Here is a 90,949-nt window from a genome sequence, read left to right as displayed (position 1 = left end):
GGCCCCGGGGGGGTGCCGCTTCGGCGGCGCCCGGCGTTTTCGCCGTGGTCGGTTCCGCCCCGTCCCCCGCCCCCCGGACGGGGCGCGGGGAACTGCGCGCGCAACCATGAGTGGGCGCGTCTGCGGACGAGCTCCGGCCCTGTGGCCAAAGGCGAAGGCCCGTCGCCCCGCGAACGGGGACGGACGGGCCTCACCACGACAGGATCTAGAAGGACGCCTCGTCGAGGTCCATGATGTCGACGCCCGACTCGCTCGTCGTCTGGGCGAGCTTGCGCGCACCCGTGACACCCGGCAGGACGTTCGCGGCGAAGAACTTCGCCGCGGCGATCTTGCCCTGGTAGAACGCGACGTCCTTGCCCGCGGCACCGGAGGCCAGCTTCTCGGCGGCGACGGCCGCGCCCTTGAGAAGCAGGTAGCCGACGACGACGTCACCGGAGGCCATCAGCAGGCGGGTCGTGTTGAGGCCGACCTTGTAGATCGACTTCACGTCCTGCTCGGTGGCGACCAGGTCGTTGATCATGAGGCCGACGATGGCCTCCAGCTCGCCGGCGGCCTTGCCGAGCGTCTCGCGGGCCGCGGTCAGCTCCTCGCCGCCGGTCTCCACGGCGAGGAACTTCTTGATCTCCTCGGAGAGCGCGTTCAGCGCGGCGCCCTGGTTGCGGACGATCTTCCGGAAGAAGAAGTCCTGGCCCTGGATCGCGGTGGTGCCCTCGTAGAGGGTGTCGATCTTCGAGTCCCGGATGTACTGCTCGATCGGGTACTCCTGCAGGAAGCCGGAGCCGCCGAACGTCTGCAGCGACTGGGCGAGCTGCTCGTAGCCCTTCTCGGAGCCGTAGCCCTTGACGATGGGCAGGAGGAGGTCGTTGAGCGCGTGCTCGGCGGTCGCGTCCTCGCCCGCCGCCTCCTTGACCTGGATCGCGTCCTGCACGGAGGCCGTGTAGAGGACGAGCGTGCGCATGCCCTCCGCGTAGGCCTTCTGCGTCATCAGGGAGCGGCGCACGTCCGGGTGGTGCGTGATGGTGACCTTGGGCGCGGTCTTGTCGGTGCTGCGCGCGAGGTCGGAGCCCTGGACGCGCTCCTTGGCGTACTCGAGGGCGTTGAGGTAGCCCGTCGACAGCGTGGAGATCGCCTTCGTGCCGACCATCATGCGGGCGAACTCGATGATGCGGAACATCTGGCGGATGCCGTCGTGCTTGTCGCCGATCAGCCAGCCCTTGGCGGGGTGCTGGTCGCCGAAGGTCATCTCGCACGTGTTGGAGGCCTTGAGGCCCATCTTGTGCTCGACGTTGGTGGCGTAGACGCCGTTGCGCTCGCCCAGCTCGCCGGTCTCCCAGTCGAACTCGAACTTGGGGACGAGGAACAGGGAGAGGCCCTTGGTGCCGGGGCCGTGACCCTCGGGGCGGGCGAGGACGTAGTGGAGGATGTTCTCCGACATGTCGTGCTCACCGGACGTGATGAACCGCTTCACGCCCTCGATGTGCCAGGAGCCGTCCGCCTGCTCGACGGCCTTCGTGCGGCCCGCGCCGACGTCCGAACCGGCGTCCGGCTCGGTCAGGACCATCGTCGAGCCCCACTGCTTCTCGACGGCGATCTCGGCGGCCTTCTTCTGCCGCTCGTTGCCCTCCTCGAAGAGGATCCCGGCGAACGCCGGGCCGGAGGAGTACATCCAGACCGCCGGGTTGGCGCCCAGGATCAGCTCCGCGTGGGCCCAGATCAGGGAGCGGGGGGCGGTGGTGCCGCCGATCTCCTCGGGGAGGCCGAGGCGCCAGTACTCGGCGTCCATGAACGCCTTGTAGGACTTCTTGAAGGAGGCCGGGACCGGCGCCGTGTTGGTCTCCGGGTCGAAGACCGGCGGGTTGCGGTCGGCGTCGGCGAAGGACTCCGCGAGGTCGTTCTCGGAGAGGCGGGCGACCTCTTCGAGGATGCTCTTGGCGGTGTCGACATCCATGTCCCCGAACGGGCCGGTGCCGTACAGCTTGTCGCGGTCGAGCACCTCGAAGAGGTTGAACTCGAGGTCTCGGAGATTCGACTTGTAATGCCCCATGGCGACGGCTCCGTAAAGATCGGGGAGGTGGGTCGTCCGGGTCACCCGGACCGTCCTCGTACGCATACCAACTAGTAACCAACAGGATGCTACCCGCGGGTAATAAGAATCAACCCCCAGTGGGCATCTGTGACGAACTAGGCGCCTTGGCGCTCTCGTACCGCCACCCCCTGGCGCGTCGGTAGTCTTTCCCTCATGTACGGCTACGACCAGAGCCCGGGCGCCGGGCAGCAGCAGTACGCGCCGCCGCAGGGCGGGTACGGGCAGCAGGCTCCGCCGCTGTACCCGGAGCCGTCGCCGCCTTCGCTCACGGACGCGGTCCGCGCGTTCACCACGGGCTCGATGTCCGCCGAGGACTTCCAGCAGATCTTCGCCTCGTCGAAGGTCTACTGCCCGCGCGGCGACAACCCGGGCTTCCTCGCGCTGCACAACACGCAGCAGCCGGTGATCCCGATGTTCAGCACGCTCAAGGAGCTGCGCAGGTACGCGGGCAAGGAGTCCAAGTACTTCGTCATCACCGGCGCCGAGGTGATCGACCTGCTGCCCACCGGGTACGGCTTCGTCCTCGACATGGAGGGCGAGCACCGGATGGTCTTCGACGCGAAGGCGGTCGAGGAGATGGTCGACTTCGCGATGCGCCGCATGTATGGCTAGCCCCGCCACCCCTTGATCGGTTCGTACGGGCCCGGACGCGCCTCGCGTCCGGGCCTTTCGCATGCCCGCGGCCGGGCCGCGGTGCCGCCGGGAATAGCCGGCGACTTGCGGGATGTTCACCGTTCAACTAAATTGATGGCAGACCCCGAGGAGGCCGCCATGCCCGCTGTGACCGTCGAAAACCCGCTGACCCTGCCCCGTGTGGCCGCGCCGGCGGACGCCGTGGCGCGCCCCGTGCTCGCTGTGACGACCGCGCCCAGCGGCTTCGAGGGGGAGGGTTTCCCGGTTCGCCGCGCGTTCGCCGGGATCAACTACAAGCACCTCGACCCGTTCATCATGATGGACCAGATGGGTGAGGTGGAGTACGAGGCCGGCGAGCCCAAGGGCACCCCCTGGCACCCGCACCGCGGCTTCGAGACCGTCACGTACATCATCGACGGCACCTTCATCCACCAGGACTCGCACGGCGGTGGCGGCACCATCACCAACGGCGACACCCAGTGGATGACGGCCGGCTCGGGTCTGCTGCACATCGAGACGCCGCCGGAGTCGCTCGTCATGTCCGGCGGCCTGTTCCACGGCCTCCAGCTGTGGGTCAACCTGCCCGCCAAGGACAAGATGCAGAACCCGCGGTACCAGGACATCCGCGGCGGCCAGGTCAAGCTGCTCACGACCGCCGACGGCGGCGCGCTGCTCCGCGTCATCGCCGGTGAGCTGGACGGCAACGAGGGGCCGGGCATCACGCACACCCCGATCACGATGGTGCACGCCACCGTCCGGCCGGGCGCCGAGGCGACGCTGCCGTGGCGCGAGGACTACAACGGGCTGGTGTACGTGCTCGCGGGCAAGGGCACCGTCGGTGCCGACCGGCGTCCCGTGCACACGGGGCAGACCGCCGTGTTCGGCGCGGGCTCGTCCCTGACCGTGCGCGCCGACGAGTCGCAGGACGCGAACACCCCCGACCTCGAAGTGGTCATCCTGGGCGGGCAGCCGATCCGTGAGCCGATGGCGCACTACGGCCCGTTCGTGATGAACAACAAGGCCGAGCTCCAGCAGGCCTTCGACGACTTCCAGGCCGGAAAGCTCGGCGTCATCCCCAGCAAGGAGCGCCTGCCGCACACCAGCTGACGCACCAGCAGAAGCGACGCGAGTAGTGACGCGAGAAGTGACGCCCCGTCACTCGGCCGGACCCGGCCGGGAGGCGGGGCGTTCGCGCGCCGTGATCAACTGGCTTGGTGCAGACCGGTAAGCCACTCCTCCCCGATCCCGCCCGCCGCCTCGCCGCCTGGTGCGTCGTCGTCCTGCTCGTCGTGGGCGTCGCCGCCGTCGGTATCGCGCTGGTCATCATCTTCCAGTCGGCCGTCACGCCCGTGCTGCTCGCGCTGCTCGGCACCGCGCTGCTCGGCCCGGTCTTCGAGTGGCTGACCAAGCTCAAACTGCCGCGCGCGCTGGCCGCCATCCTCACCTGCGTCGCGCTCGTCGCCGTGGTCGGCGGCGCCGGCTACATCGTGGTCACCGCGCTGATCGACACCGGCGAGCAGATCGTCGACTCGCTGAGGCAGGCCGGGGACTGGCTCAGGGAACACGTGGGCATCGTCGGCGCCGACGACCTCGGCAACGTCGCCGACAACGCCAAGGACCAGGTCGGCAAGTGGGGCTCCAACCTGGCCGGCGGGGTGATCGCCGGGCTCTCCGCGCTCGGTTCGCTGCTCGCCACCAGCGTGCTCGCGCTGCTGCTCACCTTCTTCTTCCTGAAGGACTCCAACCGGGCCACGGGGCTCGCGCGCAGCATCGCCCCGCACCACGGCGAGATCCTGGAGGCCATGGGGCGGCGGGCCTTCGAGGCGATCTCCGGATTCATGCGCGGCACGACGTTCATCGCGCTCATCGACGCCATCTGCATCACGGTCGGGCTGCTGATCCTCCAGGTGCCGGGCGCGGTCGGGCTCGGCGCTCTGGTCTTCGTCGGCGCGTACATCCCCTACCTCGGCGCGACCCTGTCCGGGGCCGTCGCCGTGCTCGTGGCGCTCGCCGACCGGGGGCTGATCATCGCCCTGTGGACGCTCGGGGTGATCCTCGCCGTGCAGCAGCTGGAGGGGCACATCCTGCAGCCGATGATCCAGTCGCGGACCGTCCAGATGCACCCCGCGATGGTGATGCTGGCGATCACGGCGGGCGCGGCGGTCGCGGGCATTCTCGGGATGCTGCTGGCGGTGCCGCTGGTGGCCGCCGCGTTCGGTGTCCTCGGGGAGTTGAGGAGGCGTTACGCGCCGGAGGAGGCGGTCGAGGACCCCTCCCCGGTTTCACGTGAAACGGGCGCCGCCGGGTCCTCCGAGGGTTCGTAGAGCTCGAACCAGATGCTCTTGCCCTCGCCCCGCGGGTCCACGCCCCAGCGGTCGGCGAGCAGCTCCATCAGCACCAGACCGCGCCCCGACGACGCCAGCTCGCCGGGGCGTCGCTTGTGCGGCAGGTCGTCGGAGGCGTCCGCGACCTCCACGCGCAGCCGGCGGGGTTCCGCGCCGTGCCGGGTCATCTCGGCGACCAGGAGCGCGTCCCCGTCCGTGTGCACCAGGACGTTGGTGACCATCTCGGAGACGAGCAGCACCGCCGAGTCCATCTGATCCGGGTCGGACCAGTCGTGCAGCAGCTCGCGCAGCTGCTGGCGGGCCGCCGCGATCCGCTCGGGCTCGGCCTGGGCGATGGTCATCGCGGTGCGCCGGGCCACGGTGGGACCGGCCGGCTGGGCGGTGCGGCGCAGCAGCAACAGCGCGATGTCGTCCTCGCGACGGTCCGCGAGCGGTCCCGTGGTGTGGTGCGAGGAGGGGCCGTGGACCGCCTGCACCAGGGCGTCGGCCATTTCCTCCAGGCGCTCGTCAGGGCCGGACTCCAGGGCCGCGCGGATCCTCGACCAGCCGGTGTCGAGGTCGTGCCCGCCCGTCTCGATCAGCCCGTCCGTGCAGATGAGCAGCGTCTCGCCGGGTTCGAGGACGAGGCGGGTCGTCGGGTAGTCCGCGTCGGGGTCGACGCCGAGCGGCAGTCCGCCCGCGGTGGGGCGGACGAGGACGGTGCCGTCGGCCATCCGGATCGCGGGGTCCGGGTGGCCGGCGCGGGCGATCTCCAGGACGCCGGTGGCGGGGTCGGCCTGGACGTAGAGGCAGGTCGCGAAGCGCGGGTCGGCCCCGGGCTCGTCGGTGTCGCCGATGCCGTGCAGGAAGCGGGAGGCGCGGGAGAGCACGGCGTCGGGCCTGTGCCCCTCGGAGGCGTACGCGCGCAGGGCCACCCGGAGCTGCCCCATCAGGCCCGCCGCGCGCACGTCGTGGCCCTGTACGTCGCCGATGACCAGGGCGATGCCGCCGCCGGGCAGCGGGATCATGTCGTACCAGTCGCCGCCGACCTGGAGGCCGCCGCCGGTCGGCACGTAGCGGGCGGCGATGGTCATGCCCGGGATCTCGGGGCCGATCGAGGGCAGCATCGTCTTCTGCAGGCCGTCGGTGAGCTCCCGCTCGGACTCGGCGACCCCGGCCCTGGAGAGGGCCTGCGCCAGCATCCGCGCGACCGTGGTGAGGACCGAGCGCTCGTCGGGCGTGAAGGACACCGGGTAGGTGAAGCCCGCCATCCAGGCGCCGATCGTGTGGCCCGCGACGATCAGCGGCAGGAACGCCCACGACTTCCGCTCGAAGCGGGCGGCCAGCGGCCAGGCCGCGGGGTAGCGGGCGCGGTACTCCTCCGGCGACGACAGATAGACCGCGCGCCCGGTGCGGACGACCTCGGCGCCCGGATAGTCCGTGGCCAGGTCCATGTCGGTGAACGGGGACTCGTCGCCGTCCTCCTGGCCGTGGTGCCCGATGACGGTGAGCCGGTCGCCCGCGACGCCGAACACCGCGAGGCCGTCCGGCGAGAACCCCGGCATGGAGAGCCCCGCGGCGACCCGCAGCACCTCCTCCGTGGACCCGGCCTCGGCGAGCGCCCGCCCCGCGTCCAGCAGGAAGGCCTCCCGCGAGCGCCGCCAGTCGCCGGTCACCGGGGTGCGCGAGGCGGCCTCCGGCGGCGGCTCGGAGACCTCCTGGAGCGTGCCGATCAGCTCGTACGAGTCCGGGGCGTCGCCGTGCGCGATCGGCTTGGAGCGGCTGCGCACGGTGCGCAGCACCCGGCCCTTGCCGTCCATGACGCGCAGCCGGGCCTCGGCGAGGGTGCCCTCGGCGACGGCGAGCTGCACGATCCCGTCTATCTCGTTCCAGTCGACCGGATGGAAACGGGCGCGGGCGGCGGACTCCGTCAGGGCGACCTGCTCGCCTCCGGGGATGGTGGGCAGGCCGATCAGCCGGGCGGCCTCGGCGTCGAAAGTGACGAGCCCCGCCCGGTTGTCCCATCGCCACAGCCCGGTGGCCAGAGCGGCGAGGACGTCCTCCACAGGAGGGAGGGGCTCACCAGTGCGCATTGCCCCACTCTAGAAAGAGGTGATCGCCGGGTGCCACCAGAGGCACGGCCGGGCGGGGCCGACGGGCCGCCCGGAGCGGCCGCTGTGCCCGGTACGCTTGGGGGGATCCCGGTTGTCTCCCGGGGAACCCCAAGTGCAAAGGCTGGATGAACGACGATGCATCGGTACAGGTCCCACACCTGCGGCGAGCTCCGCGCCACTGACGTCGGCTCCGACGTCCGGCTGAGCGGCTGGCTGCACAATCGCCGAGACCTGGGCGGCATCCTCTTCATCGATCTGCGCGACCACTACGGCATCACGCAGCTCGTCGCCCGTCCGGGCACCAAGGCCGCCGAGGTCCTCGACAAGCTGACCAAGGAAACGGTCGTCCGGATCGACGGCAAGGTCGTCTCCCGCGGCGCGGACAACGTGAACCCGGAGCTGCCCACCGGCGAGGTCGAGATCGAGGCCTCCGACGTCGAGGTGCTCGGCGGCGCGCAGCAGCTGCCGTTCCAGATCAACCAGGACGACGGGGTGGGCGAGGAGCGCCGCCTGGAGTACCGCTTCCTGGACCTGCGCCGCGAGCGCATGCACCGCAACATCATGCTGCGCAGCGAGGTCATCGCCTCGATCCGCTCGAAGATGGTCAACCTCGGCTTCAACGAGATGGCGACGCCGATCCTCGCCGCGACCTCCCCCGAGGGCGCCCGCGACTTCGTCGTCCCGTCCCGCCTGAACCCGGGCAAGTTCTACGCCCTCCCCCAGGCGCCGCAGCAGTTCAAGCAGCTGCTGATGATCTCGGGCTTCGACCGCTACTTCCAGATCGCGCCGTGCTTCCGCGACGAGGACGCGCGCGCGGACCGTTCGCCGGGCGAGTTCTACCAGCTCGACATCGAGATGAGCTTCGTCGAGCAGGAAGACGTCTTCCGCCCGATCGAGAAGCTCATGACGGAGATCTTCACGGAGTTCGGCAACGGCCGCGAGGTCACGAGCCCCTTCCCCCGCATCCCGTTCCGCGAGTCGATGCTGAAGTACGGCAACGACAAGCCGGACCTGCGCGCCAAGCTCGAACTCGTCGACATCACCGACGTGTTCGCGGACTCCGAGTTCAAGGCGTTCGCCGGCAAACACGTGCGCGCGCTGCCCGTCCCGGACACCGCCTCCCAGTCCCGCAAGTTCTTCGACGGCCTCGGTGACTACGCGGTCGAGCAGGGCGCGAAGGGCCTCGCCTGGATCCGCGTCGGCGAGGACGGCTCGTTCGCCGGCCCGATCGCCAAGTTCCTCACCGAGGAGAACGTCAAGGTCCTCACCGAGCGCCTCGGCCTCAAGGCCGGCCACGCCGTGTTCTTCGGCGCGGGCGAGTTCGACGAGGTCTCGAAGATCATGGGCGCGGTCCGCGTCGAGGCCGCCAAGCGCGCCGGCCACTTCGAGGAGGGCGTCTTCCGCTTCTGCTGGATCGTCGACTTCCCGATGTACGAGAAGGACGAGGAGACCGGCAAGATCGACTTCTCCCACAACCCGTTCTCCATGCCGCAGGGCGGCATGCAGGACCTGGAGGAGAAGGACCCGCTGGACATCCTGGCCTGGCAGTACGACATCGTCTGCAACGGCACGGAGCTGTCCTCCGGCGCGATCCGGAACCACGAGCCGGAGATCATGCTCAAGGCCTTCGAGATCGCGGGCTACGACCGCGACACCGTCGAGGCCGAGTTCGCGGGCATGCTCCGCGCGTTCCGCTTCGGCGCCCCGCCGCACGGCGGGATCGCCCCGGGCGTCGACCGCATCGTCATGCTCCTCGCCGACGAGCCGAACATCCGGGAGACCATCTCCTTCCCGCTGAACGGCAACGCGCAGGACCTGATGATGGGCGCGCCCACCGAGCTGGACGAGTCCCGCCTGCGCGAACTCAACATCCAGCTGCGCAAGCCGGTCGAGAAGAAGTAACCGGCTCCGTACGGCAGTTCACGCCCAGGGCCCCCGCTCCGCATGCCGGAGCGGGGGCCCTGGGCGTTGTCGCCTCACAAGGGCTCACCTTCCGTGATCGACGGGGCGTTGTCAGTGACGCCCAGTACCTTGAACGTGATGCCTGATCCGCGACGACGAGGATGGGGAGGCCGTCATGAGGCCCGTGGCGGAGCGGTCTCCAATGGCGTTGAGCCAGGAGGAGTTCGAGGAACTGGACCGGCTGGCCGTGAAGGTGAGCGACGCGCTGCGGCTGGAGTTCACGGGTGGGCGCATCCGGGAAAGCCGCTGCCGGACGGCAACCACAGCACGATGGTCGCCTGGGCCGCCCGGGAGTTCGCGTCGGCCGATCCGGGGTGGTGGCTGACTTCTGGGCGAGGGCTGCGCGTAGGGGCGCGTGGGGAGGACAACGTCAGGCCGGACGGCACGCTCGCGCGGAGCGAGACCTTCCTGGGGCAGGGAGAGTGGGCGCCCACCGGCGGGGTTCTGATGGTCCTCGACGCGACGTCGCACGACGCGGAGACCAGCTGCCGGGACCGGACGGAGAAGCCCCGCCTCTACGCGGAGTCAGGCATTTCCGTCTACCTGCTGATCGACCGGGACACGTGCGAGGTCAAGGTCCACTCGCAGCCGGACGGGGTGCGGTACGAGCAGGTGGTGACGGTGCCGTTCGGGAAGACCGTCGCGCTGCCCGAGCCGGTGGGGATCGAGCTGGACACCGAGCCGCTCAAGGACTGGGCACGCTGAGCAGTGCGAAGGGCTCGGAACCGGGGATCAGTTCCGGGCCCTTCGCGTCTGTGTGCCTTACGCCTCCGGCTCGCCGCCGAAGCGGTCCTTGTAGGAGGCCAGGTCCTCGTCGGTGATCTTGGCGAAGAGGACCGGGGGGACCGTGAAGGGGGTGCCGGCGGGGACCGTCGTCAGGGACGAGGCCTCCTCGGGGGTGACCCAGCGGGCGTCGTCGCCGGGCAGGTCGAACGCGGCGCGCATCGCGGCGGCCGACGCCGGGATGAAGGGCTCGGAGACCACCGCGTAGAGGCGGATGAGGTTCATCGCCGTGCGCAGCGTGAGGGCCGCGGCGTCCTTGTCGGTCTTGATCTCCAGCCAGGGGGCCTTCTCCTCCAGGTAGGAGTTGCCCGCCGACCACAGGGCGCGCAGCGCCGCCGCGGCCTTGCGGAACTGGAGGGCCTCCATCTGGGTCTCGTACTCGGCGAGGAGGGTGGAGATCTCCTGGCCCAGCTTGGTCTCGGCCTCGCCCGGGGTGCCGCCCTCGGGGACGTCGTCGCCGAAGCGCTTGCGGGAGAAGGACAGGACGCGGTTGACGAAGTTGCCGAGGGTGTCGGCCAGGTCCTTGTTCACCGTCGCCGTGAAGTGCTCCCAGGTGAAGGAGGAGTCGTCGGACTCGGGGGCGTTGGCGATCAGGAAGTAGCGCCAGTAGTCCGCCGGGAGGATCTCCAGGGCCTGGTCGGTGAAGACACCGCGCTTCTGCGACGTGGAGAACTTGCCGCCGTAGTACGTCAGCCAGTTGAAGGCCTTGAGGTAGTCGACCTTCTTCCACGGCTCCCGGATGCCCATCTCCGTGGCCGGGAACATGACGGAGTGGAACGGGACGTTGTCCTTCGCCATGAACTCCGTGTAGCGGACGTCCGAGGCGCCGGCCGGCTCGTACCACCACGACTTCCAGTCGCGGGTCTCACCGTCGGGGGCCTGGTCGGCCCATTCCTTCGTCGCGCCGATGTACTCGATCGGGGCGTCGAACCATACGTAGAAGACCTTGCCCTCGGCCGCCAGCTCCGGCCACGTGTCCGCCGGGACCGGGACGCCCCAGTCCAGGTCACGGGTGATCGAGCGGTCGTTGAGACCCTCGGTCAGCCACTTGCGGGCGATGGAGGACGCGAGGTGCGGCCACTCGCCCGCGACCTCGTCGATCCACGCCTCGACCTCGACCTGGAGCTTCGACTGGAGCAGGAAGAGGTGCTTGGTCTCGCGGATCTCCAGGTCCGTGGAGCCGGAGATGGCGGAGCGCGGGTCGATCAGGTCCGTCGGGTCGAGGACGCGCGTGCAGTTCTCGCACTGGTCGCCGCGGGCCTTGTCGTAGCCGCAGTGCGGGCAGGTGCCCTCGACGTAGCGGTCCGGCAGGAAGCGCTCGTCGGCCGGGCTGTAGACCTGGCGGATGGCGCGCTCTTCGATGAACCCGTTCTCGTTCAGCTTGCGGGCGAAGTGCTGGGTGATCTCCGCGTTCTGCTCCGAGGAGCTGCGGCCGAAGTGGTCGAAGGCGAGACCGAACCCGTCGTAGACCGCCTTCTGCGCGTCGTGCGCCTGCGCGCAGAACTCGGCGACCGGAATGCCCTGCTCCTTGGCCGCCAGCTCGGCGGGGGTGCCGTGCTCGTCCGTCGCGCAGATGTAGAGGACCTCGTGGTCGCGCTGGCGCAGGTAACGGGCGTACACGTCGGCCGGGAGCATGGACCCCACCATGTTGCCCAGGTGCTTGATCCCGTTGATGTACGGAAGGGCGCTGGTGATGAGGTGTCGAGCCATCGGGGGCTGCTCCCGGGTTGTGACGTGGGTGGAATCTAGAAATCGTAGCCGACATGGGGCGGCCGCCCGCGCGGTGTTTACTGCGCGGACGGCCATGGGGTATCGGGGCCCTGCTGAGCGGGGTTGCCGGTGGGCTGCGGGGCGGGGGGCTACGGGCGCCAGGCCTCCAGGAGGCCCTTGTAGAGCTCCGCGTCCGTGAGCTCCAGCGGGGTCTCGCCCGCGTGGAAGACCGCGGTGTTCTCCGCCTTCAGCTTGCGGAGGTAGTCGAAGTTCTTCGAGTCCGGGTCGCCGAACGTCACGAACTGGAAGAAGATCGGGTGCGCGGACGCTGCCGCGAGGGCCTCGTTCGCCGGGCGCTGGACGTCCGGGGGGCCGTCCGTCTGGAAGATCACCAGGGCGGGGGCGGTCGGGTCGTCCGACTTCTCGTGGTGCGCGACGATCTCCTCGATCGCGCGGTGGTAGCTGGTGCGGCCCATCCGGCCCGCCTCCGCGTGCCAGGCGTCGACCTTGCCCTCGTACGCGTCCAGGGTGAGGTCGCCGGAGGCGTCGATGTCCGTCGAGAAGATCACCGTGTGGACGGTGGGGGTCGTGCGGGCGTCGAGGTGGGCGGCGAGTGCGACGGTCTGCTCCGCGAGGGCGGCGGTCGAGCCGTTCTTGTAGTACGAGCGCATGGAGCCGGAGCGGTCCAGGACGAGGTAGACCGTGGCGCGGGTGCCGGTGAGGCCGTTCTTCTTCAGGGCCGTGCCGGCGGCGGAGTGGGCGGCCACCAGTCCGGGAGCGCGGGTCTTTACCTTGGCGGGGGTGTGGGCGGGCTTGCCGGCCTTCTCGGGCTGGGCCGGGGTCTTTGCCGGGGCGGGGTCGGCGTTTTCGGTGTTCTCCGCCTGCGCCGGAGTCTTTGCCGCGACGGGGGCGACCTCTTCGGTCTTGTCGGCCTGCGCCGGGGTGCCGTCTTCGGTGGCCTGCGCCGGGGCGGGCTCCGTTGCCTCGACGGGGTCGGCGCCCTTGTCCTCTTCGGCCTGTACCGGGGGCTGTGCCCACCCGTCCCGCCCTGCGGGACGCTTGCCCACAGCGGGGTCGGCCTGACCTTCGGCGTCGTCCGTGGGCTCGCCCACGGCGGGCGCCGTGTCTTCGGCGTCGTCCGTCGCCTTGGTCCCGGTTTCCGAGGCGGACGGTACGGCCTCTTCCTCGGCCGCAGCGGCGGCCTTGGGCTCGACCGTCTCCGCGTCGTCCTCCGCAGGCGCGGCAGCCGCAGCCGCAGCCTCCGCCTTGGGCTCGGCGGCAGTGGTCTCCTCCGCCTTCGGCTCGACCGGAGCCTGCTCCTGAGCCGGAGCGGATTCCTCAGCCTTGGCGTCCTCAACCGGAGCGGGCTCCTCGGCGGCAGTCGGCTTCTCAGCCGGAGCCGACTTCTCAACCGGCGCCGAGTCCTCAGCCTTGACGTCCTCAACCGGAGCGGGCTCCTCGGCCGGAGCCTGCTCCTCGGCGGCAGTCGGCTTCTCAGCCGGAGCCGACTTCTCAACCGGCGCCGAGTCCTCAGCCTTGACGTCCTCAACCGGAGCGGGCTTCTCGGCCGGAGCCTGCTCCTCGGCGGCAGTCGGCTTCTCAGCCGGAGCCGACTTCTCAACCGGCGCCGAGTCCTCAGCCTTGACGTCCTCAACCGGAGCGGGCTTCTCGGCCGGAGCCTGCTCCTCGGCGGCAGTCGGCTTCTCAGCCGGAGCCGACTTCTCAACCGGAGTGGACTCCTCAGCCTTGGCGTCCTCAACCGGAGCGGGCTTCTCAGCCGCAGCCTGCTCCTCGGCCGGAGCTGAGTCCTCAGACGCAACCGAGTCCTCAACCGGCGCCGAGTCCCCAACCGGAGCCGAGCCCTCAGCCGGCGCCGAGTCCTCAACCGCAGCCGAGTCCTCAACCGGCGCCGACTCCTCAACCGGCGCCGACTCCTCAGACGCAACCGACCCCTCAGCTGCAACCGGCTCCTCGGTCGTCGCCCCCGACACCCGCTCGCCCCCCACCGGAGGTGACGGCTTCGGGACCGAGATGTTGTCGAAGGCGGCCGAGACCAGGTCGTCCGCTTCGCCCTTGGAGGGGGCGGGGACCGTGGGCGGGTCCGTGGTGGCGGGCGCTGGGTCCGCGGCGGCAGCGGTCTCGTCTTTTTTGCGCGACCGCCCGAACGCGTTCCGCAGCAGATCCAGAATGCCCATGTGCGCAACCTTCCGCATGAGTTGTCCCCGACGTCCCTGGAACCCCTGGCCAGGGCGGACACGTAAGGTTAGCCGCCACAGGCTGTGATCTTGGGCAGGGTCGGGTCGTTCGACCGAGCGGACAACTGCCGCCCTTTCTGTGCGGTTTCAGTCGATCACGCCCGACTCCGTGAGTCGTGTCCGATACGCCGGTGACTGGTGTGCCGACTCCCAATAGGCCTCCCGCAGGGCCGGCAGCACCGCGTCCAGGACGGGCGCGGAGCGGGCCGCGAGGAGTAGCCGGACCGCCACCGGGTCGCCCTCCAGGGGGCGGATCGCCATGTCGGGGCGGGCGAGGGACGTCGGCTGGCAGAGCGTCACCACCTCGCCGGTCGCGACGAGGTTGGAGGCGGTCAGGTAATCACCGTGCAGGACACGCGGGTTGACGCCCGCCGAGCGGAACGCGCGGAGCAGGCCGTCCCATTCGCCGTCCACCGTCGGGTCGATCATCCAGCGGTCCTCCGCCAGGTCGGCGAGCCGGACGACGGGGCCGCGGGCCGCCGGGTGGTCCGCCGGAAGCGATACGTACTGGGGTTCGCGGGCCAGGAGGACCTTGCAGGTCAGGGACTCCGGAATGCGGAGCGGGCTGCCCTCCACCTCGTGGACGAACGCCACGTCGAGGTCGCCCTCTGCCACCAGGCGCAGCAGCGCGTGCGCCGAGACGTCCATGCGCAGCGAGGGCTCGTGCGGTGAACTCGCGCGCAGGCGGCGCAGCCAGCCCGGTATCGCGCGGCTGGCCGTGGAGCCGATGCGCAGCAGGCCGTCGACCGAGTCCTGTGCCATCGCGCGGGTCTCGTCGACGAGTGCCCGCAGGTCGTCCACCAGCGGCCGGGCCCGGGTGAGCAGGGTGCGGCCGAGCGGGGTGGGGCGGCAGCCGGTGCGCTCGCGGACGAAGAGGTGGCCGCCGAGGTGGTCCTCGATACGGCGCAGCTGGGTGCTGAGCGCGGGCTGGGTCATGCCCAGGTGCCGGGCCGCCTTGTGCAGGCTGCCGGTGTCCTCGATCGCGCACAGGACGCGCAGGTGCCGCACCTCCAGCTCCATGAGCGTCGAGCGTAGGCGGGTACCGTGCGCCGCACCAGGGTCAACGGTGTGGTGATAGCGCGGAGTTATCGCGTATTGGCATCTATCCCGTGCGTCTCACCCGCCCCAGACTCTCACGCATGGACATGACACAACCCCCCACGGTCATCCGTCTGTTCGCCTGCGCCCTCGGCGCCGGCCTCACCGTCACCGCCCTCGCCGCGAGCCCGGCGACGGCCCACGAGGCGTCCCCCCACCAGACGTCCTCACACCAGACGTCCGCGGCCTCGGCCGCGCGCTACGCCGGTTCAGCCGAGGAGTCCGCCGCCAACAAGGCGTTCTTCGACGCCGTCCTGAAGTCCGTCGCCGAGAAGCGGGCCGCGAACCCCGGTGCCGAGTCCGTCACCGTGTCGTACGACGCCTCGCAGGCTCCCACCTTCCAGCAGCAGATAGCGAGCAGCACGTCGATCTGGAACTCGTCGGTGTCGAACGTGAAGCTCCAGGCCTCGTCGGGCGGGGGCGACTTCTCGTACCGCGAGGGCAACGACTCGCGCGGTTCGTACGCGTCCACGGACGGGCACGGCAGAGGCTACGTCTTCCTGGACTACGCGCAGAACCAGGAGTACGACTCCACGCGCGTGACCACGCACGAGACGGGCCATGTCCTCGGCCTGCCCGATCACTACGAGGGGCCGTGCAGCGAGCTGATGTCGGGCGGCGGCCCCGGCCCCTCGTGCACCAACGCGAACCCGGACGCGAACGAGAAGGCCCAGGTGGAATCCCTGTGGGCCAACGGCTTCGCCAAGGCCCTGCACAAGGCTGAGGCCGCGCTCCGGTAGGCGGCCCGGCGGGCGAGGCGCGCGGCCCGGCCCCCACCTGCGACCTGACCGCAGCGGGCCGCCGTCTTCCGCACACACCGGGCCACCGTCCGCCTCCCCATGGACGGTGGCCCGGTGCGGCGCGTGCGGCTCAGCCGTGCAGCGTCAGGTCCACCAGGAGAGCCCGGTGGTCCGTGTCCGCGAGGCGGATGAAGCGGGACGCGTCCGCGGAGAATTCGTCGGTCACCAGTACGTGGTCGATCTGCGTGCCCAGCGGTCCCGGCGCCTTCGACGGCCAGCTCGGCGTGCGGGCGTGGCCGGTGAGGCGGGCCGCGTCGCGCAGCCCTCCCGCGTCGAGGATCCGGCGGAACGCCGCGTGGTCCTGCGTCGCGTTGAAGTCCCCCGCCGCGATCCCGGGCCCCTCGCCGGCCCGCACCGCGTCCGCGAGGCGGCCCAGTTCCGCCTTCCACACGCCCACCTGGTCGGGCAACGGCGGCATGGGATGCGCGAGTTGGAGGCGCACCGCGTGCCCCCGGACGTCCGCGACGGCGGCGGGCATGCCCATCGTCCCGGCCACCGTGGGCGCCTTCTTCAGCGGGAATCTGCTGAGGATCGTCGAGCCCTCGGAGCCGTCCGCCGCCACGGACTGCCGGTGCGGATAGCGGGTGCGCAGCGACTCGCGGTCGAGCGCGTCCCGGCAGGGCCGCCCGCACTCCTCGACGAACACGAGGTCGGGGCGGTGCCGGGTGACCGTGTCGATCAGGGCGTTCGTGCCGCGGCTGAACTGGACGTTGGACGTGAGCACCCGGACGCCGGACACGGGGGCGCCGTCCGGCTCGACGTCCCGCCCGTACGGCTCCATGTACCAGGCGAGCGCGCCCAGTACGACGACGCCCCACACCATCCCCGTACGCCAGCGGGAGAGCAGCGCGAGGAGCAGCGCGGCGGCCGTGGGGGCGAGCAGCCAGGGCAGGAACGCCAGGAGCTGCGGGACGGGCGTCAGCGCGTCGCGGTCCGCGGCCCGGCAGCCGACCACCACGCTGACCGCCGCGAGGAGCAGCGCCGCCGCCCACGCCCCCGTCCTGTGCACGCGGCGGCGCCCGGCGTCCCGCGGCTCGTACCGCAGGTCGTCGGGCGCCTCGTCGGTGATGTGCTGCTGCCTCTGGCCCAAGGCCCGGCCCCCGTCCCCGTACCGCTCTGTTCGGAGTTCTCCAGGTTAGCCGGGGTGCGTGCCCGTCAGGCCGGTTTGGCGGCCCCGGGGTTGGGGGCGCGGCCGTGGTCGGAGGCGAGCGCCCAGATGACGAAGACGCCGATGCCGATGGAGATGACCGACCACACGGGCGCGTACGGCAGGAACAGGAAGTACTCGACGACGTAGAGCGCGGCGAAGCCGATGCCCGCGCCGCGCGCCCAGTCCTTCTCCTTGAGCACGCCCCAGCCGGTGACCGCGACGAGCGCGCCGATGACGAGGTGGATCCAGCCCCACGTGGTGAGGTCGAAGGCGTAGACGTAGTCGCCGATCCGGCTGTAGACGTCGTCCTTGGCGATGGCCGCGATCCCGTTGAGGACGCCGAGGCAGCCGCTGACCAGCATCAGCACGCCCGCGAACAGGGTGCCTCCGGCCGCCCAGTCGGTGCGGGGGCCCTGGCCGCGGGTGGGGTCAGGGTCGGGTGTGCGGTGGTCCTTGGACCAGGTGGTCGTCGACCCGTTCTCCGGTGGTGTGTTGGTCATGCGGGCGCCTCCTCGTGTCACCGGAATGCTCGCGCCGCAGTGACGAGGCGGCATTCCGTGCGCGGCCGAACGGGTGTCGGCCGAGCCACGCCGCGAGCGCCACCAGCACGCCGACGCCGACGATCACCCACGACGCGGTGCGCAGGGGCGAGGTCAGGGCGTCGTACACCGAGGCCGTGGCCGCCTTGTTCGCGGCGCCGGAGATGTCGTCGAGCGTCAGCGCGCGGGCGAGCGGCAGCGCGACGAGCAGCGCGGCCGCGCTCAGGGCGGCGCCGAGGGCCGTCCAGGCGAGCGCGTGGCGGCGGCGCGCGGCGAGCGCGAGGCCCGCCACGGCGCACACCACGGCCGCCAACGGCAGCCAGGGGCCCGCGAGTTGGAGGGTGTGGAAGCCCTTGCGCAGCCCGGCCAGATCACCGGCGGACAGCAGGGTGACCTCGGTGTGGGCGACGGGGATCCGCTCGGCGAACGGCACGCCGTCCGCCTCCAGCTGCTCCTTGACCTGCCGGGTGACGGGGGCCAGGTCGACGGTGACGGGCCCCGTGGTGCCCTCGTCGAGCGCCTGCTGCACGGCGTCGTGGGCGGCGCGGTTCGCGGTGTTCCAGGCGCCGCGGAAGGCGTCGGTGCCGGTGAACGAGACGACCGCGTCGTGCAGATAGTCCGCGAGGACGGATTCGAGGGCGCCCACGTCGAGGTTCTTGACGACCTCGGTGGTCACCGCGTCGGCGACCGCATTCTGCACATCCGGATCGCCGGCCAGCGGCGCCATCGTCGACACGTACCGGTCGCTGTCGCCGATCTCGTACTTCGCCCAGGTGGAGAGCGTGCCGAGCGGGACGAGCAGACAGGCGACGACGAGCAGGACGACGGAGACGGTTCTTCGGGTCACCGTCCCAGGCAAGTCCCCGCCCGCGCGGCGCGCGAGCGGGGTGGGTGCATACGGACTACCGGAAAGCCCCTACTTGCGGTTGTAGAGCCGCATCGTGACGGGCCCGAACACGGCGATGAGCAGCGCCGCCCAGCCCAGCGACCACAGCACCTCGGACGTCGGCCAGTCGCCGTCCATCAGGCCGCGCACGGCGGACGCGACGTGGGTGACGGGGTTGTTGTTGACGAAGGCCTGCAGCCAGCCCGGCATGGTCTCGGGCTTCACGAAGATGTCGCTGAGGAACGTCAGCGGGAAGATCACCATCATGCTGACGCCCATCACCGACTTCTCGGTGCGCAGCAGCAGCCCGAACATCGTCCAGATCCACGAGAACGCGAACGAGAAGACGAGCAGGACCGCGATGGCCGCGAGGACGCCGAGCACCCCGCCGTCCGGCCGGAACCCCATGATCAGGCCGACGACGAGCATCACGACGGACGCGATCGTGTAGCGCAGGGCGTCGCCGAGGAGGTACCCGACCATGACGGCGGGGCGCCAGATCGGCAGCGTACGGAAGCGGTCGAAGACGCCCTTCTCGATGTCGGTGTTGACCGAGACGCCCGTGTACATCGTGATCATCACGACCGACATCACGAGGATGCCGGGCAGCAGGTACTGGATGTACTCGCTCGGGGAGCCGGCCAGGGCCCCGCCGAACAGGTACGTGTACATCAGCACCATCATCACCGGGAACGCCGTGACGTCGAAGAGCTGCTCCGGCACGTGCTTGATCTTCAGGATCGCCCGCCAGCCGAAGGTGAGCGACGCGGACAGGGCGCTGGGCCGGGGCGGCCGCTCCTTGGCGATGAGCAGTTCGGCGAGGGACTCGGCGCTGACCGGGGCCAGTTCCTGCGCTTCGGTACTGGGGGTGGTGGCGGTGGTCATGCCGTCGCCTCCTCGGACGTCGTCTGGTCGCGTACGGGGTTCTGGTCCCGCACGGGCTGGTCGGTGAGAGCCAGGAACACCTCGTCGAGGCTGGGCTGGCCGAGGGCGAAGGTGTCCACGGTGATGCGGGCTGCGGCCAGTTCGGCCAGCGCGCGGGAGGCCTGCTCGGCGGCGCCCCGGCCGTTCGACGCGCCGCCGACGCGGGCGGTGAGCGCCACCGGGTCGGGCTCCAGGACCACCTGCGCGTCGAGCACGGTGTTCAACAGCCGCTCGGCGTCCGGGCGTTGGTGCGCGTCGCGCAGGCGTACGTGCACGGAGCCGGAGCCGACCGAGGACTTCAGCTCGCCCTTGGTGCCCTCGGCGATCACGCGGCCCTTGTCGATGACGGCGATCCGGGCGGCCAGCTGGTCGGCCTCGTCGAGGTACTGGGTGGTCAGCAGGACCGTCGTGCCCTGGGCGACGACCGCGCGGACGATCTCCCACACCTGGTTGCGGCTGCGCGGGTCGAGCCCCGTGGTCGGCTCGTCCAGGAACAGCAGGTCGGGGGTGTTCAGGATGGACGCGGCGATGTCGATACGGCGCCGCATGCCGCCCGAGTAGTTCTTCACCTGCCGACCCGATGCTTCCAACAGGCCGAAGGCGTCGAGGAGTTGGTCGGCCCTGGCGGCCGCGGACTTCTTGCCGTGGCCGGTCAGGCGGGCGAGCAGCACGAGGTTCTCGTGGCCCGTCAGGTCCTCGTCGACCGACGCGTACTGGCCGGTGAGGCTGACGCGGGAGCGCACCGCGTCGGCCTCGCGCACCACGTCGTGGCCGAAGACGTGGGCCTCGCCCGCGTCCGGCCGCAGCAGCGTGGCGAGCATCTTCACGGCGGTGGTCTTGCCCGCGCCGTTCGGTCCGAGCACGCCGTAGACCGTGCCGGCCGGGACGGTCAGGTCGATGCCGTCGACGGCGCGGTTGTCGCCGAAGGTCTTGACGAGGCCGGCGGTCTCGATGGCCAGGCCGGTCGTGGTGCGGGTGCTCATTTCGGATGCCCCTCTCGGTCACGTCACAGAGTCAGACCGGCCCCGCGCCGGGAACTCATCGGCGCTCCCCAGTCTGCCGCGGCTCCGGTGGAGCATTGGGCCGAACGGGTGTTTCCTGGACGTGGGGGCGTGAAGATCTTGGGCTCACTTCTGGAGGCCGATCATGCGCCGAACCACTCCGGCTCTCGCCGCCGCCGGGCTGCTGGCGGGCGGGCTGCTCGCCGTCACCGCCGCGGCACCGGCCAGTGCGAACAGCGGGGACGTCGTCTGGGGGACGGTCGTCTCGCCGTCCGATCTCAATCTGCGCTCGAGTCCGAGCACCTCGGCGTCCGTCGTGTACCGGCTCGCGCCGGGCAGCCAGGACCGCATCGAGTGCGCCACCGACGGCTCGTCCGTGCACGGCACCACGACCTGGTACTGGTTCACGGGCGCCCGCGGCTGGGCCAGCGGCGCGTACGTCGACACCGGAGGCCGTGCTGTGCCGAGCTGCACGTCCGGGGCGCCGTCCGACGGGCCGCGGCACGATCGCGATCATGACCACGGCCCGAGCAGCTTCTACTACCGCGAGTACCGGGAGTTCGGCGTCACGTTCTAGGAGACGTCGGCCGGCACCCGTATGGAACATACGTTCTATACGGGTGCGTACTCGCTCGCCGAGTAATAGCGGTAGTACGTACCCACGAACGTCGCCGCCCCGATGACCAGGCCGAGCATGATCGACCACAGGATCGCGGGGTCCGACAGGCTGTGCAGGAAACCGATCGCGATGCCGGCGAAAGCGCCCCACGCCGAGGCCCGCGCGAGGAAGTGCCGGCCGGCCTGCCCCTTCGACCAGTGGTGGATGCCGAAGCAGAGCGCCGCCACGATGATGCCCGTGACGAAGCCGAGCGCGATGTTGCCTCCGGTGACCTCGCCGCCGAAGCGGTCGATGCTCGCCGCCCAGAATCCGTACGCGATGCCGGTCACGACGGGAATGACGACGGCCGCGCTCGTCGGCGAGATCGCCGCGCCACTGGTCCTGCCGCCGGTGCTGCCGCTGGTGCCGCCGCGTCCGGGTGCGGGTGCCGCATGCTGAGCCATGACGGGCTCCTTTCTGCCAGGCCCCCTCGGATGCCCCGAGTTCCGCGTCCTTCGCCTTCCATTGACCTCTCGTGGCCCGCCCTTCGCAACATGCGCGCACCGGCGCACCGTGTTTCGCTGACCCCATGAACATCCTGCTCCTGGGCGCCACCGGCATGGTCGGCAGCCGCATCGCCGCCGAGGCCCTGGGCCGCGGCCACAGCGTGACCGCCGTCAGCCGCTCCGGCGACGTGCCCGTCGCCGGTGTCACGGCCGTCGCGGCGGACGTCTCCGACGTGCAGCGGCTGACGGAACTCGCGGGCGGGCACGACGCCGTGGCCTCCGCCCTCGCGCCGCCGCGCGACGGCTCCGATCCGGTCAAGCCGTTCCTCGCGCTCAACCAGTCCGTGGTCGCCGGGGTGCGCGGCTCCGGGGTCGCGCGGCTCGTGGTGGTCGGCGGGGCGGGCAGCCTGGAGGTCGCGCCCGGCGAGGCGCTCGCGGACCAGCCGGGCTTCCCCGACGCGTACCGCGGCGAGGCGCTCGCGCACCGGGACGTGCTGGAGTATCTGCGTACGGTCGACGACCTGGACTGGACGTACATCTCGCCGGCCGCGGAGATCGGTCCGGGGGAGCGCACCGAGGAGTTCCGGATCGGCGGCGACCGGCTGATGCAGGATGCGGACGGCCAGAGCCGGATCAGCGCCGAGGACTACGCGCTGGCCTTCGTCGACGAGATCGAGCGCGACGCGCACTCCAGGAAGCGCATGTCGGTGGCGTACTGAGCCGCGGCCCCCCGAACGGCGGTGTCGGCGGTCTCCTTCTTCTCCGGCCGGTACTCGTACAGCTCGGCGTCCACCCCGCCCGGGTACGGCGCGCGCTCCGCGGTCCTGCGGATCACGGTGATCGCCGCGTCGTCGCTCGGCGGCCCGTACCGGTGCGCGCGCAGATCCTCCGCGAGGCGGCCGAGCAGCGCCTCGGGCGGCTCCTGCGCGCCGTCCGGTGACACCAGGAACGGCAGCCGCTCCCGTACGGGGTAGAAGGTGCCGCCCTGGTCGCGGCACTCGGTCACACCGTCGGTGAAGAGGATCAGCGTGTCCCCGACCCCGAAGGGCAGCCGGGCCACGCCCGGCGCCGCCGCGCCCAGCGTCCCCATGCCGAGGGGGAGCCCGGCCGGCAGCTCGGGGGTGTGCACGCGGCCGTCCGCCGTGACGACCAGCGGCGGCTCGTGCCCGAAGTTGACGACGTCGACGCACTCGGGGGCCGTCGGCGGGAAGTGCAGCAGCAGGCCCGTGGAGAACGCGTCCGTGAGGCCCTCGTCGTCGGTGAGCCGGGTCCAGGCGCTGTAGCGCTGCATGGCGATCTCCAGGCGCCGCGCCACCTCCTCGATCCGATCCTCGTGGTACGCCGCCTCCCGGAACGCGCCGAGCAGCCACGCCGACGCGGACACCGCGGGCAGACCCTTTCCGCTGACGTCGCCGAGCACGGCGCGCACCCCGTACGGCGAGGGCTGGAAGTCGTACCAGTCGCCGCCGACCCGGGCCGCACGCGCGGCGGGCTGGTAGAAGTCGGCGATGCGCAGGTCCTCGAAGCGTTCGGGCAGTCCGCGCATCACCGCGCGCTGCGTGGCCTCGGCGATGTCCGTGAGGGCCTGCACGCGGGCCCGCTGCTCCTCCCTGCGGCGCGCGATCAGCACGCCGAGCAGGCCGCCGGTGCCGATCATCAGCGGCCCGAGCACGGACCAGCCGCCGGTCGGCAGCGGCGCCACGGCCTGCAGCCCGATGTAGACGCAGATCAGCAGCCCGGTGAGGACGGCCGTGACGGACACGGGGGCGAGCAGCGCCACCGCGATCGGCACGAGGCCGAGCAGGGCGCGGGCCCGGAAGTCGGCGGGCGTCGCGACGTCGAGGGTGGCGATGATCAGCGCCATCACCGCGACGAGCAGCACCATGGCACGCCAGCCGCCCGTGGGGCGGGAGTCGGAAGGGGCCGCGCCACGGATCGAGGAGTGGAAGCCGCTCGAGCCACGAGATGTCATCACGTCGAGCATGCGGGGCATTCGTCGTGAGCAGTAGGGACGAAGGTCCGTACGCCGGTGAGATCCGGGTCTCAGTGCACAGGCACGGTCACGAAGCGCGACGTCACGTGCAGGTCCGCCGCGATGCGCTCCGCGGCCCCGGTGAGCTCCGCCGCCCATGCGGCGTCGTCCCCGCGCCCCTGGTGCGCGGTGACGTCGAGCGCGGACACCACGCGGCCCGCCCGGTCCCGCACCGGCACGGCGACCGAGCGCAGCCCGGCCTCGGGCCCGTCGGCGACGGCGAGCTCCCCGCCGTCCCGCAGCAGCCGCCCGGCGGCCGTGTCCGCGGCGGGCAGCCGGGAGCCGACGCCGATGTCGACGCTCATGACGCGGCGCGGCGTCACCCGCGCGGTGCACCGCACGGCCGCGCCGTCCGGCACCGACAGGCCGACGGACTCCCCGAGCCGCTCCGACAGGGCCGCGATGTGCGGTGCGGCGATGCGGGGGAGCGTGGTGCGGGACAGGGGCGCGCAGCCGAGGGCGAGGACGCGGGGGGTGAGGCGGTACGTGTGGTCTTCGCGGGTGACGTAGCCGAGGTGGTCGTAGGTGATGAGGGCGCGGCGGGCCGTGGCCCGGGCGAGGCCCGTGGCCTCGGCGATTTCGGTGAGTGTGAGGGCGGGGTGGGCGGCGTTGAAGACGGTCAGGACGGTGAGGCCTCTGGCGAGCGACACGATGGGGGCGCGGCCAAGATCAGCCCCGCCGGCGATTGAGGCGGGGGGTCCGGGGCAGAGCCCCGAGGCGTAGGAGGAAGTGTCCAGCACAGATTCCATCGACCGCACACACGCCTCCAACGGCCCCCGCACCGCCCCCGCCAGCTCCCCGGCGGCATGCCGGCTCGTGTGGCTCACCACGCTCAGCGCGCAGACCGCGGAACCGTCGGGGCCCCGCACGGGGACCGCCACCGCGACCAGGCCCGGTTCCACGAGTTGGTCGTCGACGGCCAGCGGAAGGTCGTCCCGGAACACCAGCCCGGGGGCGCACCCGGCCATCGGCAGCGCGTCGCCCACCCGGAAGCTGATGGACAGGGCCCGCCTGCGCAGCACCTGGTGGACGAAGCGGATGTCGGTGCCGTCGGGGACCGCGAGGGAGACGGATTCGTCGAGCTCGTCGGCCAGTTCGTCGGCGAGGGGGCCGAGGAGACCCGGCACCCGCAGCGCGTCCAGGCAGGCGTTGGCGACGCTCATCAGGGGCGGGGCGAGCGCGGCATCGCGCCCGTCGAGGCGGACGAGGCCCAGGTGGGCGAGGGTCGCGCAGATCCGGTCGACCGTGGAGCGGGCCAGGCCCGTGACCCGGGCGAGGTCGGCGAGCGCGAGGGTGCCGTCCCCGTCCGCGGCCGCCGTGAGGCTCCGCAGCACGTCGAGGCCGCGCATCAGCGGGGCGACGGCCTCGGCGGGCGGCTGCGGTGTCAGGGACGTCGACGGCATGGTCGGCACGGTCGGCACTTCGAGCACGGGGCCACGGTAGGCGAACACGGCGGCCGCATCGACGACACGGTCGGCTATCGGCCGAGCAGTTCGATGATCCGGTCGAGGGTGGCCGGGGCCAGATGCCGGCGGAGCGCCTCGACCACATCGTCCGGGGTGCCCCGGCTGTCGATCTTGATTACGCCGTAATCGCGGCCGCGCTTCTCCTTGCGGGCGGCCGGGACGGTCGCGGCCTCCTCCGGTTCGCCGGGGAGCACCTGCTCGTCCTTCGGGAGGCGGGCGATGCGGCGGGCGTCCTCGATGGAGACGCGGCCGTCGGCGAGCGCCTCCTGGATGTCCTCGCGCAGCTTCATCAGCGACAGGCGCTGCGAGATGAAGCCCTGCGTCTTGCCGATCCGGGCGGCGACCTGGCGCTGCGAGTAGCCGTAGGAGGTGATCAGGCCCTGGATGGCCTGCGCCTGCTCCAGTTCCGTGAGGTCGTCGCGCTGCACGTTCTCGATCAGCGCGTCCTCGTCGGAACGCGTGGCGTCGTCCCTGACCAGCACCGGAACCTCGTCGAGGCCCGCCATTCGGGCCGCCGCGAGCCGCCGGTGGCCGTGCAGGACGACGTACGGGGCCTTGCCCACGGCCTCCTTGTGGTGCGGGCGCGCGGCGAGGAAGACGGCGGCGGAGACGACACCGAGGGCCTGGAGGACGCCGCGTTCGCGGACCGTCTCGGCGAGCCCGTCGAGGTCGCGCAGCTCGTGGCGCGGGTTGTCCGGGTTCTCGGTGAGGTCGGCGATCGGGACGGTGAGCGGCTTGGTGTCGGGGCGTCTGCGCTGGGCGGGCGCCGCGGCCTGCTGCTCCTTCTCGGCGGCCTCCTTCTCGGAGGACAGGAGCGAGGAGAGGTCGGTACGGCGGCCCATCAGACGTTCACCTTCTTGCTGTTCCCGCCGGACTTCGCGGCGGCCTTCTTGGAGCGGGAGGACTTCTTGGCGGCGCGGGTCGGCGCCGGGATCGCCGCGAGGCCGACCTCCAGGGCGAGCCGGAAGAAGTCCTCGCGGGCCTGGAGCGCGACCCGGTTGGCGCCGTACTGCGTGACGACCAGGCCGTCCGCGCTGGCCCGCGTGTGCAGCTTGTAGTGGCGCACGACGGTGCGCGCGAGCGGCCAGTCCTGCGCCTCGACGAACTTGCGGGTCTGCGCCAGGTCGGCCTTGCCGTCGCGCGGGTCCCAGTTGTTGATGACCACGCGGAACGGCAGCCCGCGCGGCTTCACGACGCGCTCCACGGTGCGCTGCGTGGGCTGGAAGCCGAGCGGCTCCGGCTCGATGGGGACGATGACGTCGGTGGCGTTGGAGAGCACCGCGCGCAGGGCGTCCGCGGCGGCACCCTTGCCGAGGGGGTCGTCGCCGTCGTCGTCGGCGAGGTCGAGCCAGCCCGGGGTGTCGACGAAGACGTGCTCGGCGGACGGGATGCGGGAGAGCGCGGCGAGCCCCGAGAGGTCGTCGTGGGCCTGCACGAAGTCGAAGGGGAGGCCGTCGCCGACCCGCTCCGACCACCACACGGCCGAGCCCTGCGGGTCGATGGAGACGGCGACGACGGGCGGGCGTTCGGCGTCGGGGGCGCCGGCGCCGAGCACGTCGGCGGTGACGGCCGCGAGGTTCACGGCGAGCGTGGACTTGCCCACGCCGCCCTTCTGATTGAGGATCACGTGTACGTGTGCCACGAAAGCTCCCTAACTCTCTGAACCGGAACATCCGGTGCATTTGGGGCGGTTGTCCGTGGTCACTCTGGCAGCGTGGGCGCCGCGGGGCGGGGTGTACACGCCGGAGAGCGCAGGCCGCGCAGGAGCAGGGGCGTCGCGAGCAGCAGCAGCCCGGCGAGCGCGAGCGCCACGCGCGTGCCCGACAGGGCGGCGAGAGCGCCCCATACGAGCGTCAGCGCGGCGGTCACGGCGCGCTGCGTGACCGTCCACGCGGACAGCACCCGCGCCACCCGGTCGTCGTCCGTGAGCCGCAGCCGCTCGGCCGCCATGACCGGGTTGAAGACGGCGCAGCAGGTGATGAGGCCGAACTCGACGAGGACCACGACGAGCATCCCCGTGACACCGGGCCCCGCGAAAGCGAGACCGATCGGCCAGCACGCCCGGGCCGTCCCGCTGACGAGGAGCACCCGCCGCTCCCCGTGCCGCCGCACCAGCGGCCCGGTGAGCCGGGAGCCGACGAGGCCGCCCAGACAGGGGACCCCGAACACCAGGCCGTACTGCCAGGGCGTCAGGCCCAGATCGTCGAGGAGCAGCACCGCCATGAGCGGGGCGCCCGCCATGATCAGGGCGTTCACCAGGCCGTTGTTGAGGAACAGGGCGCGCAGCCGGGGCCGCCCCCACAGGTGCCGCCAGCCCTCGGCGATGTCGGCGGCGCCGAACCGCCCGCCGTTCGCACCGCGCGCGGGCTCCGGCTCGGGCGCGCGGATCGCGCGCACGCCGGCCGCCGACAGGACGTAGCTCACCGCGTCCAGGAGGACCGTCGTGAGCGGGCCGAACGCGCCGATGAGCACGCCGCCGAGCGGCGGTCCGACGGCCGTGGCGGTCCACTGCGTGGCCTCGAAGCGGGCGTTGGCGGGCAGCAGGCCTTCGGCCGGCACGAGCGCCTTGAGGTGGGCGCCGCTCGCCGCCCGGAACACGATGTCGGCGGCGGCCACCACCACGGAGACCAGGACGAGTTGCGTGAAGGTGAGCGCGTCGAGGGCGTACGCGACGGGCAGCGTGAGCAGCGCCGCGCAGCGCACCAGGTCCGCGAGGACCAACACGGGCCGCTTGCGCCGGAACTCGATCCACGGCCCGAGCGGCACCGCCAGCAGCGCGCCCACCGCGAGCCCGGCCGCCGCCAGGAACGACACCTGCGCGGCGCCGCTGTCCAGCGCGAGGACGGCGACCAGCTGGAACGCGTCGAGCGCCAGCCACGAACCGGCGGTGCTCACCGCGAAGGCGGCCCACAGCCACCCGAAGTCCCGCCCGAGCCGCACCGAACCGCCTCCCGTTCCCGCCGTCGACGGGGAGATCCAAGCCCCGGACGGCGCGCCACGGCAAACAACCGGCACCCGTATCTGTACAACCAGTGGTTGTATGGACGCGTGCACCCCGTGGACCTCCAGAACGTACGCACCTTCGTCGCCGTCGCCGACGAGGGGCAGATCCAGATCGCCGCCGCCGAGCTCGGCATCACCCAGCAGGCCGCCTCCAAGCGCGTCGCCGCCCTGGAGCGGGAGCTCGGCGCGCGCCTGTTCACCCGCACCCCGCGCGGCGCCCGGCTCACCCTCGACGGCGAGACCTTCCTGCCGCACGCGCGGGAGCTGCTCGCCGCCGCCGAGCGCGCCGCCGACTCCGTGCGCGGCGGCCGGCGCCCGCTGCGCGTCGACGTGCTCGGCGCCAACGTGATCACCAACGGCGTCGTGCAGGACTTCCACCAGGCCCACCCGCATCTCCCGCTCGACGTCGTCGCCCTCGGCCACGGCGGCCCCGCCGCGCTCGCGTCCGTACGCGAAGGGGGCGTCGACGCCGCGTTCTGGACGCGCGCGGTGCCCTCGGACCGGCTGCCGCGCGAGGTGCGCAGCGCCCGCGTCATCGACGAGCCGGCCATCCTCGTCACCGGCGCCGCGCACCCCCTGGCGGACCGGACCGAGGTCACGCCCGCCGACCTCGCCGGGCACCGGATCTGGATGCCCGGCATGGCCAAGGGCAGCGAATGGGCCACGTACTACGAGGAGTTGGAGCGCGCCTTCGGTCTCACCATCGACGTCGGAGGCACCACGTTCGGCGGCGGCCACCTGCTGCGGACGGTCGCGGCGGCGGACGACGTGGCGACCATCATGGGCACCCGCACCCCCCTCACGCGGCCCGCGGACATCGAGCTGCGCTTCATCCCCGTACGCCGCCCCACCCCGCTCTACCCGCTGTCGCTGCTGTGGCGGGACGACAACCGGCACCCCGGCCTCGCGGCGCTCCGTACGTATCTGACGGACCGGTACCAGCGGCCGGAGGGAGCCGACTTCTGGACGCCGGACTGGGCGCGCTGACGGCGAAGGCAGCGGCGGCGGTAGCCCACACGGCTGGCCACCACATGCGTGAGGCGGCGGTGGCCCGCAGGCTCGGACCATGCGCATCCGTACACCGCTCGTCGCCGCCACCGTCGCCAGTCTCCTGCTCCTGACCGCCTGCGGGGACGACAGCAAGCCGGACCCCATGCGGAAGGACCAGTGGGCCCTCGACGCGATGAAACTGCCCGCCGCCTGGGACACGTCGAAGGGCGACGACACGGTGATCGCCGTCGTCGACTCCGGTGTCGCCACCGACCACCCCGACCTCAAGGGCAGGCTCGTCGACGGACACGACTTCGTCGACGGCGACGACGACCCCAAGGACCTCAACGGCCACGGCACGCACGTCTCCGGGATCGCCGCCGCCCACACCGACAACGGCGTCGGCGTCGCGGGCGGCGCGCCAGGCGCCAAGATCATGCCGGTGCGGGTGCTCGGCGCGAACGGCTCGGGCTCCAACGGCAACATCACCAAGGGCATCGTCTGGGCCGCCGACCACGGCGCCGACGTCATCAACCTCTCCCTCGGCGAGGGCGTCCTGATGACGAAGCTGCTCCAGGGCGGCATCCTCAACCAGGCCATCCAGCACGCCCACGACAAGGGCGCCGTCGTCGTCGCCGCGGCGGGCAACGACGGCGCCGACACCCAGCCGTACAAGGTGCAGACACCGGTCCTGGTCGTCGGCGCGAGCACCCAGAAGGGCACGGCGGCCGACTTCTCCAACTTCGGCGCCGAGCAGGCCGTCTCGGCCCCCGGCGAGGACATCCTCTCGACCCTGCCGACGTACAAGACGAAGGAGACCCTGAAGGACACGTCCGGCTACGGGAAGCTCTCCGGCACCTCGATGGCGGCGCCCTACGTCTCCGCGCTCGCGGCGCTCCTGCACCACCAGGGGCTCGACCCCGACGAGATCATCTCCACCATCCGGGAGACGGCCGCCAACCCGAAGAAGAACGACAAGCTGGGCCTCGGCATCGTGGACGCGGAGGCGGCGGTGAAGAAGGCGGACAAGGACTCGTAATCAGTCGGTGGGACTGTTCTCGTCCTGGCCGTTCCCGTTGCGCCGGCGCATCTGGCGCATCCGGAACACCGCGGCCAGGACGATGAGCCCGACGCCCGCCGCCACCACGGCGATCGCCCCGGACGACACCGACGTCACGTCGACCTCGAAGGTCATCTCCTCGCCCCACGGCTTGCCGTCGCTCGTCGTGTAGAGCTGGGCCGTCAGACGCGCCTTGCCGTTGGCCTTCGCGGTGACGTCGATCTGGGAGGTGTGGCTCGCCGAGCCCTCGGCCGACACGGAGATCACGTCGTCGTTCACCTTGAGGCGCTGGGAGTCGCTCGACGTGACGCGCAGTTCGAGCCCGGAGACCTCCTGCTGCAGCGCGTTGTCGACCGTGACCGGGATCGAGGCGTCGCCCGACGTGACGGTGACCGTGGTCTTCGGCACCAGACGCAGCGACGTCACCGACGTCGTCAGGAAGCCCGTCGTACGGTCCTGGAACGTGCGCTGCGCCGTGTCGTCCTCGATCCGCCAGGCAGTCGCCAGGGCGCGGGCCATCGCCGCGTGCACGGAGTCCGTGGTGTCCTTCGGGTCGGCGAGCACCTTGCTGAGGGTTGCGAGCTGGTCCAGATCGCCCGCGGCGTCCGTCAGCTGGTCCTTGCCCAACTCGCTCTCGCGCAGCCGCGAGGGGTACGCGGACGGGGCCCCGGCCTTCCCCTTCACCGGGTCGTCGTCGGCCGCACGCAGGTCCTGGAGGTCGAGCCAGCCGTCATCGGTGCCGGCGTCGATGGCCGCACCGAGCGCGTCCGCGGCCGTGCCCGACAGATTGCGGGGCGGTACGAGGACGGGGCGGGCGTTCGCCTTCACGAGCGCGGTGATGTGGTCGACGGTGGCCTCGTCGGCGGTGTCGGGGCTCGCGGAGACGCTCGGGTCCGGCGACGGGTCGGAGGCGCTGGGCGACTGGGACTTCGACGGCGACCCCGACGGCGACGGGGAGGGAGTGGGGTCCGGCGCCCGGTCCTTGATGCGGCCGAGGGCGGTCGTCAGGTCGGCCTCGTAGGGCAGCGCCGTCATCGCGTCGTCGCCGCTGCCCACGGTCACCGGTTCGGCGTCCGCGGGCGTCAGTCCTTGGCCGGAGGCGAGGACCCGGGTGACGCCCAGTTTCGCGCCGAGCGCGGTCACGTCGGAGTCGAGCGCGCCGTCGGCGGGCCAGCCGAGTCCGGAGCGGGTGGTGGTGTCGAGGATCCGGTCGACCCGCTTCTTCGCGTCGGCCGCGAGCCCGGACACGACCTCCGTCAGGTCGTCGGTGTCGGTTCCGGGGTGGTGGGCGAGCGAGGCGAGGTCCGTGTCGGCGTACGGGAGGAGCCAGACCTCCCGGCCCTTGACGGCCTCCCGCAGCGCGGTGAGCCAGGAGCGGGCCGCGCCCTGCCCCGTGCCCTCGGTGGTGTCCTGTGGGGAGGCCGAGTCACTGTTCTTCGCGACGCGGTAGCCGGTCGACATCTCCTGCGCGGCGATCACCACGTCCGGGTCGAGCACCCAGCTGACGTCGCGGCCCTTGCCCGCCTCGACGACCTCGCGCAGCCGGCCGCCGGGCGCGAACAGGCCGGCGAGCGAGTCGTCGTCGAAGACGGGCTTCGCGTCCGTACCCGAGCCGAGGGCGGCCGCCGTCATGTGCGGGGTCGCGGTCACCGGCCAGACGACGGCGGTGGGCGCGGGGTCCTCCGCCGCGGATGCCTCCGGCGTGGTGCAGGGGAGGGCCGTGGCCCCGACCACCATGGCGGTCAGGGCCCAGGCCCGTGCCGTCCCGTATCCCGCCATGTCGTCCTGCCTCCCGCTGGTGCCGATCGCTCTGAGGTAACACGGTGGGAGTGTCGGGGGCGGGGACCGTACCGGCTTGCGGCGCGTCGCTCACGCCTCGGGGCTCCGCCCCGGACCCCCTGCTCAATCGCCGCAGGGGCTTGAAATGCCCATCACCAAGGTCTCGAATGTCCCGTCCATCACAGGGCTCAAAAGTCTCGTCGGTGTCGCCCGATAGAGTCGGGCCGACGTTGACGTTCTTGACGCCCCCCACCTGAGGTAATCGGCCGTGACTCCCCCCGACCCCGCCATACCGGCCGTGACCGTCGTCGGAATCGGTGCGGACGGCTGGCCGGGCCTGCCGGAGGCGTCCCGCGAGGCCCTCCGTGCCGCGGACGCGGTCGTCGGCGGGCCCCGCCAACTCGATCTGCTCCCGCCTCAGTGCCCCGGCGAACGCGTCCCCTGGCCGTCCCCGCTGCGCCCCGCCGTGCCCGGCCTCCTGGCGCGCCACGCGGGGCGTCGCGTCGCGGTCCTGGCCAGCGGTGACCCGATGTTCTACGGGATCGGCCGCACGCTCGTCGAAACCGTCGGCGCCGACGCGCTGCACGTCCTGCCGCACCCGTCGTCCGTGTCGTACGCCTGCGCGCGCCTCGGCTGGCCCGTCGAGGAGACCGAGGTGGTCACGCTGGTGGGCCGCCCGGCCGACCGGCTCGCCGCCGCGCTGCACCACGGCCGCCGGGCAGTGGTCCTCTCGGCGGGCGCGGACACCCCCGCCGAGGTCGCGAAGCTGCTGACGGACCGGGGCTTCGGGCCGAGCCGCCTGACGGTCCTGGAACGCCTCGGCGCCGAGGAGGAGTCCTCGTACGAGGGGGTGGCCGAGGACTGGACGCACGCCCCCGGCGACCCGTTGAACGTGGTCGCGGTCGACTGCCGTCGCGCCCCCGACGCCCTGCGCCTCGGCGCGGCGCCCGGCCTGCCCGACGCCGCGTACGAGAACGACGGCCAGCTCACCAAGCGCCATGTGCGCGCCGCGACGCTCGCCGCGCTCGCGCCCGCGCCCGGGGAACTGCTGTGGGACATCGGCGGCGGCTCGGGCTCGATCGGCATCGAGTGGCTGCGCACGCACCCGTCCTGCCGCGCGTACGCCGTCGAGCGGGACGCGGAGCGTGCGGCCCGTATCGAACGGAACGCCGCGCGGCTCGGGGTCCCGGGCCTGACGGTCGTGAGAGGGCCGGCCCCGGCGGCCCTCGCCGAACTCCCTTCCCCCGACGCCGTGTTCATCGGCGGCGGCCTCACCGCCCCCGGCCTGCTCGACGCCTGCTGGGCGGCGCTCGCGCCGGGCGGCCGCCTCGTCGCCAACACGGTCACGCTCGAATCCGAGGCGCTGCTCGCCACCTGGTACCGGGCCCACGGCGGCGAACTGGTGAAGCTGTCCGTCGCGCACGCGGTGCCGGTCGGCGGGTTCACGGGGTGGCGGCAGACGATGCCGGTCACGCAATGGTCCGTAACGAAGACAGAGGTAGGACAGGCATGACGGTCTATTTCATCGGGGCGGGCCCCGGCGCCGCCGACCTGATCACGGTCCGCGGCGCGCGCACGCTCGCGGACTGCCAGGTGTGCCTGTACGCGGGTTCGCTGGTCCCGGCCGAGCTCCTCGCGGAGTGCCCGGCGGACGCGAAGCTCATCGACACGGCCAACCTCGATCTCGACGCCATCGAGCGGGAGTTCGTCGCGGCGCACGAGGCCGGGCACGACGTGGCCCGGCTGCATTCCGGGGACCCGTCGGTGTTCTCCGCGGTGGCGGAGCAGATGCGGCGCCTGGACGCGCTCGGCATCCCGTACGAGGTGGTGCCCGGGGTTCCGGCGTTCGCGGCGGCGGCAGCGGCGCTGAAGCGCGAACTGACGGTGCCCACGGTCGGCCAGACGGTGATCCTGACCCGGATCGCCCAGCAGGCCACGCCGATGCCTGCCGGCGAGGACCTGGCGACGCTCGGCGCGAGCGGGGCGCTGCTGGTGCTGCACCTGGGCGCGCGGTACGTCGACCGGATCGTCGACGAGCTGCTCCCGCACTACGGTGCGGACTGCCCGGCGGCGGTCGTCGCCTACGCCAGCCGCGAGAACGAGCTGGTGCTGCGCGGCACGCTCGCGGACATCGCGGACCAGGTGAAGGAGGCGGATGTGCTGCGCACGGCGGTGATCATCGTGGGCCGCACGCTGGGCGCCTCCCAGTTCCGCGACAGCCACCTCTACTCCGTGGACCGGGACCGGCCCTAGGCCTCGGGGCTCCGCCCCGGCCCCCGCGCCTCAAACGCCGGCGGGGCTGGAATGGGCCCGCTGCCCCGCAGCTGACGGCCCTGCCCTGCCCTGTCCGCCGCCCATCTCCCACCCACCCGCCCCATCCGGGGGCGTCGGCCCCGCGGGGCGCGGTACCGCCTTGGCCAGACCGCGGGCAACCGCGGTTCCCACCCGAGACGGCGAGGTTCGCCCCGTCTGGTGCGACCTGCCGCCGACTACGGCCCCCGCCCGCGGCGATGGGGCCCCACCAGCCTTGGGCAATCTGCCGCCTCATGGGGTCTCCCCTGCTCGGAGCTTGTCGGAGAGCTTGGGGAAGGCAGGGTGGGCAAGGCGGCACCCCGGTGCCGCGCCACAGGGGCGACGGCCCCAGCCACGACGGGTCAAACGCTGGAGCGGCCGACCACCGTTCCCGCGCGGTCGATGCAGATGACGTCCACGGCGACCGGCGCGCCGCGGAGGACCGCGAGGGCCTCGTCGCGGGCCGTGTTCGCGACGAGGTCGCCCAGCGGGACGTCCGCCGCCGCGCACAGGTGAAGCGCCGCGAGGCCCGTGTTGGCCTCGGCGACCTGCTGAGCGAGGGCCTCGGACGCGCCCCCTCTACGGGCCAGGTCCGCCAGGAAGGCCTTGTCGACCTGGGACCGCCCCGAGTGCAGATCCAGGTGGCCCGCCGCCAGCTTGGACAGCTTGGCGAAGCCGCCGCAGATCGTCAGCCGGTCGACCGGATGGCGGCGGATGTACTTCAGGACCGCGCCCGCGAAATCGCCCATGTCGAGCAACGCGTCCTCCGGCAGCCCGTGTTCACGCACGACCGTCTTCTCGGACGTCGACCCGGTGCAGCCCGCGACATGCGTACGGCCCGCGGCCCGTGCCACGTCGACCCCCCGCCGGATCGAGTCGATCCACGCCGAGCACGAGTACGGCACCACGATCCCCGTCGTGCCCAGCACCGACAGGCCGCCGAGGATCCCGAGCCGCGGGTTCCAGGTCGAGCGGGCGATCTCCTCGCCGTGGTCGATGGAGAGGGTGACCTCCACGTCGCCGGGTGCGCGGTGTGCCGCCGCCACCTGCTCGATGTGCGTACGCATCATCTCGCGCGGCACCGGGTTGACGGCGGGTTCGCCGACCGGCAGCGGAAGCCCGGGCCGGGTGACCGTGCCGACGCCGGGGCCCGCCCTGAACACCACTCCGGAGCCGGGCGGGAGGCGCCGCACCGTGGACCGTACGAGCGCGCCGTGCGTGACGTCCGGGTCGTCGCCCGCGTCCTTGACCACGCCCGCCGTCGCCGAATCCCCGTCGTGGGACTCGACCGCGAGGGCGAACGACGGCGTCTGGCCCTTCGGCAGCGTGATCGTCACCGGGTCGGGGAACTCGCCGGTCAGCAGCGCCGTGTACGCGGCGGTGGTCGCGGCGGTCGCGCAGGCGCCGGTCGTCCAGCCGGGCCGCAGACCGGTGTGCTTGAGTTGGGCCCCGCGCCCGCCCTTCGGCTCAGCCGATTCGTTCATGGAGTTCCCCGATGCCGCACGTGTTGATTCTCGGCGGGACGACCGAGGCCCGGCAGCTGGCCGAGGCCCTGCACCCGCGGGTCCGCGTGACCAGTTCGCTCGCGGGGCGCGTCGCGGCGCCCCGGCTGCCGGCCGGTGAGGTGCGGATCGGCGGGTTCGGCGGTGCGGAGGGCATGGCGGCCTGGATCCGCGAGCATGCCGTGTCGGCGGTCATCGATGCCACCCATCCCTTCGCCGAGACGATCAGTTTCAACGCGGCGCGGGCCGCCGCCATCGCCCATGTTCCCCTGCTCGCGCTGCGGCGGCCCGGCTGGGTGCCGGGTGCGGGGGACGACTGGCGGGAGGTCGGCTCCCTGGCGGAGGCCGCGGAGGCGGTACGGGGGGCGGGCCGGGTCTTCCTCACGACCGGGCGGATGGGGCTCGCCGCGTTCGCCCACGTCGACGACGCGCACTTCCTCGTACGTTCCGTGGACGCGCCCGAGCCGCCGGTTCCGCCGCGGATGTCGGTGTTGCTCGACCGAGGTCCTTTCACCTTGCCCGGTGAACGCGCCGTCCTCGCGGACCACGCCATCGACGTCCTGGTGACGAAGGACAGCGGCGGCGCGGCGACCTCCCCGAAACTCGTCGCCGCGCGCGAGGCGGGCATCCCGGTCGTCGTCGTCCGCCGACCCCCGGTCCCCGAGGGGGTCCCGGTGGCGACGACGGTGGCCGAGGCGGCCGAATGGGCAGAATCAAGCCCCGCCGGCGATTGAGGCGCGGGGCCCGGGGCGGAGCCCCGAGGCCGTCACACGGCGCCGGGCTCCGGGTACCGCCGCGGCGTCCACGCCACCGTACGGCCGTCCGCACGGACGACCGCCTGGGTCTGCGACGAACCGACGATCAGCAACGTCCGCATGTCGACGACCTCCGGATCCAGGTCCGCGAGCCGCACGACCCGGACCGCCTCCTCCGGCCCGCCCACATCCCGGGCGAGCACGACAGGCGTGTCGGGAAGCCGCAGCTCAAGGAGCAGCTCACGGGCCTTGCCCACCTGCCAAGTGCGGCTGCGCGAACCGGGGTTGTAGAGGGCGAGCACCAGGTCGGCCGCGGCAGCGGTCCGCAGGCGTTCCGCGATGACCTCCCACGGCTTGAGCCGGTCGGAGAGGGAGATGGTCGCGTAGTCGTGGCCGAGCGGCGCGCCCGCCTTCGCCGCGGCGGCGTTCGCCGCGGTCACCCCCGGCAGGACCCGCACCGGAATCCCCGAGTACCGCTCCTCCGAGGCGACTTCGAGCACCGCCGTAGCCATCGCGAAGACGCCGGGGTCGCCCCCGGAGACCACCGCGACCCGATGCCCGCGCCGCGCCAGATCGAGGGCGAACTCGGCGCGCTCGGACTCCACTTTGTTGTCCGAACCGTGCCGCACCTGACCGGGACGCTGCGGCACGCGCGCGAGGTACGTCGTGTAGCCGACCAGGTCGTCGGCATTCGCCAGCGCCCCGCGCGACTCCGGCGTCAGCCAGGGCGCACCCGCGGGCCCCGTGCCGACGACCACGACCTCACCGCGCGCCGGATCCGGCGTCGGGTCGGAGAACGGCTCCGCGTCGATCCGGGACGGCAGCACGGCGACGGAGAAGTACGGCACGGAGGCCGGGTCGATGTCGGCGAGCGCACCGGTCCGCTCGCCCTCCATGAAGGCCCGCTCGACATACCGCGCGTCGTCGAGGCGGCCCGAACTCTCGATCGCCGCCCGCACCTTGGTGAACGTACGCCCCAGCTTCATCACGACCGCCGAGTCCGCCGCGGCGAGCCGCGCGGACAGCTCGTCCTCCGGGAGCGTGCCGGGGATGACGGTCAGCGTCTCCTTGTCCTCGCACAGCGGCTGCCCGAGCCGCGCGGCGGCGGCGCTGATGGACGTGACACCGGGGATGACGGTCGTCTCGAACCGGTCGGCGAGCCGCTTGTGCATGTGCTGGTACGAGCCGTAGAACATCGGGTCGCCCTCGGCGAGCACGGCGACCGTGCGCCCGGCGTCGAGGTGCGCGGCGAGGGTGGCGGCCGCCTCCTCGTAGAAGTCGTCGAGGGCGCCCCGGTAGCCGCCGGGGTGGTCCGTCGTCTCGACCGTGAGCGGATACATCAGCCGCTCCTCGATCTGCTCCTCACGGATGTGCTCCGCGGCGATCGAGCGGGCGATGGAACGCCCGTGACGTGCGCAGTGGTACGCGATGACGTCGGCGGACGCGATCGCCTTCACGGCCGCGACCGTCATCAGATTCGGATCGCCGGGCCCGAGCCCGACGCCGTACAGCTTGCCCGTGGCCGTCATGCCCGGTCCTCCATGATCTCCGCCTCGGTCGCGATGGCGTTCAGCGCCGCGGCGGTCATGGCGCTGCCTCCGCGCCGACCGCGTACGACGAGGTGTTCGAGGCCGAGTCCGTTCCCGGCCAGGGCCTCCTTGGACTCGGCGGCGCCGACGAAGCCGACGGGTATGCCGAGCACGGCGGCGGGCTTCGGCGCGCCCTTCGCGACCATCTCCATGAGGTGGAAGAGCGCGGTGGGCGCGTTGCCGATGGCGACGACGGCGCCGTCGAGCCGGTCGCGCCACAGTTCGAGCGCGGCAGCGCTGCGCGTGGTCCCCAACTCGCGTGCCAGGTCCGGCACTTCGGGCTCGCGCAGTGTGCAGATCACGTCGTTGTCGGCGGGCAGCCGCTTGCGGGTGACGCCGCTCGCGACCATGTGCGCGTCGCACAGGATGGGCGCCCCGGCGCGCAGCGCGGCCCGCGCGTTCGCCACGACGCCGGTCGACCAGCCGATGTCCTGTACGAGATCCACCTGGCCACAGGCGTGGATCATGCGGACCGCCACCTGGGCGACGTCGGCGGGCAGCGCCGCGAGTCCGCTCGCTGCTTCCGCGCGGATCGTGGCAAAGGACTCGCGGTAGATCGCCGCGCCGTCCTTCTCGTAGTCGAACACGGTTGCTCTCAGCTCTCGGTGTGGTGGGGGACGGTTGTGGTGTATCCGCCGTCGGGGCGGGCCACGACGTCGACGTAAGGGCCCACGGGGTGGCCACAGCGGCGTTCGCAGCCGGACCAGTAGGTGGGGAGGGTCGGGTGGGCGTCCTCGATACGGGCGGCGGCGTCGCGACGGACGTCGGCGTGCGACTTGGCGCAGCCGGGGCGCCCGATACAGGCCGCTACGCGGTTCCACGGGGAGGCGGGGTCGGCGACGAGTCCCACGCGGGTGAGGTCGTCCGCGTTCCCCCCGGGTACGACGACGCCTCGCCAGGGCGTGAGCCGGATCTCCCGGTCGGCGGTCGCGAGGAGCGCCGCCCACTGTTCGCCCTTCAGCGCCCCGAACGGCACGCCTACCGTGACGAACCCGGGGCTGACGCCGTCGTCATCGGCGCGCGGCACCGGGGGCCGCCTTGCCCACCCTGCCGCCCCAGGCGGCAGATTGCCCAAGTCGGAACCGGCGACCTCAGCCCCGTCATTTTCAAGCCCCGCCGGCGATTGAGGCGCGGGGTCCGGGGCGGAGCCCCGTGGCGGCAACGACGGGTGGGCGGCAAGGAGGTCCGCCAACTCCGCGCGGGAAGCGCCGAGTTCACGGACCCGCCACACCCGCCCGTCCGCCTCCCGCGCCGCCGCGACGAAGACCTCCGCCGCGGCGACCGCGACCTCCGCGGCGCGAGCGTACGGAACCCGAACCCCCGCCTCGCCGAGAAAGACATCCGCCGCACCGGACGCCGTCCCCCGAACCAGCACGTCCGGACGGAGGCCGACCACATCCCCCCGCCCGTCGTCCAACCCGAAAAGAAACCGCCCGGACAATTCCGGCGTGACGGAACTCGCACACAGCGCCGCGTCCAGCCCGGTCAACCACTCCCGAACGTCCACGAACCCGCGCCCGTCGAGCCCGGACAGCGGCGAAGCCACCACGTTCCGCACCCGCTCGTGCGCCGCCGACGGCAGCAGCCCCGCCGCCCCCAGCCGCTCCGCGAGCTCACCCCCGCACCCGTCCCGCAAACCCCGCAACTGCACATTGCCGCGCGAAGTGAGATGCAGCATCCCGTCCCCGAGCCGCTCCGCCGCCTCGCCGAGCGCCCGTGCCTGCCCCAAGTCCAGTACCCCGCCGGGAATCCGCACCCGCGCGAGAAACCCGTCATCGGCGCTATGCAGACGCAAAGCGCCCGGGCAGGCGTCGCCCGAGCCGAAGGACGGGGCGGATATGGGGGAGGGGGACATGCCGGGGAGCATACCTAGGGACTGATCGCACCACCCCGTACCAGGTCGTCGCCCGGCACCGTACGATGCTCGGTGGCTGCCCGGACCCGGTCGGCCATCGCCGGCGACGGCGACAGGGGAGGAAGCCCGGTGCGATTCCGGCGCGGTCCCGCCACTGTGAACTCTCCACCCGGAGAGCGAGCCAGGAACTCCCTTCATCGACGACCACCCGGGGCGCGGACACCCCGAGGAAGGCCAGACGACGCATGCCTCAGCAGCTCCTGCTCCTGTCGACGTCGGACACCGACCTGCTCAGCGCGCGTGCGGCGAACACCGCCGGCGCCCCGGTCGCGTACCGCTTCGAGAACCCCTCCCGCATCGACGTGGAAACGGACCTGCCGGGCCTCCTCGACGGCGTGGACCTGGTCGTCGTACGCCTCCTCGGCGGCGTCCGTGCCTGGCAGGACGGCATCGACCGGCTGCTCGCCGCCGGGGTCCCGCTGGTCGTCCTCACCGGTGAGCAGGCCCCCGACGCGCAGCTGATGGCGACCTCCACGGTCCCGGTCGGCATCGCGGCCGAGGCCCACAAGTACCTGGCGCACGGCGGCCCGGAGAACCTGGACCACCTGGCCCGCTTCCTCTCCGACACGGTGCTGCTGACCGGCCACGGCTTCGAGCCGCCGGTGGCCGCGCCGACCTGGGGCGAGCTGGAGCGCGCGGACTCGGAGCAGCACGACGGCGCCCCCACGGTCGCCGTGCTGTACTACCGCGCCCACCACATGAGCGGCAACACGTCGTTCGTGCACGCCCTGTGCGACGAGATCGAGCGCGCCGGCGCCCGGCCGCTCCCGCTGTACGTCGCCTCCCTCCGTGCGCCCGAGCCGGAGCTGATCGACGCGCTGCGCCCCGTCGACGCGATCGTCACGACGGTCCTCGCTGCGGGCGGCACGAAGCCCGCCGAGGCGAGCGCGGGCGGCGACGACGAGTCGTGGGACGCGGGCGCGCTCACGCAGCTCGACGTGCCGATCCTCCAGGCCCTGTGCCTGACCTCCTCCCGTGCCGACTGGGAGGAGAACGACGAGGGCGTCTCGCCGCTGGACGCCGCGAGCCAGATCGCGGTGCCGGAGTTCGACGGCCGCCTCATCACCGTCCCGTTCTCCTTCAAGGAGCTCGACGAGGACGGGCTCCCGGCGTACGTCGCCGACCCCGAGCGCGCGGCCCGCGTCGCCGGGATCGCCGTGCGCCACGCCCGCCTCCGGCACATCCCCGCGCAGGACAAGAAGCTCGCGCTCGTCCTGTCCGCGTACCCGACGAAGCACTCCCGCATCGGCAACGCGGTGGGCCTCGACACCCCCGCATCCGCGGTCGCGCTGCTGCGCCGACTCCTCGACGAGGGCTACGACTTCGGGGACACCGCCGAGATCCCCGGCCTGGCCTCCGGCGACGGCGACGAGCTGATCCGCGCGCTCATCGACGCCGGTGGCCACGACCAGGAGTGGCTGACCGAGGAGCAGCTCGCGAAGAACCCGGTCCGCATCCCGGCCGCCGACTACAAGCGCTGGTACGCGACGCTGCCGCAGGAGCTGCGGGACGGCGTCGAGCGGCACTGGGGCCCGCCGCCCGGCGAGATGTTCGTGGACCGCTCCCGCAACCCCGAGGGCGACATCGTGCTCGCCGCGCTGCGCCGCGGGAACCTGCTCATCCTCATCCAGCCGCCGCGCGGCTTCGGCGAGAACCCGATCGCGATCTACCACGACCCCGATCTCCCGCCGTCCCACCACTACTTGGCGGCGTACCGCTGGATCGCGGCGTCCTCCGGCGACGGCGGTTTCGGCGCGGACGCGATGATCCACCTGGGCAAGCACGGCAACCTGGAGTGGCTGCCGGGCAAGAACGCGGGCCTGTCGGCGGCGTGCGGCCCGGACGCGGCCCTCGGCGACCTCCCCCTCATCTACCCGTTCCTGGTCAACGACCCGGGCGAGGGCACGCAGGCCAAGCGGCGCGTGCACGCCACGCTCATCGACCACCTCGTGCCGCCGATGGCCCGCGCGGACTCGTACGGCGACATCGCCCGCCTCGAACAACTCCTGGACGAATACGCCCAGATCAGCTCGATGGACCCGGCGAAGCTGCCGGCCATCCGCGCCCAGATCTGGACGCTGATCCAGGCGGCGAAGCTCGACCACGACCTGGGTCTCGAGGCCCGTCCCGACGACGACGGCTTCGACGACTTCCTGCTGCACGTCGACGGGTGGCTGTGCGAGGTCAAGGACGCGCAGATCCGCGACGGCCTGCACGTCTTGGGCTCCGCCCCGGCCGGGCCCGACCGGGTCAACCTGGTCCTGGCGATCCTGCGGGCCCGCCAGATCTGGGGCGGCTCCCAGGCGCTCCCGGGTCTGCGGGAGGCGCTGGGCCTCGACGAATCGTCGGCGACCCGTACGTCCGCCGACGAGGCGGAGGCGCTCGCGCGGGCGTTGGTCGAGGCGATGGAAGCGGCGGACTGGGACCCGGATGCGGTCGGTTCCGTCTTGGGCAATCTGCCGCCTGGGGCGGCAGGGTGGGCAAGGCGGCCCACGGTGCCGCGCGCCGATGACGAGGGCCCTGACCCCGTTGCCGCGATCCTCGACTTCGCCGCGCGCGAAGTCATCCCCCGGCTGAGCGCGACGACGGACGAGCTCACCAACGCCGTCCGCGCCCTCAACGGCAAATTCGTCCCGGCGGGGCCGTCCGGCTCCCCGCTCCGCGGACTCGTGAACGTCCTCCCGACCGGGCGGAACTTCTACTCCGTCGACCCGAAGGCCGTCCCGAGCCGCCTCGCCTGGGAGACCGGACAGGCCCTCGCCGACAGCCTCCTCACCCGGTACAAGGACGACAACGGCGAGTACCCCACCTCCGTGGGCCTGTCCCTGTGGGGCACGAGCGCCATGCGCACCGCCGGCGACGACATCGCGGAGGCCCTCGCCCTCCTCGGCATCCGCCCGGTCTGGGACGACGCCTCGCGCCGCGTCACCGGCCTGGAGCCGATCCCGTACGAGGAGCTGAACCGTCCCCGCGTCGACGTCACCCTGCGGATCTCCGGCTTCTTCCGCGACGCGTTCCCGCACACCATCGGCCTCCTGGACGACGCGGTGCGCCTCGCCGCGTCGCTCGACGAACCGGCCGAGATCAACCACGTACGGGCCCACACCCAGGCCGACCTCGCCGAGCACGGCGACGAGCGGCGCGCCACGACCCGGATCTTCGGCTCGCGCCCGGGGACGTACGGCGCCGGTCTGCTCCAGCTCATCGACTCCAAGGACTGGCGCACGGACGCCGACCTCGCCGAGGTCTACACGGTGTGGGGCGGCTACGCGTACGGCCGCGGCCTGGAGGGCAAGGCGGCCCGCGCCGAGATGGAGACGGCCTACAAGCGCATCGCGGTCGCGGCGAAGAACACGGACACCCGCGAGCACGACATCGCGGACTCCGACGACTACTTCCAGTACCACGGCGGCATGGTCGCGACCGTGCGCGCGCTGCGCGGCACCGCCCCCGAGGCGTACATCGGCGACTCGACCCGCCCGGAGACGGTCAAGACCCGCACGCTCGTCGAGGAGACGTCCCGCGTCTTCCGGGCCCGTGTCGTGAACCCCAAGTGGATCGAGGCGATGCGCCGCCACGGTTATAAGGGCGCCTTCGAACTCGCCGCGACGGTGGACTACTTGTTCGGCTACGACGCCACGACCGGCGTCATCGCCGACTGGATGTACGACAAGTTGACCGAGACGTACGTCCTCGACGAGACGAACCGCCAGTTCCTCTCCGAGAACAACCCGTGGGCCCTGCACGGCATCGCCGAGCGGCTGCTCGAGGCCGAGTCGCGCGGCATGTGGGAGAAGCCGGACCCGCAGACGCTGGAGGCCCTCCGCCAGGTGTACCTGGAGACGGAGGGCGACCTGGAGTCCGACGAGTAGGCCTCACCGTCTCACCGAGTCAGCTCCTCAGCGTCACGCCGAAGCTCCGGCCGTACGCGTGGTGCGTGTCGACGTCGAGCCGGGTTCCGCCCGGCACGGCGCTGACCCGCACCGCGTCGTCGCCGCCCGCCCTGCGCAGGGTGCGGCCGCGCACCACGACCGTCACGGTGTCCTGTTCGGTCGTCGGATCGGACACGGCGACCGTGACCTCGCCGTCCCGGCGCCGTACGAGGACGGACGCGGGTCCTTCGACGTCGAGCCCGGCCACCCGGTGCGCGCCGCCGGTGAACGTGTTCGCGGCGGTGAGCCCGAGCCCGTCGTGGCGGACGGCCTGCGTCCTCGTCGTATTGGTGAGCACGCGCGCGCCCTCGTAGGCCCGCACCGCCGCCTCCGACGCGTTCGGCAGCAGCGCGTACGCGAAGGAGACCGGTTTCGCCCCGGCCGGCTGCTCGACCGTCAGTGAGAACACCTGCTTGGTGACCGCCGTGTCGGGGTTGGAGACGCGCACGACGCGGCGGCTGCGGGTCACCGTTTCGAGCCGCGCCTTCGCCTCAGGGCCGGCGAGTCGTACGTAGCCGACCGCCGCGTTCCGCGTCCCGTTCGCCCAGCGCACCCAGCCGTCGCCCTCGGCCACGGTCACCGCGTCGCCCGCGGGTGCCACGCGCGCGTCGAGGGTCGTCGTCACGGCCCGCCCGCCGCCGGGAGCGTCCCCGACCCCTGCCGCGAGCACCACGATCTCGTCGTCGAGCAGGAACCACGACTTCGTGGCCCGCGCGCTCCGGTACGCGACGAAGTCCTCCGGCAGCAGCCCCGCCCGCTCGTCCCGCCACGGCACGTCGTCGGACGCGACCCAGCCCACCACCCCGTAGATGCGATCCAGGACCGCGCCGCCGGAGTAGGCCTGCGTGGCCGTCGGGAAGTACACGTACTTGTTCTGCGACTCGGACGACGCGGTGAAGTTCAGCGGGTGGCCCGGGTTGTCGTAGAAGAGCTTGCCGCCGTACAACTCCGGCACCGTGCCCCGGCGTTCCACGGGCGCGGTCACGCCCGCGAGCCCGTACGGGGAGACGGTGGTGAAGTAGTCGACGCCGAAGGACTGGGTCTGGTCCTGGCCCGCCAGATACAGATAGTGGGCGCCGTCGCCCTGGAACCACGGCATCAGGTTCTCGCCGCTCATGTACTCGTACTTGCTGATGCGCGACGAGCTGCGGGAGAGCGTGAACGCGTAACCGGGGCGGCGGTGCACCGTGCGGTCCATGGCGTTGAAGGCGACGGAGCGGGCGGGCGGGTTGAGGTCGGTGGCCGGGACGGCGGAGTCCGCGAGGATGTCGGCGTACCGGACGATGCTCAGCGGCGAGACGAACGTCGCCGGGTCGAGACCCGCCTTCGACGTGGCCCGGATGTGCTTCACGTACGACTTGAGGGCCCCGGCCTCCGTCCCCGTCGACAGCGACGCGAGGTCGACGACGGCCTCGACGATCGTGGCGGAGTCGGTGTACCCGCTGCCCGTCCGCGACACGGCGCGCCCCTTCACCGCCTCCATCATCCAGCCCTCGAAGATGAGCGGCGCGAACCCGTCGCGCACCCACTTCCGCACGGTGGGCACGAGTTCCTCGCCGTAGGCGAACCCGGTCCCGTCGAGCAGCTTCAGCGTCTGGATCACGCGGGTGAGCAGGCCCTTTCCGTACGAGCCCGTGTACGCGACGGAGGAGTGCTGGATGAAGGACCCGTCGGCGTAGTGGCCGTCGGTCACACCGTGCTGGAGGCGGTACGGGTCGACCGTCGCGAAGACGGTCAACTGGTCGGTGAGGGCCTTGCGGATGCGGGGCTCGTCGCCGGTGAGGGCGCCCTGGAGGATGCGGTTGGTGGTGATGTCGGCGAGGTTGGCGCCGGTGTGGAAGCGGGAGTCGAGGTCGACGTCGCCGTCCTTGCCGTTGCGCAGGTAGGCGTCCATGGAGGCGATGTACGTGGTCGTCAGCTCGGCGGGCGCCGCGTCCCCGAGCAGCACGAGCGCGCGGCTGACGTGCTGCGAGACGCCTATCTCCCAGGTGAACCAGTTGCCGTAATAGCCCTTGGACTGGTCGCCGTAGTACCGCTCGTGCAGCCACTTCAACGCATCGACGACACGGGCCCTGACGGCCGAACTCCCGTACAGCTCACCGGAGATACCGGGTGTCGCGGTCGCGAGCGCGATCTCGTACACCCGCTGATACGTGGTGTTGAGATTCGGGTCGCTGGTGCCGAGCGGCAGCCCCTTGAACAGTTCGCCGTCACCCGATGCCGCGTCCATGGCGGCGAGGTTCGTGCGGGCGGCCCTCTCGATCGCGGCGAGCTTGCCGGCGGTCTCCGGACGCGCGTTGGACGCGGCGTTCCCGGCGAACATCTCGGTCGCGTTGGCCAGCAACTTCGCCGCCCCGTCCGCGAGTTGAGCCGCACTCGCCCACTGCGTGGGCACGGCGGCGAGCAGCCCGCTCGCGGCGAGGACACTCAGCAGACGTCTACGGGTGATCTCCATCGGTCGTCCGTCCCTCCGTCGTTCGCCCACGATCGGCACGCGCGGCCGGAGTCAAGCAGACCGGAAGATCCAGTGGAAGGGGCGGCGCCTCAGAACGCCAGGTCCTCCCAGCCGATGCTCATGGCGAAGGGCTCGGGAAACTCGATACCGGGGCCGTCCGGCTCCCATTCGCCGGCGAGGCCGTACAGCGCGGGGCGCAGCAGCTTGACGGCGAGATCGGACTGATCGACGGTGACCAGCTCGTACGCCCGCACGACCGTGATGTCCCGGGTCTCGCCGGAATCGAGCTCGACCTCCCAGTACCAGGGGATACCGGCCTCCGCGTACCGGTCCATCTTCCACTGCTTGCGCTTGTCGGTGTCCGAGCTGGAGAGCACTTCACCCACCAGCACGGTGTCGGCGGCGAAGGTGTCGGCACTGAACGGGAGGCAACGGCGGACCAGGAAGTCGGGGGTGAGGAAGCTGGATTTGTCGGGTGCGAAGAAGACGTTGGTCTCGGTCTCGACCTGCCGGCAGCGCTGCTCCTCGCCACCGGTTTCCTCACGCATGGCCCGGCGGGCGTTGACCTCGAGCGCGTTGCACAGGCGCCGGGCGGCTCGCTGGTGCCCCATGGGGGGGCGCCGATTCCACACGACCCTGCCTTGCCACAGCTCGATGTCCTTGGCGATGTCGCCTGGGAGGTCGTCCAGCTCCTCCCAGGTCATGGTCTCGGGCAGGTTGAACCCGGATGCCTCGTGCGCACTTGCTGACATTCCGCCTCCACGGTTCGTGCTCCGCTCATCACAGTACTGGCCCCGAGGTGGCCTCGTCCGGCTTCGTCCACTCGGCACACTGCGGGCACGCGTACACGTTGAAGCCGGGGCCCGTGCCCTGGTGCACCTCGGCGACGAGCACGGGCTCGCGCGTCATCACCTCGCACCACACGCACATCCGGACGGGGCGGTGCTCGTGGTCGTTCATGCGACGGCTCCTCGGACGTGCCGGTCGAGATCGATGCCGTGATCGGCGGCCAGGACAAGGGCGAGGCGCCTGCGGCGGACCAGCAGCCATGTGTGGCCCCGGCGGATAAGGTCGGTCATCGTCAGCGCTCCGTTGTAAGCGTTGGCCGTGCCCCCGGACGTTCCAGCGTCGCGGGGGTCTTCTGTGCTCGGGACGCTACCCGCTGTCTAACGCGGTAGAACTCGGTTGAACGCTAGTGACAGATACTGGCAGTGCGTGACTCTGGTCGGTCGATTACGGTCGCAGTCGTGAGTGAAAAGATCGACCCCACCGCTGCCGAGTACCACTACGTCCAGCTCGCGGAGATCCTCGAACGACGCATCCGTGCGGGCGAGTTCGCTCCCGGTACCCGGATCCCGGGCGAGATGGTGCTGGCGCAGGAGTACGGAATCGGCAACCAGACCGTGCGCCGGGCCCTCGTGATCCTCCGCGACAAGGGCCTCGTGGTCACCGTCCACGCCCGCGGCACCTTCGTCGTCCGGGAGCTGCCTGACTCCTGATCAGGCCAATCGGGCGAAATGTCTGATAGACCGTCAATCATTCGGTGTGCCGTAACAGGGGCATAAAGAACAAAGCCCTAGCTTCGCCGTCATGTCCACGGTTGGAAGACTCTCGCGCACTCGTCTGTGGGTCGTGCTGGCGGCAGTGCTCAGCCTGCTGTTCGGTTCACAGGCCCTCGCGGCACCCGTCGCCGCTGCCGCCGACCCCATGAGCTCGGTCGGTGTCACCAAGACCAACGATGCCGACGGGCCGCTGGAGCCCGGTGACGAGTTCATCTACACGATCAGCGGGCAGTGCTCCGGCCTGGACGTGGACTGCGTGAACTTCACGGTCACCGACACCCTGCCGGAAGGCCTGGAGGTGACCAGCCTTCCGAAGTCGGACAGCACCCGCGACGTCACCTACGACGAGGCGACGCGGCAGCTGACGATCGTCTACAAGCAGCCGCTGCAGAACCCGGAGGGCGAGACCGGCCTGCGCGCGGGCCAGGCGGGCTCGGTGGAGATCGGGATGCGGGTGCCGGCCGACACGCAGCTGGAGGACGGCACCACCATCACCAACAGCGCGAAGGCCGACGCGGACAACGCGGACCCGAAGACCTCCGACTCCGACATCACCATCTCCATCCCGCGCGTGGTGAAGCCGGTGACGACGAAGTCGTGGGAGGACGGCTCGGCGGTCGCGCTCTCCGGAGAGACGTCCACGATCAAGCTGAACGTGCGCAACAACTCCTCGTCCTCCGCCGAGGTCACCGAACTGTCGGTGTCCGACGACACGGAGGAGACGTTCGAGTACTTCGACTTCACGGGCGCCAAGGTCACGGCTTATCCCAAGGGCGCCGACCAGGCGCATCTGGTGGTCACCACGGCCGACGGCCAGACGCGCACCGGTGGCACCATCACCGCGCCCACCGAAGACCTGCCGCTGCCCAGAGGCGTCGACCCCGGTGACGTGGTCGGCTTCGAGGTCGTCTTCACCAACAGCGACGGCGACCCGCTGCCGTACGACGAGAACGGCGGCAGCGTCGACGTCGGCATGAAGCTGCGGGACACCAAGCGCTCGGACGGCTCGAAGCTGGAGCCCACCGACAAGATCACGGTCAACAACTGCGCGACCCCGACGGCCAAGGAGTCGACGGAGGGCGACGTCGACGGCGACCAGGCCTGCGACACGTACGACATCCTCCCGGACACCCTGGTCCTGGAGACGAGCAAGAAGTACTACGCCGACACCAACGGCGACTTCTCCCACGGCGGCAACGAGCACGCGGTGATCGGCGAGAACTCGCCGGTCAGCACCGGGGTAGACCTGGTGAACAAGTCCCCGTTCAAGGTGAAGACGCTGACTATCACCGAGCCGGACGCGAACACGTCCAGCGAGTTCGACAAGCTCGACGTGGACAAGGTGCGGCTGCGGTTCCCCTCGGGCGCGACCGAGGCGAAGCTGACCGTCACCTGCGAGGACGGCAGCACCCGCACGGAGACGTACACGCAGAACGCGACCTACGAGGTCCCCGCGGACTGCAAGCAGGTCAATAAGGTCGAGGTCGTCTACACCGGCGTCGACGAGAACGGCGACCCGAGCATCGCCGAGGGCGCGACGGCTGGGCTCGACCTGCACGGCACCCTGACCGACGAGGTCGACGCACAGGACGTGGCCGACGGCGTCAGCAACTGCGCCGGCACGAAGGGCGACGCCGGCCGCAGCGACGGCAGCGGCACCGCCTCCGGCAGCGCCTGCGCCAACCTCATCGTCGAGAACCCGAAGGGCGGCGGCAGCGGCGTCAAGACCGTCAGCCAGACCGACGTGCCGCCGGGCCAGCCCATCGACATGCAGCTGAAGTTCACGAACACCGGCAACCTGCCGCTGAACGACGTCGTCATCACCGACCCGTCCGCCGACGCCGACGGCAAGCCCGGCAGCGCCAGCCCCTTCGACAAGCTGGAGATCACCTCGGTCTCCGTGTCACCGTCCGACGCGCCGGTCACCCTCCAGGTGTACGACCCGGACACCCAGAAGTGGGTCGACTACGAGGGCGTGGACCCCGACGTGCTCGCGCGGGCCACCGGCGTGCGCGGCGTCTACGACGAAGCGATGGCACCGGGCGAAAGCGTCACCATCAAGGTGACCGGCGAGCGCCGCGAGGGCGTCGAGAACGGCGAGACGTTCCAGAACTGCTTCTCGGTCACGGCGACGGACAGCCAGGGCGGCGACTTCAACGGCAGCGACTGCAAGACCCTCGAGACCGGGCCCGCCGCCGACGGCGCCTCGCTGAACAAGTCGATCTCCCCGGGCCAGCTCCCCGAGTACGTCGCCGGACTGCCCCGCCAGCACGCGGACATGACGCTCACCGTCCGCAACACCGGCAACATGTCGGCCAAGTACCTGAAGATCACCGACCAGGACGAGGACTTCTTCGACGCCGTCGACCTCGTCGGCATCAAGTCCAACCAGATGCCGGCCGGAGCCAACCGCGTACAGATCGACGCGTACGTGGACGGGAAGTGGGTCAACGGCACCCCGTCCTCCTCGGCCGCCCTGCCGCCCGGCGTCGACGCCGCCGACGTCACCGGCATCCGCGCCACGTACACCTCGACCAGCACCAGCAACGACGGCTACGTGATCAAGCCCGAGTGCGCGGACAACAGCTGCTCCGGCATCCTCACCCTCGACGTGAGCCCGCGGCCCGCCTCGCGCGGCACCGGCGAGCCGATCCCCGACCACCTGGAGGACACCGCCACCGGCCAGTTCCTCACCAAGGTCGAGGACGAGGACAAGCCCCGGGACATCGACCCGGTCGACGCCACCCTCGACCTGGTCAAGGGCGACCCCGAGCTGGACGTCGACAAGACCCCGGACACCGTGCTCTCGCCCGGCGAGGACGCCCCCTTCCATCTGAACGTCACCAACACCGGTACGGCCAACGTCCCGAACCTGGTCGTCAAGGACGACCTCCCCGAGGGCATCGCCTTCGACGACACCTTCGCGGGTGACAACGGCGAGCCGTACAGGATCGTCGACAAGAAGGAGCCGGACGGCACCGTCGCCATCCCGACGCCCGTCTTCTCGAAGACCACCGACGGCGACCGGGTCTCCGGGCTCACCTGGGACTTCTCCAAGGACGACGACGGCAGGGCGTGGAACTTCCCGCCCGGCGGCAGCTTCATCATCGAGATCCACGTGAAGCTGGAAGCCGGCATCCGCGCCGACGAGTCCGTCACCAACACCATGGGCGCCACCTCGTCCGACCCGGATCTGGCCTGCGAGGACCCGAGCGAGGCGGAGAAGGACGGCGCCATGTTCGGCTCCGGCCTGTACTGCGTCGACGACGCGAAGCTGACGGCCAAGTCCGGCGCCGCGTTCAGCGCCCGCAAATGGGTCTCGGGCAATGACGACCTCGGCTGGTACAACACCAAGACCAAGAAGACGGTCGACGTGGGCGACGACTCGTGCCTGATGACGACCGACTCCACCGGCCGCAGGTACACCGCCAACCCGTGCATCGCCCTGGTCAACCCCGGTGACCGGTACCACTACTTGATGCGACTGCGGAACGCGGGCACCGAGGACGGCACGAACATGCGCATCGTCGACCGGTTCCCGGTCCAGGGCGACAAGGGCGTCGTCCTCGACCAGGACCGCCAGACGGCCTGGGACAAGCGCCCCACGCTCGCCTCCGAGCCGAAGCTCGACGGCGACAGCCCCGGCGAGATGACCACCAAGTACGAGAACGACGAACCGCTGTGCACCGACGACCTGGACATGGGCGGCGCCGGTTCGAGCGCCGACCAGTGCCCGCCGGACACCTGGGACGACGCCTACAGCGGCAAGGCGGCCGGCGCCAACATGGACCTCAAGTTCCCGAAGCCGCTGGAGCCCGGTGGCACCGTCGACATCACCTACGCGATGGACACCCCGCTCGACGTCGAGCACAACGGCGACCCGACCATCGCCTGGAACTCCTACGCCCACAACGAGACCACCGACCGCGCGGGCTCCCCGCGCGTCCTGCAGAAGAACGAGCCGATCAAGGTCGGAGTCGCCCTCGCCTACGGCGAGTTGAGGCTCGTCAAGCGGCTCGGCAAGCACCCCGACGCGGCGACCGACCTGCTGAGCAAGATCCGGTACCCGTACCACGTCACCTGCACCATCCACCCCCAGGGCAGACTGCTCCGAGTGGTCCTGGACGAGGACTACCGGGTGTCCGCGAACAAGCCGGTGAACATCGACGGCATCCCCGCGGGCGCCGAATGCAAGATCTGGGAGACCTCGGCCCGCGGCGGCCAGACCGACCACCCGAAGTCCGACCCGGTCGAGGTCACCATCAAGCCGAACATCGACACGGAGATCGCGCAGCCCGCGCGGATCACCAACACCTATGAGTTCGGCGCGCTCCAGCTCTCCAAGGAACTCACCGGCGACGCGGCCGACTACGCCGACGACGGCCGCACCTACAGCGTCGACGTCTCCTGCGCCCTCCCGAAGGCCTCGGGCGAACCGAGCGACCGGATCCTGCACAAGACGTACGAGGTGAAGGCGGGCGAGCCCGTCACCATCAAGCCGCTGCCGGTGAACACCCGTTGCTGGGCGGAGGAGGTGGGCACCGGGGGCGCGGCCGAGGCGACCGTCGACCACGGGTCCGCCGACAACCCGGCGATGATCACGGCGGACGGCTCGGACGAGCAGGCGTCGATCAAGGTGACCAACACCTTCCCGGCGGCCGAGCTCACCGTCAGCAAGCACGTGGTCAACGGCGGCGCGGGCCCGTACGACTTCTCGCTCGCCTGCACCACCGACCAGGGCGATGTGGCGCTCTCCGGCGACGACAGCGCCTTCGAGCTGAAGGACGGGGAGTCGCGCACGATCAGCGTCCCGCAGGGCTCGACCTGCACCGTGACGGAGACGAACGTGCCCACCGGTGACACGGTGACGTACGAGGCCTCCGACGACGGCACGGACGGCGAGGTCACCGTCGACGACGCCGCATCGGTCCACGTCACCAACACCTTCCCGAAGGACGGCGGCACCGACGGCGGCACCGGCGGTACCGGCGGCCACGACGGCGGCGGCCACCTCGCCGACACCGGCTTCCGCGACTGGACGCTCCTGGGCGCACTGCTCACCGTCCTCGCCCTCGCGGCCGGCTTCACGGTCCGCGCGATGTCCCGCAGGAGCCGCGGCTGACGTCGACCGACAGGCCCTGATACGGCGACGGCCCCGGACGAGATCGACTCGTCCGGGGGCCGTCGCCGTGTGCCGTCCGCGCTGCTGTCGGCGCCGCGCTCAGGCGCCCCGGTTCTCCGACTCGGGACCCGGCGGCGGGACGACCCGCGTGTCGAACGAGCCGTCGACGATCGTCGAGGCGAACTCCGAAAGACGCAGATGGTGCGAGCGCGCGTACCGGCGGAAGGCCTCGAAGGCCTCGTCGACCGTCGTGCCCCAGCGCTCGGCGAGCACCCCCTTCGCCTGCTCGATCACGATGCGGCTGGTGAGGGCCCGCTCCACCTGGCTCTTCTCCAGATGCACCTGCTCCAGGGAGCGCTGCTGGAGCACGATGATCGTGGCCACGTCCGCCAGCGCCTGGGCGAGCGCGAGGTCGTCGGTCCGCAGCGGCGTCGTGGACGTCTGGAAGAGGCTCAGCGCGCCGATCACCTGATCACGCAGCCGCAGCGGCACCGCGTGCGTCGTGAGATAGCCGCTGGCGCGGGCCCGGAGCGTGAACTGCCCCCAATCGGCGGTGGCCAGGGGATCGGTCAGATCGACGTTCGGGAGGGCGCGGGCGGAGCGATGGGACTCCACGGACGGCCCCTGCTCGTATTGGAGCTCGAAGAGTTCGAGGGTCTTCGACCGCTCGTCGGACGCCGCGACGACCTGCAGCTGGCCGTGCACATCGGCGAGCATCACACCGGCCGCCGACACGTCGAGCAGTTCCACGCAGCGGGCCGTGAGCCGCTGGAGCATGTCGATGACGTCGAAGTCGTCGATGAGGGAGTCCGCCACCTCGACGAACACCTCCGCGAGCCGCTGCTCGCGAGCCATACCGCTCACTCCCTTCTGTCCTCGGGTGAGATGTCTCCGGGAGAGTCCGGCCCGCTCATGTCTCCTCCAGCCTCGTCGTCACGATCTTCCCCCTCGTGGTGGAACCGGATCCTGCGCGCCACCACGTCGGCGGCCACCTCGCCGAGCGGCCGCCCGGTGCCGAACGCGTGGGCTCGCAGCCTCAACAGGGCCTGGGCGACAGGCACTTCGAGCTGCACGCTGATCATCCCGGTCGCCTGATGCACGGCGGCGCGCCGGAGCCCGCCCGGCCCGTCCACCGGGCCCCCGCTCAGGACCGCGGAGGTGAGCGCCGCGGCGAGCGCGGTGGCGTCGGCGTACTGCTGGTCCGACAGAGGTTTGCCGTCGCACAAAACGGTGAGTACCCCGAGTCGTACGGCGCCAATGCCCAGCGGGAAGCAGTTCACGCCCAGCACGCCGAGCTCCCTGGCCGAGGGCAGCAGCGTCGGCCAGCGCTCGGCCGGCACGAGCCGCAGATCGGGTTCGAGGACGGGCAGCCCGTCGCGCAGCGCGTCGGGGCTCGGCCCCTCGCCCAGCGTGAACTGAAGATCCTCGAACCGCCCGCTCAGCTCGGGGTGGCACCACAGCGGCTCGGCCCCCTGCCCCGCCTTCACCAGCAACGACACCGCCACCCCCGGCACCCCGATGGCCCGTGCACAGGCCGCGCCGGGATCGCCCCCGCCATCCAACAGACGCAGGGAACGCAGCACTTCGGCCATGCCGTCACTGATCACCTGTCCCCGTTCCGCCCCACGGCTCGTACCTTGCGTCCATCAGCCAAGCGAAGAGTACTGGGGAGCCCGGATTCCGCGGCCGTTCCACGGCACAGGGTCCGTGTCTACGCTGCCCGGGTGGACGACAGACCTCTGGAGACCGGGGCCCGCGGCCGGGCCGACGTACGTGCCGATGTGCGTGCCGACGTGCCTGCCGACGCCGACGTGCATGCCGTGGTGCGGCGCCTCGCGGACGTGCTGGAGCCGCCGCCGGTGTGGTGCGGGCCGGACGAAGCCGAGATCCACGACGTGGTGATCGCCGAACCGGGCGAGGCGCTCGACGGGGCGGCCGGGGCCCTCGTGCTCGCGGTCGGCGCGCGAGGCGCCGAGGCCGTGGACATGGTGGCGGCGGCCGCCGAAGCGGGTGCGGGCGCGCTCGCCGTGCGGGTCGGCGGCGACGGGCTGCCGGAGGCCGTGCGGGCGGCGGCGGAGGCGGCCCCGATCGCCGTCATCGGGCTGCCGCGAGGGCTCCGCTGGGACCGCGCCGAGGCCGAGGTCCGAGCCGTACTGGCCGCGCCCGCGGGGGAGTTCGCCCCGAGCCGCGGCGGCGACCTGTTCTCCCTCGCCCAGACCGTGGCCACGCTCACGCAGGGCCTGGTCAGCCTGGAGGACGGCGCCCACCGCGTCCTCGCGTACGCCGGACCCGTCGACGAGGCCGACGAACTGCGCCGCGCCACCATCCTCGGCCGCAGCTGCCCCGAGCCGTACCTCGCGCTGCTGCGCCGCCTCGGCGTCCACCAGCGGGTCAGGGCCGGCGACGAGGTCGTCACCGTCGACGAACAGCCGGACCTCGGCGCCCGCCGCCGCCTCGTGATCGGCATCAACGCCGGGCGCCGCCCGCTCGGCACCATCTGGGTCCAGGAGGGCGCGCGGCCGCTCGCCGAACACGCTCCGCAGATGCTCCGCGGCGCCGCCCGGATCGCCGCCGTCCAACTCGTCGACCACTACTTCCAGGGCGACCCGGGCGCCCGCCTCGCCTCCCGCGAGGAACTCAGCCACGGCCTGCTCACCGGCCGCTTCGACGCCGCCGCGCTCGCCGCCCACCTCGGCATCGACCCGGCGGCGGGGGCCGATGTCGTCGCCGTGGACCTGCGCGAACCCGGCGAGGACGGCGACGCGGTGCGGGCCGACGCGCGGCGCGCGGAAGCGGCGGGGATCGTGTCCGTGCATGTGGCGGCGCACCGGGAGAACGCGCTGGTGGCGCAGGCGTGCGGCCAGATCTACGCGGTCCTGCCGACACCCACGACCGCTGCCCCGCCGCCGCCCGCCCCCTCGTCCCCGTACGAGGACGAAACCCCGCTCGTCCGCTGGGCCGACGAACTCGTGGTCACACTGCGCCGCCTCACGGGCACCCGCGTCCAGGCCGTCCTCGCGGGCCGCGCGGAGCGCCTCGCCGACGTCCCGGCCGTCAAGCTCCGCGGCCACCGCGCCCTGCAACTCCTCGCCCGCACTCCCGAGACGACCGTCGGCACCCACACCCGCCTCGCCCCGGCGCTCCTGATCCGCGACACCCTGGAACTCCTCGACCGCTCCCCGCGGCTCCGCTTCCCCGCGGTGGCCGCGCTCCTCACCCGCGACCGCGACCAGGGCACCGACCTCGCCCGCTCACTCCTCCTCTACCTCGACGCGTTCGGCGACGTCACCGCGGTCGCCAAGCGCCTCAACGTCCACCCCAACACCCTGCGCTACCGCGTCCGCCGGGCGGTCGCGCTGACCGGCCTCGACCTCGACGACCCCGAACACCGGCTCGCCGCGACCCTCCAGCTCCGCCTGGACCTGGACGCGCGGGACCTCACCGACCCGGCGTTCCCCGGCGCCTGACCCGAAACCCTGTCGGGCCGGACACCCGGGGACCCCGAGCACTGTCCGAGCGGACAAGGGGCGGGGCGCGCCTGCCGCCTTAGGTTCACACCCAGTTCGCAGTTGGCAGTTCACTCGCCTTCCGCGACGGAGTCCCTGACCCTCACCGCCCCTCCGGAGGCCGGCCCATGCCTTCATCCGCCTCGCCCGCCACCGCGGGCGGCACCGTCCCCGCCACACCGCCGTCCGGCATGCGCCGGATCGCGACGGCGAGCTTCATCGGCACGGCCATCGAGTTCTACGACTACTACATCTACGGAACCGCCGCCGCGCTCGTCCTCAACGAGGCCTTCTTCCCCGAACTGTCGGAAGCCGCAGGCACCTTGGCCACCCTGTCCACCTTCGCCGTCGGCTTCGCGGCCCGCCCCCTGGGCGCGGCGATCTTCGGCCACTTCGGCGACCGGGTGGGCCGCAAGGCCGTCCTGGTCGTCTCGCTCCTGATGATGGGCCTGTCCACGGGCCTGATCGGCCTGCTCCCCGGCTACGACACCCTCGGCGTGCTGGCCCCGGTCCTCCTGGTCCTGCTCCGCCTCATCCAGGGCCTCGGCCTCGGCGGCGAGTGGGGCGGCGCGGCCCTCCTCGCCGTGGAACACGCCCCCAAGGGCAAACGCGGCCTGTACGCCGCGGCCCCCCAAATGGGCTCGCCCGTCGGCTACTTCGCCGCCACCGTCACGTTCCTCCTGATGTCGACGCTCCTGGACGACGCGGCCTTCGACAGCTGGGGCTGGCGCATCCCGTTCCTGCTGTCCTTCGTCCTGGTCGCGGTGGGCCTGGCCATCCGCCTCAAGATCTCCGAAACCCCGGCCTTCGCCAAGGTCACGGCCGAACAAGAAACCGCCAAGGCCCCCCTCGCCGAAGCCTTCCGCAACCACCCCAAGGAGATGCTGCTCGGCGCGGGCATGATCACCGTCGTCTACGTGATGTTCTACACGGCGGCCACCTACTGCATGACGTACACGACCGACGACCTGGGCATCCCCAAGAACGACATGCTGCTCCTGACCCTCGTCGCCGTCACGGTCCTCGGCATCTCCACCTACGCCGTCGCCCGCTGGTCGGACCGCGTCGGCCGCCGCAAACTCATCATCGGCGGCGCCGCGTTCGGCGTCGTCTGGGGCGCGGTCCTCTTCCCGCTCCTCGACACCGGCAACTACGTCCTCATCGCCGTCGCCCTCAGCGGCGCCCTGCTCTGCATGGGCATCATCTACGGCCCGGCCGGCGCCTACATGCCCGAACTCTTCGCGACCCGCCTGCGCTACTCCGGCGCCGGCTTCTCCTACAACCTCGGCGGCGTCCTCGGCGGCGCAGCGGCCCCCCTCGTCGTCACGGCCCTGGCCGAGACCTACAGCGCCCCGGTCGGCGGCTGGTTCATGAGCGCCATGGCCCTCCTCTCCCTCCTCTGCGCCCTCGCCCTCCCGGAAACCCGCACCCGCGACCTCGACACGATCTGACCACACGAAAAAACCCCAGGCCCTCGGCCTGGGGTTTCAGTGGTTCCAGGCTGCCGTCTCCTACTGCTTCCGTGCACCGAACCGTCGGATCGCGATCACGCCCAGTCCGGCGACAACAGCAACCCCGACGAACACGGAAATGATCTCGCCCAGCCCCAGCACTCCGAACATGTGCCCCCCTTGTTTGACCGGCTTCGGGGTCTGCGAATGTGCTGCCCCGCTGCACGGTGGGATGACCGTGACAGATCATCCGGCTTCGCGGTACTCGCAACGGAGAGTCTTGAGCAACTTCTGAGCCATGTCGGATGTGGCACGCGACGCCTGAGCGAATCCGCACAGCAAAAAGGCCCAGGTCGATGACCTGGGCCTTAGCGGTGGAGCGGGTGACGAGAATCGAACTCGCGCTCTAAGCTTGGGAAGCTTATGTTCTACCATTAAACTACACCCGCGCGGTACGGCCGTTGAAGCGATCCGTACTGGCGACACTGTACCCCATGCCGGGCCCCGGGCGCTGAAGCCCCGGGGCCCGGCTGCGTTGTGAGGGCTGGAAGTGACTGCGGGTGAAGGGAGTTGAAGCGTACGGTGGGGTCTCCGGCCGAGGACGATTCACCTCGGGGTGCCGCCTGGATTGGCGTCCCTTTCATCCCGTAATGTTGCTTTCCGTCGTCGGTCAGGAAACTGGCCCAATGGCTCCGTGGGGAAGGGACTCCGGGACTTGATGGACTCGATGGATCGCACCGTCGTCCGATGTGCCGAAGGGCACGTGTTCAGCACCGCTTCGTTCCCGATGCAGCAGGCGGACCGACTCGGTCCCAGCCGGCTGATTCGGTGTCCGCGGTGCGCGCGACTTCGGCACGCCGTTCCTGTGGGACCGGACGAGCGGTAAGCGGCACCAGTGACAGTGGGCGCGGGCCCCGCCGATTGTGGCGGGCCCGCGCCCACTGCGTATCCTCGCTACGTGCTTCTCTCAGACAAGGACATCCGGGCCGAGATCGACGCCGGACGGGTGCGCATCGATCCCTACGACGAGTCGATGGTTCAGCCGTCGAGTATTGATGTGCGTCTCGACCGGTACTTCCGGGTGTTCGAGAACCACAAGTACCCGCACATCGACCCCAGCGTCGAGCAGTCGGAGCTGACGCGGATGGTGGTGCCGGAGGGCGACGAGCCCTTCATCCTGCACCCCGGTGAGTTCGTGCTCGCCTCCACGTACGAGGTCATCTCCCTGCCCGAGGATCTCGCCTCGCGCCTGGAGGGCAAGAGCTCGCTCGGCCGCCTCGGCCTCGTGACCCACTCCACGGCGGGCTTCATCGACCCCGGCTTCAGCGGCCACGTGACGTTGGAGCTGTCGAACCTCGCGACGCTCCCCATCAAGCTGTGGCCCGGCATGAAGATCGGCCAGCTGTGCATGTTCCGGCTGTCCTCACCCGCCGAGTTCCCGTACGGCAGCGAGCGCTACGGTTCGCGTTACCAGGGACAGCGCGGCCCGACGGCCTCCCGTTCCTTCCTCAACTTCCATCGGACCCAGGTGTGAGCAGCAGCGATATGAGCGACGTCAGCCCCGTGCGCGAGAACCTTACGTACGAGAAGTTCGGGGTCGCCATGCGCGAACTCGCGCAGACCATCGCGGACGACGGGTACCAGCCCGACATCATCCTGAGCATCGCGCGCGGCGGCGTCTTCGTCGCGGGCGGCCTCGGGTACGCGCTGGACGTGAAGAACATCCACCTCGTGAACGTGGAGTTCTACACGGGCGTCGGCACCACCCTCGAGATGCCGGTCATGCTCGCCCCGGTCCCCAACGCGATCGACTTCAGCGACAAGAAGGTCCTGATCACCGACGACGTCGCGGACACCGGCAAGACGCTGAAGCTCGTCCACGACTTCTGCCTCGACACGGTGGCGGAGGTCCGCTCGGCCGTCGTCTATGAGAAGTCCCACTCGCTCGTGAAGTGCGAGTACGTGTGGAAGCGGACCGATGAGTGGATCAACTTCCCGTGGAGTGTTGAACCGCCCGTCGTGAAGCGCGAGGGCCAGGTCCTCGACGCCTGAGCGGTGTGACGAGCAATGAAATGAGGGGCCCCGCGGGGCCCCTCATTTCGTGTGCCGGAAGGCGGTCGCCGGGAACCAGTTAGAACGTGCCCAGCTTGATGATCGAGAGCAGGGCGATCAGCTGGATCGCGGAGGCCGCGAGCGCCTTCGGCCAGGGCAGGTCGTGGGACTTGGAGACCATCGTGGTCAGCAGGGCGCCCGCCGCGATCCAGGTCGCCCAGCCGATGAGCTGCACGAACATCGCGTTGCCGCCGAGGAACATGCCGAAGAGCAGGCGCGGGGTGTCGGTGAGCGAGGCGATCAGCATGGACAGGCCGACCGTGGGCTGCCAGGCGCCGTCGCCGCCGAGCTGGCGGGCCAGGGTGTGGGTGACCACGCCGAGCACGAAGAAGCTGATCGTGATCGCGATGCCGGTCGTCAGGACGTAGGGGATCGCCGAGGACATCGTGGCGTTGATGACGTCCTCGCGGGCGCCGTCGAAGCCGAAGATCGCCAGGAGTCCGTAGAGGAACGTGACGATCAGGGCCGGGCCCCACATCGCGTAGTCGCGCATCTGGAGATACGTCGGCGCGGGGCGCAGGACGACTCCGGACAGCAGCGGCTTCCAGTGCAGGCGGGGGCCGATCGGTCCGGCCGGGGCGGCCGCGCCCGCCTGGTAGGTGGAGCCCTGCCCGTACGCGTACGGGTCGTCGCCGGGGTTCACCGAGAAGGCCTGGGTGTGGCCGGGGTTGTTCGCGGCGTACGGGTCGTGGGCCCGCGGCGCGTTCGGATCGCCGAAGTACTCCGGTTCCCCGTGCCCGCCGTTCGCCTGCGGCCACTGCTGCCGGTGCTGTTGCTGCTGCCCGTATCCGTGCTGCTGCTGAGGGGGCCCGTACGGAGGGTGCCCCTGGGGCGCTTCGCGGTTGTCCCGGCCGCGTCCGTTCCTGAATCCAGCCACGTACTCGAACGTACCTGGTTTCCACGCACGGAATGCCGGGCCCGGGGTTCGGGCCCGGCATTGCGGCTGACCTGTGACATCCCCTAAGGGAGTGCCCTGGGACGGCCCCTAGGGCTGGAGGAAGGCCTCGATCGGGAGCTCGTCGGCCGACGTCACTCCGGCCGTCGTGCTGCCGGCGGCCGAGCCCGGCAGCCGCAGCGAGCCGACGCCTGCCGATATGTACAGATCGGCGTACCCGTCGCGGTTCGTGTCGCGCAGTCGGACGAGGCCGCCGAACCCGTCGTCCGACTCCAGCGCGCCGGGCACCCCCGCACTGTTGCGGGCGAACCACTGCGAGCCGGTGCCGGTCAGGCCGGACGACCTGCCCTTGAGGACGTGGACGCCGCCCGCGCTCTCCTTGCCGTCGATCGCTTCGTTGCGCACGCCGACGGCGAGGTCCTGGTAGCCGTCCCCGTTGACGTCGCCCGCCGAGATCGAGGAGCCGAACTCGTCGTAGTTCTCCGGGGTTCCGGCCATTCCGCTGCTCGACTGCGTGATGCGGGTGCTGCCGGACGGGCCGCTGGAGGAGCCGGACCAGACGCTCAGGCGGCCCTTGTGCTTGGAGTAGAGGGCGGTGCCGATGGCGATGTCGCCGTAGCCGTCCTTGTCGAAGTCTGCGATGACGCCGTCGCCGCCGCGGTCGGCGCTGCCGCCGTTGCCGGTCTCGGACTCCAGGCGCAGGGTCGCTCCGGAGGTCAGTGAGGAGCTGCCGCCCTTGAGGAACCAGGCGTCCGAGGCGATGTACGAGGACGTGACGACGTCGCCGACGATCACGAGGTCCGTCTTGCCGTCGCCGTTGACCTTCCCCGCGATCAGGGCGGTGGAGTAGAAGGAGCTCGTCTTGTCGTGCTTGGTGACGGTGCCGGTGGTGCCGGAGCGGGTGAGCGGGCCTCGGTAGACGTAGGTGACGGCGCCGTTGACGAGGGCCAGGTCCTGCTTGCCGTCGCCGTTGAAGTCGCCGGTCGCCAGGTCCTTGCCCATGGCGTTGTACGAGTCCGGGTTCTTGTTCGGCAGCGTGGTGCCGGTCGCAAGGCCGGTGGCCGAGCCCCACAGGATCGTGACCGCGCCCTGGCCGACGCCGTGCGAGCCCTTCTCGCCGGTCGCGGCCACGGCGAGGTCGCCGTATCCGTCGGCGTCGAAGTCGGCCGCGGCCCGTACCTCGCCGAACATGTCGTCGGCCTCGTCGGCGCCGGGCACTCCGGTGCTCGCCTGGCTGATGCGCTTCGTGGTGGTGCCGGGGCCGTCGGCCGTGCCGTACACGACGGCGACGCTGCCACCGCCTTGGGCGCTGTAGCTCGCGTACGCGTAGTCGCGATGGCCGTCGCCGTTGAAGTCGTCGGCGTACTTGGCCGGGGCCGCGGTCGCGGGTGCCGAGGCGAGCGGGACGAGGAGGCCGGCGGCGAGGGCGGCGCCGACGGTGAGGCTGAGAGTTCTGGTGCGCAAGGCGGTGCTCCTGCGGGGGCCGGTGGTCCGGGGCGGGACTGGTGGAGGGGTGCGGATGCCACTTCGGGCGGATGCCACGTTGTGCGGACGCCACTGAGGGCGTACGCCACAGGGGCCGGACCCGCGAAGGGGCCCGGCCCGGTGGCGTACGGGCATGTGCGGAGGGTCAGTTGGCGGCGTTCGCGCCGAAGCGCGGGGAACCGTCGGTGCTGACGCCCGCGGCCGACGTGGAGATGGAGCGGGAGCCGGTCGCGGTGATCTTCGTGCCGTCGGACGGCAGGTAGGTCAGGGCGCCGTTGCTGCCGTTCTCGCCGATCGCGCCGACGACCAGGTCGGCCTTGCCGTCCTTGTTGGTGTCGGCGAGCTTCACCTCGCTGCCGAAGTAGTCGTCCTTCTCGTCGCTGCCGGGGACGCCGGCCGTGGACTGGGCGAAGAACTGGCTGCCCGAGGTGGTGTTCAGGCCCTCGGCCGAGCCGTAGAGGACGGTCACGGAACCGGCGTTGACGACTCCGTCCAGGTTCTCGCCGGCGGCGCCGACGGCCACGTCCACGTAGCCGTCGCCGTTGACGTCACCGACGGAGAGCTCGCTGCCGAACCAGTCGCCGCGCTCGGAGCCGCCGGGCACGTTGCCGGTGTCCTGGGAGATGTCCGTGGCGGCGGCGGGGCCCGTGCCCGAGCCGTACGTGATGTGGATCTGGCCGCCGGTGACGGAGCCGGGGACGGTGACCGTGCTGCCGTCGGCGTTCTTGAGGTCCGGGTCCCACTCCTGGCCGGTGACGATGTCGCCGAAGCCGTCGCCGTTGACGTCACCGATACCGGTGATGATGCCGCGCTTGAGCTGCTGTGCGCCGCTGGTGGTCAGGCCGGTGTCGGAGCCGGGCACGTAGTAGTTGGTGTTGTAGCCCATGTCGCTGTCGGTCTCGAAGCCGTTGACGACGAGGTCGGACCTGCTGTCGCCGTTGACATCGCCGGCGAACAGGCTGAGCGGGCCCGTGCCGCCGCCGCTGACGATGTCCGGCCGGACCGTGTAACGGCCGCCGAGCGACGCGGACTTGGTGGTGCCGCCCTTGTAGACGTGGACCGTGGCGGAGGACGAGCCGATGGCGAGGTCGTCCTTTCCGTCGCCGTCGAAGTCGCCGGAGGCGAGGGCCTTGCCCCACAGGTCGTGGGAGGAGACGGCCGGGTCGGTGATGGTGGTGCCGCCGGACAGGCCGCTCGCCGAGCCCCACAGGACGGCCACGGTGCCGCCGTTGACGTCGGTGCCGACCTTCTCCCACCGGGCGCTGACGGCGAGGTCGTCGAAGCCGTCGTGGTTGAAGTCGCCGTATGCGCTGGACCAGCCGAAGCCGTCGTCGGTCTCCGCGGTGCCGGGCACGCCGGAGGTGTCCTGGCTGATCGTGGTCCGCTTGGTGGACGTGGTGCCGCTCGCGGAGCCGTACAGGGCGACGATGTCGCCCGCCTGCTTCTTGCCGGACACGGTGGCGTCGCCCGCGGAGATCGCCACGTCGCCGTATCCGTCCCCGTTGAAGTCGGCCTGCGGGTGGTGCACGGAGTCCGCTGCTCCCGCGCTCGTGGCGGAGACGGCGAGGAGGCCGCCGGTGAGCGCGGCGGCGGTGGCCGTCGCGGTCGCGAGGCGGATGCGGGTCCGGGAAGGGGCGGGCGTGCGTCTGTGCTTGGCCATTGGGTTGGCTCCTGCGGGAAGGGGACGCCTGGCGGGAGTCCCGTCAACGGGGTGCCGTTCGCGGGGTGTTCGCCGGGAGTTGACCCGGGCATGACGCCGCGTTCGGCTAACAGGAGACCGTTGGTGGGGCAGGAGGGTTGTACGGGGAAGGGGTCGGGTTTCCCGGGTCAGCCGGCGAAGTCGCGGGTGGTGAAGGTGGGGTGGCGGGGGCTCTGAGGGGCGCCGGGGACGATGGTCAGGCGGTCGGGGGCGGTCGACTGGAGGGCCGCGTCGATGCGGCCGTCGCCGTCGTAGTCCGCCGCGGCGATCGCGTGGCCCTTCGCCGGGAGGCGGCGGGGCGTGCCCGCGTGGATCAGGTACGTGGTGTCGGCGTCGGAGACGAGTACGTCGCGGCCGGCCGGCAGCAGCCGGTCCCCGGTGACGTCGAGCGTGCGTCCGCCCAGGCGCAGTCCGTCCTTGCCCAGGACCGCCACCCCGAAGCGGCCGGCCACGGCTGCCGTGCCTGAGGGGTGCGTGGCGCCCGTCGTGAAGCCGGCGCGGCCGCCGAGGGCGATCGAGGAGCGGGCCGTGCCGGTGTGGGCGCGGACCAGGATGTCGTCGGCGCCGTCGCCGTTCAGGTCGGCGGCGGGGCCGGTCGGCACGTTGCCGCCGGCCTGGGCGATGCCGGCCGTGCCGCGCGGGGCGCCCGCGCGGGTGAAGGGGCCGGGCAGGACGCTGAGCCGGCCGCCGCTCGCGTGCACCACCAGGTCGTCGCGGCCGTCGCCGTCGAAGTCCCCGCACACCGGCTGGTCGGGCCACTCGTTGCCGAACCGGGCCCGCGCGGGGATCTTCAGCGTGACGCCCTTGGCGGAGATGCCGGTGGGCGAGCCGAAGAGGATCTGGAGCGGGACGGGCGGCATGCCCTGGCCGTCGTACGGCGGGTCGGTGGAGACCACGAGGTCGGTGTAGCCGTCCCGGTCGAGGTCGCAGCTCGCCTCGGAGGCGAACGTCGCCGGGGCCCGCCCCTTGGTCCGCGCCGCGTACTTCGCCGGGGTCAGCAACTGCCGGGTGGCGAAGACGAGTCCGTGGCCCTCGCGCCCGTAGACGACGCCGATGCCGGGGTCGTCGCCGAGCCCGTCGTGCGCGAGGTCGTCGATGACGAGGTCGGGGGCGCCGTCCCCGTTGAAGTCGCTGGGGACCTTGCTGCCCTTGCCGTGCGGGATCGGCAGCGGCGCGCTCCGCTGCTGCTCGCCCGCCGCGGTCGCGGGGCGGCGGCCCGCGCCGTCGTCGTGGCTGCCGCACGCCGTGAGGGCGGCGGCCAGCAGCACGGCGCACAGCATCCCGCCGCTTCTTCGTATGTGCCCCGGCATCAACAACGCCCCCACCGACAACGCCCCCATCGACAAAGCCCCCGCCCGTCACAAGAGTTCACAACGTCCACATGATGGCAGGGCGGGGGCCGGGGCCGTCAGCGCAGGGACGTGCCGAACTCGATGCCCGCGCCGGGCAGTCCGAAGTCCGAGCCGTTGAACGACGTCACGCCCGTCGTTGTCAGGTACGGCGACGAGCCCCGCAGCACCGTGACGGCGCCCGCGTCGGCGGCCGAGCCGATGTCCTCGCCGGACGCGGCGACGGACAGGTCCGCGCGGCCGCCCCCGTTGATGTCCTTCAGCCGGACGCTCGACCCGAAGCGGTCGCCGGTCTCCGCGACGCCCGGCACCCCGGCGGTGTCCTGGTGGTAGGAGCGGCCGGCGGTGATGTAGCCCTTGCCGCCCTTGAGGACGACGACCGAGCCCGTGCCGCGCACGCCGTCGACGGTCTCGCCGGGCGCGCCGACCGCGACCTCGTCGCAGCCGTCGCCGTCCACGTCGCCGACGGCCACGGACGCGCCGAACCCGTCCCCGGACTCCGTCGCGCCCGGGATCCCGTCGCTGTCCTGGGTGACCTTGTCCATGCCCTCCATCTCGTCGGTGAAGATGGTGGATCCGCCGTAGAACACCCAGACCGAGTTGTCGGCGGACTGGCCGGTGACGAGGTCCGGGTAGCCGTCGCAGTTCACGTCGCCGGTGGCGGCGGACTCGGTGGTGGAGCCGGCGTACTGTCCGTCGATCCGCCCGGAGTAGTAGCCGATGTCGCCGGGCCCGCCGTGCATCCACCCCGTGTAGGGGCTGCCGTCGGCGTGCTTGCCGTAGAGGACGTAGGTGTAGGTCTCGCCGACGCCCGGCTTGCGGAACTGGTCGGCGGTGAGGCCCTCCAGGGTCACGTCGGACGGTACGAAATCGACCTCGGGCGCGTAGGCGTCCTCCGGCTTGTTGGTTTCGGAGTACCACCAGTACTTCTTGGCGCTGACGACGGCGAGCTGCGCGTGGTCGTCGCCGTCGAGGTCGACGAAGACGGCGCCCTCGCCGAAGCGCCGGTCGTCGGCGGAGGGCGCGTGGTAGACGGTGGCGCCCTTGGTGAAGCCGTTCGCGCCGCCCCACACGACGTTCAGGGAGCCGCTCGCCCAGTCGGTGACCTGTTCGCCGGGGGCCCCGACGATCAGGTCGGCGTAGCCGTCGCCGTCGACGTCTCCGCTGGTGACGTTCTCCCCGAACTCGTCCTCCTTCTCGGTGGTTCCGGGGACGCCGGAGGTCGCCTGCGTGATGGTCACGGCCTTGCCGGAGCCCACGCCGGACGCCGAACCGAACGTGACCGTCACGGCGTTGGCCTTCGGCGTGCCGATGGCGAGGTCGCGGTACCCGTCGCCGTTGAAGTCGTCCTTGAGGTTCGTCGCGGCGGTCGCGGTCCCCGCGAGGGGGAGGGTGAGGCCGCCCGCGGCGAGGGCGGCCACTCCTGCGGCCATGGCGAGTTTTGTGAGACGCACGTCAACTCCAGCGTTGGGTGAGGCAGTTGTTACCGGTGTTCCGCTGGTGTGACGGCTGGGGGCCGGTGAATGGTTGTACGCGAGCACCGGCTCCGTCGTCGGTCGGGCGCCGGTCAGTCGTCGATCGCCGCCCCGAACCGCGCGTCCAGGGACGGAGCGGACAGCGCCCCCGCCCCGTACGTCCACGACCCGGCGGCCGTGACGCCGCCGGACCCCGCGGAGAACACCCACACGACACCGTCGTTGGTGTTCTCGCCGGGCGCCGCCGCGAGGAGACCGAAGCGGCCGTCGTCGTTGGGGTCGGTGAAGGAGACCTGGCCGCCGAACTTGTCGCCCTTCTCGGCCGCGCCGGGCACGTCCGCCGAGTTCTGGTTGAAGTCCCGTACGTCGCTGGTCCGCAGGCCGAGGGTGGTGCCCCGCATCACCGTCACGGCGCCCGCGTCGACGACCGTCCCGATGTCCTCGCCGGGCGCGCCGATCGCGACGTCGGCGTACCCGTCGCCGTTCGTGTCGCCGACGGACAGGTCGGCGCCCCAGGCGTCGCCCTTCTCGGCGGTGCCGGGCACGCCGTCGGAGTCCTGCGTCCACCACTGCGGTTCCCCGGTGAGGCCCGAGCCCGAGCCGTAGTGGACGCCGAGCATGCCGCCCGTGGTCCACGGGCCGCCGTCGTCGGGGCTGTTGGGCTCACCGGTGACGAGGTCGTCCTTGCCGTCGCCGTTGACGTCCCCGGAGGCGGCGACCGGGCCGCCGCGCAGCGTGAGGTTCGGCAGCGGTTCGGCGTCGGAGGCCGTGCCGGGGATGACGTACGACCAGCCGTCGCCGGACTCGTCTCCGACGGAGAGGCCGGACACGACGAGGTCGGCGAAGCCGTTGGCGTCGTAGTCGCCGGTGGTCAGGGACTTGGGCTGGATGCCGGTGGGCGCGGCGAGGGTGGCGGCCCGCGCAGTGGCGGTCGGCGCCTTGCCCTTGGGGGCCTTGGCCTTCGGTGCCTTGGGCGCGAAGTCGGTCCGGGAGTCGCGGACCAGGTTCTTGCCCGCGCCCGCGGTGGATCTGGCGGCGGGCGCGGCCTCGTAGCGGAAGATCGCGAGGCCGACCGAGTCGAGGACGGCGAGCAGGTCGCCGTCGCCGCCGTCGGTGAAGCGGGCGGCGGCGAGCGACTGGCCGAACTTGCCGCCCGCGGCGGGCTCGTCGGCCTCCAGGCCCGTACTGGCGCCGCCGGACAGGCCGCTGGGCGTGCCCCACAGGACGACGCCGCCGCCCGAGTCGGTGACCGTCCCGAGGTCCTCGCCGGGCGCGCCGACGATCGCGTCGTCGTAGCCGTCGCCGTCGAGGTCCCCGGTGGCGACGGCCTGCCCGAACGCGTCGCCCTTCTCCGCGGCGCCCGGCACCCCGGCCGTGCTCTGGCTGAGGACGGCGGAGCGGGACGTCCCCATCCCGCTCGCCGCGCCGTACTGGACGGTGACGAGCCCGGCCCCGGCCTGCCCGCTGACGGTGGCCCCGGGCGCGCCGACGAGCACGTCGTCGTAGCCGTCGCCGTTGAAGTCGGTGTTGCGGTCGTTCGCGCGGGTGCCACCGGGTGTGCCCGCGTACGCGGACGGGGCGGCGGCGATGTACGTACCGGCGAGAAGAAGGAACGTGGCCGCGGCGAGGGCGGCCGGACGGTTCTTGCGCACGTGCGGCTCCTTGACTGAAGGAAGACCGGGCAGCGCGGGGGGATGACCGGAAAGGGCCCGTTCCTTGTCCGGCGCACCGTTTGACACGGGATCGGCCGCAAGGGTTGTACGGGACGCAACAAAAGAAGAGGGCGCCCCGTTCCAGGAGATTCCAGGAACGGGGCGCCCAAATCGGCGTACGGGGCCGGGAGTTACTTCACCGGCTCCGGCTCCGGCGCGTCCTCGGTCTCCGCCTCGCCCGCCGGGTCGACCGGCGTCTTGACGGAGTCGAGCAGCAGCTGGGCGACGTCGACGACGGTGATGGACTCCTTGGCCTTGCCGTCGTTCTTCTTGCCGTTGACCGAGTCGGTCAGCATGACGAGGCAGAACGGGCAGGCGGTGGAGACGATGTCCGGGTTCAGCGAAAGGGCTTCATCGACGCGCTCGTTGTTGATGCGCTTGCCGATCCGCTCCTCCATCCACATCCGGGCACCACCGGCGCCGCAGCAGAAGCCGCGCTCCTTGTGGCGGTGCATCTCCTCGTTGCGGACGCCCGGGACGCTGGCGATGATCTCGCGCGGCGGGGAGTAGATCTTGTTGTGGCGGCCCAGGTAGCACGGGTCGTGGTACGTGATGATGCCCTCGACCGGCGTGACCGGCGTCAGCTTGCCCTCGTCGACGAGGTGCTGGAGCAGCTGCGTGTGGTGGATTACCTCGTAATCCCCGCCGATCTGCGGGTACTCCTTGCCGATCGTGTTGAGGCAGTGCGGGCAGGTCGCGACGATCTTCTTGGCGGTCCGGGGCTTCTTGGACTCCTCGGTGACCTTGCCGTCGTCGTCGTACTCCTCGCCGAAGGCCATGTTGAGGGACATGACGTTCTCCTGGCCGAGCTGCTGGAACAGCGGCTCGTTGCCGAGGCGGCGGGCGGAGTCACCGGTGCACTTCTCGTCGCCGCCCATGATCGCGAACTTGACGCCCGCGATGTTGAGGAGCTCGGCGAAGGCCTTGGTGGTCTTCTTGGCGCGGTCCTCGAGGGCGCCGGCGCAGCCGACCCAGTACAGGTACTCGACCTCGGTGAGGTCCTCGATGTCCTTGCCGACGACCGGGACCTCGAAGTCGAGCTCCTTGAGCCACTCCAGGCGCTGCTTCTTCGCCAGGCCCCAGGGGTTGCCCTTCTTCTCCAGGTTCTTGAGCATCGTGCCCGCCTCGGACGGGAACGCGGACTCGATCATCACCTGGTAACGGCGCATGTCGACGATGTGGTCGATGTGTTCGATGTCGACCGGGCACTGCTCGACGCAGGCGCCGCAGGTGGTGCAGGACCACAGGACGTCCGGGTCGATGACGCCGTTCTCTTCGTGCGTGCCGATCAGCGGGCGCTCGGCCTCCGCGAGGGCGGCCGCGGGCACGTCCTTCAGCTGCTCCTCGGTCGCCTTCTCATTGCCCTCCATGTCCTTGCCGCCACCGGCGAGCAGGTAGGGCGCCTTGGCGTGCGCGTGGTCGCGCAGCGACATGATGAGGAGCTTGGGGGAGAGCGGCTTGCCGGTGTTCCACGCGGGGCACTGCGACTGGCAGCGGCCGCACTCGGTGCAGGTGGAGAAGTCCAGCAGGCCCTTCCAGGAGAACTGCTCGACCTGGGAGACGCCGAAGGTGTCGTCCTCGCCCGGGTCCTCGAAGTCGATCTCCTTGCCGCCCGAGGTCATCGGCAGCAGCGCGCCGAGGGAGACGTCACCGTCGGCGTTGCGCTTGAACCAGATGTTGGGGAAGGCCAGGAAGCGGTGCCAGGCGACACCCATGTCGGTCTTCAGGGCGACCGTGATCATCCAGATGAACGAGGTCGCGATCTTCAGACCGGCGAAGAAGTACGTGAGGGTCTGGAGCGTGGAGACGTCCAGGCCCGACAGCGCGTTCACCACGGGGTACGAGATGAAGAAGGACGCCTCGTAGCTGTCGACGTGGTGCTGGGCGCCTTCGAGGGCGTGCAGCATGAAGATGCAGACGCCGACGATGAGGATGACGGCCTCGACGAAGTACGCCTGGCCGAAGTTCGAGCCCGCGAAGCGGGACTTGCGGCCCGGCTTGTTCGGCCTGCTGAGCTGGCGGATCACGATGAGGACGGCGATGCCGAGGACCGTCATCGTGCCGATGAACTCGACGAAGATGTTGTACGGCGCCCATTCGCCGATGATCGGCAGCAGCCAGTCGGCCTTGAACAGCTGGCCGATGGCGTTGACGATCGTCAGCAGCAGCGAGAAGAAGCCCACCGCCACGAACCAGTGCGCGACGCCGACGATGCCCCACTTGTTCATGCGGGTGTGGCCGAGGAACTCCTTGGCCACGGTGACGGTGCGCTGCACGGGTTCATCGGTGCGAGTACCTGCGGGTACGTTCTGACCGAGCCGCATGAAGTTGTAGATCTGCAGGAGGGCACGGACGAACAGTGCCGCGCCGACCACGATCGTAACCAGCGACACGATGATCGCGGCGAGTTGCATTGGGGGCTCCTCGGGCCTGCGAGGGAAGTCTTCTCGGGGACGTCATTACTAAGCGGTAACTTAGGTTGTCCGTCTGAGACTACCCACTTACCCGGACGCAATGTAGTCGCCGGGTTGGTGATCTGTGTCGCCCAGGTAACCCTGTGCGGAGCCGTGTGGGGCGCCAAAGCGGATCGTGTTATTCACCCCATATTTGGACATAACGGAATAACTTATGGGGATGAGCGCACCGACGACCACTGCATCCTCCACCTATCTGGTCACCGGAGGCGCGGGCTTCGTCGGCTCGCACCTCACCGATGCGCTGCTCGCCCAAGGGCACACCGTCGTCGTCCTCGACGACCTGTCCACCGGCGACCGCGCCAACCTCGCCGCCGCCTGGCCCAGCCCCCGGCTCCGCTTCGTGCGCGGCTCGGCCCTCGACACCCGGCTCGTCGCCGAACTCGCGGGCCGCTGCGAGGTGGTGGTCCACCTGGCGACCGAGGGCGCGGGGTCCGTCGCCGAGGCAGCGCGGCGGCACGGCCGCCGATTGCTCGCGGTCGCGGAGGGCCGGGACCACGACGGCCGGGGCCACGGTGAAGAAACGATCCTGGTCCGGCTCCGGCACACCGTCGGCCCGCGCCAGTCGGCCGCGTCCGGCGCCGTGGTGCCGCGCCTCGCCGAACAGGCCGTCGCGGGCCTGCCGCTCACCATCCACGGCGACGGCACCCGGCGGCTGCGCCTCACGCACGTCGCCGACACCGTCGACGCGCTGCTGCGACTGCTCGCCGAACCGGGCGCGCCCGGGCGTGTCTTCGACGTCTGCGGCACGCAGGAGACCGCCGTCGCCGACCTGGCCGGCGTCCTCGTCGAACGCTCCGGCTCCCCGTCCCCACTCCGCTTCGTCCCGTACGAGGAACTGGACGCGGGGGAGGGCGAGGAGGCGTACGAGCCGGACCCCGGGCCCCTGCGCGAACTCACCGGCTGGGAGCCGGCGCTGGGGCTGCTCGACATCGCGGACGCGGCCCTCGTCGACGCGGGCGGCGCGTTCGGCGTGGTCACGACCGCCGCGGCCGGGGTCTGACCATGAGGATCGCGGTCGTCCACGGTTTCGGCGCCCCCGGCGGCGAGGACGAGGCCGTCCTCGATCAGGTCGCCGCGCTCACCCGCGCCGGGCACGAGGTGCGCCTCGTCTCGGCGAACGGCCGTGGCCGCGGCCCCCTCGCCACCCTGCGGGCGTTCGGCCCGGACGTCGTGCACGTCCACAACCTGTTCCCCGCCTTCGGCCGTGCCTGGATCAGCGAGTGGACCGGCCCGGTGGTCGCCACCCTGCGGCACGGCCCCCACCGGGGCTCCCGGTTCGCCGCACTGCAGTTCCCGTGGGCGCCGCGCGGCGGGCTGCGGCAGGACCCGCTGCTGCGACGGGCCGACCGGCTCGTCGTCCTCTCGGAGGCGAGCCGGGACGCGTGCGTGCGCGCCGGGCTGCCCCGGGAACGCCTCGACGTGGTGGCCGACTTCGTGCCCACGGTCGCGGAAGCGGCGGCGGAGGCGGGATCCGGTGCCGGTGCCGCGGCTGGGTCCGGGTCCGGGTCCGGGGCCGGCGGGGCGGGTGACGCCTGGGTGTGCGTCGGGCGGCTCGCGCCGGAGCGGGGCGTGCTCGAACTGCTGCGCCGCTGGCCCGCGGGTGAGCGGCTCGATCTGGTCGGGGCGGGACCGCTGGAGGCGCGGTGCCGGGCGGCGGCGCCGGCGTCGGTGCGGGTGCGCGGGGCCGTGGGGCGGGGGGAGCTCAGGCGGGCGCTGCCGGGGTACCGGGGGCTCGTGCTGCCGGGGCGTGAGGCGCGCAGGGCGGTGCCGCTCGTGTACGCGGAGGCGCTCGCGGCGGGGCTGCCGGTGCTGGCCTTCGAGGGGACGGGGACGTCGGCGGTGCCGCGTGCCGTACGGTCCGAGGGCACGGGGACGGTCACCGCCCCGGACGCGTACCTGCCCGACGCGCTCGACGTCGCGGCGAAGGTCTTCCCGACGCTGCGGGAGCACTGCCGCGCGGTGTACGCGAAGCGGTACGGGGAAGCCGTGTGGACCGAGCGCACCGAGTGCCTCTACGCCTCGCTCGTAGCGTAATCATCTCCGTACGAGCTTCCGGAGCCTTTTAAAAGCCCAGGTCAGACGCATGTCTCCAGTCTGTTTGCCGATAAGGGCAGGATAAAACTTGAGTGGGTGGGACTCAGGTCTGTTGACGCCGAGGGGGAGGGTGTTGCAGTCTTGAGCCAGTTCCACTCAAGTAGGTAGCTGGAGGAATCGAAATGGCACGTGCGGTCGGCATCGACCTGGGCACGACTAACTCCGTCGTCAGCGTTCTGGAGGGCGGTGAGCCCACCGTCATCGCGAACGCCGAGGGCGCCAGGACCACGCCGTCCGTCGTCGCTTTCGCGAAGAACGGCGAAGTTCTGGTCGGCGAGGTCGCCAAGCGCCAGGCGGTCACGAACGTGGACCGGACCATCCGCTCGGTGAAGCGCCACATGGGCACCGACTGGAAGATCGACCTGGACGGGAAGGACTTCAACCCGCAGCAGATCTCCGCGTTCATCCTGCAGAAGCTGAAGCGCGACGCGGAGTCCTACCTCGGCGAGAAGGTCACGGACGCGGTCATCACCGTCCCGGCCTACTTCAACGACTCCGAGCGGCAGGCGACGAAGGAAGCCGGCGAGATCGCGGGCATGAACGTCCTGCGCATCGTCAACGAGCCGACGTCCGCGGCCCTGGCCTACGGCCTGGACAAGGACGACCAGACCATCCTGGTCTTCGACCTCGGTGGCGGCACCTTCGACGTCTCGCTCCTGGAGATCGGCGACGGCGTCGTCGAGGTGAAGGCCACGAACGGCGACAACCAGCTCGGCGGTGACGACTGGGACCAGCGCGTCGTCGACTACCTGGTCAAGCAGTTCAACAACGGCCACGGCGTGGACCTGGGCAAGGACAAGATGGCGCTCCAGCGCCTGCGCGAGGCCGCCGAGAAGGCGAAGATCGAGCTGTCCTCCTCCACGGAGACCACGATCAACCTGCCGTACATCACGGCGTCCGCCGAGGGCCCGCTGCACCTGGACGAGAAGCTCACGCGCGCCCAGTTCCAGCAGCTGACGTCCGACCTTCTGGAGCGCTGCAAGACGCCGTTCCACAACGTCATCAAGGACGCGGGCATCAACCTCTCCGAGATCGACCACGTCGTTCTCGTCGGTGGCTCGACCCGTATGCCGGCCGTCGCCGAGCTGGTCAAGGAACTGACCGCGGGCAACGAGGCCAACAAGGGCGTCAACCCGGACGAGGTCGTCGCCATCGGCGCCGCCCTGCAGGCCGGTGTCCTCAAGGGCGAGGTCAAGGACGTCCTGCTCCTCGACGTCACCCCGCTGTCCCTCGGCATTGAGACCAAGGGCGGCATCATGACCAAGCTCATCGAGCGGAACACCACGATTCCGACGAAGCGCTCCGAGATCTTCACGACGGCCGAGGACAACCAGCCGTCGGTGCAGATCCAGGTCTACCAGGGCGAGCGCGAGATCGCGGCGTACAACAAGAAGCTCGGTATGTTCGAGCTGACCGGTCTGCCGCCGGCCCCGCGCGGTGTCCCGCAGGTCGAGGTCGCCTTCGACATCGACGCGAACGGCATCATGCACGTCACGGCCAAGGACCTCGGCACGGGCAAGGAGCAGAAGATGACCGTCACCGGTGGCTCCTCGCTGCCGAAGGACGAGGTCAACCGGATGCGCGAAGAGGCCGAGAAGTACGCGGACGAGGACCACGCCCGCCGCGAGGCCGCCGAGTCCCGCAACCAGGGCGAGCAGCTCGTCTACCAGACGGAGAAGTTCCTCAAGGACAACGAGGAGAAGGTCCCGGGCGAGGTGAAGACCGAGGTCGAGGAGGCGCTCACCGAGCTGAAGGAGAAGCTCAAGGGCGACGACTCCGCCGAGATCCGCACCGCCACCGAGAAGGTCGCCGCCGTCTCGCAGAAGCTGGGCCAGGCCATGTACGCCGACGCCCAGGCCGCGGGCGCCGAGGCTCCTCAGGGTGACGCCCCGCAGGGCGACGCCAAGGCCGACGACGACGTCGTCGACGCCGAGATCGTCGACGAGGACAAGGACCGCAAGGACGGTGCCGCGTGACCGAGGAGACCCCGGGCTTCAGCGAGAGCGAAGAGCCTGACGTCCCCTCCGGCGCCACCCCCGACGACGCCGAGTCGAAGGCCGCCGCCTCGCCCGAGAAGGGCGAGGGGGCGGCCCCGGCCGGGGACTCAGCCGCTTCCGCTTCGGATGTGGCCCTGACAGCACAGCTGGACCAGGTGCGCACCGCGCTCAACGAGCGCACCGCGGACCTCCAGCGCCTGCAGGCCGAGTACCAGAACTACCGGCGCCGTGTGGAGCGGGACCGCGTCACGGTCAAGGAGATCGCCGTCGCGAACCTCCTGACCGAGCTGCTTCCCGTTCTCGACGACATCGGCCGTGCCCGTGAGCACGGCGAGCTCGTCGGCGGCTTCAAGTCGGTGGCCGAATCCCTGGAGACGGTCGCCGCGAAGATGGGCCTTCAGCAGTTCGGCAAGGAGGGCGAGCCCTTCGACCCGACCGTGCACGAGGCCCTGATGCACTCCTACGCGCCGGACGTCACCGAGACGACCTGTGTGGCGATCCTGCAGCCGGGTTACCGGATCGGCGAGCGCACCATCCGCCCCGCGCGGGTGGCCGTGGCCGAGCCGCAGCCGGGCGCGAAGGCGGACGAGGCAGCCGACAAGGATGCCGAGAAGGAGAACGGTGGCCCGGAAGAGGGCTGACGTCACACACACGGGTAAGGAGGGACGTCGAGGCCGATGAGCACCAAGGACTTCATCGAGAAGGACTACTACAAGGTCCTCGGCGTCCCCAAGGACGCCACCGACGCCGAGATCAAGAAGGCGTACCGCAAGCTCGCCCGGGAGAACCACCCCGACGCCAACAAGGGCAACGACAAGGCGGAGGAGCGCTTCAAGGAGATCTCCGAGGCGAACGACATCCTCGGTGACCCCAAGAAGCGCAAGGAGTACGACGAGGCGCGCGCCCTGTTCGGCAGCGGCGGGTTCCGTCCGGGACCCGGCGCCGCCGGCGGCAACGGCTCGTTCAACTTCGACCTGGGCGACCTCTTCGGAGGCGGCGCCCAGGGCCAGGGCGGTCCGGGCGGCTTCGGCGGCGGCATCGGCGATGTGTTCGGCGGCCTGTTCAACCGGGGCGGCGCGGGCGCGGGCACGCGTACGCAGCCGCGCCGTGGCCAGGACATCGAGTCCGAGGTGACGCTCAGCTTCACCGAGGCGGTGGACGGGGCGACGGTCCCGCTGCGGATGTCCTCCCAGGCCCCCTGCAAGGCGTGCTCCGGCACCGGCGACGCGAACGGCACACCGCGCGTGTGCCCGACCTGCGTCGGCACCGGACAGGTCTCGCGGGGCGGCGGTGGCGGCTTCTCCCTCACCGACCCGTGCGTGGACTGCAAGGGCCGCGGACTGATCGCCGAGACGCCGTGCGAGGCCTGCAAGGGCAGCGGGCGGGCCAAGTCCTCCCGCACCATGCAGGTGCGCATTCCGGCCGGGGTCAGCGACGGGCAGCGCATCAGGCTGCGCGGCAAGGGCGCTCCCGGTGAACGGGGCGGCCCGGCGGGCGACCTGTACGTCGTCGTGCACGTCGACGCCCACCCGGTCTTCGGCCGCAAGGGCGACAACCTCACGGTCACCGTCCCGGTGACCATCACGGAGGCGTCGCTCGGCGGCGAGGTCAAGGTGCCCACCCTCGGCGGACCGCCGGTCACCCTGAAGCTGCCCGAGGGCACGCCGAACGGGCGGACGATGCGGGCCCGCGGCAAGGGCGCCGTCCGCAAGGACGGCACGCGCGGCGACCTGCTGGTGACGGTCGAGGTGGCCGTCCCCAAGGACCTTTCGGAGGACGCCCGCAGCGCCCTCGAGTCGTACCGCAAGGCGACTGAGGACACCGACGTGCGGGCAGAACTGTTCAAGGCCGCGAAGGGAGCGTGAGGGTGATGGACGGGCAGCCGGGTCGTCGGCGCAGCAATCCGTACGAACTGACCGACGAGACGCCGGTGTACGTCATCTCGGTGGCGGCACAGCTGTCCGGCCTGCACCCGCAGACCCTGCGCCAGTACGACCGGCTAGGCCTGGTCTCGCCCGACCGCACGGCCGGGCGCGGCCGCCGCTATTCGGCCCGCGACATCGAACTGCTGCGCACCGTCCAGCAGTTGTCGCAGGCCGAGGGCATCAACCTCGCCGGTATCAAGCGCATCATCGAGCTGGAGAACCAGGTCGCCGCGCTGCAGTCCCGGGTGGCCGAACTCTCCTCGGCAGTGGAGAGCGCGGCCTCCGCGATCCAGCAGCGCGAGGCCGCGGTGCACGCCTCGTACCGCCGGGACCTGGTCCCGTACCAGGAGGTCCAGCAGACGAGCGCGCTGGTGGTGTGGCGGCCGAAGAACAGGCGGTCGCAGGACCAGTAGCCGTACGCACGTGAAGGGCCCCGGAGGCGTCGTCTCCGGGGCCCTTTGCGATGCCGCAGGATGGACCCATGACCGAGATCCGCACCCCCCGCCTCCTGCTGCGCCGCTGGCACCCCGACGACGACCTCGCCCCGCTCGCGGACATCCAGACCGACCCCGCCGTGATGCGCCGTATCGGCGACGGCGTTCCGCGTTCCCTCGACGGGACCGCCGAGGACATCGAGCGCTGGGAGGAGGAGTGGGACGACGAGGGCTTCGGGGTCTTCGCCGTCGAGCTTCTCGGCTCCGGCGAGCTGGCGGGCGCCGTCGGCCTGTACGTTCCCGATGCCCCGCCGCAGGTGGCGGGCCACGTCGGCATCCAGTGGCGGCTCGCGCGGCAGTTCTGGGGCCAGGGGTACGCCTCGGAGGCGGCGCAGGCCACGCTGGAGTTCGCGCTTCAGGACCGGGGCATCGACCGGGTCGTCGCGGTCGTCGCGGAGGACGACGCCTCCTCGCTGAAGGTTGTCCACAAGCTGGGGATGACCTCGCTGCCGGGCGGGGCGGAGGGCGGCCTGCGGGTGCACGCGATCGACCTGACCGAGTTCGAGGCCTGAGCGGGCCGGGTGGCCTGATCGTTCTGTGAAGTTCCTGTGTGGCTTGCGGGAAGGTGTCCGGTATTCGCCGTCTTCGGCTTCATGTGAAGAAGTAATGGACCCGTTTTCGTTGCGGTGTGGCTTCACCTCTTGACGGTCCGTGGGCGGGCGAGTTGGCTTTCGAGCCACCTCGGCCGCACCGTCGCGGCCACGTCAGGGAGGTATCCGCACATGAACACGCGTATGCGTTGTGCCGCCATGGCCGGCGCCGCATCCGTCCTGGTCGCCTCGCTCTCGGCCTGCGGCGGCGTGCTGCCGGGCGACGACAGCGAGCCCAGCGCGTCCGCCAGCAAGGGGAACGACGTCAAGATCGGTCTGCTGCTCCCGGAGAAGGAGACCGCCCGCTACGAGAAGTTCGACCACCCCATCTTCGAGCGTCAGGTGGCGAAGCTGACGCACGGCAAGGGGGAGCTGGTCTACGCCAATGCCAAGCAGGACGCGGCCCTCCAGCGCAAGCAGCTGCAGGAGATGATCGCCGCGAAGGTCGACACGATCGTCGTCGACGCCGTGGACGCCAAGGACATCGCCCCGGCCGTGCGCAAGGCGAAGAGCGCGGGCATCCACGTCATCGCGTACGACCGGCTCGCCCAGGGCCCCGTCGACGCCTACGTCGGCTTCGACAACGAGCTCGTCGGCCAGACCCAGGGCAAGGCGCTGATCTCCGCCCTCGGCGGGGCCAAGGCCACCAAGCGCGACAAGGTCGTGATGGTCAACGGCTCGCCCAGCGACCCCAACGCCGCGCAGTTCAAGGCGGCCGCCCGCGCGGAACTCGGCAACGCCGTGACCGTCGCGAAGTCGTACGACACCGCGGGCTGGAAGCCGTCCAACGCCAAGGCCAACATGGAGCAGGCGATCAGCGCGCTGGGCGTCGACAGCATCGCGGGCGTCTACGTCGCCAACGACGGCATGGCGGGTGGCGTGATCGAGGCCCTGGAGGAGGTCGGCGTCCGCAAGCTGCCGCCGATCACCGGGCAGGACGCCGAACTGGCCGCCGTGCAGCGGATCCTGACCGGCGAGCAGTACATGAGCGTCTACAAGCCGTACCCCGACGAGGCGCAGACCGCCGCCGAGATGGCGGTGCGGGTCTCGCAGGGCCGCGACATCGAGTTCGAGGCGCTGGCCATGGACCGCACCGACAGCCCGACCACCAAGCAGATCAGGACGGCGAGCGTCAGCGTCGTCGCGCTCACCAAGGACAACATCAAGAGCACCGTCGTCAAGGACAAGATCTTCTCGGTCGCGCAGATCTGCACGCCGAAGTACGAACAGGCGTGTGTGGAGGCCGGGTTGAAGTAGCCCCCCACGTACCGCGTGACCGGCTAGTCGGTGTCTTCCAGGATGCCCGAGCGGCCGATCAGAAAGCCCAGTTGCGCCCTGCTCTCGCTGCCCAGCGTCGCCGCGAGCTTCGCGATGTGCACGCGGACCGTGCGGATGTTCATGCCGAGCCGCTCCGCGATCACCGCGTCCGTGTGGCCCTCGATGAGCAGCGTCGCGATGGTGCGCTGGCGCGTCGTGACGCCGTCCGAGGCCGGTTCCTCGACCGCCGTCTGCGGGAACATCGGCGTGGCCAGCCGCCACAGCCGCTCGAACGTGGTCGCCAGGTAGGAGATCAGCGCCGGATGCCGCAGTTCCAGGGCCACCGTACGGTCCTGGTTCGCGGGGATGAACGCGACGGTGCGGTCCAGCATGATGAGCCGCTCGGTCACTTCGTCGAGCGTGCGGACCTGCACGTCACCGGCCAGCTGCTCGAAGTGGGCGAGCACGGCCTGCGAGTGGCGTGACGTGTGCTGGTAGAGCGTGCGCATCCGGCAGCCGCGGGCCAGCAGTTGCTGCTCCTTGGGCAGGGCCGAGGCGAGCAGGGGGGCCGGGCGGTGGCCGCCCGGCTGGATGGTGAGCAGCTCGGTCGACGAGGTGGACATGGCCTCGCCGATCGCGTCGTTGATGCGCTGGAAGCCGAGCAGGACGGTGATCATGGGCGCGTCCGGGACGGCCGCCCGCTCCGCGTCCAGGGCCATCAGCGGGGCGAAGGTCTCGGCCAGCTTCGCCTCCTGGCTGCGGCGCAGGGCGATGTTCTCCTCGACGGCCCGCAGCAGCCGGGGCAGCGCGATCGCGGGGGGAACCGGTCGCAGCCACCCGGGGTCCCCGGTGTCCGGGCGCAGCAGCGCGTGCGCTTCGAGGCAGGGAACCGGCTCGGAGTCCGCGCGCGGTACGCGGCCCTCGCGCAGGGCGCGGGTGTAGAGCCGCATGCCCGCCTCGCACACCTCGCCGACATCGTGCGCATGAGCCCTGAGGGTCACGACTCGCTCCCTCTGCTCGGTGCGGGGGTGTTTGTCTCGAGCATTCCGGACTGCGCGATGAGATAACCGAGTTGGGCCCGGCTTCCGCTGCCGAGGGCGGCCGCGAGTTTGGCTATGTGGGCGCGGCAGGTGCGTACGTTCATCCCGAGCCGGCGGGCTATCGCCTCGTCGACGTGGCCTTCGACGAGGAGTTTGGCGATGGAGCGCTGGACGCCCGTGATGCCGTCGGTCGGTGGCCCGTAGGGGGTTTCGTCGAGCAGCGGGACCCCGCGCTGCCAGAGCTGCTCGAAGACATTGGCCAGATATTCGACAAGACCCGGGTGGCGCAACTCCAGGGCGGCCTGCCGGTCTTCGCGCGCGGGAATGAACGCGACCGAACGATCGAAGATGATCAGCCGCTCGACGAGCTCCTCAAGGGTGCGGATGTCGACGTTTCCCTGGGCCAGGGCTTCCGCGTAGGCGAGGGTGCCGTGACTGTGCCGCGCCGTGTGCTGGTAGAGCGTGCGCATCGTGATGCCGCGATCGGTGATCTCCCTGCCCATCCGCAGGGCCTTGGTGAGCGTGTGCTCGTCCCGGCCCCCTCCGGGCTGGACGGTGAGCATCTCGGTCTTGCACTCGGCGAGGGCCGCTTCGATGGCGCTGTTGATCCGCTCCTTGCCCTCGAGCACCGTGATGGAGTGGGTGGTCGGTTGCCGCTGGGCGCTGATGGCCAGGAATGGCTCGAAGGCATCGGTGAGTTCGATCGCGAGAGCCCTTCTTTCCTGTATCTCGCGTTCGAGCGGATGCAGTCGTTGCGAGAGCGCCGCCGTCGGCGGAACCGGCCGGAGCCAGGCGGAGTCATCAGGATCGGGATGCAGGAGCGCGAAGTCCAGCAGGCAGGGAGCCGAGGAGATTTCGCTGCGCGCGATGCGTCCTGAGCGCAGGGCCGTCGCGTACAAATGCCTCCCGGCGTCGCACAGCTCGGTCATGGCGTGTGGATGTGCCTGATTTGAGCTGGTATTGGGCATAGCTCCACCCCCCAGGGTCCTGAACGTGCAGGAACATGATGCATCGACCCTGTGGTGTTTGCGTGGCCGAATGAGCCATCGTCGTGGAGAGCCGGGGGAGAGAATCCATGAAAGCGAGGACGGGACCCGCTATGCGTAAGGGAATACTTCGCGCCGTTGTTGCCGGCGCTTTTTCCGCCGGGCTGGTCCTCGGCGCGATCGGGCCGATGGACGCCATCTGGAACTCCGCGCCCACGACCCAGGCGGACGCGATCTGGAACGTGGCGCCCACGACCGTCCAGGCACTTCCCGCCGATGCGATCTGGAACTCCGCGCCCACGGACACGGGCGCATGATCACCCCGCCCGACGACCGGTCGTTACGCCGGGAGATGGCGATCGCCTACCGCTCCGGTTGGCACACCATCGACCTCGTGACCGCGGTTCCGAGCGACGGTGACTCCCTCATGGTCACCCTGTTCGGAGAGCCCATCATCGTGGTCCGCGAGGGCGACGACATCAGGGCCTACCGGTGTCTGCGCCGACCGCGCGGAGCCCCACAGCCGGTACGTACGGTCGTCCGATACGGAATGATCTTCGTCAACCTCGACCAGCGGGACCATGAACTGGTCGGCGAGGCGGCACCCGAGCCCTCGCAGTCCCACCCACGCTCCACAGCCACCCCCCGCAGTGCCTGACGCGATGCCCCCGTCGTTGTAGATCGCGCAGGTGCTTCCCCCCTGCAGCGGCGTCACCGTGTACCTGACACGGTGGCGCCGCTGCGGTCGTTCTACGCGTTGTCCGGGGCCGTCGTTCTACGCGTTGTCCTGCGGCTCCTTCGGGAGGTTCGCCGTCGCCCGGTCCACCGCGATCTCGATGACCACCCGGTCCGGATTCGGCCGCGGCGTCTTGTAGCGCTCGGCGTACCGGCGCTCCGCGTCCGCGACCTCCGCCGGCTCCGTGCGCACCGTCGCCGCGCCCTCCAGCGTCGCCCACCACCGGCCGTCGACCTGGCACACCGCGACCCGCCCCGAGCCCTCGACGACGTGCGCCGCCTTCCGGGTGCCCTTGCCCGTGATGACCCGGGCGACCCGCGCCTCGGCGTCGTACGTCACCCCGACCGGGACCACGTGCGGCGTGCCGTTCGCCCGCAGCGTCGTCAGCGTGCACAGGTGCCGCTCCCGCCAGAAGTCGAGAAACGCGGAACCGGGGGCGTCGAGGTCGATGCGCTTGGCCATGAACGGGAACCTATCCGAGGTACCGGGGAACCCGTCCCGGAGGTCAGGGCCCGGGGCGCTGTCGCGACCGGCCTTGAGTGGAATAGACTCAACTTTGTGCACGTTGGAAGAGTCAGAGTGAGTTTCCCTAGTACACAGTTTCCCTAGGACACGGAGGAGAACAGGCACGTGGACGCCGAGCTGACGAACCGGAGCCGCGACGCGATCAACGCGGCGAGCAGCCGGGCCGTGTCCGGGGGCAACCCGGATCTGACCCCGGCCCACCTCCTCCTGGCCCTGCTGGAGGGCCAGGACAACGAGAACATCACCGACCTCCTGGCGGCCGTCGACGCCGACCAGGCACAGGTGCGGGCCGGCGCCGAGCGGGCCCTGGCCGCCCAGCCCAGCGTGACCGGATCCACCGTCGCGCCGCCCCAGCCCAACCGCGAACTGCTCGCCGTCATCGCCGACGCCTCCGAGCGCGCCAAGGACCTCGGCGACGAGTACCTCTCCACGGAACACCTGCTCATCGGCATCGCGGCCAAGGGCGGCGCCGCCGCCGACGTGCTCACCCAGAACGGGGCCGGTGCGAAGAAGCTGGCCGAGGCATTCACCAAGAACAGGGGAGGGCGCCGGGTGACCACACCCGACCCCGAAGGGTCCTACAAGGCGCTGGAGAAGTTCGGCACGGACTTCACGGCAGCCGCCCGCGAGGGCAAGCTCGACCCGGTCATCGGCCGTGACCAGGAGATCCGCCGCGTCGTCCAGGTCCTGTCCCGGCGCACCAAGAACAACCCCGTGCTCATCGGCGAGCCCGGCGTCGGCAAGACCGCCGTCGTCGAGGGCCTCGCCCAGCGCATCGTCAAGGGCGACGTACCGGAGTCCCTCAAGGACAAGCGGCTCGTCTCGCTCGACCTCGGCGCGATGGTCGCCGGCGCCAAGTACCGCGGCGAGTTCGAGGAACGCCTCAAGACCGTCCTCTCCGAGATCAAGGAGAGCGACGGCCAGATCATCACCTTCATCGACGAGCTGCACACCGTCGTCGGCGCGGGCGCGGGCGGCGACTCCGCCATGGACGCCGGCAACATGCTCAAGCCGATGCTCGCCCGCGGCGAACTCCGCATGGTCGGCGCGACCACCCTCGACGAGTACCGCGAACGCATCGAGAAGGACCCGGCCCTGGAACGCCGCTTCCAGCAGGTACTGGTCGCCGAACCCTCCGTCGAGGACTCCATCGCGATCCTCCGCGGCCTCAAGGGACGCTACGAGGCGCACCACAAGGTGCAGATCAACGACAGCGCCCTCGTCGCCGCCTCCACCCTCTCCGACCGCTACATCACCTCCCGCTTCCTCCCCGACAAGGCCATCGACCTCGTCGACGAAGCGGCATCCCGCCTGCGCATGGAGATCGACTCCTCCCCCGTCGAGATCGACGAACTCCAGCGCTCGGTCGACCGGTTGAAGATGGAGGAGATGGCCCTCGCCAAGGAGACCGACCCGGCCTCCCGCGACCGCCTCGACAAGCTCCGCCGCGACCTCGCCGACAAGGAGGAGGAGCTGCGCGGCCTCACCGCACGCTGGGAGAAGGAGAAGCAGTCCCTCAACCGCGTCGGTGAACTGAAGGAAAAGCTCGACGAACTCCGCGGCCAGGCCGAACGCGCGCAGCGCGACGGCGACTTCGACACCGCGAGCAAGCTCCTCTACGGCGAGATCCCCACCCTGGAAAGGGACTTGGAGGAAGCCTCCGAGGCCGAGGAGGAGGCTTCAAAGGACACCATGGTCAAGGAGGAGGTCGGCCCCGACGACATCGCCGACGTCGTCGCCTCCTGGACCGGCATCCCGGCAGGCCGCCTCCTCGAAGGCGAGACCCAGAAGCTCCTGCGCATGGAGGACGAACTCGGCAAGCGCCTCATCGGCCAGACCGAAGCGGTCCGCGCGGTCTCCGACGCGGTCCGCCGCACCCGGGCAGGCATCGCCGACCCCGACCGCCCCACCGGCTCCTTCCTCTTCCTGGGCCCCACAGGCGTAGGCAAGACAGAGCTGGCCAAGGCCCTGGCCGACTTCCTCTTCGACGACGAGCGGGCCATGATCCGCATCGACATGTCGGAGTACAGCGAGAAGCACAGCGTCGCCCGCCTCGTCGGCGCGCCTCCCGGCTACGTCGGCTACGAGGAGGGCGGCCAGCTCACCGAATCGGTCCGCCGCCGCCCGTACTCGGTGGTGCTGTTGGACGAGGTCGAAAAGGCCCACCCCGAGGTCTTCGACATCCTCCTCCAGGTCCTCGACGACGGCCGCCTCACCGACGGCCAGGGCCGCACGGTCGACTTCCGCAACACGATCCTGATCCTGACGTCGAACCTGGGCAGCCAGTACCTGGTGGAACCCCTCACGTCGGCCGAGGAAAAGAAGCAGCAGGTCCTGGAGGTCGTCCGCGCATCCTTCAAGCCCGAATTCCTCAACCGCCTCGACGACCTGGTCGTCTTCTCGGCCCTCGACAAGGACGAGCTGCAGCGCATCGCGAACCTCCAGCTCAACCGCCTCGCGAAGCGCCTCGCCGACCGCCGCCTCACCCTGGACATCACCGACGAGGCCCTGGCCTGGCTCGCGGACGAGGGCAACGACCCGGCCTACGGCGCCCGCCCCCTGCGCCGCCTCATCCAGACCGCCATCGGCGACCGCCTCGCCAAGGAGATCCTCTCCGGCGAGATCAAGGACGGCGACACGGTCCGCGTCGACACATTCGGCGACGGGCTGATCGTGGGGGCGGCGACGGGGAAGACGCTGTAACCCGGACCGCCGCGAAACGCCCGCGTCCCTGTGAAGGGGCGCGGGCTTGCCCTTGGGGGGCCTCGGTGGGAGAGGATGGCGGCATCCGTACGAAGGGACCAAGCAAGTGAGCATCGACCCGTCCTCGATTCCCAACTTCGGGGGACAGCCCGACCCGCAGGAGGGCGCGGGACCGGCCGGTCCCGTCGTTCCCGACCAGGAACTGGTCAAGCAGCTCCTGGAGCAGATGGAGCTCAAGTACGTCACCGACGAGGAGGGTGACCTCGCGGCGCCGTGGGAGGAGTTCCGTACGTACTTCATGTTCCGCGGCGAGGGTGACCAGCAGGTCTTCTCGGTGCGGACGTTCTACGACCGGCCGCACGGCATCGAGATCAAGCCGCAGCTGCTCGAGTCGATCGACGACTGGAACCGCCGCACCCTGTGGCCGAAGGTCTACAGCCACACCCACGACGACGGCACCGTCCGCCTCATCGGCGAGGCGCAGATGCTGATCGGCACCGGGGTCTCGCTCGAGCACTTCGTGTCGTCGACGGTCAGCTGGGTGCGCGCCGCGATCGAGTTCGACCGCTGGCTGGTGGAGCAGCTCGGCCTGGAGGCCGACGTCGACTCCGCGGAGAAGCCGGAGGACGGCAACGACTCCCAGTGAGCCGCTGAGCCGTGAAGGGTGAAGCGCCCGGTCCCGTGAGGGGCCGGGCGCTTCGTCGTGCCTACGATCCGTGGGCCGTCGGCTTCGGGTCGATGCGGAACAGGTTCTCGCCGGACTGGCCGATGAGGCCGTGGCGTCCCGCGGTCATCAGCTCGGGGGCGATGCCGCCGTCCACCGGGCGCTTGGGCAGGTCCGCCTTGCCGCGCCAGCGCACCGTGCCGTCGTCGAGGTCGAGGCCGACCATGTTGCCGGTCGGGTCGAGGAAGTAGGCGATCCGGTCGGCGAGGTTCACGGCGGCGGCGGAGGGCAGTTCGTAGGTGTCGGGGCCGGTGGGGTCCTTGCGGAGCCTGAGGCCGGTCGGGGTCGCCCACAGCTGCTTCCCGTCGGCGGCCGACCATGCGAGGGCCGTGCCGTCCGTGCGGACCAGGAGCATGACGCCGTCCGCGATCACGCCGCCGCGCGGTCCGTCGGCGCGGTGCCGTGTCACCTTCCCGGTGTCCGTGTCGACGCGGATCAGGTAGGTGGGGCCGGGGTCGCCGGCGTACCCCTGTTTTCCGGCCGGGGCGCTGAGCAGCACCGTGTCGCCGTCCCTGCCGACGTATGACGTCATGCCCTTGATCGTCGCGACGGTGTGCGGGCGGCCGGTCGCCGGGTCGAGGCGGACGACGGTGCTGCGCTGCGGTGTCTTCTCGCTGTCCGGTGAGCACATCAGGTGCGGGGCGCCGTCGATCGCGGCCGCGGTGCAGTCGGCCTGCTTCCACTTGTGGGTCCACAGGGTGCGGCCGGTCCTGGGGTCGAGGGCCGCCGTGCTCTTGAAGGTGGGGGTGTTGGCGAGGATGCCGCCGTCGAAGAGGACGGCGGAGTCGGCGTCGCGGCTGTCGTCGGCCAGCTTGTGCTTCCAGAGCACCTTGCGGCTGTCGAGGTCGATGGCGACGACGTCGGTGCCGGGGTACGAGGTGCCCGGGGCGTGGTCGGCGTAGGAGTAGAGGATGCCGTCGCGGACGCCGGGGACCGAGCCCGCCGGGGCGCCGCCTCCGTCGGGGTGCGCGGCCTTGCGCTGCCAGACGGCCTTTCCGGTGCGGGTGTCGATGCCGACGCCGTCGTAGCCGGCGCCCCGGCAGTACACGGCGCCGGGCCCGGTGGCGCAGGCGTCCCACGTGGTCCTGCCGGGCAGTGTGGTCTGCCAGCGCAGTTTGCCCTCGCGGCTGACGTGGGCGGGCGACGCGTGGTCGCGGCCGCCCGTGCCGGTGACGACGACGGTGCCGAAGACGACGGCGGTGAGGCCGAGGGCGGCGCCGGTGACGCGCAGGGTGGTGCGGCGCCTGCGGCGGCGTACGAGACGGCCGGCGAGGTCCGTGGGGGCGGCGGTGGTGGTGTCGGGGGTCCAGGTGCGCAGGACGTCCCGGAGGGTGCGGTCGAGCTGGTCGGCGTTCATGCGTGGGCTCCCTTCGGCGCCGTGCCGTTCGCGGGGCGGTCGGGATCGGTGGCCGGGGCGGGGTGCCGGGCGTCGAGTTCCGGCGCGAGTGCGCGCAGCCGGGCCAGGGAGCGGTGGGTGGTGCTGCGTACGGTGCCGATCGAGCAGTCGAGGGTGGTCGCCACTTCGCTCTCGGACAGGTCCTCGAAGTAGCGCAGGACGAGCATGGTGCGCTGGCGCGGGGTGAGCCGGGCCAGGGCCTTGGCCATGGTGATGCGCAGATCGGCGTCGGCGGTGCCGTCCGCGGTGCCCTCCTCGCGCCACACCGTGCGCGAGGCGTCGAAGGTCGGCTCGCGGTGCGGGCGGCGCAGTCGCCAGCGGCTGACCTGGTGCCGGTACATCACCTTGCGGACGTACCCCTCGGGGTCGTCGATGTGCCGCCAGCGCCCCAGCGTCTTCATCAGGGCGGTCTGCACGAGGTCTTCGGCCTCGTGCCGGTCGCCGCCGGTGAGCAGGTTCGCCAGGCGGAGCAGGGTGCCCCACCTGGCGTCGACGAAGTCCTGGAACCTGAGCTGATCCTGCGGATCCATTGGCCCTCCCGTTCTCTGACGCCCACAAGGACGCGTGGAGCACGGGACATCTATGCCTGTCGTGCGGGCCTTCTTCTACCGGTTGCCTACTTTGGCGAGCCGTGCCGTCGCCTCGCTGAGGACCTCGTCCTGCTTGCAGAAGGCGAAGCGGACGAAGGGGGCTCCGGCCGTGCGGTCGTCGTAGAAGACGGCGTTCGGGACGGCGACGACGCCGCAGCGTTCGGGGAGGGCGCGGCAGAAGGCGAAGCCGTCGTCGAAGCCGAGGGGACGGATGTCGGTGGTGATGAAGTAGGTGCCCTGGGGGCGGAAGACGGTGAAGCCGGCGTCCTCGAGGCCGGTGGCGAGGAGTTCGCGCTTGGCCGTCATGGTGGCGCGGAAGTCGGAGAAGTACGTGTCGGGGAGGGCGAGGGCCTCGGCGACGGCGTACTGGAAGGGGCCCGCGGAGACGTAGGTGAGGAACTGCTTCGCGGAGCGGACCGCCGTGACGAGCTCGGGCGTGGAGGTGATCCAGCCGACCTTCCAGCCGGTGAACGAGAACGTCTTGCCCGCGCTGCCGATGGTGACGGTGCGCTCGCGCATGCCGGGGAGCGTGGCGAGCGGGATGTGTTCGGCGTCGCCGTAGGTGAGGTGTTCGTAGACCTCGTCGGTGACGACCAGGAGGTCGCGTTCGACGGCGAGTTCGGCGATGGCGGTCAGTTCGGCGCGGCTGAGGACGGTGCCGGTGGGGTTGTGCGGGGTGTTGATGAGGAGGAGGCGGGTGCGGGGGGTGATCGCGTCGCGCAGTTCGTCGAGGTCGAGGCGGAAGGAAGCGTCCCCGTCGGTGGTCGGGCGCAGCGTGACCGGGACGCGGGTGCCGCCGGCGAGGGCGATGCTCGCCGCGTACGAGTCGTAGTAGGGCTCGAAGGCGATCACCTCGTCGCCGGGTTCGACGAGGGCGAGGAGGGAGGCGGCGATGGCCTCGGTGGCGCCCGCGGTGACCAGGACCTCGCGGTCGGGGTCGAACTCCATGCCGTAGCGGCGCTGCTGGTGGGCGGCGATCGCGGTGCGCAGCTCGGGGATGCCGGGGCCGGGCGGGTACTGGTTGCCGTGCCCTTCGCGCAGTGCCCGTACGGCGGCCTCGCGCACCTGCTCGGGGCCGTCGGTGTCGGGGAAGCCCTGGCCGAGGTTGATGGCGCCGGTCTTGACGGCGAGCGCGGACATCTCGGCGAAGATCGTGGTTCCGAACTCGGCGAGGCGGCGGTTGAGGAGGGGGCGTGCGCTGGAGGTCATGGCGGCCATCCTGCGCCGAACCTCTGGACTTGCTCAACTCCTGCTTGGCCCGGTTCGGGCGGGGGCATTTCCCTGTCACGCCCGCTCGGGGCGGCCCCTCGGGGGATACGGGGGAAGAGAGAGGAGGGCCGGTGATGGACGTGTTCTTCATCGTGGTCTTCGTGGCGCTGGTTGTCGCCATCGTGCTCGGAACGGCCAGGGCGGGCGGCAGTGGCCGTTCGCGCAGTACCTCATTGAAGAAGAACCGGGCCGGCCGGAGCAGCTGGTGGGCCGGTGGTGGTGCCGCGAGCGGCGGCGGTTCCTACGCGTGTTCCTCGTCCGGTGACTCCGGCGGCGGGCATCACGGTCACTCGTGCGGGGGTGGTTCCTCCTGTGGCGGAGGCAGCTCGTCGTGCGGTGGCGGTGGCGGTGGCGGTGGCGGCGGTGGGTGCGGGGGCGGCGGAAGCTGACGCACGCCGACACACCTTGAACGGGCGTGCGGCCCGCGCGGAGGCGACTGACACGGGGCAGTCGGTCCGCGTGGGCCGCACGCTTGTCCGGTTGTGCCCTCGGAGGTTGTGCGCCGGGCGCGAAAGATGCTCGTGGAAGTTGAACAATTGAGCTGTGCTGCCCTCGGGGGGATGGAAACCCTCCGAAGTTGGGTAAAAACGCTGTGGCGGCGTCGCCCCCCATGATTCCCTTTAACCGTCAACGCAGCCCTCGTACTACGTAGTTATCGCGTTCTCGTGGGCACGAGCCGGCCCCTTTGATCCAGCCGGCCCCACCTCCCTTTGCGTGCTAGCGGAGCCGACCCATGCTCACGACCCTGAACACCGCCTATACCGATACGAGTGCGGCCGATCTGGCCTGGGCCCTCGGCCGGGAGCCCTTGCCCGCGCTCGCCACGCTTGACCTCGACATCGACGATGCCAGGCTTCAGCTGAGGCTACTCGGGGCCTCTCACCAGGTACTTCTCGAGGAGGAGCGCGGCACCTGTTCGGAGACCGTGGCGTGCATCCCCGGCAGCAGTACGCCGCTCCCGCTGGGCGTCGCGAAGCGCCTCGGCGACTGGGAGTACGAATTCGCGGCCCGCGTCGAGCATTTGACCGCGGGTCAATTCGCGGGCCGTGCACAGGAGTTGCTCGCCCTGGTCGCCGACCACCCGCACGGACTCGCCGGCGTCTTCCCCGGCAGCCCGCACGCGTTCACCGCGATGCTCGCCCAGCGGCACGAGGGACAGGTGCACTGGCGCACCTGGCACGCCTACCCGCAGGACGGCCAGTTGGTCGCTACCCGTACGCGGGTGGGTGCGCGGATGCCGGTGGCCGCCGCGCTGTAGCCGCGCGGGCCGGCTCGCGGTGGAAGGGTGGGTCGCGGGTATGCCTGCGGTACGTCGGTTCCACACGTGTGGGTGACCGGGTGGAGTCGTGCGGTGACGTAGCGTTCCAGGGTGATCGAACCGCACCCGCCCGTGACGACCTCAGGCCCCAGGCCCTTGGGTGGTCCGGTCCGGGCCCCGCTCCCGGTGAAGCCGCGCACCGGCCGCTTCCTCGTCCTCGCAGGAGTCTTCGTCTGCGCGGCCTGCGGTCTGGTCTACGAGCTCGAACTGGTGGCGCTCGCCTCGTACTTGATGGGCGACTCGGTCACCCAGGCCTCCGTCGTGCTCTCCGTCATGGTCTTCGCCATGGGCCTCGGTTCGCTCGCCGCCAAGCGGCTGCGG

Annotated in this window: 74 protein-coding genes, 1 tRNA gene and 1 riboswitch (1 of these 76 running past the window's edge); of the genes, 34 read left to right on the top strand and 41 right to left on the bottom strand. The window is 71.2% G+C overall.

The genetic code is table 11. The features are described 5' to 3' along the window. Positions 1 to 205 precede the first annotated feature (205 nt). Positions 206 to 2,044, bottom strand: coding sequence for an acyl-CoA dehydrogenase (locus tag ACFV9W_RS22135; protein WP_385763445.1), 1,839 nt, complete (start codon positions 2,042 to 2,044; stop codon positions 206 to 208). A 195-nt stretch (positions 2,045 to 2,239) separates the two neighbouring features. Between ACFV9W_RS22135 and ACFV9W_RS22130 the strand changes: the two genes are divergently transcribed. The 3 genes from ACFV9W_RS22130 (at position 2,240) to ACFV9W_RS22120 (ending at position 5,043) form a co-directional block, all read left to right on the top strand. After that, entirely contained in the window at positions 2,240 to 2,698 is a 459-nt protein-coding gene (locus ACFV9W_RS22130) for an SseB family protein (RefSeq protein ID WP_266711827.1), read from the top strand. 159 nt (positions 2,699 to 2,857) lie between these two features. Further along, on the top strand, positions 2,858 to 3,826 hold the full coding sequence (locus ACFV9W_RS22125; protein WP_385763439.1) for a pirin family protein: 969 nt from the start codon (positions 2,858 to 2,860) through the stop codon (positions 3,824 to 3,826). Positions 3,827 to 3,933: 107 nt separating this feature from the next. Next, positions 3,934 to 5,043, top strand: coding sequence for an AI-2E family transporter (locus tag ACFV9W_RS22120; RefSeq protein WP_385763437.1), 1,110 nt, complete (start codon positions 3,934 to 3,936; stop codon positions 5,041 to 5,043). Here the strand turns inward: ACFV9W_RS22120 and ACFV9W_RS22115 are convergent. After that, positions 4,962 to 7,136 (bottom strand): SpoIIE family protein phosphatase, encoded by a 2,175-nt coding sequence (locus ACFV9W_RS22115; protein WP_385763435.1) that lies wholly within the window; start codon positions 7,134 to 7,136, stop codon positions 4,962 to 4,964. The genes ACFV9W_RS22120 and ACFV9W_RS22115 overlap by 82 nt on opposite strands. Positions 7,137 to 7,292: 156 nt before the next feature. Here ACFV9W_RS22115 and aspS point away from each other — a divergent pair, with 156 nt between their 5' ends. Beyond that, entirely contained in the window at positions 7,293 to 9,059 is a 1,767-nt protein-coding gene (aspS, locus tag ACFV9W_RS22110) for an aspartate--tRNA ligase (protein ID WP_385763433.1), read from the top strand. 330 nt (positions 9,060 to 9,389) lie between these two features. Beyond that, entirely contained in the window at positions 9,390 to 9,824 is a 435-nt protein-coding gene (locus tag ACFV9W_RS22105) for a Uma2 family endonuclease (protein WP_385763431.1), read from the top strand. Positions 9,825 to 9,881: 57 nt separating this feature from the next. Here ACFV9W_RS22105 and metG read toward each other — a convergent pair whose 3' ends face one another. The 3 genes from metG to ACFV9W_RS22090 form a co-directional block, all read right to left on the bottom strand. Further along, the gene (gene metG, locus ACFV9W_RS22100; RefSeq protein WP_385763429.1) at positions 9,882 to 11,612 is read right to left on the bottom strand and encodes a methionine--tRNA ligase; all 1,731 of its coding nucleotides are present in this window, start codon (positions 11,610 to 11,612) and stop codon (positions 9,882 to 9,884) included. Positions 11,613 to 11,761: 149 nt separating this feature from the next. Continuing rightward, positions 11,762 to 13,807, bottom strand: coding sequence for a VWA domain-containing protein (locus ACFV9W_RS22095; protein ID WP_385763427.1), 2,046 nt, complete (start codon positions 13,805 to 13,807; stop codon positions 11,762 to 11,764). 147 nt (positions 13,808 to 13,954) lie between these two features. Continuing rightward, positions 13,955 to 14,887, bottom strand: coding sequence for a LysR family transcriptional regulator (locus tag ACFV9W_RS22090; RefSeq protein WP_385763425.1), 933 nt, complete (start codon positions 14,885 to 14,887; stop codon positions 13,955 to 13,957). Between the two features lie 125 nt (positions 14,888 to 15,012). On the opposite strand from ACFV9W_RS22090, the gene snpA reads away from it, so the two are divergent. Next, a complete protein-coding gene (snpA, locus tag ACFV9W_RS22085; RefSeq protein ID WP_385763423.1) occupies positions 15,013 to 15,705 on the top strand; it encodes a snapalysin in 693 nt (230 codons plus the stop codon). 130 nt (positions 15,706 to 15,835) lie between these two features. Here the strand turns inward: snpA and ACFV9W_RS22080 are convergent, their stop codons facing one another. The 5 genes from ACFV9W_RS22080 to ACFV9W_RS22060 all read right to left on the bottom strand — a co-directional run bounded on the left by ACFV9W_RS22080 (position 15,836) and on the right by ACFV9W_RS22060 (position 20,247). Further along, positions 15,836 to 16,834: an endonuclease/exonuclease/phosphatase family protein gene (locus tag ACFV9W_RS22080; RefSeq protein WP_385763443.1), complete on the bottom strand. Its 999-nt coding sequence runs from the start codon at positions 16,832 to 16,834 to the stop codon at positions 15,836 to 15,838. A gap of 86 nt (positions 16,835 to 16,920) precedes the next feature. Next, complete coding sequence (locus ACFV9W_RS22075) at positions 16,921 to 17,415, bottom strand: hypothetical protein (protein WP_385763421.1); 495 nt, start codon at positions 17,413 to 17,415, stop codon at positions 16,921 to 16,923. After that, complete coding sequence (locus tag ACFV9W_RS22070) at positions 17,345 to 18,301, bottom strand: hypothetical protein (RefSeq protein WP_385763419.1); 957 nt, start codon at positions 18,299 to 18,301, stop codon at positions 17,345 to 17,347. The genes ACFV9W_RS22075 and ACFV9W_RS22070 overlap by 71 nt, the downstream gene beginning before the upstream one ends. A 69-nt stretch (positions 18,302 to 18,370) precedes the next feature. Continuing rightward, positions 18,371 to 19,225 carry an ABC transporter permease gene (locus ACFV9W_RS22065; RefSeq protein WP_385763417.1) on the bottom strand — a complete coding sequence of 285 codons (855 nt, stop codon included), beginning with the start codon at positions 19,223 to 19,225 and terminating at the stop codon, positions 18,371 to 18,373. Continuing rightward, positions 19,222 to 20,247 carry an ATP-binding cassette domain-containing protein gene (locus ACFV9W_RS22060; RefSeq protein WP_385763415.1) on the bottom strand — a complete coding sequence of 342 codons (1,026 nt, stop codon included), beginning with the start codon at positions 20,245 to 20,247 and terminating at the stop codon, positions 19,222 to 19,224. Before ACFV9W_RS22060 ends, ACFV9W_RS22065 begins: the two co-directional genes overlap by 4 nt. Before the next feature lie 163 nt (positions 20,248 to 20,410). Here ACFV9W_RS22060 and ACFV9W_RS22055 point away from each other — a divergent pair, with 163 nt between their 5' ends. Next, positions 20,411 to 20,842, top strand: a complete 432-nt coding sequence (locus ACFV9W_RS22055) for an SH3 domain-containing protein (RefSeq protein WP_385763413.1) — start codon at positions 20,411 to 20,413, stop codon at positions 20,840 to 20,842. Between the two features lie 35 nt (positions 20,843 to 20,877). Here ACFV9W_RS22055 and ACFV9W_RS22050 read toward each other — a convergent pair whose 3' ends face one another. Then, positions 20,878 to 21,327, bottom strand: coding sequence for a hypothetical protein (locus ACFV9W_RS22050; protein WP_385763411.1), 450 nt, complete (start codon positions 21,325 to 21,327; stop codon positions 20,878 to 20,880). A 125-nt stretch (positions 21,328 to 21,452) separates the two neighbouring features. Here ACFV9W_RS22050 and ACFV9W_RS22045 point away from each other — a divergent pair, with 125 nt between their 5' ends. Beyond that, the gene (locus ACFV9W_RS22045) at positions 21,453 to 22,088 is read left to right on the top strand and encodes an NAD(P)-dependent oxidoreductase (RefSeq protein ID WP_385763409.1); all 636 of its coding nucleotides are present in this window, start codon (positions 21,453 to 21,455) and stop codon (positions 22,086 to 22,088) included. Here ACFV9W_RS22045 and ACFV9W_RS22040 read toward each other — a convergent pair. The 5 genes from ACFV9W_RS22040 to ACFV9W_RS22020 all read right to left on the bottom strand — a co-directional run bounded on the left by ACFV9W_RS22040 (position 22,016) and on the right by ACFV9W_RS22020 (position 27,807). Next, the gene (locus ACFV9W_RS22040; protein ID WP_385763407.1) at positions 22,016 to 23,341 is read right to left on the bottom strand and encodes a PP2C family protein-serine/threonine phosphatase; all 1,326 of its coding nucleotides are present in this window, start codon (positions 23,339 to 23,341) and stop codon (positions 22,016 to 22,018) included. The two genes, ACFV9W_RS22045 and ACFV9W_RS22040, sit on opposite strands and share 73 nt — an antisense overlap. A 71-nt stretch (positions 23,342 to 23,412) precedes the next feature. Further along, the gene (locus ACFV9W_RS22035; protein WP_385763405.1) at positions 23,413 to 24,831 is read right to left on the bottom strand and encodes a helix-turn-helix domain-containing protein; all 1,419 of its coding nucleotides are present in this window, start codon (positions 24,829 to 24,831) and stop codon (positions 23,413 to 23,415) included. Between the two features lie 47 nt (positions 24,832 to 24,878). Continuing rightward, complete coding sequence (locus ACFV9W_RS22030) at positions 24,879 to 25,709, bottom strand: ParB/RepB/Spo0J family partition protein (protein WP_385763403.1); 831 nt, start codon at positions 25,707 to 25,709, stop codon at positions 24,879 to 24,881. After that, entirely contained in the window at positions 25,709 to 26,509 is an 801-nt protein-coding gene (locus ACFV9W_RS22025) for a ParA family protein (protein ID WP_385763401.1), read from the bottom strand. Before ACFV9W_RS22025 ends, ACFV9W_RS22030 begins: the two co-directional genes overlap by 1 nt. 59 nt (positions 26,510 to 26,568) lie before the next feature. Continuing rightward, the gene (locus ACFV9W_RS22020) at positions 26,569 to 27,807 is read right to left on the bottom strand and encodes an MFS transporter (protein WP_385763399.1); all 1,239 of its coding nucleotides are present in this window, start codon (positions 27,805 to 27,807) and stop codon (positions 26,569 to 26,571) included. A 117-nt stretch (positions 27,808 to 27,924) separates the two neighbouring features. On the opposite strand from ACFV9W_RS22020, the gene ACFV9W_RS22015 reads away from it, so the two are divergent. Next, positions 27,925 to 28,857: a LysR family transcriptional regulator gene (locus ACFV9W_RS22015; protein ID WP_385763397.1), complete on the top strand. Its 933-nt coding sequence runs from the start codon at positions 27,925 to 27,927 to the stop codon at positions 28,855 to 28,857. Positions 28,858 to 28,936: 79 nt separating this feature from the next. Further along, entirely contained in the window at positions 28,937 to 29,899 is a 963-nt protein-coding gene (locus ACFV9W_RS22010; protein ID WP_385763395.1) for a S8 family peptidase, read from the top strand. Here ACFV9W_RS22010 and ACFV9W_RS22005 read toward each other — a convergent pair whose 3' ends face one another. Beyond that, complete coding sequence (locus tag ACFV9W_RS22005) at positions 29,900 to 31,699, bottom strand: DUF6049 family protein (protein ID WP_385763393.1); 1,800 nt, start codon at positions 31,697 to 31,699, stop codon at positions 29,900 to 29,902. It abuts the gene before it with no gap. Between the two features lie 268 nt (positions 31,700 to 31,967). On the opposite strand from ACFV9W_RS22005, the gene cbiE reads away from it, so the two are divergent. Both cbiE and cobM read left to right on the top strand, forming a co-directional pair. Next, positions 31,968 to 33,212 carry a precorrin-6y C5,15-methyltransferase (decarboxylating) subunit CbiE gene (gene cbiE / locus ACFV9W_RS22000; RefSeq protein ID WP_385763391.1) on the top strand — a complete coding sequence of 415 codons (1,245 nt, stop codon included), beginning with the start codon at positions 31,968 to 31,970 and terminating at the stop codon, positions 33,210 to 33,212. Then, positions 33,209 to 33,952, top strand: a complete 744-nt coding sequence (cobM, locus tag ACFV9W_RS21995) for a precorrin-4 C(11)-methyltransferase (protein WP_385763389.1) — start codon at positions 33,209 to 33,211, stop codon at positions 33,950 to 33,952. The genes cbiE and cobM overlap by 4 nt, the downstream gene beginning before the upstream one ends. 401 nt (positions 33,953 to 34,353) lie before the next feature. Here cobM and ACFV9W_RS21990 read toward each other — a convergent pair whose 3' ends face one another. Further along, entirely contained in the window at positions 34,354 to 35,475 is a 1,122-nt protein-coding gene (locus tag ACFV9W_RS21990) for a cobalt-precorrin-5B (C(1))-methyltransferase (protein WP_385763387.1), read from the bottom strand. Positions 35,476 to 35,486: 11 nt separating this feature from the next. Here ACFV9W_RS21990 and ACFV9W_RS21985 point away from each other — a divergent pair, with 11 nt between their 5' ends. Continuing rightward, complete coding sequence (locus ACFV9W_RS21985; protein WP_385763385.1) at positions 35,487 to 36,227, top strand: cobalt-precorrin-6A reductase; 741 nt, start codon at positions 35,487 to 35,489, stop codon at positions 36,225 to 36,227. 32 nt (positions 36,228 to 36,259) lie between these two features. On the opposite strand, the gene cobJ is transcribed toward ACFV9W_RS21985, so the two are convergent. Genes cobJ through cobG form a run of 3 tightly spaced genes read right to left on the bottom strand, consistent with a single transcriptional unit; the run spans position 36,260 to position 39,692 of the window. After that, entirely contained in the window at positions 36,260 to 37,777 is a 1,518-nt protein-coding gene (cobJ, locus tag ACFV9W_RS21980) for a precorrin-3B C(17)-methyltransferase (RefSeq protein WP_385763383.1), read from the bottom strand. Further along, complete coding sequence (locus tag ACFV9W_RS21975; protein WP_385763381.1) at positions 37,774 to 38,424, bottom strand: precorrin-8X methylmutase; 651 nt, start codon at positions 38,422 to 38,424, stop codon at positions 37,774 to 37,776. The genes cobJ and ACFV9W_RS21975 overlap by 4 nt, the downstream gene beginning before the upstream one ends. Before the next feature lie 8 nt (positions 38,425 to 38,432). Further along, complete coding sequence (cobG, locus tag ACFV9W_RS21970; protein ID WP_385763379.1) at positions 38,433 to 39,692, bottom strand: precorrin-3B synthase; 1,260 nt, start codon at positions 39,690 to 39,692, stop codon at positions 38,433 to 38,435. Between the two features lie 118 nt (positions 39,693 to 39,810). Next, positions 39,811 to 39,883, top strand: a riboswitch (cobalamin riboswitch). 54 nt (positions 39,884 to 39,937) lie between these two features. Between cobG and cobN the strand changes: the two genes are divergently transcribed. After that, entirely contained in the window at positions 39,938 to 43,624 is a 3,687-nt protein-coding gene (cobN, locus tag ACFV9W_RS21965) for a cobaltochelatase subunit CobN (protein WP_385763377.1), read from the top strand. A 19-nt stretch (positions 43,625 to 43,643) separates the two neighbouring features. On the opposite strand, the gene ACFV9W_RS21960 is transcribed toward cobN, so the two are convergent. From ACFV9W_RS21960 to ACFV9W_RS21945, 4 genes are all read right to left on the bottom strand, one after another. Further along, positions 43,644 to 46,139 (bottom strand): polysaccharide lyase family 8 super-sandwich domain-containing protein, encoded by a 2,496-nt coding sequence (locus ACFV9W_RS21960; protein ID WP_385763375.1) that lies wholly within the window; start codon positions 46,137 to 46,139, stop codon positions 43,644 to 43,646. An 89-nt stretch (positions 46,140 to 46,228) separates the two neighbouring features. Beyond that, complete coding sequence (locus tag ACFV9W_RS21955) at positions 46,229 to 46,891, bottom strand: Uma2 family endonuclease (protein ID WP_385763373.1); 663 nt, start codon at positions 46,889 to 46,891, stop codon at positions 46,229 to 46,231. 28 nt (positions 46,892 to 46,919) lie between these two features. After that, a complete protein-coding gene (locus ACFV9W_RS21950) occupies positions 46,920 to 47,099 on the bottom strand; it encodes a hypothetical protein (RefSeq protein WP_385763371.1) in 180 nt (59 codons plus the stop codon). Then, positions 47,096 to 47,218 carry a hypothetical protein gene (locus ACFV9W_RS21945; protein WP_385763369.1) on the bottom strand — a complete coding sequence of 41 codons (123 nt, stop codon included), beginning with the start codon at positions 47,216 to 47,218 and terminating at the stop codon, positions 47,096 to 47,098. The genes ACFV9W_RS21950 and ACFV9W_RS21945 overlap by 4 nt, the downstream gene beginning before the upstream one ends. Before the next feature lie 168 nt (positions 47,219 to 47,386). On the opposite strand from ACFV9W_RS21945, the gene ACFV9W_RS21940 reads away from it, so the two are divergent. After that, complete coding sequence (locus ACFV9W_RS21940; RefSeq protein WP_385763366.1) at positions 47,387 to 47,638, top strand: GntR family transcriptional regulator; 252 nt, start codon at positions 47,387 to 47,389, stop codon at positions 47,636 to 47,638. A gap of 91 nt (positions 47,639 to 47,729) precedes the next feature. Then, entirely contained in the window at positions 47,730 to 52,823 is a 5,094-nt protein-coding gene (locus ACFV9W_RS21935) for a DUF5979 domain-containing protein (RefSeq protein ID WP_385763364.1), read from the top strand. Positions 52,824 to 52,922: 99 nt separating this feature from the next. On the opposite strand, the gene ACFV9W_RS21930 is transcribed toward ACFV9W_RS21935, so the two are convergent. Both ACFV9W_RS21930 and ACFV9W_RS21925 read right to left on the bottom strand, forming a co-directional pair. Further along, positions 52,923 to 53,678 (bottom strand): GAF and ANTAR domain-containing protein, encoded by a 756-nt coding sequence (locus ACFV9W_RS21930; RefSeq protein ID WP_385763362.1) that lies wholly within the window; start codon positions 53,676 to 53,678, stop codon positions 52,923 to 52,925. 5 nt (positions 53,679 to 53,683) lie between these two features. Continuing rightward, entirely contained in the window at positions 53,684 to 54,415 is a 732-nt protein-coding gene (locus ACFV9W_RS21925; RefSeq protein WP_385763360.1) for an ANTAR domain-containing protein, read from the bottom strand. 132 nt (positions 54,416 to 54,547) lie between these two features. On the opposite strand from ACFV9W_RS21925, the gene ACFV9W_RS21920 reads away from it, so the two are divergent. Beyond that, on the top strand, positions 54,548 to 56,290 hold the full coding sequence (locus tag ACFV9W_RS21920) for a PucR family transcriptional regulator (RefSeq protein WP_385763358.1): 1,743 nt from the start codon (positions 54,548 to 54,550) through the stop codon (positions 56,288 to 56,290). 167 nt (positions 56,291 to 56,457) lie between these two features. Next, entirely contained in the window at positions 56,458 to 57,780 is a 1,323-nt protein-coding gene (locus tag ACFV9W_RS21915) for an MFS transporter (protein ID WP_385763356.1), read from the top strand. 375 nt (positions 57,781 to 58,155) lie between these two features. On the opposite strand, the gene ACFV9W_RS21910 is transcribed toward ACFV9W_RS21915, so the two are convergent. Further along, a tRNA-Gly gene (locus ACFV9W_RS21910) sits at positions 58,156 to 58,229 on the bottom strand. A gap of 509 nt (positions 58,230 to 58,738) precedes the next feature. On the opposite strand from ACFV9W_RS21910, the gene dcd reads away from it, so the two are divergent. Together dcd and ACFV9W_RS21900 are read left to right on the top strand one after the other, a co-directional pair. Further along, positions 58,739 to 59,314 (top strand): dCTP deaminase, encoded by a 576-nt coding sequence (dcd, locus tag ACFV9W_RS21905; RefSeq protein WP_385763353.1) that lies wholly within the window; start codon positions 58,739 to 58,741, stop codon positions 59,312 to 59,314. A gap of 11 nt (positions 59,315 to 59,325) precedes the next feature. Beyond that, the gene (locus ACFV9W_RS21900) at positions 59,326 to 59,832 is read left to right on the top strand and encodes a phosphoribosyltransferase (protein ID WP_385763441.1); all 507 of its coding nucleotides are present in this window, start codon (positions 59,326 to 59,328) and stop codon (positions 59,830 to 59,832) included. A gap of 79 nt (positions 59,833 to 59,911) precedes the next feature. Here the strand turns inward: ACFV9W_RS21900 and ACFV9W_RS21895 are convergent, their stop codons facing one another. The 7 genes from ACFV9W_RS21895 to ACFV9W_RS21865 all read right to left on the bottom strand — a co-directional run bounded on the left by ACFV9W_RS21895 (position 59,912) and on the right by ACFV9W_RS21865 (position 70,921). Then, on the bottom strand, positions 59,912 to 60,769 hold the full coding sequence (locus ACFV9W_RS21895; RefSeq protein ID WP_385763351.1) for a Yip1 family protein: 858 nt from the start codon (positions 60,767 to 60,769) through the stop codon (positions 59,912 to 59,914). Between the two features lie 108 nt (positions 60,770 to 60,877). After that, positions 60,878 to 62,251: an FG-GAP and VCBS repeat-containing protein gene (locus ACFV9W_RS21890; RefSeq protein WP_385763349.1), complete on the bottom strand. Its 1,374-nt coding sequence runs from the start codon at positions 62,249 to 62,251 to the stop codon at positions 60,878 to 60,880. Positions 62,252 to 62,417: 166 nt separating this feature from the next. Continuing rightward, complete coding sequence (locus tag ACFV9W_RS21885; RefSeq protein WP_385763347.1) at positions 62,418 to 63,932, bottom strand: FG-GAP repeat protein; 1,515 nt, start codon at positions 63,930 to 63,932, stop codon at positions 62,418 to 62,420. A gap of 167 nt (positions 63,933 to 64,099) precedes the next feature. Continuing rightward, positions 64,100 to 65,251: an FG-GAP repeat domain-containing protein gene (locus ACFV9W_RS21880; protein ID WP_385763345.1), complete on the bottom strand. Its 1,152-nt coding sequence runs from the start codon at positions 65,249 to 65,251 to the stop codon at positions 64,100 to 64,102. Positions 65,252 to 65,379: 128 nt separating this feature from the next. Beyond that, positions 65,380 to 66,753, bottom strand: a complete 1,374-nt coding sequence (locus ACFV9W_RS21875) for an FG-GAP repeat protein (protein ID WP_385763343.1) — start codon at positions 66,751 to 66,753, stop codon at positions 65,380 to 65,382. A 134-nt stretch (positions 66,754 to 66,887) separates the two neighbouring features. Beyond that, entirely contained in the window at positions 66,888 to 68,447 is a 1,560-nt protein-coding gene (locus ACFV9W_RS21870; RefSeq protein ID WP_385763341.1) for an esterase, read from the bottom strand. Positions 68,448 to 68,638: 191 nt separating this feature from the next. After that, positions 68,639 to 70,921 carry a (Fe-S)-binding protein gene (locus ACFV9W_RS21865; RefSeq protein ID WP_385763339.1) on the bottom strand — a complete coding sequence of 761 codons (2,283 nt, stop codon included), beginning with the start codon at positions 70,919 to 70,921 and terminating at the stop codon, positions 68,639 to 68,641. 220 nt (positions 70,922 to 71,141) lie between these two features. Here ACFV9W_RS21865 and ACFV9W_RS21860 point away from each other — a divergent pair, with 220 nt between their 5' ends. The 8 genes from ACFV9W_RS21860 to ACFV9W_RS21825 all read left to right on the top strand — a co-directional run bounded on the left by ACFV9W_RS21860 (position 71,142) and on the right by ACFV9W_RS21825 (position 79,341). After that, positions 71,142 to 71,984, top strand: a complete 843-nt coding sequence (locus ACFV9W_RS21860; protein WP_385763336.1) for an NAD-dependent epimerase/dehydratase family protein — start codon at positions 71,142 to 71,144, stop codon at positions 71,982 to 71,984. 2 nt (positions 71,985 to 71,986) lie between these two features. Further along, entirely contained in the window at positions 71,987 to 73,018 is a 1,032-nt protein-coding gene (locus ACFV9W_RS21855; RefSeq protein ID WP_385763334.1) for a glycosyltransferase family 4 protein, read from the top strand. A gap of 182 nt (positions 73,019 to 73,200) precedes the next feature. Continuing rightward, positions 73,201 to 75,054, top strand: coding sequence for a molecular chaperone DnaK (gene dnaK, locus ACFV9W_RS21850; RefSeq protein WP_385763333.1), 1,854 nt, complete (start codon positions 73,201 to 73,203; stop codon positions 75,052 to 75,054). Beyond that, positions 75,051 to 75,716 (top strand): nucleotide exchange factor GrpE, encoded by a 666-nt coding sequence (grpE, locus tag ACFV9W_RS21845; RefSeq protein ID WP_385763331.1) that lies wholly within the window; start codon positions 75,051 to 75,053, stop codon positions 75,714 to 75,716. The genes dnaK and grpE overlap by 4 nt, the downstream gene beginning before the upstream one ends. A 36-nt stretch (positions 75,717 to 75,752) precedes the next feature. Next, positions 75,753 to 76,940, top strand: a complete 1,188-nt coding sequence (dnaJ, locus tag ACFV9W_RS21840) for a molecular chaperone DnaJ (protein ID WP_385763328.1) — start codon at positions 75,753 to 75,755, stop codon at positions 76,938 to 76,940. A 5-nt stretch (positions 76,941 to 76,945) separates the two neighbouring features. After that, positions 76,946 to 77,413 carry a heat shock protein transcriptional repressor HspR gene (locus tag ACFV9W_RS21835; protein WP_385763327.1) on the top strand — a complete coding sequence of 156 codons (468 nt, stop codon included), beginning with the start codon at positions 76,946 to 76,948 and terminating at the stop codon, positions 77,411 to 77,413. Positions 77,414 to 77,481: 68 nt separating this feature from the next. Continuing rightward, positions 77,482 to 78,006: a GNAT family N-acetyltransferase gene (locus ACFV9W_RS21830; RefSeq protein WP_385763325.1), complete on the top strand. Its 525-nt coding sequence runs from the start codon at positions 77,482 to 77,484 to the stop codon at positions 78,004 to 78,006. A 210-nt stretch (positions 78,007 to 78,216) separates the two neighbouring features. Then, on the top strand, positions 78,217 to 79,341 hold the full coding sequence (locus ACFV9W_RS21825) for a sugar ABC transporter substrate-binding protein (RefSeq protein ID WP_385763323.1): 1,125 nt from the start codon (positions 78,217 to 78,219) through the stop codon (positions 79,339 to 79,341). Positions 79,342 to 79,364: 23 nt separating this feature from the next. Here the strand turns inward: ACFV9W_RS21825 and ACFV9W_RS21820 are convergent, their stop codons facing one another. Continuing rightward, on the bottom strand, positions 79,365 to 80,342 hold the full coding sequence (locus ACFV9W_RS21820) for a LuxR C-terminal-related transcriptional regulator (protein ID WP_385763321.1): 978 nt from the start codon (positions 80,340 to 80,342) through the stop codon (positions 79,365 to 79,367). Beyond that, entirely contained in the window at positions 80,339 to 81,310 is a 972-nt protein-coding gene (locus tag ACFV9W_RS21815) for a helix-turn-helix transcriptional regulator (protein WP_385763319.1), read from the bottom strand. The genes ACFV9W_RS21820 and ACFV9W_RS21815 overlap by 4 nt, the downstream gene beginning before the upstream one ends. 245 nt (positions 81,311 to 81,555) lie before the next feature. Between ACFV9W_RS21815 and ACFV9W_RS21810 the strand changes: the two genes are divergently transcribed. Next, positions 81,556 to 81,684, top strand: a complete 129-nt coding sequence (locus ACFV9W_RS21810) for a hypothetical protein (RefSeq protein WP_385763317.1) — start codon at positions 81,556 to 81,558, stop codon at positions 81,682 to 81,684. Next, complete coding sequence (locus ACFV9W_RS21805) at positions 81,681 to 82,025, top strand: hypothetical protein (protein ID WP_385763315.1); 345 nt, start codon at positions 81,681 to 81,683, stop codon at positions 82,023 to 82,025. Before ACFV9W_RS21810 ends, ACFV9W_RS21805 begins: the two co-directional genes overlap by 4 nt. Positions 82,026 to 82,142: 117 nt before the next feature. Here ACFV9W_RS21805 and ACFV9W_RS21800 read toward each other — a convergent pair whose 3' ends face one another. Further along, positions 82,143 to 82,565 (bottom strand): pyridoxamine 5'-phosphate oxidase family protein, encoded by a 423-nt coding sequence (locus ACFV9W_RS21800; protein ID WP_385763313.1) that lies wholly within the window; start codon positions 82,563 to 82,565, stop codon positions 82,143 to 82,145. Between the two features lie 168 nt (positions 82,566 to 82,733). Between ACFV9W_RS21800 and clpB the strand changes: the two genes are divergently transcribed. Both clpB and ACFV9W_RS21790 read left to right on the top strand, forming a co-directional pair. Then, the gene (gene clpB / locus ACFV9W_RS21795; RefSeq protein WP_385763311.1) at positions 82,734 to 85,331 is read left to right on the top strand and encodes an ATP-dependent chaperone ClpB; all 2,598 of its coding nucleotides are present in this window, start codon (positions 82,734 to 82,736) and stop codon (positions 85,329 to 85,331) included. Between the two features lie 106 nt (positions 85,332 to 85,437). Further along, positions 85,438 to 85,977: a YbjN domain-containing protein gene (locus tag ACFV9W_RS21790; RefSeq protein WP_385763309.1), complete on the top strand. Its 540-nt coding sequence runs from the start codon at positions 85,438 to 85,440 to the stop codon at positions 85,975 to 85,977. Between the two features lie 61 nt (positions 85,978 to 86,038). Here ACFV9W_RS21790 and ACFV9W_RS21785 read toward each other — a convergent pair whose 3' ends face one another. The 3 genes from ACFV9W_RS21785 to ACFV9W_RS21775 form a co-directional block, all read right to left on the bottom strand. After that, entirely contained in the window at positions 86,039 to 87,412 is a 1,374-nt protein-coding gene (locus tag ACFV9W_RS21785; RefSeq protein ID WP_385763307.1) for a PQQ-binding-like beta-propeller repeat protein, read from the bottom strand. After that, positions 87,409 to 87,981 (bottom strand): SigE family RNA polymerase sigma factor, encoded by a 573-nt coding sequence (locus ACFV9W_RS21780; protein ID WP_385763305.1) that lies wholly within the window; start codon positions 87,979 to 87,981, stop codon positions 87,409 to 87,411. The genes ACFV9W_RS21785 and ACFV9W_RS21780 overlap by 4 nt, the downstream gene beginning before the upstream one ends. A 75-nt stretch (positions 87,982 to 88,056) precedes the next feature. Next, positions 88,057 to 89,259: a pyridoxal phosphate-dependent aminotransferase gene (locus tag ACFV9W_RS21775; protein WP_385763303.1), complete on the bottom strand. Its 1,203-nt coding sequence runs from the start codon at positions 89,257 to 89,259 to the stop codon at positions 88,057 to 88,059. Positions 89,260 to 90,043: 784 nt separating this feature from the next. On the opposite strand from ACFV9W_RS21775, the gene ACFV9W_RS21770 reads away from it, so the two are divergent. Beyond that, positions 90,044 to 90,568 (top strand): DUF2617 family protein, encoded by a 525-nt coding sequence (locus ACFV9W_RS21770; protein ID WP_385763301.1) that lies wholly within the window; start codon positions 90,044 to 90,046, stop codon positions 90,566 to 90,568. A 111-nt stretch (positions 90,569 to 90,679) separates the two neighbouring features. Further along, positions 90,680 to 90,949: the 5' portion of a polyamine aminopropyltransferase gene (locus ACFV9W_RS21765; protein ID WP_385763299.1), read on the top strand. Its footprint extends 1,254 nt past the window's final position; 270 of the gene's 1,524 nt are visible here — the first part of the coding sequence; it begins with the start codon at positions 90,680 to 90,682; its stop codon lies beyond the right edge, outside the window.

It is taken from the genome of Streptomyces sp. NPDC059897 (genome assembly GCF_042730865.1).
GTDB lineage: Bacteria > Actinomycetota > Actinomycetes > Streptomycetales > Streptomycetaceae > Streptomyces.
This window is presented reverse-complemented; position numbering and strand designations above follow the sequence as displayed.

Excerpts from the sequence above, each read along its gene's own strand:
- snpA (WP_385763423.1), top strand. The coding sequence starts at position 15,013 with ATGACACAACCCCCCACGGTCATCCGTCTGTTCGCCTGCGCCCTCGGC.
- ACFV9W_RS21780 (WP_385763305.1), bottom strand. The coding sequence starts at position 87,981 with ATGGATCCGCAGGATCAGCTCAGGTTCCAGGACTTCGTCGACGCCAGG.
- ACFV9W_RS21900 (WP_385763441.1), top strand. The coding sequence starts at position 59,326 with ATGAGCGACGTCAGCCCCGTGCGCGAGAACCTTACGTACGAGAAGTTC.
- ACFV9W_RS21990 (WP_385763387.1), bottom strand. The coding sequence starts at position 35,475 with ATGAACGAATCGGCTGAGCCGAAGGGCGGGCGCGGGGCCCAACTCAAG.
- ACFV9W_RS22010 (WP_385763395.1), top strand. The coding sequence starts at position 28,937 with ATGCGCATCCGTACACCGCTCGTCGCCGCCACCGTCGCCAGTCTCCTG.
- ACFV9W_RS22125 (WP_385763439.1), top strand. The coding sequence starts at position 2,858 with ATGCCCGCTGTGACCGTCGAAAACCCGCTGACCCTGCCCCGTGTGGCC.
- dnaJ (WP_385763328.1), top strand. The coding sequence starts at position 75,753 with ATGAGCACCAAGGACTTCATCGAGAAGGACTACTACAAGGTCCTCGGC.
- ACFV9W_RS22060 (WP_385763415.1), bottom strand. The coding sequence starts at position 20,247 with ATGAGCACCCGCACCACGACCGGCCTGGCCATCGAGACCGCCGGCCTC.
- ACFV9W_RS21785 (WP_385763307.1), bottom strand. The coding sequence starts at position 87,412 with ATGAACGCCGACCAGCTCGACCGCACCCTCCGGGACGTCCTGCGCACC.
- ACFV9W_RS21815 (WP_385763319.1), bottom strand. The coding sequence starts at position 81,310 with ATGACCGAGCTGTGCGACGCCGGGAGGCATTTGTACGCGACGGCCCTG.
- ACFV9W_RS21875 (WP_385763343.1), bottom strand. The coding sequence starts at position 66,753 with ATGGCCGCAGGAGTGGCCGCCCTCGCCGCGGGCGGCCTCACCCTCCCC.
- ACFV9W_RS21865 (WP_385763339.1), bottom strand. The coding sequence starts at position 70,921 with ATGCAACTCGCCGCGATCATCGTGTCGCTGGTTACGATCGTGGTCGGC.
- ACFV9W_RS22130 (WP_266711827.1), top strand. The coding sequence starts at position 2,240 with ATGTACGGCTACGACCAGAGCCCGGGCGCCGGGCAGCAGCAGTACGCG.
- ACFV9W_RS21805 (WP_385763315.1), top strand. The coding sequence starts at position 81,681 with ATGATCACCCCGCCCGACGACCGGTCGTTACGCCGGGAGATGGCGATC.
- ACFV9W_RS21880 (WP_385763345.1), bottom strand. The coding sequence starts at position 65,251 with ATGCTGTGCGCCGTGCTGCTGGCCGCCGCCCTCACGGCGTGCGGCAGC.
- cobJ (WP_385763383.1), bottom strand. The coding sequence starts at position 37,777 with ATGACGGCCACGGGCAAGCTGTACGGCGTCGGGCTCGGGCCCGGCGAT.
- ACFV9W_RS21930 (WP_385763362.1), bottom strand. The coding sequence starts at position 53,678 with ATGGCTCGCGAGCAGCGGCTCGCGGAGGTGTTCGTCGAGGTGGCGGAC.
- ACFV9W_RS21835 (WP_385763327.1), top strand. The coding sequence starts at position 76,946 with ATGGACGGGCAGCCGGGTCGTCGGCGCAGCAATCCGTACGAACTGACC.
- aspS (WP_385763433.1), top strand. The coding sequence starts at position 7,293 with ATGCATCGGTACAGGTCCCACACCTGCGGCGAGCTCCGCGCCACTGAC.
- metG (WP_385763429.1), bottom strand. The coding sequence starts at position 11,612 with ATGGCTCGACACCTCATCACCAGCGCCCTTCCGTACATCAACGGGATC.
- ACFV9W_RS21860 (WP_385763336.1), top strand. The coding sequence starts at position 71,142 with ATGAGCGCACCGACGACCACTGCATCCTCCACCTATCTGGTCACCGGA.
- cobG (WP_385763379.1), bottom strand. The coding sequence starts at position 39,692 with ATGTCCCCCTCCCCCATATCCGCCCCGTCCTTCGGCTCGGGCGACGCC.
- ACFV9W_RS22135 (WP_385763445.1), bottom strand. The coding sequence starts at position 2,044 with ATGGGGCATTACAAGTCGAATCTCCGAGACCTCGAGTTCAACCTCTTC.
- ACFV9W_RS21770 (WP_385763301.1), top strand. The coding sequence starts at position 90,044 with ATGCTCACGACCCTGAACACCGCCTATACCGATACGAGTGCGGCCGAT.
- dnaK (WP_385763333.1), top strand. The coding sequence starts at position 73,201 with ATGGCACGTGCGGTCGGCATCGACCTGGGCACGACTAACTCCGTCGTC.
- ACFV9W_RS22055 (WP_385763413.1), top strand. The coding sequence starts at position 20,411 with ATGCGCCGAACCACTCCGGCTCTCGCCGCCGCCGGGCTGCTGGCGGGC.
- ACFV9W_RS22040 (WP_385763407.1), bottom strand. The coding sequence starts at position 23,341 with ATGACATCTCGTGGCTCGAGCGGCTTCCACTCCTCGATCCGTGGCGCG.
- ACFV9W_RS21800 (WP_385763313.1), bottom strand. The coding sequence starts at position 82,565 with ATGGCCAAGCGCATCGACCTCGACGCCCCCGGTTCCGCGTTTCTCGAC.
- ACFV9W_RS21955 (WP_385763373.1), bottom strand. The coding sequence starts at position 46,891 with ATGTCAGCAAGTGCGCACGAGGCATCCGGGTTCAACCTGCCCGAGACC.
- ACFV9W_RS21960 (WP_385763375.1), bottom strand. The coding sequence starts at position 46,139 with ATGGAGATCACCCGTAGACGTCTGCTGAGTGTCCTCGCCGCGAGCGGG.
- cobM (WP_385763389.1), top strand. The coding sequence starts at position 33,209 with ATGACGGTCTATTTCATCGGGGCGGGCCCCGGCGCCGCCGACCTGATC.
- ACFV9W_RS21950 (WP_385763371.1), bottom strand. The coding sequence starts at position 47,099 with ATGAACGACCACGAGCACCGCCCCGTCCGGATGTGCGTGTGGTGCGAG.
- ACFV9W_RS22075 (WP_385763421.1), bottom strand. The coding sequence starts at position 17,415 with ATGACCAACACACCACCGGAGAACGGGTCGACGACCACCTGGTCCAAG.
- ACFV9W_RS22090 (WP_385763425.1), bottom strand. The coding sequence starts at position 14,887 with ATGGAGCTGGAGGTGCGGCACCTGCGCGTCCTGTGCGCGATCGAGGAC.
- ACFV9W_RS21925 (WP_385763360.1), bottom strand. The coding sequence starts at position 54,415 with ATGGCCGAAGTGCTGCGTTCCCTGCGTCTGTTGGATGGCGGGGGCGAT.
- ACFV9W_RS22095 (WP_385763427.1), bottom strand. The coding sequence starts at position 13,807 with ATGGGCATTCTGGATCTGCTGCGGAACGCGTTCGGGCGGTCGCGCAAA.
- ACFV9W_RS21915 (WP_385763356.1), top strand. The coding sequence starts at position 56,458 with ATGCCTTCATCCGCCTCGCCCGCCACCGCGGGCGGCACCGTCCCCGCC.
- ACFV9W_RS22115 (WP_385763435.1), bottom strand. The coding sequence starts at position 7,136 with ATGCGCACTGGTGAGCCCCTCCCTCCTGTGGAGGACGTCCTCGCCGCT.
- ACFV9W_RS21985 (WP_385763385.1), top strand. The coding sequence starts at position 35,487 with ATGCCGCACGTGTTGATTCTCGGCGGGACGACCGAGGCCCGGCAGCTG.
- ACFV9W_RS21855 (WP_385763334.1), top strand. The coding sequence starts at position 71,987 with ATGAGGATCGCGGTCGTCCACGGTTTCGGCGCCCCCGGCGGCGAGGAC.
- ACFV9W_RS22045 (WP_385763409.1), top strand. The coding sequence starts at position 21,453 with ATGAACATCCTGCTCCTGGGCGCCACCGGCATGGTCGGCAGCCGCATC.
- ACFV9W_RS21830 (WP_385763325.1), top strand. The coding sequence starts at position 77,482 with ATGACCGAGATCCGCACCCCCCGCCTCCTGCTGCGCCGCTGGCACCCC.
- ACFV9W_RS22030 (WP_385763403.1), bottom strand. The coding sequence starts at position 25,709 with ATGGGCCGCCGTACCGACCTCTCCTCGCTCCTGTCCTCCGAGAAGGAG.
- ACFV9W_RS21935 (WP_385763364.1), top strand. The coding sequence starts at position 47,730 with ATGTCCACGGTTGGAAGACTCTCGCGCACTCGTCTGTGGGTCGTGCTG.
- ACFV9W_RS22005 (WP_385763393.1), bottom strand. The coding sequence starts at position 31,699 with ATGGCGGGATACGGGACGGCACGGGCCTGGGCCCTGACCGCCATGGTG.
- ACFV9W_RS21810 (WP_385763317.1), top strand. The coding sequence starts at position 81,556 with ATGGACGCCATCTGGAACTCCGCGCCCACGACCCAGGCGGACGCGATC.
- ACFV9W_RS22065 (WP_385763417.1), bottom strand. The coding sequence starts at position 19,225 with ATGACCACCGCCACCACCCCCAGTACCGAAGCGCAGGAACTGGCCCCG.
- ACFV9W_RS21885 (WP_385763347.1), bottom strand. The coding sequence starts at position 63,932 with ATGGCCAAGCACAGACGCACGCCCGCCCCTTCCCGGACCCGCATCCGC.
- ACFV9W_RS22105 (WP_385763431.1), top strand. The coding sequence starts at position 9,390 with ATGGTCGCCTGGGCCGCCCGGGAGTTCGCGTCGGCCGATCCGGGGTGG.
- ACFV9W_RS21945 (WP_385763369.1), bottom strand. The coding sequence starts at position 47,218 with ATGACCGACCTTATCCGCCGGGGCCACACATGGCTGCTGGTCCGCCGC.
- cobN (WP_385763377.1), top strand. The coding sequence starts at position 39,938 with ATGCCTCAGCAGCTCCTGCTCCTGTCGACGTCGGACACCGACCTGCTC.
- ACFV9W_RS21775 (WP_385763303.1), bottom strand. The coding sequence starts at position 89,259 with ATGGCCGCCATGACCTCCAGCGCACGCCCCCTCCTCAACCGCCGCCTC.
- ACFV9W_RS21825 (WP_385763323.1), top strand. The coding sequence starts at position 78,217 with ATGAACACGCGTATGCGTTGTGCCGCCATGGCCGGCGCCGCATCCGTC.
- ACFV9W_RS22050 (WP_385763411.1), bottom strand. The coding sequence starts at position 21,327 with ATGGCTCAGCATGCGGCACCCGCACCCGGACGCGGCGGCACCAGCGGC.